The following is a 109,946-nucleotide window of genomic DNA, read 5'->3' as shown; positions in this document are numbered from 1 at the left end:
CCAACGACCTGTGCTCGCCCTATTCCGTGCATTACACGTACGACACCTGGTCGCTGGCCAACACCACCGCGCGCGCCACCGTCGAGCAAGGCGGCAAGAGCTGGTACTTCCTGACGGCCGACTACGCGTTCGGCCACACGCTGCAAGCGTCGGCGACAGACGTGGTGAAAGCCAACGGCGGCACGGTGCTGGGCGCATCCCGCCACCCCCTGGGCTCCAGCGACTTCGCCTCGTACCTGCTGCAGGCCCAGGCCAGCCGGGCGCAGATCGTGGGCCTGGCCAACGCGGGCGGCGACACCGTCAACGCCATCAAGGCCGCCAGCGAATTCGGCCTGACCAAAGGCGGCCAGAAAATGGCCGGGCTGCTCCTGTACATCAACGACATCCACGCCATCGGCCTGGAAGCCGCCGCGGGCCTGACCCTGACCGAAGCCTTCTACTGGGACATGAACGACCAGACCCGCGCCTGGTCGCAGCGCTACTACGACAAGCTCAAGAAAATGCCCAATATGAGCCAGGCCGGCACCTATTCGTCCGTGATGCACTACCTGAAGGCCGTGCAGGCCGCGGGCACGGATGAACCCGCCGCCGTGATGAAACAAATGAAGGCCACGCCGATCAACGACTTCTTCGCCACCAACGGCCGCATCCGCGAAGACGGCCGGATGGTCCACGATATGTACCTGTTCGAGGTCAAGCAGCCGTCCGAATCCAAGCGGCCCTGGGACTACTACAAACTGGTAGCCACCCTGCCGGGCGACCAGGCCTTCATGCCGCTGTCCAAGTCCACCTGCCCGCTGGTGAAGAAGTAGCGCGCAAGCCCGGGCGGACGCCGCCCGGGCCCCCGGGGCGCCGCCTGTGCCGCGCATCATGGCGTACGCTAGAGGCTGCCCACTCGGAGACACGCATGTCCACTTCTCAACCGCAGCGCCCCATTCCCGCAACGATCGCCGCCGTGGTCCGCGATGGCCACGTGCTGCTGGTGCGCCGCGCCAATCCGCCCGACGCGGGCCGCTGGGCCTTCCCGGGCGGCAAGATCGACGCGGGCGAGCGCTTCGAAGCCGCCACGGCGCGCGAACTGCTGGAGGAAACGGGGGTGCGCGCCGAGCCTTTGCAGGTGTTCGACGCCGTAGACGTCTTCGACCGCGACGACGCGGGCGCGCTGCGCCGCCACTACATCCTGATCGCGGTGCTGTGCCGTTGGCAGTCCGGCGAGCCGGTCGCGGGCGACGACGCCGCCGAAGCCCGCTGGGTGCCGCTGGAAGCGCTGGACGGGCACTCCCTGGCGACCAGCTTCGGCGTGGCCGAACTGGCGCGCAAGGCGGCGGCCCTGTCGTGCGCCGCGCCGTAACGCTTCAGGCAGGCGCTCCCAAGCCGCTTCCCAGCAGCCAATCCCGGAACACCCGCGCCTTCTCCTGCAAGCCGACCCTGCCTGGCCATACCAGGTAGTAGCCAAACTCCTCCAGCCAGGCGTTGCCCGCGAGCCGGACCAGACGTCCGGCTGCCACTTCATCCTGCACCATCGCCGCGGGCAACAGGCCCGCGCCCTGGCCCGCAAGAACGGCCTGCAGCAGCAGGCCGCCATCATCGAAGGCGGGCCCTCTCGGCGTATCCGCGTCCTCCACGCCCTGCGCCGCCAACCACAACTGCCAGCCGTTGCGCGCTTCATCGTGCACGCGCGGCCAACGCAGCAATTCCCGCGCGTCGGCCGGCATTCCCAGCTTCGCCGCGAGCGCGGCCGACGCCACCGGCACGACTTCCACGGTCAGCAGGTGCTCGCTTTGCAGCCCCGCATAATGGCCCAGTCCGTGGCGGATGGCGATGTCCGCGCCGCCCCGGCCGAAAGTCGCCAGCGCGTTGCTGGTGACGATCTGCAGGTCGATCTCCGGATGGCGGGCATGGAAATCATGCAACCTGGGGATCAGCCAGGCCGACGCGAAGAACGCGGTAGTGCTGACCGTGAGCACCCGGCTCTCGGGCGGCAGGGCGATGCGGGCGGACGCGGCCAGGATCTGGCGGAAGGCGTTGCGCACCGGCGGCAGAAAGCCACGGCCGGCATCCGTCAGTTGGATGCCGCGGTTCACGCGCAGAAACAGCGCTACGCCCAGATGCTGCTCCAACGACTTGATCATCTGGCTGACCGCGCCGGGCGTCACGCACAGTTCCTGCGCAGCGCCCTTCACGGACAGATGGCGGGCCGCGGCCTCGAAGGCACGCAGCGCGTTGAGCGGAGGCAGTCGCGGAATGGCCATATCCGAAGAAATTAATAATTTAGTTTTTCTAATTTAAATTGAATAGAAATCATAGCTTGTCGGCGCGTCTATCAAATATTAATTTGGCCAGCCGCGTGACGAAAACATGATGGATAAAGAATAGATGAACTATACGGAAAATATCCAGGCAACCGACCTCCACCAACTCGACCTGCTGACGTTGGCCGCCCTGATCCGATCGGGCGAGGTCTCGCCGGTAGAGATCGCGCGCGCGCAACTGCGGCGCATCGAGACCCTGGACGGCGACCTGCGCAGCTATGCCCATGTGACCGCGGACTCCGCGCTGCAGCAAGCGCAGGCAGCGGAAAACGAGATACGCCAGGGACGCTACCGGGGTCCCCTGCATGGCGTCCCCATCGCGCTGAAGGACCTGTTCCGGCGCAAGGGCGTGCCGACGGCCGCAGGCACCGCGATCCACCGCGGAACACCCGCCGACCATGACGCTACGGTAGCCAACCGCCTGTGCGATGCGGGCGCCGTGCTGCTGGGGCAACTGCAAATGACCGAAGGCGCGTACTCCGACCATCACCCCGACGTCGCGCCGCCGCTCAACCCCTGGAACGCGGATTACTGGACCGGCATCTCTTCCAGCGGATCGGCGGTGGCGACGGCCGCCGGCCTGTGCTTCGGTGCGACGGCCTCGGATACCGGCGGCTCCATCCGCTGGCCCTGCGCCGCCACCGGGCTGACCGGCATCAAGCCGACATGGGGCCGTGTCAGCCGCCACGGCGTGTTCGAACTGGCGGCCTCGCTGGACCACGCCGGCGTCATCGCGCGCAGTGCGGCCGACGCTGCGGCGCTGCTGGAAGCGATCGCGGGACCCGACGTAATGGATCCGACCGCGCTGCACGCGCCCGTGCCGCGCTACGCCACGGAGACCGGAGCCCCGGTTGACGGCCTGCGGATCGGCGTGGATCCGGACTGGAACACCGGGGACGTGGATCCGCAAACTCAGCGCATGATGGAGGCCGCGATGCAGGTTTTCGAACAGTTGGGCGCGACCCTGGTGCCCCTGCGCTTCCCGTCAGAGAGCGCGGCACAGGCGGTGCGCGACTGGGCGCCTCTCTGCGCCGTGGAAGCCGCGGTCGCGCACGCCTCCACCTATCCCTCGAGGAAACAGGAATACGGACCGGTGCTTGCAGGGGTGATCGAAGCCGGCCGCGCGCTGTCGGGCCTGACCTACCAGAGCATCCTGTTGCGCCGCATGGCCCTGCGCGGCTGGGTCGACGCCGTGTTCACCGACATCGACGCGCTGCTGACACCGGTACAGCCCATGCCTCCGCTCACTCTGCGCGCCGTCAGCGTGCTCGGCTCGCAGCCCGGGCTGGTCGAAGCCTTGCAGCGCTATACCTGCGTGTTCGATATGACAGGCCATCCCTGCCTGACGCTGCCCGCCGGCCAGTGCGAAGCCGGTATGCCGATGGGCCTGCAACTGGTGGCGGCGCATCTGGGCGAGCCTGTGCTGTTCCGGCTGGGCGCCGCGTTCCAGTCGGCGACAAGCTGGCACCTGCGCCGGCCGGCGTTGTGAGGCCAACGATGAGGATGCATGCGCAACCCGGCGCACCGCTCTCCGCCGGCCGGGTCTTCCGCGGCTGGCGGGTGGTGACCGCGGCCTTCGCCATCACTTTTCTGGGCTTCGGCAGCGCCTACTCATTCAGCGCATTCGTCGACGCCTTGCAGCGCGACTTCTCCGCCACGCGTGGAGCGGTATCGCTGGTATTCTCGCTGGCGGGCTTCCTCTACTTCGGTTTCGGCGTGGTCAGTGGCCCGCTGGCAGACCGCTACGGCTCGCGCCGCATGGCCTGGATAGGCATGCTGCTGTTGGCCCTGGGCCTGGCGCTTGCCAGCGCGGCGCAGAGCATGGCGCAGATCTACGTGGCCTACGGCCTGGGCGTCGGACTGGGCGTGGGTTGCGCCTACGTACCTGTCGTAGGCGCGGTGCAGCGCTGGTTCCTGCGTCGGCGCGGACTGGCATCGGGGCTGGCGGTCAGCGGCATCGGCGTGGGCACGCTGCTGGTGCCGCCGCTCGCTTCCGCGTTGATCGACCTGTGGGGCTGGCGCGCCGCCTATATGGCGCTGGCCGCCGCGGTGGCGCTCCTGGGCTGCGCCGCGGCGCGCTGGGTCGAAAACTCCCCGCAAGAGCTCGGACAGCAACCCGACGGCGACGCCGCGCCCGCCGCCCGCGCAGCGCCGGCATCCGAGCCAGGCGGCGTGCCCGTGCTCGCCGCAATCCGCAGCAAGGTTTTCGTCCTGCTATACCTGGCGAGCATGGCCGGCGCCTTCGGCGTCTTCGTGCCCTTCGTGCATCTCATCCCGTACGCGCTGGATCATGGCATCGCTCCGGGACCGGCCGTGCTGTTGCTGGGCATGGTCGGCGTGGGCAGCACGGCGGGCCGGTTCCTGCTGGGCACGCTGGCCGACCGCCTGGGCCGGCGCGTCTCGCTCGCCACGATGTATGCCGGCATGGCCGCGTCGCTCGCGCTTTGGGTCGTCTGCGGCCAGTTCTGGACGCTGGCGCTGTTCGCCCTGGTCTTCGGCGCGTTCTACGGCGGCTGGGTGGCGCTGATGCCAGCGGTGGTCATGGATTACTTCGGCGGACGCCACGTCAGCGGCATCATCGGCGCGCTCTACACCAGCGTGGCGTTCGGCACGCTGATCGGCCCGGTGGCGGCGGGCCATGCGTACGACCTCAGCGGGTCCTATCTGCTGCCCATCATCGCCAGCGCGGCGGGCAATGCGGTAGCGGCGGCGGTCACCTGGCTACTGCCGTGCCGCTCCGGCTAGGCCAGCACCGCGTCGAGGTCGAACACTTTTCTGAAAACGAAGATTGGATGAGTTGGAGGACAAATTCCGCATTCACGTAAGCGCAAGACTATCATCAAGGCACATTGCATCCCCGCCGACGCCGATCGCCCGCATCCGGAACCCCGCCGACACGCCCATGTTCGATACCTACCTCTCCCGCTGGAAGCTGACGCCCGACGGCGCCCCCATCGTCACCCACGCGGCGCGGCTGCTTCCGGTGCGGCATGAGGGCCAGCCCGCCATGCTCAAGGTCTCCCACGAAGAGGACGAAAAGCAAGGCGGCGTGCTGATGCGCTGGTGGGACGGCCACGGCGCGGCGCGCGTGCTGGCCCACGACGACGACGCCATCCTGCTGGAGCGGGCCACGGGCGCGCGATCGCTGGCCGGCTATGCCCGCAATGGCCGCGACGACGAAGCCACGCGCATCATCTGCGACGTGTTGAAGGAACTGCACGCGCCGCGCGCCAGGCCCTTGCCGGCGCTGCGCCCGCTGGAAGAGTGGTTCGTGGACCTGTGGCCCACCGCCCGGGCCCATGGCGGCATCCTGGCGCACAGCGCCCGCCACGCCCGCGCCCTGCTCGACAGCGAACGGGACCTGGCGGTGCTGCATGGCGACGTGCACCACGACAATATCCTGGACTTCGGCGAGCGCGGCTGGCTGGTCATCGACCCCAAGCGCCTCTACGGCGAACGCGCTTTCGATTACGCCAACATCTTCTGCAACCCCGACCTGGCGGACCCCGTTCCCCCCGTGGCCGTCGCGCCCGGCTGCTTCGAGCGCAGGCTCGATATCGTGGTGGAACAATCGGGCCTGGACCGCCGCCGGCTGCTGCAATGGGTGGTGGCCTGGTGCGGGCTGTCGGCCGCCTGGTTCCTGAACGACGGCGACGACGCCGCGATCGACCTGGACATCGCCGCGCAGGCCCAGGCGCTGCTGGACCGCTGACCTGCCGCGGGCACTTCGCGTCCCTCAAGAATGCAAGCTCCATGCGGTAAGGTGTAGGCCCTCACCCCTTATCTCTTCATTCCTGGAGCACTGAATGACCGGATTGTTCATCGTGGTGGCGGCGCTGGCGTTTCTGATGCTGGCGGCGTATCGAGGCTATAGCGTGATCCTGTGCGCGCCCATCGCTGCGATGGGCGCCGTGCTGTTGACGGACCCTTCGGCGCTGGCGCCGGTATTCTCGGGCATCTTCATGGAGCGCATGGCGGGGTTCGCCAAGCTCTACTTCCCCGTCTTCCTGCTGGGCGCCGTGTTCGGCAAGCTGATCGAGCTGTCCGGTTTCTCACGCGCCATCGTGCAGGCGGTGCTGAGGCTGATCGGCGCCGAACGCGCCATCATGGCCATCGTGCTGGTCTGCGCGGTGCTGACCTACGGCGGCGTGTCGCTCTTCGTGGTGGTGTTCGCGGTCTATCCGTTCGCTGCCGAGATGTTCCGCCAGGGCGGCATTCCCAAGCGCCTGATGCCTGGCGCGATCGCCCTGGGCGCGTTCACGTTCACGATGACCGCCCTGCCCGGCACGCCGCAGATCCAGAACATCATCCCCACCACGTTCTTCGAGACCACCACCTGGGCCGCGCCCTGGCTGGGTCTGATCGGCGCGGCCTTCACGCTGACGGCCGGCATCTCCTATCTGGAATGGCGGCGCAAGCGCGCGGCGGCGGCCGGCGAGACCTATGGCACGGACCTGCGCAACGAACCGGCCACGCCGCCCGGCGAACGCGACCATCATCCGCTGGTTGCGCTTCTGCCGCTGATCGTGGTGGGCGTGGCCAACTACCTGCTGACGCGCGCGATCCCGGGCTGGTACCCGGCCGGTTCCGAAGTGGCGCTGCCCGGCCTGCCCCAGCCGCTGCCCGCCAATGCCGAGGACCAGGTGGCCCTATGGGCGGTCATGGGCGCGCTGATCGCGGGCATCGTCACCATCCTGCTGTTCTCGTTCCGGGCCATCAAGGCGCACTTCGCCGAAGGCAGCAAGAGCGCCGTCTCGGGCGCCTTGCTGGCCTCGATGAACACCGCGGCCGAATACGGCTTCGGCGGCGTCATCGCCGCGCTGCCGGGCTTCCTGCTGGTGGCCGACGCGCTCAAGGCCATTCCCGATCCGCTGGTGGGCGAAGCGGTGGCCGTGACGTCATTGGCCGGCATCACCGGCTCGGCCTCGGGCGGCATGAGCATCGCGCTGGCCGCCATGGCGCAGACCTTCATCGACAGCGCCAACGCGGCGGGCATCCCGATGGAAGTGCTGCACCGGATCGCCGCCATGGCCAGCGGCGGCATGGACACGCTGCCCCACAACGGTGCGGTGATCACCCTGCTGGCGGTGACCGGCCTTACGCACCGCCAGTCCTACGGCGATATCTTCGCCATCACCATGATCTCCACCTTGTCGGTCTTCCTGGCGATCGCCGTGTACTACCTCACGGGGATCGTTTGAGCGAAGGCGGGGGCGATCACCTCCGCCAGCCATTGGGTGAAGACCCGCAGCCTGGCGGATACCTGGCGGTTCTGCGGGTACAGCACCGACACGGGCATGGGCGCGGGCGGCATGGCGGGCAGCACGATCCTGAGTTCGCCTGCCGCCAGTTCGCGTTCGATGCGGTAGCGCGGCACCTGGACCAGCCCCAGCCCCGCCAGCGCCGCGCCCGTGTAGAGTTCGGCCCCCGTGACGCTGACCACGGCTCGCGGCCGGACCTGCACGTTGCGCCCCTCCACCATGAAATCCAGGGGCAGGCTGCGCCCCGTCGCGCTGGACAGGTAGTCCACCGCGCAATGTTCCTCCAGGTCTTCCAGGCGCCTGGGCTCGCCACGGCGCGCCAGGTAGGCCGGGCTTGCGACAGTCACCTGCGGCATCAGCGCGATCTGCCGCCCCACCAGCGATGAGTCCTGCAGGGCCCCCGTGCGCAGCACGCAATCCACGCCTTCGCGCACCAGGTCCACCAGGCGGTCGTCCTCGCCCAGGTGCAGCACGATGTCGGGATAGCGCTCCAGGAAACCGGGCAGGCCCGGCATCACGAAGAACCTGGCCAGCGTGCCCTGCGCATTGACGCGCAACAGCCCCTTGGGCGCCGTGTCCAGGAATGCGCCGTCGGCCTCTTCCAGGTCCGCCAGCAGCCGGACGCAACGGCGATAGTGGGCCTCGCCGTCATGCGTCAGCCGCACCTGGCGAGTGGTGCGCTCAAGCAGTCTGGCGCCCAGCCGCGCCTCCATCCTCTTGATCAGGTTGGTCACCGTGGGACGGGGAATCTGCAGATCCTCGGCGGCCTTGGAAAAGCTGCCCCGCTCGGCGATGCGCACGAACACCCGCATTTCCTGGAAACGGTCCATGGTGTGTCGTCCATTATTAATCAAAATGAAATTATGTTAGCGAATATAGAGTAATTATCTTCTGTCTGGAATAGTTCATGATGCAGCTCATCCCTTCACACACTGGAGAAACGCCATGAGCACCCAAGCCCAGCAACGTATTGCCCTGGTCACCGGCGGATCGCGCGGCATCGGCGCCGCCATCGCGCGCCGGCTGGCCCGCGACGGTTTCGCCGTCGCCATCAACTATGCCTCCAGCGCGGCGGAAGCCGACGCGCTGGTGCGCGACATCCAACAGGCAGGCGGCCGAGCGGCCGCGGTGCGCGCCGACGTGTCGCGGGCCGAGGACGTGCGCGCCATGTTCGGCCAGGTGGAATCGGAGCTGGGCCGCATCGACGTGCTGGTCAATAGCGCCGGCATCCTCGAAATCAAGCCGCTGGCCGAGACCAGCGACGAGCTGTTCGAGCGGACATTCGCCATCAACACGCGCGGCACTTTCAACACGCTGCGCGAGGCGGCCGCCCGCCTGGCCGACGGCGGCGCCATCGTCAACGTGTCCAGCACCACCGTGGCGCTCAACCTGCCCGGCTATTCCGTCTACATCGCCAGCAAGGCCGCGGTGGAAAGCCTGACCCAGGTGTTCGCCAGGGAATTGCGCGGGCGCCGCATCACCGTCAACGCGGTGGCTCCAGGCCCCATCGCCACCGACCTGTTCATGAAAGGCAAGAGCGCCGAGCTGATCGAGCACTACGCCAAGATGCCGCCCCTGGAGCGCCTGGGCCAGCCCGACGATATCTCGGGCGTGGTGTCGTTCCTGGCGGGCCCCGACGCCGGCTGGGTCAACGGCCAGGTTCTGCGCGCCAACGGCGGCATCGCCTGAGCGCGCTCCCTCCTCCCTACGCATGAGTCCGTCCGCTTCGGCGGACGCGCGGCGCATCGCCCGGATAGCCGCGAATTTGCTTGTCCACTCATCCGTTCTACCCATGCGCGCCTCGGCTGATGGGTTGAGCGGATTCTGGCGCTGGGCGTTTTACTCCAACGATCACTCGGGCCTTTGACTTACGGACAAGTCTGGCCAGTCGCATGAGGTTTGCATGAGACGGAGGGCGGAAAGTCTGTATTAGGCTGACTTCCGCAGTACTCCGACTCACCTTGATCGATTGGACGAAAGCAAATGAATCAACTCATTCATCCGGACTGCCACCCCTTCACCGCAGCGGGCAATCTGAAACAGATCTCCGCGTTTTACGAGGAGGGACGTCGAGTCATGTGGATGATGCTCCGGGCGCAACCGCGCCCATGCTTTAACCATGAACTGATAGACGAAATCATGAACCTGGCGCGGGCCGCCAAGGACTCGGGCCTGCCCATCGACTTCTGGGTCACGGGCTCGCTGGTTCCGCAGATCTACAACGTCGGCGGCGACCTCAACTTCTTCGCCGAAGCCATCCGCACCGGCAAGCGCGAAGCCTTGCGCGCCTATGCCAGGGCCTGCGTGGATTGCGTGCACGCCGCCACGCGCGGCTTCGACACGGGCGCGATCTCGCTTGCGATGATCGAAGGCTCGGCGCTCGGCGGCGGCTTCGAGGCCGCGCTGGCCCACCACTTCGTGCTGGCACAGAACAATGCCCGCATGGGCTTCCCCGAAATAGCGTTCAACCTGTTCCCGGGCATGGGCGGCTATTCGCTGGTGGCCCGGCGCTCGGGCATGAAGCTGGCGGAAGAGCTGATCGGCACGGGCGAATCCCATACGGCCGAATGGTTCCACGCCCGGGGCCTGGTGGACGTGCTCTTCGAGCCGGGCGAGGCCTACAAGGCCACGCGCACTTTCATCGACGTGATGCGGCCCAAGCTCAACGGCATGCGCGCCATGCTGCGCGCGCGCCAGCGCGTGCTGACGCTGCCGCGCTCCGAGCTGATGGACATTACCGAGGATTGGGTGGAAGCCGCGTTCTCGATCGATCCCAAGGACCGCGCCTACATGGAGCGCCTGGTGATCGCGCAGAACCGCCGCAGCGCCGTCACGGCCGATGCCGCGATGGACGCCACCATGCACTGATTCCGGGGCGCGAAGCCGGCTGCGTCAGGCGATCAGATGCAGCCGGCGGCGCTGGGTCAGCCAGGCGGTGAACTCCGCCGCCGGCATGGGCTTGGCGTACAGGTAGCCCTGCTTGGCGTCCACGCCCAGCGTATCCACGAACACCGCCTCTTCGGTCGTTTCCACGCCTTCGGCGATGACCTTGAGCTCCAGCGTCCGCGCCACCGCGACGATGGCGCGGGCCAGCGCCTGCGACACCGGGTTCTCGTTCACGCCGCGCACGAAACTGGCGTCCAGCTTGATCGCGTCCAGCGGAATGCGGGCGAGCTGGGACAGCGAGGAATAGCCCGTGCCGAAGTCGTCCAGATGGACGCGCGCGCCCAGTTGCCGAAACTGCTTGATCAGCTCGATAGCCGCGCCTTCGTCTTCGATCAGGCAGCTTTCGGTGAGCTCGATGTCCAGCAGGCAGGGATCCAGGCTGGCGTCGCTTATCGCGCGCATGAACTCGCTCACCACGCCCTTGTCGTTCAACTGGCGGGCCGACATGTTGATGGCGATCCGGATGTTCAGGCCGTCGCGCTTCCAGGCGGCCGCCTGGCGGGCGGCCTCGCGCATGACCCATACGCCCAGCGGCGAGATCAGGCCGGATTCCTCGGCATACGGGATGAAGGCGTCCGGGCCGACCATGCCGCGCTCGGGCGAACGCCAGCGCACCAGCGCTTCCACGCCGTCCACCTCGCCCGTGCGGCCGGCCAGCTTGGGCTGGTAATAGAGCATCAGGTGGTCTTCGGCCAGCGCCTTGCGCAGGTTGGTGTCCAGCCAGACGTAGTCCGCATTGCGCCGGTCCATTTCGGGCTGGAAGACGCGGTAGGTGTGGCGCCCTCCCTCCTTGGCCACGTACATGGCGATGTCGGCGCTGCGCACCACGCTGTCCAGGTCCGCGCCATGGTCGGGATACATGGCGATGCCGATGGAGCAGCTGGTGTAGACCTCGATCAGCCCCTGGCGGAAAGGTTCGCGCAGGCGCTCGATGATGCGCTGGGCGGTGGCTTCGAGCTCCCAGGGCTGGGCCTCCTCCTGCAGGACGATGAACTCGTCGCCGCCCAGGCGCGCCAGCGTCTGGCCTTCCGACAGGCAGGAGGATATGGCCACCGCCACCGCCTTGAGCAGGTGGTCGCCGAAGCCATGGCCATAGTGATCGTTGATGCGCTTGAAGTTGTCCAGGTCCAGGAACAGCACGCCGCCCCGCCCGTCCGTGCCCGCCGCCAGAGCCGTCTTCAGCCGCGTCGTGATCGCATGGCGGTTGGGCAGGTTGGTCAGCATGTCGGTATTGGCCAGCACGCGCAGGCGCTCCTGGGCCTGGCGTTCTTCCGTGATGTCGGTGCCCGAGCAGATCAGGTAGACGCGCTTTTCGCCGCTGCCGCTGGTGACGAACTTGTTGCGGAACAGGAACAGCCGCGGGCCCTTGACCGTATTGATGACCCGCTCGGCTTCGTACGACTGGCCGCGCTTGTAGAACTCCGCGATATTGCGGCGCGACGCGACCGCCTCTTCGCGCGTCATGAACATTTCGAAGACGCTGCGGCCGACGATGTCCTGTTCGCGCTTGCCGGTGTATTCCTCGCTCAGCTTGTTGAAGCGCTGCACGCGGCCGTTCTGGTCGACGATGACGATGACCGAATTGGCCTCGGACACCACGGTTTCGGCGAAAGACAGGCCCTCGACCAGGTCCTTGGCAACGGATTCGGTATCGGAATGGGCGGACGCGGTGCCGGCCCATTCGTTGGGGTTGATCTTGCGTCCCACCAGATGAAGGCGCAGCATGTCGCCGTACAGCGCGATGTCGATGCGTACGCTGGAAGTGATGCCCGTCAACGCGCGTATCGCCCCCGCCTGCTCCGGCCGCAGCGGCGTGGCGATGTTGGCGGCCCCCTTGACCGCCGCCAGTTCGAATGCGTCGCTATCGGCGGCCAGGCGCCAATACGGGCTATGCGTACCGAAATGCGCATACAGGATCGATCTTTCGTCCTGGTTCTCTGTCATTGTGGTATCCCCCTGCCGTCCTAGGATGGCCCGCAAAATACATTACGGCCTAGTCAATTCGGGGTCAACCACCCCGTGCTGCGCTGCGAGCGGTTTATTGCGGAATATTGCATCGGCTTATGGACGCCGCGCGGCGAACCTCCCAGGCCGCAATCGATTTGATGCGCGTGCCCGCGCTTTCGCGCAAGCCTTGTTGCGCGCCCGCCGCGATCGCCCACAAGCAACAACGCCGGAAATTCCTGGAGGAACTTCCGGCGAGTGACGCAACGGCGCAACCTCGGCCGCGCGAGCGGACGATCAATCGCCCTTGACGCCTGCCTCGTCGATCACCTTGGTCCAGCGCGCGACCTCGGCCGACACTCGGGCGCCGGCATCGGCGGGCGAGGTCCAGGTGGCGATCGCGCCCTGGTTCAGCAGCGACGCCTTGACTTCAGGCTTGGCCAGGATCTTCTTCAGCTCGCCGTTCAGGCGCTCCACCACGGGAGCCGGCGTGTTGGCCGGAGCGACGATGCCGAACATCGAGCTCACCTCGAAGTCCTTCAGCCCGGCTTCGGCCGCGGTGGGCACGTCCGGCAGCGCGTCCACGCGTTGCGACGAGGCCACGGCCAGCGCACGCAGCTTGCCCGCCTTGATGTTGGCCTGGGCGGCCGGCACGGTTTCGATCATGCTGAGCACCTGGCCTCCCATCAGGTCGGTCATGGCGGGGCCGCTGCCCTTGTAGGGCACGTGCAGCACGTCGACGCCCGCCGTCCGCTTGAACATTTCGCCCGCCAGGTGCTGGGGCGAGCCGTTGCCGGCCGACGCCATGGTCATGAAGCCCGGCTTGGATTTGGCCAGCGCGATGAACTCCGCCAGCGTGTTCGCCTGCACGGAAGGATTGACCACGAACACCAGCGGAACCGTGCCTACGATAGACACCGGCGCGAAGCTCTTCTCCACGTCATAGGTGACGCGGCCACGGTACAGCGCGGCGTTGATGGAATGGCTGGTCAGCGCGCCCATCAGCAGCGTGTAGCCATCCGCCGGCGCCTTCGCGACCTGGTCGGCGCCGATATTGCCGGCGGCGCCCGCGCGGTTCTCCACCACCACCGACTGGCCCAGCGCGCCCGTCAGCTCCTGGGCCAGCACGCGGCCGATCACGTCGGTCGCGCCGCCGGGCGGGTACGGAACGATCAGGCGGATGGGCTTATCGGGATAGGCATCGGCGGCCAGGGCCGGAGCGGATACGCCGGCGCACAGCGCCAACAGGGAAAACAGCACGGCGCGGCGCGGCCGCAGACGCAGGTCTGACATGTAGGTCTCCTGTCGGGATGGGTATAGGAATTAAAGCGACGCCCGGCTCGTCAACGGCGCCAGTGTAGGATCAGTCACTTGATTGAAGAAGCAGAATTTTTCTATCGACTGATCTTAAATATCGATCAATAAAACACTCATGACAAAGCGCTTGCCGCCGCTTTCAAAGGCTGGCTATGATGCTGTCACCAGATTATCAATAATATTATCGAGAGCGAAAATGACGGACGAGACCAAGCACGGCAAGCCGGCCCCCGGGCCTTTCGACAGCGCGGGCGCCGCCTCGCGCGGCGTGGCCCGCGGCCTCACCAACTATGGCGACACCGGCTTTTCGCTCTTCCTGCGCAAGGCGTTCATCAAGGGCGCGGGCTACACCGACGATGCCCTCTCCCGCCCCATCATCGGCATCGTCAACACGGGCAGCAGCTACAACCCCTGCCATGGCAACGCGCCCCAGCTGATCGAAGCGGTCAAGCGCGGCGTGATGCTGGCCGGCGGCCTGCCGATGGACTTCCCCACCATTTCGGTGCACGAAAGCTTCTCGCAACCCACCAGCATGTACCTGCGCAACCTCATGTCCATGGACACCGAGGAGATGATCCGCGCGCAGCCCATGGATGCCGTGGTGCTCATCGGCGGTTGCGACAAGACCGTGCCCGCCCAACTGATGGGCGCGGCGTCCGCCGGCGTGCCCGCGATCCAGCTGGTCACGGGTTCCATGCTGACCGGCTCGCACCGCGGCGAACGCGTCGGCGCGTGCACCGACTGCCGCCGCTATTGGGGCCGCTACCGCGCCGAAGAGATCGACGCGCAAGAGATCGCGGACGTCAACAACCAGCTGGTCGCCAGCGTCGGCACCTGTTCCGTGATGGGCACCGCCAGCACCATGGCCTGCATCACGGAGGCCTTGGGCATGATGGTGGCGGGCGGAGCTTCGGCGCCCGCCGTCACCGCCGACCGCGTGCGCGTCGCCGAAAAAACCGGCGCCACGGCCGTGGCCATGGCCGCCTCGCGCCTGACGCCGGACCGCATCCTGACCGGCAAATCCATCGAGAACGCCCTGCGAGTGCTGCTGGCCATCGGCGGCTCCACCAACGGCATCGTCCACCTGACCGCCATCGCCGGCCGCCTGGGCATCGACATCGACCTGGCCGGCCTGGACCGCATCAGCCGCGAAACTCCCGTACTGGTGGACCTGAAGCCCTCCGGCCAGCACTACATGGAAGACTTCCACGATGCGGGCGGGATGCCCGCGCTACTGCGCGAACTGCGCCCCTACCTGCACCTGGACGCGCTGACGGTGTCCGGACGCACCCTGGGCGAAGAGCTCGACGACGCGCCTCCCGCCTTCCCGCAGGACGTCATCCGCACGGCGGCCTCGCCCATCTACCCCGTGGGCGGCCTGGCCGTGCTGCGCGGCAACCTGGCGCCCGGCGGCGCCATCATCAAGCAGTCCGCCGCCAACGCCGCGCTGATGGAACACGAAGGCCGCGCCGTGGTCTTCGAGGACGCCGAGGACATGGCCCGGCGCATCGACGACGACGCGCTCGACGTGGCCGCCGACGACATCCTGGTGCTCAAGCGCATCGGCCCGACCGGCGCGCCCGGCATGCCCGAGGCCGGCTACATGCCCATACCCAAGAAACTGGCGCGCGCCGGCGTGAAGGACATGGTGCGCATCTCCGACGGCCGCATGAGCGGCACCGCGGCCGGCACCATCGTGCTGCACGTCACGCCCGAGGCCGCCATCGGCGGCCCGCTGGCCCACGTCCAGAACGGCGACCGCATCCGCCTGTCGGTCGCCCGCCGCGAGATTTCCCTGCTGGTGGACGACGCCGAACTCGCGCGCCGCGCCGCGGCCCAGCCGGTCAGCCGCCCCACCGCCGAGCGCGGCTACCGCAAGCTGTTCCTGCAATCGGTGACCCAGGCGGACCAGGGCGTGGACTTCGACTTCCTGCGCGCCGGCGTCACCCGCGACACCGTTCCCAAGAAATAGGCCCTGCCCCAATGAACGCCATCACGTCCGACGCCCTGCAGGCGCAGGCACCAGGCGCCGTGCAAGCCGCCGTGGCGGCCCTGGAGGAAGACATCGTTTTCGGCCGGCTGCATCCGCGCGAACGGCTGACCGAAGACGACCTGATGGCGCGCTTTTCCATGAAGCGGCACGTCGTGCGGCAAGTGCTGGCAGACCTGGAACTGCTGGGCGTCGTCGAGAAGAAGCGCAACGTGGGCGCCGTCGTCCGCGCCTTCTCGGCGCGCGAGGTCATGGAACTCTATGCGCTGCGCGAAGTCCTGGAAGTCCACGCCGCCAGCCTCATCCCCCTGCCCGTGCCGCCCGCGCGGCTGGCGGCGCTGATCGCCGTGCAGCGCGAACACGATGCCGCCGTCGCCGACGGCGACGCCCGCCGGGTATTCCGCAGCAACCAGCGCTTTCATCATGAGTTCTTTGGCCTGCTGGACAACGCCGTCCTTGGCCAGGCCATCGAAGAATACGCGCGCCGCACCCACCCCATCCGCTTCGGCTCGCTCACCAGCGCCGCCTACCGCGAGCGCGCAAGGCAGGAACACTGGGCCCTCATCAACGCCCTGCGCGACGGCGACCGCAAAGCGCTCATGGCCGTGTGCCGCAACCACCTCGTGCCCTCGCGCGACGCCTATCTGGCGTCCGAACAGGCGCGGCCGGGCGCATGACCGCCGGAAATTCGAACAGGGGCCAGCCGCCGCGCCCCGAGGCGCCTCGATAAACCCTTAAGCCGACGCCAGCAAGGACAGCGCCTCGTCCAGCGACAACACCGTCGTGCGCGACTCAAACGCCGTCGCGAACAGCCGTTCATGCACCGCCTCATCCGGGTCGTAGCAGCAATCCTTGACCGTAAACAAGCGGAAATCCGCGTCACTGGCATAAGCGATCGACGACAACATCACCCCCGTCGACGCGATCCCCACCATCACCAGCGTATCCACCCCCGCCGCCGACAATCGCAGCTCCAGTTCCGTCCCGAAGAACACGCTGGCCCGCCGCGCCAGGATCAAAGGCTCATCCTCCCGCCGCGCCAACGCCGGCGCAACCCTGTCGCCCACGAACAGGCCCAGTCGCTTGATCCCCTGCCCGTTCTTGTTCAACGGACTTACCTCCGGATATCCCGCGCTGAACCCGATCTGCGCGAAATATACCCCCACGCCCTTATCCCGCGCCGCATCGCAGAGCTTGCGGGTATTCGCAAGCAGCAGAGGCGCGACCGAAGGGAATAAATCCATGATGTCCGTCTGGTAATGCATCACCAGCAGCGCCGTCTTGGAGGGAGTGAGCGTCGTGAAAGACATGGAAGCGATCCGGTGTTGGGTTGATATGCGAGCAATCTAGCAGAAGCGTCCTCCACCTGGGCAATTCATGCTCACATCGCGCCCGGCATCGCTTGACAATCCTTGACTGTTGAGCCCTGGCGATACATTGCGACACGCCGTAATATTTTTCACCACATAATGTGTCATATAGACCGGCGCCGGACTTCAGACAAAGTGGCACACAGGGCTGGCAGGCTCCTTTGAATCGCCAAATGGTCTCCGCGCCTCCACTCTCCCTGTTTACGTACTCGCCTCTTTATGCCTGCATCCCTGCTTGAATGGTCCGTGCCCGCGGCGATCCTGTTGTGCGCCATCGGACTGTGCGCCGCACGCTTCGTCGGCTTCAACACACTTCGGTGGGGCGGCGCCCTTGGCTCCCTGGGCACTGGCTACGCCATCATGCTCGTACAGGCCAGCGAGCTATCCCCTTATAAACAGGCCGTCGAAGACGCATTCATTCTGGGCGGCGTCATACTGGCCTGCCGAGCGCTGCAGAGCCGTCGCGGCAGGCAGCCCCCGTGCTACATAGATGTTGCGGTCCTGCTGGCCTCGACGGCGATGGTGATCGTGTCGGTGGTGCTGTTTTCCAGCGCAAAACTGGAAACGTTTTTCGTCCAGGCCTGTTGCGCGCTCGTGATCTGGCGGGCCACGCTTCCCTTTGCAAGGCAGGTCGAGACTACGTCGGACAAGGTGCTTACCGCCGCGTTTCTCTTCATCGCGCTGGTGTTGACGGGACAATGCGTCTTGTACCTTGCGGCCCCGACGCCTCTACTCGCAATGGGGGAATGGAGAACGTCCGTCTGGGGGACCTTGATCCAATACACCGGGCTGCTCGGCAGCATTGCCCTGACCTTCGCAGTCTTCATCGCGACGAGCTACGACGCCATAGAGAAATACCGTCGCCAGGCCCATACCGACGCGTTGACGGGCCTGCTGAACCGGCAGGGCCTCGATACCCTTCTCGCCTCCGTTTCCCGGCGCCCCTTTTCGGATAATGCCGGGCCGACCGGGGTGATCATGGCCGATATCGATAATTTCAAACGGATTAACGATGTCTTCGGCCACGCGTTTGGCGACATGGTGCTGGCGCGATTTGGCGCCCTGCTCCGGCCAAAAGCAGACGCGCACATTTGCGCTGCCCGGCTGGGAGGAGAAGAGTTCCTGTTGCTGCTGCATGGAGAAAACCTGGAAAGCGCGACCGCAATCGCCGAGGAGATCCGCGCGAATTTCGTAGCGCAGCGTTGGGCCCCGCATGCTCCCAATTCGCGTTTCACGGCCAGCATGGGAGTAACCCTGGTGCAAGCAGGAGAACCTTTCGCGAACGCGTTGAAGCGAGCCGACGACCTGCTCTACACGGCGAAGCGGCGAGGACGGAACTGCACGGTGTCGGATGAAGCGCCCGGCGGCGCCGTAAATGGCCTCTCCAGGTTCAGCAACAAAGCGGGCGGGGAAAAGTGTTGCGCACGAGCATGAAATCCGTGGCGAGTGTATCCCAGGTTGGATGCGAGGCCGACGCAGCAGGGGCGCTGCCACCGGGCTCCTAGCCCGCCGCCACGATCACATGCGCCTGGATCTTTCCCTCCACCGGGCCGGCGCCATGACGGGCGGCGATGGCCTGCGCCGCGCGTTCGATGACGAGCGGCAGCAGGCTGGCGTCGCGCGCCTCGATGTCGTTGCGCAGCGGAGTCCCGTGGCAATAGGCCAGCGCCGCCAGGCGGGCAGTGGGCGCCCGGCTTGATTTTTCCTGCGTCTGGATTTGGATGTCGGTGAACCCCGCCCGGCCCAGGTCCGCGCGAATCCTTGCAACATCGTGGTAGCCATGAGGCGTGCGGGCGAGGAACCGTGGCGGGTCTTGCGGGAAGAGCTCGGCCACCGCATTCGTGATCTCGTCGGCGAAGGCGTTCTCCTCGATCCTGTCCCAGACGCTCAACACATAGCGCCCGCCGGGCCGTAACACTCGGCGTGCCTCGGCATAGCCGGCGGGGCGGTCGGGAAAGAACATGGCGCCGAACTGACACAGCACCAGATCGAAGGACGCATCTTCGAAAGGTAGGGCCAGCGCGTCCGCCTGACGCCATTCGATGCGCTCGTCCGGCTCCTGCCGCATGGCGGCGTAGTCGAGCATGGACGGGTTGAGATCGGTCACGACGTAGCGGGCGTCGGCAGCCAGCCTGGGCACCAGCGCCCGGGTGACGGCGCCGCTGCCGGCGGCGGTTTCCAGCACCGAAGCGGGCGCGCAGGCCGCGGCCAGCGCCGCCATGTCGGCGGCATAGGCCTCGAAGATCAGGGGGACCATCAGCTTGTCGTAGATCTCCGGGATCGAACCCGAAAAGACTCTGTCGCTTGCGTCCATGATGGTCCCTCCACCGGTCCGCCTTCCGGCATAGGGCCGGCGGCGATTGAATATCGTCGCGCCGCCCGCGGGCCTCGTCAAGCCAATGTCACACTCGCTACACAAACCCCCGCCAGAGTGTCTGTTTTGACTGGTTTTCCTGCTCTATGCGCCTGCGCCCCGCCATCCTGGAAGACAGCCCCGCCCTCGCCGACCTGCTCGCCCAGCTCGGCTACCCCGGCACCGAGCCCTTTCTGCACGAAAGAATCGCGCAGCTGCTGAGGCACCCCGATGCCTGGCTGCGCGTGGCCGAAGACGGCGAGGGACGGCTGCTGGGATTCATCGGCCTGCACTTCATGGCGCAGCTCGCGCTGCCCGGCGATTTCTGCCGTATCACCTATTTCTGCGTCAGCGACGCTGCGCGCAGCGCCGGCGTCGGACGGGAGCTGGAAGCGGCGGCCGAGGCCGAAGCGCGGGCGCGCGGCTGCGACCGCATCGAAGTGCACTGCCACGAGCGCCGTGCGGACGCCCATCGCTTTTATTACCGGCAGGGCTACGAGGAATCGCCGAAGTATCTGATGAAGCGGCTGTAACGTTCAGGGTCGCAGCCCCGGGCCGGCTCAATGCACGACCTGCTCCAGGAAGCGCCGGGTGCGTTCGTGCGCCGGAGCGTCGAAGATTTGCCCGGGCGCCCCTTGTTCTATCACCTGGCCCTGGTCCATGAACACAACCCGGTCGGCCACCTGCCGGGCAAAACCCATTTCGTGGGTGACGCAGATCATGGTCATGCCGTCGGCCGCCAGCGCCAGCATGGTGTCCAGCACCTCCTTGACCATTTCCGGATCCAGCGCCGAGGTCGGCTCATCGAACAGCATGACCTGCGGCTGCATGCACAACGCGCGCGCGATCGCGACGCGCTGCTGTTGCCCGCCGGATAGCTGGCCCGGATACTTGCCGGCCTGGTCCGCGATGTGCACGCGGTCCAGGTAGCGCGAGGCCCGCTCCCGCGCTTCGGCGCGCGACACGCCCTGGCAATGCACCGGCGCCAGCATGCAGTTCTCCAGCACGGTCAGGTGGGGGAAAAGATTGAAGCTCTGGAACACCATGCCCACCTCTTGCCGGGCACGGGATAGCGCCGCGCCATCGTCGGCCAGGGCATGGCCCAGTACCAGCACCTCTCCGTCTGTGTAGCTTTCCAGCCCGTTGACGCAGCGGATCATCGTGGACTTGCCCGAACCCGAAGGGCCGCAGACGATGACGCGCTCGCCTTGCGCCACCTCCAGATCGATATCCTTCAGGACATGGAATTCACCGTAGTGCTTGTTCAGCCGGCGCAGCTGGACGGCGGGCGTGGCGGTCATCGAAGTCATGGTGGTTCTCCAGGTTGGGCCGGACCGCTCAGGCATGAACGGCCGGGGCATTGCGTTTACGGAGATAGGCGACGGCTTGCGAAGCCACGACGCAGATCAGCAGATAGGTCGCCGCGATGGTCATGTACATCTCGACCAGGCTGGAATCCCGCTGCGCGATCTTCGATGCGGCGCCCAGCATATCCGTGATCGAAAGCACGTAGACCAGAGAGGTATCCTGGAACAGGATGATGGTCTGCGTCAGCAGGATGGGGCTGACCGAGCGCAACACCTGCGGCAGGATGACCAGCCAGTAGGTTTTTGCGGTAGACATGGAAAGCGCCCGGCAGGCCTCGTACTGCCCCTTCGGAACCGCGTTCAGGCCGGCCCGGATGATCTCGGCGTAATAGGCCGCCTCGAACATCGCGAACGTAATGAACGCCGTATACACGGGCCCCACCGGCACCGGCCGCGGCGCGCCGGTGGCCCACATGAGCAGCATGGGCACCAGGAAGAAAAACCAGAACAGCACCATGATGAGCGGGATGGCGCGCATCAGCGTGATGTAGGCGGTGGCCAGCGGCGCCAGCAACGGCACGCGCAGGTGGCGCGCCAGGGCCAGCGCCACGCCCAGCACCAGCCCGCCCGCGAAGCTGCTGAGCGTCAGTTGCAGCGAAAATCCGAGGCCGTCGAGCAGGTAGGGCGCCGCGCGTTCGACGGCGCCGAAGTCGAAGCTGTTCATGGCGTTCATACCTCCTTGAGCGATTTGCGCCAGCGCAGTCGGCTGCGCGCGGGGCCGCGCGGTTCGGGTTCCGCCTGCAGGCCCGGAATGCGCAGCCGGCGTTCGATCAGGCGCATGCACACGTACACCAGGCAGGCCAGCAGCAGGTACAGCAGGGTCGCCGCGCCGAAGGCCTGGAACGTCTGGAAGGTGAACTCGTTGATCTGGCGCGCCTGGGCCGTCAGTTCCAGCACGCCGATGGTCAGCGCCACCGAACTGTTCTTGAATATGCCCATGACCTCGCTGGTCAAGGTGGGCATGATGATGCGCAGGGCCTGCGGCAACAGCACCAGGCGGTAGACCTGCAGGCTGCGCATGCCCAGCGCCTCCGCGGCCTTGCGCTGGCCCGGGGGCAGCGCTTCGATCCCGGCCTTGACCTGTTCGGCGACGCGGGCCGCCGTGTACAGCGCCAGGCCCAGCAGCGCCGGGATGACGCTGCCCCAGGGCGGCGGTATGGCCTTGACCGCATCGCCCCAGGCGCGAGGCAGCAGCTCGGGCACGACGAAATACCAGATGAACATCTGCACGATCACCGGGATATTGCGGAACACCTCGACATAGAGCCGGGCCAGCGCCGCGACGACGGGCCTGCGCGCAGTGCGCGCGCAACCCACCGCCACGCCCAGCGCGAAGGCGATGGCCCATCCCGCCAGCGCCAGGAACAGCGTCCAGCCCAGTCCGGCCAGCAGCCAATCCAGATAGCGTTCGCCGCCTTCCGGCACTTCCTCGAGTAGCACGCTGAACATGGCAGCCCCGCCGCGCTCAAAAATCGACCTTGTCGCTGGGAGAGGCGATGCGTTCGCGCAGCCTCTCCGGGACCGGGAAGTTCAGGTTGACGTTGCGCGGCGGAATCGGGGATTCGAACCACTTGCGGTAAGCCTGCTCGAAGGAGCCGTCCTTCATCATTCCGGTCAGCACGCCGTCCACCAGGGCCTTGAACGGCGCGTCGTCCTTCTTGAACATCAGGCCGTAGTAGCCGGGATCGTAGCCGCCTTCGAGAAAGGTGAAGGCCGCCGGATCGCGGGCGTTCGCGCGTTCGCCGGCCAGCAGGATGTCATCCTCCAGGAATGCGACCGCCCGCCCATTGCTCAGGGTGAGCATGGATTCTCCGTGGTCCTTGGCCTGGATCACGTTCACGCCCAGCTTGTCCTTGTCGTTGGCGGCCCGCACGAAGCCCACGGCGTTGGAGCCCTGCGTCACCACCACGGTCTTGCCCTTGAGATCGGCGGGCTGCTTCAGGCCGGAATCGGCGCGCACCAGCCAGCGGGGCTGGCTCGCGAACGTGGCGACCGAGAACGACACCTGCTTCTGCCGCGCCAGATTGTTGGCGGTCCCGCCGCATTCGATGTCCACGGTGCCGTTGACCACCAGCGGAATGCGATTGGAGGAGTTCACCGCCACCTGCTTGACCGCCAGGTCGGACAGGCTCAACTGTTGCTTGATGCGGTTGACGATGACGGCGCACAGATCCAGCGAGAAGCCCACCGGCTTCTGCTGTCCGTCCAGGAACGAGAAAGGCACCGAGGACTCGCGGTAGCCCAGCGTGACCGAACCGGTCTCCTTGATTTTCTGCAAGGTGGGCCCCAGGTCCTGGGCCCAGGCGGAGGACAGGGCCAGCGTCAGCGCGCAGGCGGCGCCATAGCGGAAGAACGTGTTTTTTTGCATGTCATACCCCTTGATTCAAGCCCGGCATCGGGACCGAGCGATTAGCGTCGCAGACTGCACATATTCCTCAAGCCGATACGGGCTCCTGCAGGCCAGCGGCGATGATCCCGGCGACGCGATCGACATCGTCCGGGGTATTGAACAGACCAAAAGACACGCGCACGCCGTCGCGCTCCGGCGAAACGCGCACGCCCTGCTTCGCCAGATAGGCGACCCACTTCTCGACGGGAAGGTCCAGCACGTAGATATGAGCGCGCCGGGCGCGCTCGCGCGGCCCCACCAGGCCGACGCCCAGTGCGTCCAGGCGTTCGATCAGCCGGTCGCCCAGCGCCAGCACGTGGCGCTCGATGTTGGCGATGCCCACACTGGCGATGAGGTCCAGCGCGGCATCCAGCGCGTGGATGTCCGGCAGGTTGTAGTTGCCGATCTCGAAGCGGCCGGCATCCTCGCGCAAGGCCAGGTCATCGGGATCGGCGATCAGGTCGGCCGGCGGGCGAGCCAGCCCCGCCGTGGCCAGATAGACCGGCTGGAGCTGCGTCAGCGCCGCGTCCACGTACAACAGGCCCAGCCCCTGCGGCACCAGCAGGCCCTTGTGGCAGCCGGCGGCCAGCATGGAAACGCCCATGGCCTTGACGTCCACCGGCAGCACGCCGACCGATTGCATGGCATCCACCACCAGGTAGATTCCGCGCTGCCGGCACAGCCGGCCTACGTCGGCAACGTCGTGCCGGTGGCCGGCGTGGAACGTCACGTGCGAGAGCGAGATGGCCCGCGTGCGCGCGTCCACGTGCGGCGCGAACAGGGCCGCGTCGGCCACGCCCCGCCCCAGCTTGATGAAGCGCACTTCCACGCCGCGCCGCTTCAGGTTCAGCCAGGCATAGGCGTTGTTGGGGTGGTCGCCCTCTATCAGCAGCACGTTGTCGCCCGGCGCGAAATCGATGGCGTTGGCCGCAATGTTCAGGCCCTCGGAAGTATTCTTCGTGAAGGCGATTTCGCGGGTTTGCGCGCCCAGGAAGCCCGCGACGCGCGCACGCACCCGCTCCACGCGTTCCAGCCAGACGGGCTTGGGCCCGCCGTTGTCGTTGGCCTCCTGGTAAAAGGCCTCCAGGGCCCGGCGCACGCTGGTGGCCAGGGGAGATTGGTGGGCGGTGTCCAGGTACAGCATCCTGGCGCTGACTGGAAAATCCTGGCGCACCGTGGTGCAGGAATGGAAGTCGGACATGGCAGGTCTACCAAGAAGGAATGCGCCTAGGGCCTGTTCACCCTAGGCCAGGCGGAAGGCCGCGATTTTCTGCCCCGGCCCGTGCTCGACGAACGCGGCCAGTACCGTCTGGCCGATCAGCGATACGCCTTCGGTCGGCGCGCCGGGCAGCTGGCCGTACAGGCAAGGCCCTTCCTCCAGCTCGATGGCGGCGAACACATAGGGCGCCTCCGGGTTGAACCCGTCATGGTGCGTGCGGCGCACGGTGGTGTGCGAAATCACCTTGCCGCGCCCGCTGGCGGCCACCCAGCGCAGGCCGTCTTCACGGCAGAACGGGCAGCACACCCGGGGATAGAAGACATGGCGCCGGCAGGCGCCGCAATACTGGATCATCAGCCTGCCTTCGTTGCACCCCTGCCAGAAGGGCTGGTTCAAGGCATTGACCCGCGGTTGGGGCTTGAGCATTGCGACTCCTCAATGGACGCGTTCGAGAATGGCGGCGCTGGAACACAGGCCGCGGCCATAGGCCACCATGCCGTAGCCGGACACGAGGCCCAGCCGGCAGTCCAGCTGCCGGCCCGAAGCCCGCCCCAGCAACTGGGCGGCGGCCTCGTACACGCCGATCATCCCGCCACTGGCGCCTGCCTGGCCGGCCGACAGCTGGCCGCCGCCGGTGTTGACGGGCAACGCGCCGCGCCAGCTCACGTCGTTGTGGCGCACGTACTCGTGGGCGCGGCCCGGCTCGCACAGCCCCAGCCCCTCCATCTGCACGAAGGCCATCACCGGATAGTCGTCGTACAGCTGGGCGAACTGCATCTGCGCCGGTTCGACGCCGGCGCGCTGGTAGAGACGATCCGCCAGCCCCGACCAGCCGCCCGGCACCGCATAAGGGTCATTGGCCGGATAGTTGTGGATTTCCTCGGCTGCCCGGATGCGCAGCGAGGGCCCCTTCAACCCGGCAGCCACCCGCTCCGAGGCCAGGACGATGGCGTCTCCGCCAACGCACGGCATCACGCAGTCGTAAAGGCGCAAGGGATCGGCGATCGGCTTGGCGTTGAGATAGTCGTCCAGCGTCAGCGGCTTCTTGAACAAGGCATTGGGGTTGCGCAGGGCATTCTCGCGCAGGGCCACGCAGAACCGGCCGAAATCCTCGCGCGTCGCGCCGTGCCGCTCCATATAGAGACGCGTATGCAACGCGAACATGCCATTGGCGCCGCCGAACCCCTGCGGCGACATGTATTCCTTGATGGAGCCGTTGAAGTGGTCCAGCGTCTCATTGTGGGCCGCCACGTCGAACGCGTCGGCGGCAAGCACCAGCGCCACGTCGCAGGCTCCGTCGCGGATGGCGCGCGCCGCGTGGGCCATGCCGATGATGCCCGAGGCCCCGCCATACAGGCCCTGGAACAGGAAGCGCGCCTCGATGCCCAGGTGCTCGGCCACCGTCGGCGCATTGTCCGGAGGCAACAGGAAGCAGGTAACGGCCAGTCCGTCCACGGCGCTCCACGGCAGCCCCGCGTCTGCCAGCGCGGCGGCCCCCGCCTCGTACATCAGGCGCTGCACGCCGCGCTCCGAACGCTTGGCGTATGGCGCCTGCCCGGCGCCCACGATCCGCACCCCTTCGAACATCCCGGCCATCAGATCACTCCCTGCGCGGTCAGCGCGTCGAATTCCTGCTGGGACAGGCCCAGCATGCCCTGGTAGATTTCGCGGTTGTCGGCGCCCAGCGCGCGCCCGGCGTGGCGTACCTCTCCGGGGGTGTCCAGGAACCGCGGCACCACTCCTTGCATGCGCACCTCGCCGAAATCGTCGTCGCTGACCGACACGATGTTCTCGCGCGCCTGGTAGTGCGGATCGCGCACGATGTCACTGATATCCAGCACCGGGCCGGCGACCACCTCGGCCTCCTCGAACAGCGCCATGACGGCCGCGCAGTCGCGCTCACGGAACCAGCCGGCGATGATCCGATCCAGCGCCGCGTCGTGCTCGCAACGCGAAGCGTTGTCGACGAATCGCGGGTCCGTAATGAGTTCGGGCATGCCCAGCGCCTGGGCCAGGCGCTCGAAGGTGCGCTGCGAACTGGCCGAAATGCCCACCCAGCGCCCATCCAGCGTCTGATAGGTGTTGCGCGGCGAATCCTCCGCCAGGCGATTGCCCAGGCGCTGCTTCACGATGCCCAACTGGTCGAAACCGATCACCTGGGACTCGACCAGGCGGAACAGGGGTTCATACAGGCTGACGTCGATTTCCTGGCCCCGCCCGTTGCCGTGGTCGCGGTTATAGACCGCGAACATTGCCGCCATGGCGGCGAAGGTCGAGGCCACCGAGTCGGCCATGGGAAAGCCCGGCAGCGTGGGCGGCCGGTCGGGCGAGCCCGTGAACGACGGAATGCCGGAAAACGCTTCCGCGATCGTGCCGTAGCCCCCGCGCTTGGCATAGGGCCCCGTCTGGCCGAATCCCGAAACCCGCACCATGACCAGGCGCGGATTGATGCGCGCCAGCTCCTCGTACCCAAGCCCCCAGCGCTCGAACGTGCCGGGACGGTAATTCTCGATCAGCACGTCGGCTTCGCGGACCAGCTCGCGGAACAGCTCCTGCCCGCGAGGATTGGACAGCGTCAGTGTGATCAACCGCTTATTGCGCGCGATGACTTTCCACCACAGCGACAAGCCCTCTTTCATCGGCGTCCAGTGGCGCATCGAATCGCCGGACCCCGGCAGCTCCAGCTTGATGACGTCGGCGCCGAAATCGGCCATCTGGGTGGCCGCGAGCGGCCCGGCGATCATGTTGCCGGCGTCGATCACGCGCAACCCGGCGAGCGGGCCCTTGCGAGAGGTGTCCGCCACAGGCTTGGCGCTGCTTATGGGCTCGGGGAAAGTGGGCATGGTAGGTTCCGATCTCACTTGGAAGGAAAATCTGCCTTGTGTTAAACTTCCGAATATTGGAAGTTTTTCTTTCACTAATTGGATTAATTATAATCAGCGACTCAAAGGCTGTCGCTAGGGATCAACCCCTAGACCGGTTGCTGCACGTCCTCGACGTGGTTGCGCATGCCGACCGACCCATCACCATGACCGACGTGGCCGCCGCCTGCGCCCTGCCGGTGCCCACGGTTCATCGGCTCGTCGCCCAACTGGAGGAAAGGCGCCTGCTCAAGCGGGTGCTGGGCAGCAAGAAGCTGGCGGTCGGCGCGGCCTTGGTGAAGCTGGGCATGGCGGCCGCCTCTGCCGCGATGCGCGGCGACCAGAGCCACCAGATCCTGGTGGCTCTGGCCAACCGCATCGGCGAGCATTGCCAGATCGGGCAACGGGTAGACGACGAAGTGTTCTACGCAGACGCGGCGTGGGCCCCGCGCTCGCAGGGCCTGTACTTCGAGCATGGGCACCGGTCGCCGCTGCACTGCACGTCGATAGGCAAGCTGTTCCTCTCCGAAATGCCCGCCGAACAATTCGAATGGTGGCTCGGGCACGCCGTGCTCGAACCGCTCGCGCCAAACACCATCGTTTCACCCGACGCCTTGCGCAAGGTGGTCAACAAGGTGCGCAAGGACCAATGGGCTGCCAGCAACGAGGAAGTGATAGCCGGGGTGGTCGGCTGCGCCGTGCCCATCCGGGATGCGCAAGGCAAGCTCATCGCCGGCTTGGGAATTTCGGTGCCCAGCGCGCGCGTCGCCTTTGGCGGGCTGGCCGAGTTCCGCCAGCCCATGGAAGCCGCGGCAGCCGAAATCGCCGCCGCCATCGCCGCGGCGGACTGACCCCGCCCTAGCCTTGCTCCGCCTGGGCGCCCACGCTTTCCAGGTAAGCGTCCACGGCGCTTCCCACCGTGGGATGAAAGCGGTCGTCGCTGAAGATCTCGGCCAGCTCGAAGCGCTTGAGCTTGTCGCGGACCGGGTCCTTCATCTCGGCGAAATGAAGGGCGACTCCCGCCTCCGCCAGGTTGCGGCTCAGTTCCCGCAGCATGTCGGCCGAGGTGACGTCGACGCTGGTGACAGGCTCGGCCGCCACCACCACGCGCCGCACCGGCGTGGGAGACGCGTCCACGGCCTCCATCAGGCGCTGCTGGAAGAGTTCGGCGTTGGCGAAGAACAGCGGCGCATCCCAGCGGAACAGCACCAGTCCATCGATCAGCGCCGCATGCGGATAGCGCTTCAGGTCGTGGTAGCCGCGCAGGTTCGGCACCCGGCCTAGCACCGCGAAATGCGGCCGCCAACCGTCCCACAGGAATTCGATCACGGCGATGACCACCGCCAGGCAGATGCCTGGAATCGCGCCGAACACCGCCACGCCGGCGAAGCACAGCATCGAGAGCCAGAATTCCCATTGCTGGATACGGAAGATGCGCCGCAGGTCCTTGAATTCAAACAGGCCGATGGCCGCGGCGATCACCACGGCGGCCAGGGCGCTGTTGGGCAGATAGCGCAGCAGGTTCGGCGCCACCAGCAGCAAGGCCGCCACCGCGATCGCGCCCACCACTCCCGTGAGCTGCGTGCGCGAGCCCGCCGCCTCGGCCACCGGCGTGCGCGACGCGCTGCTGCTGACCGGGAACCCCTGGAAGAAGCCCGCCGCCAGGTTCGCCACGCCCAGGCCCACCATTTCCTGGTTCGGGTCCACGCGCGTGTGTGTGCGCGCTGCATAGGTGCGCGACAGCACGCTGGTGTCGGCGAAGGCGATCAGCGCCACGGCGCCGCCGCCCAGCACGATCTTGACCAGGTCCGCGTTGCTGAGCCACGGCAGCGCGAAGGCCGGCAAACCCTGCGGAATCTCGCCCAGCACCTTCACCCCGCGGGCGTCCAGGTGGAACATGCTGACCGCCAGCGTCGCCAGGATCACCGCGATCAGGATGCCGGGCACGCGGTCGAAACGCTTGAGCAGCAGGATGACCGCCAGGGTGGCCGCCCCGATGCCGAAGCTGTGCCCGTTGGCCTCGCCGTTGAACACCGCCCTCCCCAGCTGCCAAAGCTCGCGCAGCGGGCCGGCGTCATCGATCGGGATCGCGAACAGCTTGGGCAACTGGCTCACCAGCACCGTCAGCGCAATGCCGTTCATATAGCCATAGCGGATCGGCTTGGACAGCAGTTCCGTAATGAAACCCAGCCGCAGCAGGCCCAGCACGATGCAGAACAGGCCCGAGACCACCGCCATCAGGCCGGCCGCCGCCACCGCGCGCATCGGATCGCCATCCGAAACGCTGAGCACCACCGCCAGGATCGGCGGCGCTAGCGCCGAATCCGGCCCCAGCACCAGGATCCTGCTTGGGCCGAACAAGGCATAGGCCAGCATCGGGATAATGGTGGCGTACAGGCCGTAGACCCCCGGCACGCCCGAGGCCTCGGCATAGGCGATGCCGACCGGCACCAGCATCGTCGTCAGTACCAGGCCCGCGGCCACGTCCTTCGGCAGCCAGGCCGCCCGGTATGACCTCAGCATCGTCAATCCGGGCAGCCAGCGCAGCCAGTTCCGGGCGGGCATATCAACGCGGGCGCGCGCATTGGAGGCCATGCAAGCTCTCATGAAAGTGGGACGCCGGGCGTTGATTCTACTGGACGCGCAATACGAACGGCACGTTCCCTGTCACCTGTCATACCCGGATATTCACTTGCCTTCCGAGACAAGCCGGAAGAGCCGAAACTACCCCTGTTTTTGAACCAGGAGGCTGTCATGATCACGGCGACGCGGCTGGGCGAGGCCTATTGCGTGCAACTGAGCAACGGACGCGATCTCGTGCTCGCGGACACCCACAAGCAGGGCAAAGGCGGAAGCGCGGGCATGCGTCCGCACGAACTGCTGGAAAGCGCCCTGGCGGCCTGCCTCTGCATGTCGATCGACATGGCGGCCGAACGCGCCGGCGTCATGCTTCCCGCTTTCAAGGTCAACGTGGCCATCGACCGGCAGGACAGCGAAACCGCGTTCGACGTGTCGGTGCGCTTCGCGACCGCGCCGTCTCCCGGGCAGGAAGCGCTGGCGGACGAGGCGGTTCGGACCTCGCCCGTCGCGCGGACGCTGGGAAAGCCCGTGAGGATAAGGGCCGCCCGGATCGTCGCGGACTGACGGACGCAGGACGAATCGCGCGCGGCCGCCGGCCCGGGCTCAGGCTGCGATCAGGGCCAGGCTCCGCCGGCGCGCGCCCGGCTCTTCGGGGTTTGCGTGGCCTTCCCGGCTTTGCTTGCGTAGCGCGACGGCATCGACCTCGGCCAGTGACGTGTCCCGGTCGGTCAGGCGGAAAACGCGGATCGTGTCGTGCACCATGCTGACCTGGTCATTCAGGGAACTGGCGGCGGTAGCCAGTTGCTCGACCATGGAGACATTCTGCTGCGTAATCTGATCGAGCTGGGAAACGGCCGTATTGACCTGGCCTATGCCCGAGGATTGTTCCTGGCTTGCGTTATTGATGTGTTCCAGCGAATCCGTGACGCGGCTGATGGCTTCCATCACCTCGTCCATGCGGGAGCTGGCCTCGTCGGCGCGCTGCTCGCCCATGTGCACGCGCTGCCCTGACTCTTCGATCAGCACGCGGATTTCCTTGGCGGCCTGGGTGGTGCGCTGCGCCAGCGCGCGCACTTCGCTGGCGACCACCGCGAAGCCCTTGCCCTGCTCGCCCGCCCGCGCCGCCTCGACGGCGGCATTGAGCGCCAGGATGTTGGTCTGGAACGCCACGCCTTCGATCACTTGAATGATGTCGCCGATGCGCTGCGAGGCCCCGGAAATCTCGCGCATGGTCGTCACCACGTTCTGCACGGCCTCATGGCTGCGCTGCGCGGCGCCGACGGTCTCGCGCGCCATGTTGGCGCCCGAGTCGGCCATGCTGGTGGTCTGGCGCACGGTGCCGTTGATCTGCTCGATGGCGGCCGCGGTTTCTTCGAGGCTGCTGGCCTGCGATTCCGTGCGCGCGGACATGTCGCGGTTGCCGCTGGCGATCTCGCGCGCGCCGCCGCGCAGATGGGCAACCTGCTCGCGCACGTCGCGCACCACGGTGCGCATGGATACCGTCAGCTGCGCCAGGGCCAGCTGCAGCTGGCCGATTTCCGCCTTGCCATCGACCCGGACATTCTGGGTAAGGTCGCCAGCGGCGAGCACATTGGCGGTGGCTATGACTTCGCGCATCGGCTTGACGCCGATGCCGATCAGGTGGCGGGCAGCCAGCATGGCGGCGATCAGGCCGGCCAGGGCCGGCGCCCATTCCGGCGCGCCGTAAGGCTTGCCGATGAAATGGGCAAGCGGCGGCACCGCGGCCATGACGAGCGAAGACAACACGATGTGCCCGCGCAAGCCAAAGGAGAACAGCCGGCCGAAGCGTCCGAACAGGCTGTTGTTCAGTACGGCGCCATGGTGCAGCACATGCACGCGCCGGCCGCGCTCGGCCTCGTGCCGCATGTCGGCGTACAGGGCCTCGGCTTCCTCGATTTCATCTTCCGGGGCGTGGGTGCGCACGGACAGGTAACCCACGATGTTCTTGCCGTTGCGCACGGGCGTGGCGTTGGCGCGCACCCAGTAATAGTCGCCATTCTTGCGGCGGTTCTTGATCAACGCCGTCCAGGGCAGCCCCGCCTGGATCGTTTGCCACATGTCGCGGAACGGCTCTTCGGGCATATCCGGGTGGCGCACCAGGTTGTGCGGCTGGCCGATGAGTTCAGCGTGCGTGAAGCCGCTGACCTCGACGAAGTTGGCATTGCAGTATGTGATACGCCCCTTCAGATCCGTGATTGAAATAAGTGTCTGATCCGCCGGAAAGTCGTAACAGTTCTGGGTGATAGGCAGATTGGTGCGCATTCGATGCTCCCGACATAAGGCACGGCCAGCGGGCATTTCCCGGGTCCGGCAAACCATGGGATTGCCATGGAAATGTTGCCAATCTTATACAGACTGCATAGATTGTTGAATAAATATTTCATGGTGTGTTGCAATTTTTCGATATAAACCGTCCCCTCGCTTCGCCGCCCAAAGCCAGAAATCGGCTGGCTTTTAATTCAATAAATGCTGTATTATCGAATCATGAACGAAGACCTAGCCATCTCCGCCCTCGCCGGCCTAGCCCATCCACAGCGGCTGCGCGCCTTCCGCGCCCTGGTCGTGGCCGGCCTTCCCGGCCTCACTCCAAGCGTGCTCGCCGATCGGCTCGGCATCGCGCGGAACACGCTGTCGTTCCACTTGAAGGAGCTATCGCATGCAGGCCTGGTCACCATCGAACAACAAGGCCGGAACCTGATCTACCGCGCCGACTTCTCCCGCATGAACGGCTTGCTCGGCTATCTCACCGAACACTGCTGCCAAGGCGCCCCCTGCGAGGTTTCCTCCCCCGGCGCCTCCATCCCCTGCTGCTAGGACCCGCCATGCCGCACTCCCCTTTCAACGTGCTCTTTCTCTGCACGGGCAATTCCGCTCGCTCGATCCTGGCCGAAGGGCTGCTCAAAGGCCTGGGCGGGGATCGCTTCCAGGCCTATTCCGCCGGCAGCACACCCAAGGGCGAGGTCCATCCGCTCGCTCTCGCCACCCTCAAGTCCTATTCGCTTCCGACGGACGGCTATCGAAGCAAGAGCTGGGATGAGTTCGCGGCTCCCGACGCCCCGAAAATGGACTTCATCATCACGGTCTGCGATAACGCCGCCGGCGAGGTTTGCCCCGTGTGGCCCGGCCACCCGATGACGGCGCATTGGGGCGTGCCGGACCCGGCCGCCCTCGAGGGCAGCGAGGAAGAGCGGCTCAAGGCCTTCCACGACGCGGCACGCATGCTCAAGCGCCGCATCGAGCTCTTTCTCTCGCTGCCGCTGGAGCGACTGGACGCCATGTCGCTCCAGGCCGAGCTGCACGGCATCGGCAAGCCGCGGGGGTAGGCCCATGCCGTCCATTGCACAGGCGGCGCCGGCTCCGAACCCGCGCCCCGGGATGAGCGTTTTCGAACGCTACCTGACGCTATGGGTATTTCTCTGCATCGTGCTGGGCGTGGCGCTTGGCCAGCTCATGCCGGCGTTGTTCCAGGCCATAGGGCGCCTGGAAGTCGCCCGGGTCAACCTGCCCGTCGGGATCCTGATCTGGGTGATGATCATTCCGATGCTCCTCAAGGTCGACTTTGCGGCGCTGGGCCAGGTCCGGCAGCATTGGCGAGGCATCGGCGTGACGCTGTTCATCAACTGGGCGGTAAAGCCGTTCTCGATGGCCTTCCTCGGCTGGCTGTTCATCCGCCATGCCTTTTCCCCGTGGTTGCCCGCCGACCAGTTGGACAGCTACGTCGCGGGCCTGATCCTGCTGGCCGCCGCGCCATGCACCGCCATGGTCTTCGTCTGGAGCCGGCTGACCGGCGGCGATCCAGTTTTCACGCTGTCCCAGGTTGCGCTCAACGACACGATCATGGTGTTCGCCTTCGCGCCCGTCGTCGGCCTGTTGCTGGGGCTTTCGGCCATTACCGTGCCGTGGGATACGCTGCTGGTGTCCGTGGGGCTGTACATCGTGATCCCCGTGGTTCTTGCCCAGCTCTGGCGCCGCGCTCTGCTGCGCCGCGGACAGGCGGTCTTCGAAGCGGCGCTGGCGCGGATCGGCCCGTTCTCGATGGCCGCCTTGCTGCTGACGCTGGTGCTGCTGTTCGCGTTCCAGGGCGAAGCCATCTTGAGCCAGCCCCTGGTGATCGCGATGCTGGCGGTGCCCATACTCATACAGGTGTTCTTCAACTCCGGCCTGGCGTACTGGCTCAATCGCCGCGTTGGCGAGCAGCACAGCATCGCGTGTCCGTCCGCGCTCATCGGAGCCTCCAATTTCTTCGAACTGGCCGTCGCGGCGGCGATCAGCCTGTTCGGCTTTCAGTCGGGAGCCGCCCTGGCGACCGTTGTGGGCGTGCTCATCGAGGTGCCCGTAATGCTGCTGGTCGTGCGCATCGTCAACCAGAGCAAAGGCTGGTACGACGCCGGCGCCCGCCGGACCTGATCCGTGCAGCATGGCGAATACCGGCGCCATCGCCGGGCCGGCGGACAAGAGCACCGACGCCTTCGGCCGATTGACGTTTCAGTCTTGCATCAACAAAGGCATCTCATGAGTTCCACCACCATCCATCACGCGGCCGCCCGCGAGGCCTCGCGCAATGCGCTCGCGGAAACGCCCAACATCGATGCGTCGCTGTTCCAGCGCCCGGACGCCGCCGCGCTGTTCCCGCCCCGGCGGGCCACCCATCCGCCGCGCTTTCTGCTGCTGTACGGATCGTTGCGCGAACGATCCTACAGCCGCCTGGTCGCCGAGGAGGCGGCCCGCCTGCTCCGGGCCCTGGGCGGCGAAACCCGCCTGTTCAACCCCTCCGGCCTGCCGCTGGTCGACGATGCCTCCAGCGAGGGCCATCCCAAGGTGCGTGAATTGCATGAGCTGGTCCAGTGGGCGGAAGGCATGGTCTGGAGCTCGCCGGAACGCCACGGCGCGATGACCGGCTTGATGAAGACGCAGATCGACTGGATTCCGCTGTCGGTGGGCGCGGTGCGCCCGACCCAGGGCAAGACGCTTGCGGTCATGCAGGTGTCGGGCGGATCGCAGTCCTTCAACGCCGTGAATCAGATGCGCGTGCTGGGCCGCTGGATGCGGATGCTGACCATTCCGAATCAGTCGTCGGTGGCCAAGGCCTATCAGGAGTTCGACGATTCGGGGCGCATGAAGCCTTCGCCCTACTATGACCGGGTGGTCGACGTCGTCGAGGAACTGATGAAATTCACCTTGCTTACACGCGATGCCTCGCCGTATCTGGTGGACCGCTATAGCGAACGCAAAGAAAACGCGGCGGCCGCCTAACTGGGCACGGCATTGGGAACCAGCGCAGACGCGCCCGATGGGTCATCGCCCGACGTCACCAACGCATAGTTGTAGCCCTGCCCTGACCAGTAGCGGGCCTGTAGGTCGCCGTCGCGCCGGCTGCCTTGCGGCAGGAATTGATTGCCGGGGCCGGGCGGGCGGATGTAGAACGTGGCGCGCTGCCCGGCATTTTCGTAGATCACGAGTGCGGCCGGCCCCTGGTCGGTGGCCAGCAGGCGCCCGGCGACGGGCTTGAAGCCGCTGGCGCTCAGGTCGGGCAGGCGCTGGGCGCGGGAGAAGTAGCCGTCCAGCCAGGCCTGGAGGTCGCCGGCGTCGGCGCGCAGGTCCGGCCGGGGCGCGTCCGCCGAGGCAAACATGCGATAGGCTTGCATCGCGTCCTGCATCGGGGCCATCCGGTTCGCGGCGGCCATGTCCCGCGCGCTCCAGCCTGTTACGCCGCCTATCGCCACGGCCATCACCAGGCTGGCCGCCATCGCCAGGCGGCGGCGCGAGCGGGTGCGCAGCCGCGCGCGCACCGCGGCGGGGTCCAGCGCGGGATTGGGCGGCAGGCTGTCCTGGCTGGCCATCGCGCGCAGCCGCTGCGCATCGCGCTGCCAGGCGGACAATTCCCGCGCCTGATCGGGATGCGCCTGCAGGTAGGCTTGCACCTCTTGCTGCTGCGCGGGGTCCAGTTGCCCGTCCACGAACGCATTGCGAACCAGATCGTCGATAGGTCTGTTGCTCATTTCAGTATCCTCAGGTGGGCCTCGCCGGCCTGGCCCTCGTGCAGGTCGCGCAGGGCGCTGCGCGCGCGGGACAGGCGCGACATCACGGTGCCCAGCGGAACGTCGAACAGGTCGGCCACGGCCTTGTAGCTCAGGCCCTCCACGCAGACCAACCACAGCAGCGTGCGCTGGGCCTCGGGCAGGCGCTCGAAAACATCCAGCGAAGACCGCGCAATCGCCTCGCGCTCCGCCGAGGGCGCTGCCGCATCGGATCCGGCGAACCAGTCGAGCAGCCGCGCATATCGGCGCGTCCGGCGCTGGCCGTCCAGGAACTGCCGGTACAGGATCGTGAACAGCCAGGCCCGCACATCGCCTTGCGGGCGGCGGCTGGGCCAGCGCGTCAAGGCCCTTTCCAGCGTGGACTGCACCAGGTCGTCCGCCGATACCGGGTCGCGCGCCAGGCGCAGGGCGAACCGCCGCAGGCGCGGCAATAGCTGGCGCAGCACAGCGTCGGACAACTCGTCCGCCGGTGCTGCGTCGTCTATGGATACCGGGTCGTGTGTCGGCATGCGTGCCGGTCGAATCATGTCGGGATTTCCGTCCAGGCCAGCGCCCGTGGCGCCACAAGCTTACAGGCCAATACAGTAAGACGCCGCCCGGACGGGCTTATTCCATAGGGGAATAAATTTTTTCGCCTGCCGTCCTACAGGGGTAATCAGCGCCCCATGGGCAAGGAGCCTCATGCAGCAAGGACCTAAAAGCGAAGCCAGGCCGCTAAATGCCCGGCAAACCAGCCTACGGCTGGGCGCGATCGGCGCCATCGTGCTGTTCTCGGGAGCGGCCTTCGCGTATGTGGGCGGCTGGCTGGACCCGCAGCGGCTGACGCCGGCCCGGGTGGTGGACGCCCTGGAAGCCAATAGCGGCGTTCATGCGGGCTTTCGCCGCAATCACGCAAAAGGAGTCTGTGTCGTCGGCCGCTTCGAAAGCAGCGGCGCTGCGCAATCCCTGTCCACGGCAGCGGTATTCGCGCCGGGCAACACGCCGGTGGTGGGCCGGCTGGCCTTGCCGGGCGGCAATCCGTTTGCGCCCGATTCCAGTGTTCCCATCCGCAGTTTCGCCCTGCAATTCACCTCCGCCGACGGCGAACAATGGCGCACCGGCATGAACAGCATGCCGGTGTTCCCGCTGAACACCCCGCAGGCGTTCTACGACCAGCAGCTTGCCGCGCGCCCCGATCCCAAGACGGGCAAGCCCGATCCGCAGCGCATGCAGGCCTTCTTCGCGGCGCACCCCGAGACGGCGGCATTCCGGGCATGGGCCAAGACGGCCAAGCCTTCGGCCAGCTACGCCACCGAAAGCTATTACGGCCTGAACGCCTTTTACCTTGTCGATGCGCAAGGCAAGCGGCAGCCCGTGCGCTGGCGCCTGGCGCCGCTGGAAGCCGCGGCCGCGCCCTTGGCCGAGCCGGGGCACGGCGCCGATTACCTGCAGGCCGATCTACGGCAACGCCTGGAGCAAGGCCCTTTGCGCTGGCGCCTGCTGATGACGCTGGGAACCGCGGAGGATTCCACCCGCGACGCCACCCGGCAATGGCCGGAGGATCGCCCCACCGTCGATGCCGGCACCGTGGTGATCACCCGCAGCGTCCCGCAGGACGAAGGCCCATGCCGCGACGTGAATTACGACCCGACCATATTGCCACGCGGCATGGCCATTTCCGACGACCCGCTATTGCCGGCGCGTTCGGCCGCCTATGCCACGTCCTATGAACGCCGCACGGGCGAAGGGCCTCCTCAAGACTCCCGGGCCTCATCCCATTCGAACCAACCGGAGCGCGCGCAATGAGCCTGCCAGACTATTCAATCCATCAAGCTCCGGCCCGGTTCAGCCTGCTTTCCCGCCTGCTGCACTGGCTGATGGCGATCGGCATCATCGCCATGCTGTTCATCGGCGTGGGCATGGTGGCCTCGGTCTCCGAGCGGCATCAATGGCTGCTGCAGATCCACAAGCCCTTGGGCGCGGCGCTGCTGGTGCTGGTATGCGTCCGCCTAGGCACGCGGCTGTACAAAGGGGCGCCCGCCCTGCCTTCCGACATGCCGGCGTGGCAGCGCCATGCCGCCCTCGCCTCGCACATTTTGCTGTATGCGCTGATGTTCGCGATGCCGCTGATCGGTTGGGCCATGGTCTCGGCCGGGGGCTATCCGGTGACGGTGGGCAGTTGGCAGTTGCCGCCCATCGCGCCGGCCGATGCCGCCTTGTTCGCCTGGCTGCGCGGCGCCCACCGCTACCTGGCCTTCCTGCTGTTTGCGACGGTACTGCTGCATCTTGCGGCGGCGCTGTTCCATGGATGGATACGGCGTGACGGCGTGCTGCAATCGATGACACGCGGCCGCTGAGGCGGGCGCGACCCGGCGCCCTGTTGCTTCCCCGCGCCAGGCCGCCCCGCCTATCTCGGGTTGCGGGCGCGCTCGCGCGCGGCGGGGTCGGCGCTGTATGCATCGTCGGTGGCGTTGCGCGGCGCCGCGGTCTGCGCAACGGGGCCTACCATGGCCGGCGCCGCAGAGGCTGCGGCGGCCAATTGCGGCGGAACGACCAGCGCAACGCCCACCGCGAAACGATACGGTTGCAGCGGCAGCAGGCCCTGGATCGTGCCCAGGTCATTGGCCGCCGACGCGCGCGCCTGCAGCTCTGCCAGTTCGTCCCGCTGGGCCTGATTGGCCGCTATGGCAAGCGCCGCCAGCATGGTCTGCCGGTCATGGAAAGCCTGGATGGCGTTCTGCAAGCAATGGGCCGTGTACTGATCGCGCAGCGTATCGACGGGCTCGCCGGGACCCCCGTGCCCTCCGCTGGCCGCCCTTTCATGCGGAGCGGCCGACGCCGCGGGCGGCTGGCGCGCGGCGTGGATCAACGCGAACGATGGCGCCTGCGCGCGCGCCACGCGATCGGAGCCGGCCTGGGCGCGGCTCTGGATATCGTCGATACGGGCGGGGCCGATCGGATCAAGCGCGGCGGAACTCATGGAAGTTCCTTGGCCGGACGCGATCGCTCACGCTGCGTCTCGCTTCGGGTGGATTTGATCCAGAGCATCTGGGCCATGACGCCCACCACGAAAAACGCGAGCCACGCGGCCAGCGCCCCGCGCACCAGCGGAGACTGAGGGCCATCGGCAAGCGGATGGGAGACGGGCAGCCGCGTCAGCGTTTCCGCGATCCCGGGAACCCACATCAGGAAAAAGCTGAAAGAGAACCCCAACTGGGACAGATAGGGCTGTGCGCGCGACAGCGGGAGCAGCCGCTGGACGAGCAGCGCGCCCAATACCGAGACCAACGCCAGGATGCCCAGCACATGTCCGGCATTGACGCCCCCGGAACTGGACAACCCGAATGAGGTGAGCACGGCCAGCAGCAAGCCGCCCAGATAGATCCTGCCGGCGCGCGTGGCGGCGTCGATCCCTCGATACCGCGCAAAACTGTACAGGCCGACGGCGGCGGGCACGAGGCTGATGAGGGTGTGCGTTGCCCCCAAGGTGGAAATGGGATGAGGCATGAACGTGAGCTCCTTGAAAACGCCCGCTCCAGCCACTGGACCGGAGGCGATGCGGGGGATGCGGGCAGGCATAGCAATCAGCCCGTAGGGAATCCAAAAAACAACCAACTAGTTGATCGGTTAATGGTGAAAAAAAAACGCGCCGCTGGACGCGCGCTCCACTCATCGTTCTCAACGCGGGACGGTCAGCTGGCCAATGGCCGCGCGCGAAATGGATGCGAATGCGTCGGGATCGCCGAGCGCCCGCGCGGTCAGCATCGCTCCGTGGATAGTCGACATGAAGGCCTGCGCTTCCACCTGGACGCTATCGCGCAGATGGAATTGCCCCTTGGCGGTTCCGCTTTCCAGCACCGACGCGATCCAGGCGGTCAACTCGCCGAAATAGGCGCGCACCTCGTCGGCGATCGGCTGGGGAACCATGTGCAATTCCGCGGCCAGCATCGCGCAAATGCACATGGACATCGTGCCTTCTCGTATGCAATTGGCCCAATAGTCAGCGTATGCCGTCAGACGCCCTTGAGGGTCCTGGACGTGTTGGTCGAGCGCCGCGAACCCCTCCCGGGCCTGCTCGCGATGCTGCACGACGACGGTGAGGACCAGGTCCGCCTTGGTCGGGAAATGATGATGGATGCTGGGCTTGCCGATGCGGACCCGTTCCGACACATCCGCATAGCTGAACCCGTGATAGCCGCCAGCGGCGAGCAGCTGCCTGGTCTGTTCGACGATCTCGATTGCCCTGGGGGAAAGCTCCAAACTCATAGGAATCCACTCTTGTTCACGGAAAAGGCGAGGCGCGCGGCCAACGCAAGCGGCAGGAAGTTCTTCAGTGCGGCCGCCCGAAACCAATCTACTAGTTGGTCGGTTCTATGTCAAGGCGCGGCCCGGCCGCCGCTGGCGCTCAGGCCAGCCTCAACTGCGGCCGCAAAAGATCGAAGTTTGCGGCGGCCTCAGTGCGAGGACACATAGGTTGCGCCCGGAAATGGCGCGGGAATGGCGAAGCTCTCTCGCATGCGTTTCGTCTCCGCCGCCGGCGTCAGGCCGAAAAGCCGCTTGAACTCCCGGTTGAACTGCGAAGCGCTCGTGTACCCGACGGCGTGGCTGGCCGCCTCGGCCGTCATGTCCTGGCGCACCATCAGCAGCCTCGCCTGATGCAGCCGTGTCGATTTCACGTACTGCATCGGCGATGCGTGGGTAATTGCCTTGAAATGACTGTGAAAGCTCGGGACGCTCATCCCTGCCACCTCGGCAAGCCGCGCCACGTCGAGCGGCTCGGCATACGCGGCATGAATATGCCGCAGCGACCTGCCGATCCGGCCGAACTGCCCCCTCATTGCCAGCGCCTCCCGCATGGCTCCGCCTTGCGCCCCGGTAAGCACGCGGAAATACAATTCGCGCAGCAGCCCCTGCCCGAGCACGGCTGCCTCCAGCGGCCGGGACATCGCTTCCAGAAAGCGCAGCACCGAGGTTTGCATCCCCGCGTCCATCGGCGTGGACATCATGCTCTGGGGGGCATTGGCGCGGTCGGCCATGCCTTCGCCGTCGATCTGCGCGGCCAGCTCCGCCGCCATTGAAAAATCAAGGTGTAGATAAAGCGCAAGCAGCGGCCGTTCCCGCGTCGCGTCGGTTTCCATGCTGAAGGGCACCGGCACCGAAACGGCAAGATAGTGACCTTCGTCGTATTGATACAGCCGCCCGCCGAAATACCCCCGTTTGCAGCCCTGGCAGACGATGACGATGCCGGGGTCATACAACACGGGCGTGCGAGACATCGCCCGGTCGGAGCGCAGGATACGCACGCTTGGCAGCGCCGTCAGGTTGTAGCCCTCCATGGGCGCCAGCGCGCGCAGCAGCCCGATCGTGCGCGCCCGCCCGTCGGAGGACGAGGGGGCAGCTGGACATTGCTTAAGAATAGTCTTGGCGTTCATAGTTTTAGGCAATAAATATAGCGATATACAGCTTATATGCCTTTTTTCTTCAGACTAACCTGCATTCTCCACACAACGTTTTGGAGAAGCAAGCATGGCTTCCAGCAAGATTCTGCTCATCACGGGCGTCAGCAGCGGATTCGGCCGGGCGCTGGCCGAGGAAGCGCTGGCCGCGGGCCACAAGGTGGCAGGAACGGTAAGAAGCGCCCAGGCCAAGCGCGATTTCGAGTCCCTTTCGGCATCGTCCGCTTTTGGACGCATACTGGACGTCACCGACTTCGACGGCATTGACGGCGTGGTCGCGGAGATCGAGGCGAACATCGGCCCCATCGACGTCCTGGTCAACAATGCGGGCTACGGGCACGAGGGCGTGCTGGAAGAATCGCCGCTGGCGGAGATGCGCCGGCAGTTCGACGTAAATGTGTTTGGCGCCGTCGCCATGATCAAGGCCGCCCTGCCCTTCATGCGCGCGCGCCGGCGCGGCCGCATCCTCAATATCACGTCGATGGGCGGGCTCATCACGATGCCCGGGATTGCCTATTACTGCGGTAGCAAATTCGCGCTGGAAGGCATTTCGGAGAGCCTGGGCAAAGAAGTCGCCCCCTTCGGCATCTCCGTAACCGCCGTGGCGCCGGGCTCTTTCCGCACGGACTGGGCGGGGCGCTCGATGACGCGGACTCCTCGCTCGATCCCGGACTACGACGCCACCTTCGACCCCGTCCGGCGGGCGCGGGAAGAAAAGAGCGGCAAGCAACTCGGCGATCCCGTGAAGGCGGCGCGCGCGATGCTCGCCCTGATCGCGGCGGATCGCGCGCCGGCGCATCTATTGCTCGGCAGCGATGCATTGGCTCTCGTGCGCGCCAACCAGGCGACCTTGGAAGACGAGCGCCGCGCTTGGGAGACGCTCACCGTATCGACGGACGGCTGAGTTCCTTGGCGCGGTTGCCGGCGGACCGAGGCCCGCCCGGTACAATTTCATCGTTCCCGTTCTCGACACCGGAGTCGCCCATGGCGCTGAAACATGCGAGTCCCTTGGAAGTCATCGACCTGTTTCATCGACAGCCGTCCTTGGAACCGGAACCTCCCGTCAGCATCAGCCTGCTGCGCACAACCGAGTTGCAGCTGATCCGGCTGGTCTTGCCCGCCGGGCACCGGATGCCCTCGCATCACGTGCCGGGCGTGCTCACGCTCCAGTGCCTCGCCGGGCGTGTCGATGTCGAAACCCCGGAACGCCAATGCACCCTCGCCGAAGGGCAGCTGGTCATGCTGCAGGGCGAAGAACCCCACAGCCTTCATGCACATGAGCCGGCCGTCGTGCTCCTGACCCTGGTGCACAATCCTCCGGGCGCCTGGCGCCCCAGGGACGCCGGCGACGAGGGCGCCGCCTGCGGCTAGATCATCCGCCGCGCCATCATCGCGCGGATCCTGCCGATGGCCCCGGACGGGTCCAGCCCTTTCGGGCAGATATCGGTGCAGTTCATGATCGTGTGGCAGCGGTAAAGACGATACGGGTCGTTCAGATTGTCCAGGCGTTCCGAGGTGGCCTGATCCCGGGAATCGACGAGGAAGCGGTAGGCCTGCAACAGGCCCGCCGGCCCCACATATTTGTCCGGATTCCACCAGAACGACGGACAGGCAGTGGAACAGCACGCGCACAGGATGCATTCGTACAAGCCATTGAGCTCCTCGCGCTGCTCGGGGGACTGCAAGCGCTCGCGCTCGGGCGGCGGATCGCTATTGATGAGATAGGGCTTGATGGACTGGTACTGCGCGAAGAACTCCGACATATCGACGATCAGGTCGCGGATGACGGGCAGGCCGGGAAGAGGCCTCAAGACGATCCTCCCGGGCAGCTCATTCAGGTTCGTAACGCACGCCAGCCCGTTCCTGCCGTTGATGTTCATCGCGTCCGACCCGCAGACTCCCTCGCGGCAGGACCGGCGAAAACCGATGGAGTCATCGATGCCCTTGAGGTGGACGAGCAGATCGAGCAGCATCTTGTCGCCCGGGGCGACGTCGACCTCGAATGCCTGCATGTACGGAGCGGCGTCCGTATCGGGGTCGTACCGGTAGATTTCGATTTTTCGGCGACTGGTCACGAAGCACTCCTTCCGTCCGAGGCGCTGGCGCGCCGTCGTTGAGAGACTGCGTCGGAATCATCGTAGCAGAGGCCATGCCCCCGAAAGTCGCATCGCCCGCTACCCCGCCTAGCGCGGCTGAGCGGCCAGGTAGTCCTTCAAGGCCTGCACCAACGCCGCCGCCGCGGGCGACAGGCTGCGGTTGCGCGAGGTGACCAGGCCGATCGAGCGTTCGGCCACCGGACCGATCAGCGGGCGCTGCACGATTCCGTTCTGCGCCACGGCGCCCGCGGCGATTTCGGGCAGCGCGGCGACGCCGAATCCGCACTCGACCATGGCGACGATGGTGGTCAGGTGCTCGGCTTCGAACGCAGGCGAGAAGCGGATGCGGTTCTGCAGGAACGCCCATTCGGTGTATTGCCGCACGCTGCTTGGCTGCACCATGGACACGTGCGCGGCGTCGGCCGTGTCCGCCCAGCGCAACGGCCCGCGCGCGCGGGCCAGGGGGTGCGCCTCGGGGATCAGCAGGAGGAAGCTGTCGGACATTAGGGGCACGTAGTGCAGATCGGCGTGCTGGGGGTCGGCGGCGGTCAACGCGAAGTCCACCTCGCCCGCGCGCACCAGGTCGAAGGCCGGTCCCGACAAGGTATCGCGCACCTTCAGCGCCACCAGGGGATGGGCCTGGCGGTAGGCCATGAGCACGCGCGGCAGCAGCCGCGCGGCCACCGAGGGCAAGGCCGCTACCGAGACCTGCCCCTGCTCCGCATTGACGATGCCGCTGACGGCGGCCACGGCGTCGCGGAAGGCCACCTGCAGGCTCGCCGCCTGCTGCATGAAGACCTCCCCCGCCGCGGTGAGCCGGACGGTGCGCGTGGTGCGGTCGAAGAGCCGCACGCCCAGGCCGTCCTCGATGCGTTGTATCTGCGTGGACAGGGCCGATTGGGAAAGGTGCAGTTGCGCCGCCGCCTGGCGGAAGTTGAGCGTGCGGCCCAGGACCAGCGTCGTGTCGATATCGCGCATCGAGAGATTGATCTGCATGGGCCCCACCGTTCGTCATTGATCTGATTTAAAGATCATTCTATCCAAAAAATCTGATTCATCAATCAAAGTGGCTTCTCTACACTCGGCTCCAGCGTAGTTTCAAGATAAGGAGCAAACCATGCAGACGGACGCGAAAGCGCTGCCCAATCCGGGTTCGGCGCACGCGGTGGTGGTGGGCGGCGGCACGATGGGCGCCGACGTCGCCGTGGTATTGACCCGGGCGTCCTGCCGGACGACGGTGATCGAGTCGAACGCCGAACGCGCGGCGGGCCTGCCGGCGCGCGTCGCCGCGAACCTGGATACCATCGGCCGCAAGGAGAATGTGTCGCTGCTGACCACGGCGCCGGACCTGGACGCAGTGGACTGGTCCAGCGTGGATCTCGTCATCGAATGCATTCCCGAACGCCTGGACATCAAGCAGGCGCTGTTCGCGGACCTGGAACGGCGCGCCCGGCCGGACGCCATCCTGGCCAGCAACAGTTCCAGCTTCCCGATCAGCGCGATCGGCCAGGGCCTGGCCACGCGCGGCCGCATGCTGGGCCTGCATTTCTTCATGCCCGCGCACCTGGTGCCGCTGGTCGAAGTGGTGTTGGGCGAAGCCAGCGACTCCGCCTGCGCGGACACGCTCATCGCTTTCATGCGGCGCTGCGGCAGCGTGCCGGTCAAAGTGGGCCAGGACCTGCCCGGCTTCCTGGCCAACCGGCTGCAGCATGCGCTGTCGCGCGAGGCCTTCGACCTGATCGACCGCGGCATCGCCTCGCCGGAAGACGTGGACGCGGCCGTGCGCTTCGGCTTCGGCTTCCGTTTCCTGGCGGCGGGCCCCGTCATGCAGCGCGACCACGCGGGCATCGACGTGCACGCCGCCGCCGGCGCGACCATGTACCCCACGTTCTGCAACGCCGACCATCCGGCCCGCTGCCTGACCGAGCGCGCGCAGGACGGCCGCCACGGGATGAAGGCCGGCGAAGGCTTCTACGCCTGGACGCCCGAAACCATCGCCGCCGAGCGCGAGCGCTATGACCGGCTGCTGCGCGCCGGCCTGGACCTGATCGCCCCTGAACTCCCGGAGATCCAGCCATGAACGCGCTTCCTTTCGCTCCCGCCCCGCTGGCCGGCTCTCCCGTCATCGTCACCGTGGCGCCCAACGGCGCCTACAAACAGGCGGCCGACCATCCGGCCGTGCCGCTGACGGCGGACGCCCTGGCGCGGGAAGCCCGGGCCTGCCTGGACGCGGGCGCCGCCATGATGCACATGCATGTGCGCAAGCCCGACGGCAGCCACCTGCTGGACGCGCAGGCCTACCGCGACGCCCTGGCCGCCGTGCACCGCGCCGTCGGCGACGAATTGCTGGTGCAGGTGACGAGCGAGGCAGCCGGCGTGTACAAGGCGGCCGAGCAGATCGCCCTGGTGCGGGAACTGCAGCCCGAGGCGGTCTCCATCGGGCTGCGCGAGATCGCCGTGCCGGATATTCCGGAGGCGGAACTGGCGGCCTTCCTGGCCTGGATTGCCGAGCGCCGCATCATGACGCAGATCATTTTGTACGACGAAGGCGACGTGCGGCGCTGGCTGGCGCTGCGGCAGCGCGGGCTGGTGCCGCCGGGCGCATGGTCTGTGCTGTTCGTGCTTGGCCGCTACAGCGCGGGCCAGACCTCATCGGCCTACGACCTGCTGCCGTTCCTGGCCGCGTACGACCAATCGCTGCCCTGGGCGGTGTGCGCCTTCGGCCCAGAGGAAAACGCCTGCGTCACGACCGCGGCCGCGTTCGGCGGCCACATGCGCGTCGGCTTCGAGAACAACCTCAAGCTGCGCGACGGCAGCCTCGCGTCCGGCAACGCGGCGCTGGTGGAACAGGCGGCGCAAGGCGCGCGAGCCTTGGGCCGGCCGCTGGCCACCGCGGCCGACGCCCGCCACATCTATGGTGCGGTGCGCTAGAGACGCATTCCAGCAAGCCCTCCGGAAAGCCGGCGGTTCCCAGGGGCCGTCGGCATTTTTTTTGGCAGCATCTTGCACGGTTCCGCATGGCGCAACGCCCGGTGTTTTTTTGCCGTGGCGCAACATTGACGCCGCTCAAGGCCATCTGCTAAAAACTTCGACATCCGCACGTTAAACGCAATGCCCCAAACGTCGCAGCGAGGTGGTGTGTGCAAAACGAGTCTGATGGCTACACAAAGCCGCAGGAACTCCGAAGTTTCCTGTTCCTGACGGCAGTCATGGCCCCCGTCCTGTCGGTCATCATCGTGGCGGGTTACGGTTTCCTCGTCTGGTTCTATCAGCTGTTCGCCGGCCCTCCCGGCAGCTGATGCAACGCGACGGAACCCCCTCCATGTCCGCCCTTCCCCATTCTGCGCCGCCCGCGGCGCCGCCGGAGCTGCACATCGCCAGCCTGGTGGTGCATGCCGCGCCGCGCCGCCTGCCTGGCGTCCGCGAAGCGATCCTCGCCATCGCGGGCGCCGAAATTCATGGCGCTTCCGACACCGGAAAACTGGTGGTCACCCTGGAAGCATCCTCCACCGACGACATGATGGGCCGGATCTCGGAGATCCAGCGCCTGGATGGCGTGCTGGCGTCGGCGCTGGTCTACCAGCATTCCGACACGCTGGACGCGATGAACGAGGAGATTGACGATGGCAATGGCTCGTAGAGACTTCATCAAGCAATCCGCCGCAGCCGCAGCCGCCACCGTGGCCGGCATCCCGATCGTCGGCTACACGCAGAACATCGTCACCGAGTCCGAGGCCGCCAAGCTCAAGTGGTCCAAGGCCCCCTGTAGGTTCTGCGGGACCGGCTGCGGCGTGAACGTCGCGGTGAAGGACAACCAGGTCGTGGCCACGCACGGCGATTTCAATGCCGAGGTGAACAAGGGGCTGAACTGCGTCAAGGGCTATTTCCTGTCCAAGATCATGTACGGCAACGACAGGCTGACCACGCCGCTCCTGCGCATGAAGGACGGCAAGTACGCCAAGGACGGCGAGTTCGCCCCGGTGTCCTGGGACCAGGCCTTCGACGTCATGGCCGAGCAATTCAAGCGGGTGCTGAAGGACAAAGGGCCCGAAGCCGTGGGCATGTTCGGCTCGGGGCAATGGACGGTATGGGAAGGCTATGCCGCGCTCAAGCTGATGAAGGCGGGCTTTCGCAGCAACAACCTGGATCCGAACGCGCGCCATTGCATGGCCTCGGCCGCGGTGGGCTTCATGCGCACCTTCGGCGCCGACGAGCCCATGGGCTGCTACGACGACATCGAGAACGCCGATGCCTTCGTGCTGTGGGGCTCCAACATGGCGGAGATGCATCCGATCCTGTGGACGCGGGTTACCGACCGCCGGCTGTCGGCGCCCAAGACCAAGGTGGCGGTGCTATCCACGTTCGAGCACCGCTCGTACGAACTGGCCGACCTGACCCTGACCTTCACCCCGCAGACGGACCTGGCGATCCTGAACTACATCGCCAACCACATCATCCAGACCAAGCGGGTAAACCGCGATTTCGTGGACAAGCACACGGTGTTCCACGAAGGCAACGCGGACATCGGCTACGGGCTGCGTCCCGACCATCCCCTGCAGAAAGCCGCCAAGAACGCCGACAAGGCGGGCGGCTCGCATCCGATCACGTACGAGGAATTCGCCAAGTTCGTCTCCAAGTACGACCTGGATTACACGTCGAAGCTGAGCGGCGTGCCCAAGAAACAGCTGCAGGACCTGGCCGAGCTCTATGCCGATCCGAAGGTGCGGGTCACGTCTTTCTGGACCATGGGCTTCAACCAGCACACCCGCGGCGTCTGGGCCAACAACATGGTCTACAACATCCACCTGCTGACGGGGAAGATTTCCACGCCGGGCAACAGCCCGTTCTCGCTGACGGGCCAGCCGTCCGCCTGTGGAACGGCGCGGGAAGTGGGCACGTTCTCGCACCGGCTGCCGGCCGACCTGGTGGTGACCAACCCCAAGCACCGCGCCCATGCCGAAGAACTCTGGCAACTGCCCGACGGCACCATCCCCAGCAAGGTGGGCGCGCACGCCGTGCTGCAGAACCGCATGCTCAAGGACGGCAAGATCAACGCCTACTGGGTGATGGTCAACAACAATATGCAGGCCGCCGCCAACCTGATGAACGAGGGCCTGCCGGGCTACCGCAACCCCGAGAACTTCATCGTGGTGTCGGACGCCTACCCCACCGTCACCACCATATCGGCCGACCTGATCCTGCCGGCGGCCATGTGGGTTGAAAAGGAAGGCGCCTACGGCAACGCGGAACGCCGTACCCAGTTCTGGCACCAGTTGGTCAACGCCCCGGGCCAGGCCCGCTCCGACCTGTGGCAGCTCATGGAGTTCTCGAAGCGCTTCAAGGTCGAGGAAGTCTGGCCCGCCGACCTGCTTGCCAAGAAGCCCGAATACCGCGACAAGACCCTGTTCGACGTGCTGTTCGCCAATGGCAAGGTCAACCGGTACCCCAACACCGAGCGCGCCAAGGACTACGCCAACCAGGAATCGGACGCCTTCGGCTTCTATGTGCAGAAGGGCCTGTTCGAGGAATACGCCGAGTTCGGCCGCGGCCACGGCCACGACCTGGCTCCGTTCGATACCTATCACGAGGTCCGCGGCCTGCGCTGGCCGGTGGTCAAGGGCAAGGAGACCCTCTGGCGCTACCGCGAAGGCAGCGACCCCTACGTGAAGCCGGGCGCCGGCTTCGAGTTCTACGGCAACCCCGACGGCCGCGCCATCATCTACGCCCTGCCCTATGAACCGCCCGCGGAATCTCCCGACAAGGAATACCCGTTCTGGCTGTCGACCGGGCGCGTGCTGGAGCACTGGCATTCGGGCTCCATGACGCGGCGCGTGCCCGAGCTGTACAAGGCCTTCCCCAACGCCGTCTGCTTCATGCATCCGGACGACGCGCAGGAAATGGGCCTGCGGCGCGGCGTCGAGGTCGAAATCGTGTCGCGGCGCGGCAAGATGCGCACGCGCGTGGAAACGCGCGGACGCGACAAGCCGCCGCGCGGGCTGGTCTTCGTGCCCTGGTTCGACGCCGGCCAGCTGATCAACAAGGTCACGCTGGACGCCACCGACCCGATTTCGTTCCAGACCGACTTCAAGAAGTGCGCGGTCAAGATCGTCAAGGTCTGAAAGGCGAACCGGAGACAGCCATGAACCTACGCGCCCTCACCCTCACCGTGTGCGTCGTCCTCGGTTCCTCCGCCTGGGCGGCGCCGCCGCTGGAGGTGGAAGACCCGATGCGCGGCCCCACCCCGGTCGCGCAAGAGACCGATCCGCCCCTCATCAGCCCGATCGAGAACAAGGACATCAAGCGGATGCGCACCTATTCGATGCAGCCGCCCACCATCCCGCACAAGATCGACGGCTACCAGATCGACAAAAACTTCAACCGCTGCCTGTCCTGTCACGCCCGGGTCAATACCGAGGAAACCCAGGCGCCGCCCCTGAGCGTGACCCACTACATGGACCGCGACAGCAATGTGCTGGCCGAGGTGTCGCCGCGCCGCTACTTCTGCGTGCAATGCCACGTGCCGCAGGCCGAAGCCAAGCCGCTGGTGACCAACACCTACCAGGACATCGATGTGATCCTAAAGCGCCTGACCGCTCCGGCGTCCGACAAGAAGTAAAGGACGGGAGGCTGCCATGGTCAAACTCATCAAGCGCTACTGGAACATCGTCCGCCGGCCCAGCGTGCACTTCAGCCTGGGCTTCCTGACGGTGGGCGGGTTCATCGGCGGCATCCTGTTCTGGGGCGCCTTCAACACCGCCATGGAACTCACCAATACGGAAAAGTTCTGCACCGGCTGCCATGAGATGCGCGACAACGTGTACGCCGAGCTCAAGGGCACCATCCACTTCACCAACCGCTCGGGCGTGCGTGCGCTGTGCTCCGACTGCCACGTTCCGCACAACTGGACGGACAAGATCGCGCGCAAGATGCAGGCGTCCAAGGAGGTGTGGGGCAAGATCTTCGGCACGATCGACACCCGCGAGAAGTTCGTGGACAAGCGCCTGGAACTGGCCCAGCACGAATGGGCGCGCTTCAAGGCCAACGATTCGCTGGAATGCCGCAACTGCCACAACTACGACTACATGGACTTCACGCGCCAGAGCGTGCGCGCGCAGAACATGCATTCCACCTACCTGGCCGACAAGAGCAAGACCTGCATCGACTGCCACAAGGGCATCGCCCACCAGTTGCCCAATATGGGGCCGGGCCAGACCTCGCTTGCGCCCGAGCCGGCGGGAGCCGGCAAAGAGGTCGCGCATGCGGCCCGCTGACGCGCCGCCTCCCGTCCTCTGCGCGCGCGGGCTGGCCAGCCGCCGCGGCGGTCCGCGGGGGCCGGGTCCGGTGGATTTCGAGCTGCATGCCGGCCAGCTGCTGCATGTGCGCGGCGCCAACGGCAGCGGTAAGACCAGCCTGCTGCGCACGCTCGCCGGCCTGCTGCGGCCTCTGGCGGGCAGCGTGCTCTGGCATGGCCGCGACGTGCGCCGCAACCCCTCGGCGTATTTCTCCGGCATGTCGTTCCTGGCGCACGGCAACGGCCTGTGCGGCGAACTGAGCGCCGTGGAGAACCTGCGCTACGCCCTGCACGTCGCGGGCACGCCGCGGCCGCAGCCGCGCATCGCCGAAACACTGCGCGACTGGCGGCTGGACCGCTGCGCCGACCTGCCCGCCCTGCGCCTGTCCCAAGGACAGAGCCGACGCCTGGCGCTCGCGGCGATCGTGCTGGGCAGCAAGCCCCTGTGGCTGCTGGACGAACCCGACGCCGGCCTGGACGCGGCCAGCCTGGAGCGGCTGCGCCTGACGCTGGACGCCCACCTGGCCGGAGGCGGAGCCGCCGTGGTCGCGTCGCACCGCGATCCGGGCACGGCCGCCGCCCACACCCAAACCCTGGACATGGATGACTACGCGGATGCTGGCTACGCTGTCGCAGTTGGCGTTACGTGAAATCCGGCTGGCCTGGAGACGGCCGGCGGATACGCTGGGCGCCACCCTGTTCTTTATTGTGACGGGCGCGATGTTCCCGCTGGCGGTCGGGCCCGACCCGGCGCTGCTGCTGGCGATCGGGCCGGGCGTGCTGTGGGTCTGCGCGCTGCTGGGCATCCTGCTGACCCTGAACCGTCCCTTCGCGCAGGATTACGACAACGGCGCGCTGGAACAATTGCTGGTGTCACCGCATCCGCTGCCGTTGCTGGTAGGCGTGAAACTCGCGGCGCACTGGTTCAGCAGCTGCCTGCCATTGATACTGGCCAGCCCTGTGCTGGCCCTGCAATTCGGCCTGGCGCCGCAGGCCATCGGCATCCTCGTGCTGTCGCTGCTGCTGGGCACGCCCACCCTGGCGCTCGTAGGCGGGCTGGGCGCGGCGCTGACGCTCGGCCTGCGCGGCGGGGCCCTGCTGCCGCTGCTGGTGCTGCCGCTATACGTGCCGGTGCTGATCTTCGGCGCCGGCGCCGTATCGGCCACGCATGCGGGCATGGGCGCGGGACCGCAGCTGTCGCTGCTGGGCGCCTGCCTGTGCCTGGCCATCCTGCTGTGCCCCTGGAGCGCGTCCGCGGCGCTGCGCGTGGCGCTGGACTAGCGCGTGTAGATACGAAGACGCCATGCAGAAGAATCCCGCCCTGGACGCCCGCCCTTCCCCCGCCTCCTCCCCGGTCTGGCTGCGCTATGCCTCGCCCGCCCTGTTCTATCCCCTGGCCGGCCGGCTGATCCCGTGGCTGGCGCTGGCCGCCGCGCTGCTGGCCGGCGCCGGGCTGTACGTGGGGCTGGCTGTCGCTCCCACCGACAGCCAACAGGGCGAGGTCTACCGCATCCTCTTCATCCACGTCGCGGCGGCCTGGATGTCGATGTTCCTGTACCTGGTCATGGCCATGTACGCGGCGCTGGGCCTGATCTTTCACACGCGCCTCTCGTTCATGATGATGCGGGCGCTGGCGCCCACCGGCGCGCTCTTCACCTTCCTGACGCTCTGGACCGGCGCGCTGTGGGGCAAGCCCACCTGGGGCACATGGTGGGTTTGGGACGCGCGCCTGACCTCCGAACTGATCCTGCTGTTCCTGTACCTGGGTTTCATGGCCTTGCAGGCGGCCGCCTCCGACGATACCGAGCGGGCGGACCGCGGCGGCGCCATCCTGCTGCTGGCGGGCGTGATCAACGTGCCCATCATTTATTTCTCGGTCCGCTGGTGGAATACCCTGCATCAGGGCGCCTCCATCAACCTAACCACCGCGCCCAGCATGGCGAACATCATGGTGGCGGCAATGCTGCTCATGGTGGCGGCGTTCTGGCTCTACAGCGCGGCGGCGGCGCTGGCCAGGGTGCGCGGCATCATCGCCGAGCGCGAACCCGCCGCCGCGCGCGCGGCCCGGCCCCCGCGGGAGGCGCGATGAGCTGGGACGCGCTGTTCTCGCTGCAGGGCCACGGCCCTTACTTGCTGGGCGCCTATGGAATGACGCTGGCGCTGATCGGCCTGGAGGCCTTCGTACTGTGGCGGCGGGCCCGCGCTCGTCGGACGGCGCCGGACTCCCTCTCCGGCCGCTCCGACGGAGCCAGGCCATGAGCCCGCGCAAGCGCCGCGCGCTGGCCATCGCCGGCGGCCTGGGCCTGCTGGCGCTGGCCGCGGCGCTGGTGCTCAACGCGCTGCAATCCAACCTGGTGTTCTTCTTCAGTCCCACCCAGGTCATCGCCAAGGAAGCGCCCGGCAGCGGCAGCTTCCGCGTCGGCGGCCTGGTGGAGCAGGGATCGCTGCGCCGCGAGGCCGACGGGCTGACGCTGCGTTTCGTGGTGACGGACACGGCGCATGCGGTGCCGGTGAGCTACCAGGGATTGCTGCCCGACCTGTTCCGCGAGGGCAAGGGCGTGGTGGTGGCGGGCAAGCTCGGGCCCGACGGCGTGTTCCGCGCGACCGAGGTGCTGGCCAAACACGACGAGAACTACATGCCGCCCGAAGCCGCCGACGCGCTCAAGCGGGCCAGCCCGAGCGCGGCGTCCGCGGGCTCCATGCGGGCGGAGGCGCGATGATTCCGGAGATCGGCCTGTTCAGCCTGATCCTGGCGCTGCTGGTGGCGCTGGCGCAAGGCATCCTGCCGCTGGTCGGCGCGGCCACCGGCTGGCAGGCGGGCCTGCGGGTGGCGCGGCCCGCCGCCATCGGGCAGTTCGGCTTGACCACGGTGGCCTTCTGCTGCCTGGCCTGGGCCTTCCTGGACAACGATTTCTCGGTTCTTTACGTGGCGGCCAACTCGCACGCCGACCTGCCGGCCGGCTATCGCTTCGCGGCGGTCTGGGGCGGGCACGAGGGCTCGCTGCTGCTATGGCTGTACCTGCTGACCGCCTGGAGCCTGGCCGTGGCGCTGTGCAGCCGGCAGCTGCCGCTGCCCTTCGTCGGACGAGTGCTGGCGGTGATGGGCTGGATCAGCGTGGGTTTCCTGCTGTTCCTGCTGTTCCTGTCCAATCCGTTCGAACGCCTGATGCCGCCGGCGATGGCCGGACGCGACCTGAATCCACTGCTGCAGGATCCCGGCATGATCGTGCATCCGCCCATGCTGTACATGGGCTACGTGGGTTTTTCCGTGGCCTTCGCCTTCGCGATCGCCGCGCTCCTGTCCGGAGAGCTGGACGCCATGTGGGCCCGCTGGGTCCGGCCATGGACGCTGGCCGCCTGGACCTTCCTGACCATCGGCATCCTGCTGGGCAGCGCCTGGGCCTACTATGTGCTGGGCTGGGGCGGCTGGTGGTTCTGGGACCCGGTGGAGAACGCCTCCTTCATGCCCTGGCTGGCGGGCACCGCGCTCATCCACTCCCTGATCGTGACCGAGCGGCGCGGCGCGTTCCGCAGCTGGACGGTGCTGCTGGCCATCTGCGCGTTCTCGCTCAGTATCCTGGGCACCTTCCTGGTGCGCTCGGGCGTGCTGACCTCCGTCCATGCCTTCGCGGTGGATCCGGGACGCGGGCTCTATATCCTGGCCTTCATGACCGCGATCGTGGGCGGCTCGCTGGCGCTGTATGCCTGGCGCGCGCCGGCGGTGGGCCTGGGCGGCGGCTTCTCGCTGCTATCGCGCGAGTCCCTGCTGCTGTCGAACAATGTGGTGCTGACCGTGGCGGCCGGTTCCGTGCTGCTGGGCACGCTGTATCCGGTGGTGCTGGACGTGCTGGAATGGGGCAAGATCTCCATCGGCCCGCCCTACTTCGAGGCCGTGTTCGTGCCGCTGATGACGCCCGCCATCTTCCTGATGGGCGTGGGCCCCGTCGCTCGCTGGAAGCAGGCGGAGCCTCCGGACCTGGCACGCCGCCTGCGCGTGGCCTTCGCCGTCAGCGTGGCCACCGCCGTGCTGCTGCCGCTGGCCATGCCCGGCCCGGCGCGGCTTGGGTCTCCCCTGGTCATCCTGGGGCTGTGGCTGGCGGCGTGGTCGGTGGCGAGCGCGGCCGCCCATGCCTGGCAGCGCCTGGCCGGCGGCGACGGCGACTGGCTGCGCCGGCTGGGCCGCCAGCCGCGCTCGTGGTATGGCATGTTGCTGGCCCACGCCGGGGTGGGCGTGTTCATCGCGGGCGTCACGCTGGCCAACGGCTACGAAGTCAAGCAGGAACTGCGGATGGAGCTGGGCGAAACGCGCGAGGCCGGCGGCTACCGGTTCACGTTCGCCAGCGTAGGGCCGGCCGCGGGCCCCAACTACAGCGCGCAGCGCGCCGTCTTCCCCGTCACGCGCGGGGGCAAGCCGGTGATCACCCTGTATCCCGAAAAACGCCTCTATACCGTACAGGACATGGCGCTGAGCCAGGCGGACATCGACAGCGGCTTTACGCGCGACCTGTTCGTGGCGCTGGGCGAGCCGGTGGGCGGCAATGCCTGGACCGTGCGCCTGCAGGTCAAACCCTTCATGACCTGGATCTGGTCGGGCTGCATCCTGATGGCGCTGGGCGGCCTGCTGGCGGCCGGCGACAAGCGCTATCGCCGCGCGCTGGAAGCGCGGACGCGGGCGCGTGAGGAGCCCGGGCCTCAGGCCGTACGGCCCACGCGGGAGGGAGCCTGATGCTGCGCTACCTGCTGCCGCTGGCCGCCTTCCTGGCGATGGCCGTATTCCTGGCTCTGGGATTGTCCCGCGACCCGCGGGCCGTGCCTTCCGTCCTGATCGACAAGCCGGCGCCTGCAATCGGCCTGCCCGTCCTGCTGGCGCCCGGCCAGAAACTGGACGTGCAGGCGCTGCGAGGACAGGTCTGGATGCTGAACGTGTGGGCCTCCTGGTGCGGCCCATGCCGCGACGAGCTCCCCGTGCTGCGCGAGGCCGCGCAGCGCCACGGGATTCCGCTGTACGGCCTCAACTACAAAGACAAGCCGGAAGACGCCACGGCCTGGCTGGCGCGCAACGGCAATCCGTACATCGCCTCGGCCAGCGATGCCGACGGCCGCGTCGGCATCGAGTACGGCGTCTACGGCGTGCCGGAAACCTTCGTGATCGACAAGAACGGCCGCATCCGCTACCGGCAGTTGGGCCTGATCACCCCCGAAATCTGGCGCAGCCACATGCTGCCGGCGATCGAGGCGCTGAAATGATGCGGCGGCTGTCCTGCCTTCCCGCCCTGGCCCTGGCGCTTGTCCTGCTGGGCCCGGCGCCCGCGCCGGCGCAAGCCCCTGCAACGCCCGCGCTTTCCGCCGCCCAGGAACAGCGCGCCGACAAGCTGGCCCACGGCCTGCGTTGCCTGGTATGCCAGAACCAGACGCTGGCCGAATCCAACGCGCCGCTGGCGCACGATATGCGCAAGCTGATCCGCAGCCAGCTCGCGGAAGGCAGGACGGATGCGCAGATCATGCGTTTCTTCGAGGACAGGTATGGCGACTTCGTGCGCTACGACCCGCCCTTCAAGCCCATCACCTGGCTTTTGTGGCTGGGGCCCTTCGCCCTGCTGGCGCTGGGCTTCGCCGTGCTGCTGCGCACGCTCAGGCGCCGATCCGGCCCCCGCGCGCCGCTCACCGCGGACGAGCGCGAGCGCGCCGCCCGCTTCCTGGATACCGGCTCATGACCACGCTCTGGCTCATCGTCGTGGTGTTGCTGCTGGCGACCCTGCTCTGCCTGATCCCGCCGCTACTGCGCCGCGCGCCCGCGGCGCAGGCAGCCGCCGACGACAACGTGCGCGCGTTCTACCTGGCGCAACGCGAACAGTTGCGGCGGGACCTGAAGAACGGAAGCCTGAGCGCGGAGGCGCAGGCGCGCGCCGAAGAAGAAATGCAGCGCGACCTGCTGCAGGACCTGGATCTGCGCCGCGCGCGCACCGCGCCCTGGGCCGGCCAGCGCGCGGGCGTGGCTGCCGCCTGCCTGCTCAGCGTGCTCATTCCCGTGGCCGCCGTGCTGCTATACGGCCAATTGGGCAATCCGCGCGCGGCCGCGGGCGCCGCCGCCATTCCGGCCGAACCGCACGCGGGAGCGTCGGGCGCTTCGAGCGACGACATGGCGCTCGCGATCAATGCGCTGGCCCAGCGCCTGCGAGGCGCGCCCGACGACGCCGATGGCTGGTACATGCTGGCGCGGTCCTACGAAACGCTGGGCCGCTACGCCGATGCCGTCGCCGCCTACCAGCAGGTGCTGCGCCTGGTGCCGGGCCAGGCCGCCGTGCTGGCCGACCTGGCCGACGCGCTGCTGTCCGCCAACCAGGGCGCGCCCGACGCGGCCTCCGTTGCGGCGGTCGCGCAGGCCCTGGCCGCGCAGCCCGACCAGCCGAAGGCCCTGGCGCTGGCAGGCATGATGGCCCTGCGCCGAGGCGACGCGGCCGAAGCGCTGGCGCATTGGGAACGCCTGCAGGCGCTGTTGCCGCCGGGATCGGAGGCGGCCAGGCAGATCCAATCGAATATCGCCCAGGCCCGCGCCATGGCGACGGGCGCGCCGCCCGCCCCTGCCGCGGCGGCATCCGCCGCGCCGGGCGCCGCTGCTTCCACCGCCCGCATCCGTGGACGCGCCAGCATCGCCGACGCGCTGCGCAGCCAGGTCGCGCCCACCGATACCGTATTCATCCTGGCGCGTCCGGAGGACGGTCCGCGCATGCCGCTGGCCATCCTGCGAATGCAGGTGGCCGACCTGCCCCGTGATTTCGTGCTGGACGACAGCAGCGCGATGTCGCCGGATGCAACGCTGTCGCGCGCCGGCAAGGTGCGGGTGGAGATCCGCGTCAGCCGGTCGGGCGCCGCGGCCGCCAGGCCCGGAGACCTGGGCGGCGCGCTGTCCGACGTCGGCATCCAGGCCGACGGGCTGGAGTTGGTGGCCGATACCGTCGTGCGCTAGGCCGCCGGCGCCGCGCGCGCCTCAGGCGCGCTCGATCCGCGCCGGCAGCCCCTGGCGCACCGCCGCGCCGGATACCCAATCGATCCAGACGTTGGCGTGCTCGCCGCGCGTGGCGTCGCCGAAGCCCAGGTCATTCAGGTTCACGCCCGCGCCCAGCGCCGGGTCATGCGGCATGGGCTTGCCATCCACCACGTGGGCGCGGGCGCCCAGCTCGGTATGGCCATAGCCGTGCTCGATGGCGACCGCGCCCGGCTGGATGCCGTCGCGCAACAGCGCCAGCCCCGTCACCGCGCCGCCGGGCGTCACGATACGCACCGCGTCGCCATTGCGTATGCCCAGGCGCTCGCCGTCCTGCCGGTTGATCGACACCGGGTTGTGCGGATGCACCTGGCGCAGGCGATTGACGCCGATGGACATGGAGCTCATCAGGTTGGATTTGAACGAGCTGAGCAGGAAGGGCCAGTCCTGCTTGCCGTATTCCGCGCGCATGTCGCGGCCGTCCGCGAGGCGGGTCGGATACCAGGTCGGGCAGCCGCTGTAGCGCTCGCCGGTCATGGAGTGGCGGAAGCTCGCCAGCTCCTCGCTCCAGATGTGCAGCGGCTTGGCGTAGGCAAGGCGCGTCTGCCGCGCCGCGCCCTCGCCAGCCCAGGCATCCTCCATCCTGTCGAAGCGCCCGCCCCGGCTCATCAGCATCGCGACCCGGCGCCATTCGCCCGGCTTGAGCTTTTGCCGCAGCAGGTCGCCATAGCGGTCCACGCCCGTCAGCGCCATGTCGTCGTCGCTGGCTTCCGGCACCGGCCGGCCGGCCGCGAAAGCGATGTTGGCCATGCCGCGCAGGAAGAAATCCTCCGGCGTGTCGAGCGCGTACTTGGCGCCGTCCTTGTCCGAGATGGCGTTCGCGCCGAAGCCCGGCATGTTGAGCCGCTTGGCGCAGGCGATCAGGAAGGTTTCCAGGCAGACCGGCTCGCCGGCGGCGGTGCGCGCCACCCGCGGCTGCACGGCGGGCCAGCGCACGGTGGAAGCCTTGGCCACCACGTCCGCCCAGGGCGCCGACACGCCCCAGCTTTCGTAGGTCACCGTGTCCGGCACGATGTAATCGGCCAGGGCATTGGTCTCGTTGATGAAAGGGTTGATCGACACAGCCAGGGGCAGGATGCTCGGATCCTTCATCTTGTCGATGACGACGCGCTTCAGGCCGGCAATGCCGTAGAGCGGGTTGCTCATGTGGTTGAACCAGACCTTGGCGCGGTACGGGTACCCTGCAAGCGCGGAGGCCAGCATCTCGGAACTGAGCCCGCCGGTGGCCGGGTACCAGGGCGCGTCCGCCGGATAGGCCGGCTGGCCGGCGGCCTTCTTGCGCTTGAACTCGCTGGACTTCTCGTAGGGGAAGCGGTTGCGCGACAGCCCCACGCCCTTCGGCGTGGCGCGGTTGGCGAAACCGGCGATGTTGTAGCGCGGCCCCTGGCCGTAGGGCGGGAACGGACCGGCGTCCAGCACCAGGCCGCCTTCCACGTTCAGGTTGCCCACCAGCGTGTTCAGCATAGCGATGGCATAGGCCGTGTAGAAGCCTGCCCCGCTCATCGTTCCGCCATGCGCGTCGGCGACGGCCCGCTTGCCGTAGCTGGTGAAGCGTTCGGCCAGCGACGCGATCTTCGCGGCCGGCACGCCGCAGAGCGCGGCGTATTCGTCCAGCGTCTTGCGCTGCGCTTCCTGGCGCAGCAGCGACAGCGAGGAACGGACGCGCAGCGCCTGCGGCGCGCCTTCCATGCCCGGCGCGGCCACGGCATCGTCGACGAACAGCGCGGCGGGCGAGGCCGAGGTATGCGGCGCCAGCGTGCCGTCTTCCAGGCGCACGACGTACACGTCCTCCCATTTCTCGCCGGCGTCGGCCGGACGCGGCCAGCCCAGGTCCGCGCCGCGCAGGAGGCTGCCCTGGCGCGGATGCCCCGCTTCCGCCACCACCAGATGGGTGGCGTTGGTCCAGGAAGCCTCGCCCGCGGCCTTCATGGCGGCGGGTCCGGGCTGCGACAGCATCCGGGCGTCGAAGCGTTCATGCTCCAGGATCCAGCGGATCAGGCCCATGGCTAGCGCCAGGTCGCTCGCCGGATTGACGGGCACCCACTCGTTGCCCGATCCGGCCGACAGGCTGGAAGACGCGGGCAGCACCGGCGAAACGACCACGTAGCTGAAACCGTTGTCTTCGGGACGCACGCGGGCCTCGGCCAACTGGCGGGCCTGGCGCTGGAACGGGTTGCCCGCCTGCGCCGGCGCCGCGCCGATGAACAGGCCGAAGCGCGCGTTGTCCCAATCGGGCTTGCCGTGGGGCATGCCCTTCAGGTCGCCAAAGGCGGCGCCCGTCCCCACGCGGAAGCTCTGGCCGCAATAGGAGCCGTGGTTGCTGAAGTTGACCGTGCCGAACGACTGGCCCGCGAAGCGCTGGATCAGCGGAGTGCGGCCTTCGTTGGAGGCGTCGGTGAAAAGGAACTGGTTGACCTTGGCGCCGTACTCGGGGTTTTGCGGGTCCAGCAGCGTCTCGCGGTCGAAGATGGCGCGCAACCCCTCCACATGGCCCTCGCCGAACAGGTCGCCGCCTTCGCAGACCTCCTGCACCAGCTGCTCGAACGAAATGGTCTGCCACTTGCCCTCGCCGCGCGCGCCCACCCGCTTCAGCGGCTGCAGCACACGGAAGGGGCTGTTCATCTGCTCCAGCATGGCCGAGCCGCGCGCACACGAGGTGGCCCGCCCTTCCAGGCCGTTGTCGCCGCCCAGTTGCGCGTAGACCTCGCGCACCGGCGTTTCCATCGCGGCGGGCCGGGTCGTGGCCAGCGGATGGTACGGATTGCCGGCCACGCGCAGGATGCGGTTTTCCTTGGTGTCCACGCGCAGCCTCACGCCGCACTGGGTCCAGCAGCCGAGACAGCTCGAAGGGCTGACGGTCTGGCCCGGCTGGGCGCTGAGCACGCCCGTCAAGGGATCGATGCGGAATTCGGGAACCAGCGAGTTGCCGCGCACGGCATGGGCCGTCGGCACGCCGGCCGTGCCCTGCGCCAGGCCCTTGACCGCGCGGGTCACGGTTTCACCGTAGCCCGCAGCAAAAGCCGCCATGCCGCCGGCGACCAGGCCGCCCCGCATCATGAGCTTGCGCCGCGCCTCGTCACGCGGCTGGTCCGCCGCGCCGGCCGCCTCCGCGTCAGGCTTGCCGTCTTGGTGTTGCTTGTCCATTGCTTTCTTTTCCATGTTCTTTCGTCTTGCCTCAGGCGGCCATGCCCCGCTTGCGCGCGGGGAACAGTTCCAGGGCGTAGGTCACGGCGGCGATCAGCGCCACGCACAGGCCCAGCACGCCCACCATGCCGAGCAGACCGTCGCTGCCCCAGGGCATGTCGTACAGATAGAGGCCGGCGCCGTACTTCGGCACGCCCTGCACGCTCATGAATACGACCCAGCGGAAGATCCAGGCGGCGGCCAGCATGGTCAGCGCCAGCGCGGCCGATGGCAGGGGCTCGGCCAACGTCCGGGCGGGACGCTGCAACAGCGCGATCATGCAGAAGGCAGTGATCACGGCGCCCGCCAGGCTGACGCGCCAGATCGGGAATTCGGCGAACAGGCGCAGGGCGGCGTCGAAGGACGGATCCAGCCCCAGCATGCCCAGCAGCGCCCAGGCGCCGGCGCCCAGCGCCATCATCACGACGGCGGTGAGACTCAGCCGGCGCAGCATGTCCACCGGCAAGGCGCGCGTGCCGCCGGGCAGCCATCGGCCCACCAGGAACATGGCGCCCAGCGAACCCAGCCACGCGGTCAGCGCGAAGTTCACGGGCAGGAACACCGTGTGCCACAGCGGCCGCGAGCGCAGCACCATGACTTCGGCCCCGGTGTAGACCAGGATGGACAATGCCGAGACGGCCAGCGCCGCGGCCACCGCGCGCATCCAGCTGGCGCGGCCCCACCACCAGGCGGCGCAGAACAGCAGCGACAGGGTCACGAATACCGGCAGCAGCAGCGCGCCCAGCCACATCCAGGACCAGGGCGTGAAATGCGCGTAGAAATGCCAGAACCGCCCCGGCTGGTGCAGATCGGCCAGCAGCGAGACGGGCGCCGCGATGGCGCTGACCAGCAGCACCGTCACGGCGGCGGGCAGCAGTCGCCGGGCGGGCGAATCCGCGCGCCCGAAGGCGGCGAACGCGGCGGTCAGCGCGGTGGTCGCGCTGATGCCGATGAGGAAAAAGTACTGCACGGCCCAGGGCAGCCAGGCCGCGTCATAGACCGGTGTGAGCAATTCCGAGATCTGCATGGATATCCCCTTCGATGGCTCAATGGCCGCCGGCCAGCCGCACGCCGGCCTGGCCGTCGACCTGATGGACGAACGCATCGGGCAGGCCGATGTAATAGACGTGGGGATCGGTCTTCATTTCGGGCTTGAGCACCTTGACGTCGGCCTTGTGCTCGGCCAGCAGCTGGGAGATCGCGCTTTCCGGATCGTTCAAGTCGCCGATCACGCGCGCGCCGCCCACGCAGCTTTCCACGCAGGCCGGCAGCAGCCCCGCTTCCAGCCGGTGCTCGCAGAACGTGCACTTGTCGGCGGTCTGGGTTTCATGGTTGATGAAGCGGGCATCGTAGGGACAGGCCTGCACGCAGTACGCGCAGCCGACGCAACGCTCGTTGTCGACCAGCACGATGCCGTCTTCTCGCTGGAAGGTGGCCTGCACCGGACAGACGGGCACGCAAGGCGGGTTGTCGCAGTGGTTGCACAGGCGCGGCAACATCACCATGGAGGCGGGGCCGCCGGCATCGGGCGTGACTTCGTATTGCAGGACGGTGGTGCGGAACTGCCCGATGGGGGGCAGGTTTTCCATGGAACAGCTGACCGTACAGGATTGGCAGCCGATGCATTTGCGCATGTCGACAACCATGCCGTAACGCTTGCCGGGCATGCCCGGACGGCGCGGAGGCTGGCCGTTCAAGCCCGTCGCTTCGGCGCGGATGGGTATGACGGTGGCCGCCGCCCCCAGCCCAAGAAGTCCTTTCAGGAAGCCTCGTTTACCCGGCAAAGGCGTTTCCGGGGGGCTGGCGGGGGTATGCATAACGGTTCTCCAAGCGCATATCTGCTACAAGAATTAACTTATCACTTGGAGTTATATAGAGGCTTGATTTGAATCAACCGGGGACGGATTACCCGGGTTTTCCCCTGCTTTATCGGGTATCCGCCCTCAATCCCGAAGCGTGAGCGCCCGCCTCCAGGCGGCCAGCTTCTGCTCGAACGAGACCGCCGCGTGCGCGGGGCTGGTCGACGGCAGGTCGACGTATTCCAGGCTGGCCGCGAGGCCGGGCAGCACGTGGCGCCGGTAGAGGGAGGCGGCCTTGCCGCCGTTGAAACACACGCGGACGATGGCCGGGTGGCGTTCCAGGAATGCGGCGAAATCGTTGGCGACGAGGGTGTCGCCACGGATGTCGGCATCCAGGCTGCCGGGGCGCTCGCAGGCTTGCAGCACGTCCCAGAGGGCGACGCCCGCCGCCTGCAACGCAAGCAGGCGATCGGGGTAGTCCAGCGCGGGATCGAAGCCGTGCACGGCGGCCGCGATGGGCCAGAAGGCGTTGCGCGGATGCGCGTAATAGCGGGCCTGCCTGAGCGAGGCCACGCCGGGCATGGAGCCCAGCACCAGGATGCGGGCGTCGGGCGCCGCCACCGGAGCAAAGCCCCGCACCTGATCGTTTTGCCCTGCCCGGGCCGGGTCCACACTGGTTCGCATGGCGACAGGATACGCGAGGCGGCGCGGCCCGGCCGCCCGCGCCCCACCGTCCGATAGGTAGAACAGTGCTTATCAGTGGCAGGGACTACCGCCGCGGGCGTTGCGCCCTTATCTTCATAACCATGACGAACGGCCCCGTAGGGGCCGCGCAACAGGAAATACGACCATGAAGAAGATCCTCGGTTTGCATGCCAGCCCCCGTCCCCACTGGGTGGGCGACGGCTTTCCGGTGCGTTCGATGTTCTCCTACAACGACAAAGGCAAGAACACCAGCCCGTTCCTGCTGCTGGACTACGCCGGCCCGGCCCAATTCGAGCCGGCCGAGCATCCGCGCGGCGTCGGGCAGCACCCGCACCGCGGCTTTGAAACCGTGACCATCGTCTACAGCGGCGAAGTCGAGCACCGCGATTCCACCGGCAACGGCGGCGTCATCGGTCCCGGCGACGTGCAATGGATGACGGCGGCCTCGGGCATCCTGCACGAGGAATTCCATTCCCCCGCGTTCACCCGCAAGGGCGGCGAGCTGGAAATGGTGCAGCTCTGGGTCAACCTGCCCGCCAAGGACAAGACGGCGCCGGCCGGCTACCAGGGCATCCTCAACGCGGACATCCCGGCGGTGGCGCTGCCGGACGATGCGGGCACGCTGCGCGTGATCGCGGGCAGCTACGCGGGCCAGGCCGGGCCGGCGCGCACCTTCACGCCCATGGATGTCTGGGACGTGAGGCTGGCCGCGGGCAAGTCAGCGGTCTTCCCGATCGCCGCGGGCCGCAACAGCATGCTGGTGATGCTGCGCGGCACGGTGCTGGTCAACGGCGAATCCGTCGCCCGCGATGCGCAGCTGGCCCTGTTCTCGCAAGAGGGCGAGGACATCACCGTCGAAGCCAACAACGACGCGATGTTCCTGGTGCTCAGCGGCGAGCCCATCGACGAGCCGGTGGTCGGCTACGGCCCGTTCGTGATGAACTCGCAGGCCGAGATCGTCGAAGCGATCCAGGACTTCAACGCCGGCCGCTACGGCAAGATGCACTGAGCGGCACGGGGCCGGCCCGCCAGGGCCGGCCCCGTGCGCGCATGTTCCTTGATCAGGCGCATGAAGCGCTGCACCTGCCGGCTGGGACGCTCGAAGCGCGAACGCACCAGGCTCAGCGACAGCGGGATCGATTCCCGCAGCGGCCGCGTCACCACGCCAGGCCAGCCCTGCTCGCCGACCGAGAACTGGTCGACGATCGCCACGCCCGCCCCTACCCGCACCAGCGCGCAGGCCAGTTCCGCGCGCACGATGTCCACCGCCGAGGTCCAGCTCACGTTGGCCCGTTGGAAGGCCGCGGCGACGAGCTGTCCGAAGGGAATGTTGCGGCTGTAGAGGATCAGCCGGTGCTGGGCCAGCTCGGCCAGCCCCACCGCCGGCTGGGACGCCAGGGGATGCCCCTGCGGCAGGATGCAGACCATCTCGCCCGTGGCCAGCGGCTCCACCACCAGATTCGGATGGTCTATCGGCAGCACGGATATGGCCAGTTCGGCCTTGCGCCCCAACAGTTCATGCGCCATGTCGGCCAGCAGCGTGGTGTGGTACTTGAGCCTGACGTTGGGATAGAGCTCCAGATATTGCGCAATGACGGGCGGCACGAAGTTCAGCGCCAGGCTGGGGCTGGAGCACAGCGTCAATGCGCCTTCCGGCCGTTCGGCCAGGTCGCGGGCCAGTTCGTCGATGCGCAGCGCTTCCTCGAACAGCGGCCCCACTTCCTGGAACAGCCGGTGCGCCTCCGGGGTGGGCGTGAGCTTGCCCTTGTCGCGCTCGAACAACTGCAGGCCCAGGCTCAGTTCCGTATGGGCGATGAGGCGGCTGATGGCGGGCTGCGACACGAAAAGCAGCTTGGCCGCCCCGTTCATGGAGCCGGTCAGCATCACCGCCCTGAATACTTCCATCTGCCTGAGCTTGAAACGCATGATTGAGCCAATAACCGTTTGTTATATCCCCTGCCCAACTTAGCATAACTGCGGAACCTGGGCATTCATTAGCATTCCAGACGGCGCCTGGCGCACTTTCCAGAGCGATTCGATAAAGGGAATGCATGACACTGAAGATAGGATTCGTCGGCCTGGGCATGATGGGCCTGCCGATGCTGGAGAACCTTGCCCGCGGCGAGGACGGTTTCGCCATCCTGGCCTATGACCGCGACCCCGCGCGCCTGGAGCGCCTGGCGGCGCATCCGGCCTGGGGCAAGACGCTAAACTCCGCCGCCAGCCTGCAAGCGCTGGCCGGCTGCGACGTCGTCATCACCATGCTGCCGGACAGCACCATCACCAACGCGGTGATCGAAGGCAAGGACGCCCTGGCCGCCGTCATGCGCGAGGGTTCGGTGTTGCTGGACATGGGCTCGTCCAACCCCGCCGAGACGCTGCGGCTGGCGCCGCGATTGCGCGAAACGGGCGTGACCCTGATCGATGCGCCGGTATCGGGCGCGGTGGCCAAGGCCGCCGCCGGAACGCTGGCCATCATGATCGGGGCCGATGCCGCCGGCCTGGAGCGCGTGCGCCCGGTGCTCTCGCGCATGGGCGCCTCGCTCATCCATACCGGCGCGGTGGGTTCGGCGCATGCCATGAAGGCGCTCAATAACTACGTCTACGCCGCCGGCCTGCTGGCTGCCACCGAAGCGCTCCTGATCGCGCAGCGCATGGACCTGGACCTGGACGTCTTCACCGACGTGCTCAATGCATCCAGCGGCCGCAACGTGGCCACCGAGACCAAGCTGCGCCAGTTCATCGTGCCGGGCACCTATAACGGCGGCTTCGCGCTGGCCCTGATGGCCAAGGACCTGCGCACCGCCGATTCGCTGCAGGCGCTGGCCGGCGTCTCGGCCACGCAGCTGTCGCTGTGCACGGAACTGTGGCAGCGCGCCCGCGAGGCGCTGCCCGCCGGGGCCGACAACACCGAGATCCACCGCTACCTGGAGCGCTTGAACGCTCCCGCGCCGGACTGAACCGTCCTCGCGCCGACCATAACGACACCAACAGGAGACAGACATGAAACGACCCGCCGCCACGCTCACGCTGGCGCTCGGCCTGGGCGCGGCCCTGCTTGCCGCCGCCGGCGCCCGCGCCGCGACCTATCCCGACCACCCCATCCGCATGGTCGTGCCCTTTCCCCCCGGCAGCATCACGGACGTGGTGGCCCGCAGCCTGGGCAAGGCCATGAGCGAGGACCTGGGCCAGCCCGTGGTGGTGGAAAACAAGCCGGGCGCCAACGGCATCATCGGCACCCACGACGTGGCCCGCGCCAAGCCCGACGGCTACACGCTGGTGGTGGTGGGCGTGTCCACGGCCGCCAGCGGCGTGAGCCTCTTCAAGGACCTGCCCTACAACCCCGCCACCGACCTCGCCCCCATCGGCGCCGTGGCCGAGACCCCTTATCTGCTCGTGGGCTCGCCGCGCATGCCGGGCACCAAGGTGTCCGATCTGTTCGCCTACGGCGCCGAGAATCCGGGCAAGCTGACCTATGCGTATGGATCGGGCAGCGCCCAGGTATTCGGCGCCAAGCTGGCCGCCATGGGCAAGATCAACGTTACGCCGGTGCCTTACCGCGGCGGCCCGCAAGCGCTGACCGACGTGATCGGCGGCACCGTGGACCTCACCTTCACCGACCTGGCCAACGGCCTGCAGCAGGCCCGCGCCGGCAAGGTCAAGACCTATGGCGTCAGCACTCCGGAACGCTTCGCGCTGGCGCCGGACATCCCCACGCTCAATGAAACCGGCGCGCCGGGCTTCGACCTGACGGTGTGGTTCGGCCTGATGGGTCCGGCGGGCCTGCCCGGCCCCGTGCTCGACCGCCTGTCCCAATCGCTGGGCAAGGCCCTGGCCAACGACGAACTGAAGCAGACCTATGCCCGCCAGGGCCTGACCGTCAAGACGCAGACCCCCGCCGAATTCGGCGGCTTCGTCCGGTCCGAAATCGACAAATGGGCTGCCATCGTCAAGGAAACCGGCATCCCGCCGCAATGATCCACGCCTTCAACCCCTTCCAGGAATTCTCTCAATGTCGCTGATCGATATCCGCAAGCGCTGCCTCATCGTCGAAACCATCCACCATGAAAATGGCCCGGCGCCGGCGCAGCCCCTCAAGCTCGCCGCCTCCTGCGCCGTGATCCGCAATCCCTACGCCGGCCGCTACGAGCCGGACCTCATGCCCTTCATGGCCGAGCTGCGCAGCCTGGGCACGCTGTTGGCCACGGAACTGGTCGACACGCTGGGCGGCAAGGAAAACGTCGAGGTCTACAGCAAGGCCGCCATCGTCGGCCTGGACGGCGAAATGGAACACGGCGCGGTCTGGCACGAAGCCGGCGGCTGGGCGATGCGCAGCGTGCTGGGCGAACCCAAAGCCATGGTGCCCGCCGTGAAGGCCGTGGCCGTGGCGGGCTACCGGATGATGGTGCCGGTACATTACATCCACGCGTCTTATGTGCGCAGCCACTTCAACAGCATCGAGATCGGCATCCAGGACGCGCCGCGCGCCAACGAGATCCTGTTCGCGCTCGTCATGGGCACGGGCGGCCGCGTGCATTCGCGCCTGGGCGGACTGACCAAGGAAGCGGTCTCCGTGCACGACGGCCAGCGCTAGCGCCAAGGGCCGATGCCGCTCGCCAGGCCTATGCGCCCGGAATCGTCAGGGACAGCCCCGCGCGGTCGGCCACATTGCAGATGTGCGCCCGCATCGCGCGGCGCGCCGCCTCGGGCGAGCCCGTGGCCAGCGCGTCGATGATCTCGGCATGCTCGCGGATGGGTTCGCGCACCCTGGCGGGATCCGCGAACGCGACCTGGCGGCTGCCGTCGACCACGTCGCCGATGCTCTCGGCCAGGTCCAGCAACATCGGGCTGCCGGCGATTTCGAACAGGCAGGCATGGAAGGCGTGGTCGCCTTCGGACATCGTGACCAGGTCGCCGGCGTCGGCCGCCTGTTCCATTTGCTCGATGGTCGCGTGCAGGCGGCTCAGCCCCGCCTGCGTCACGACGCTGGCCGCCAGGCCGGCCGCCAGCTCCTCGAGCTGGTTGCGCACCAGATAGACGTCGCGCAAGGCATAACGGCCCTGGAAGCGCCAGCGGCCGTAGGCGCTGCCCAGGCCCTTCTCTCCCGGCCTGGCGATGAACACTCCGCGGCCCGCCTCGCTGCGCAGCATGCCCAGGCCTTCCAGCATGGTGATGGCCTCGCGCAGCGAGGCTCGGCTGACGCCCAGCGACTCGGCCAGCTGGCGCTGCCCCGGCAGCTTGCCAGCCGCGGCCCATTCGCTCGAACGGATGCGGGCCTGCAATTGCTGGGCAATGTGTTCGACGGTGTTCATCGTGGAATTCCTCAATGCGCGGGCGCGCGGCGGGCGCCCCGGAGGTCGTTGACAGCCAAATCCTGCCTGGGCATTATGACACCCAACTGGTCTGACCGGTAAGGATAAAGCCGGGCCGGACAACACCCCCGGCGCGCCGCCGGGGCCCCGCCCCAACCCCTATAGAAGCGCCGCTCATGACCGACCTCCACGACAGATTCGCCCGCGCCGTCGACGCCCTGGCCCGATTGGGCGACTACCCCTATCCCGAGCGGCGCCAGGCCTGGCTGGACCGGCTGCGCGTCAATCTCCCCGAACTGGAAATGCTGGATGCGCTGGCGCCGGATGCAGAGCTGGGCTACCTGGCGCCGCCCCCGGCCGCGCCCGGCGACGCGCTCCCCGCCGCACAGGCGGGCCGGGGCATCGCCGTCTCGCGCCACGTGCCCGGCATCGCCGCCATCGCGCGCGAATGCCGGGACGCCCCTGAGCGCGCGGCCGACGCGGCCAAGGCCGCGCTGGCCGCAGCCCGCCAGCAGGCCGGGCTGAACGCATTCATCGCCCTGTCGGACACGCCCGCGCTGGACGGCGCGGCCGCCGCCGCGGCCCGCAAGCTGCGCGAAGGCTCCGCCATGCCGCTGATGGGCGTGCCGTTCGCCGTCAAGGACCTGATGCAGGTCGCGGGCTTCTCCCAGACCAACGGCAGCGGCGGGCTGAAGCCGCCTCCCGCCCTGCGCGACGCGCTTGCCGTGGCGCGGCTGCGCGACGCCGGCGCCCTGGTGGTCGGCACGACGAATCTGCATGAGCTGGCCTACGGCATCACCAGCGAGAACCCCCACTACGGCTGGGTGGGCAACCCTCGGGCGGAGGGCTACACGGCAGGCGGATCCAGCGGCGGTTCGGCCGCGGCGGTGGCCGCCGGCATCGTGCGCCTGGCGATCGGCACCGATACGGCCGGGTCCATCCGCATTCCGGCTTCCTGCTGCGGCGTGGTCGGCTTCAAGCCCACGTTCGACGCCATTTCGCGCGACGGCGCGCAGGCGCTGGGCGCCAGCCTGGACCACCTGGGTCCGATCGCGGCCAGCGTGGCGGACGCTGCCCTGGCGTTTTCGATCATGGCGGGCCAGGCGGAGCGCACGGTCAGCGTCGGCGCGCTGACCGGGCTGCGCGTGGGCGTGCCCCGCAATTACTTCTATGCCCCCCTGGCCGATGACGTGGCCCAGGCCGTGGACCGCGCGCTGGCGTTGATGCAGGCGGACGGGGCCACCCTCGTCCCGGTGGACCTGCCCGGCGTGGAGCACAGCGCTGCGCTGCAGTTCGCCACCCTGTGCAGCGAAGCCACCGACATCCATTGGCGCCGGCTTATCGACCAGCCCGACACCCTGGGCGCCGACGTGCGGGTGCGGCTGGAGATCGGCCAGTTCTTTCCGGCCACCTGGTATGCGCGGGCGCAGCGCGGCCGCGCTGCGTTGGCGCGCATGTTCGACCAGGCGATGCAGGCGGTGGACGTGCTGGTCACGCCCACCCTGCGCATCGAGCCGCCGCGTTCAGGCGCGGGCGCGGTCGTCATCGGGGGCCAGGAGGTGCCGCTGCATACTGCCGTCACCGGGCTGACCATGCCCTTCAACCTGACCGGCATGCCCGCGCTGACGCTGCCTTGCGGCAGCGGCCGCAACGGCCTGCCGATAGGCCTGCAGATCGCCGGCGCGCGCGGAGCCGATTGGCGCGTGCTGAACGCCTCGGCGCGGGTGGAGGCGCTGCTGGGTTCCTAGTGCGCTGTCCCGCAGATAAGCCCGCACGAAACCCTCCCCATGGCCGCCATGGCGTTGTTGCAAATCCTCGCGATACCTACGGGTATCGCTGCGGTTTGCGCCTAGCCCTGCCGACCAGGGAAGAATTTCGTCATGCGGACGTATCTACGGGACAGCACACTGCGCATGCTGGTAAACACTAACTGGTCAGACCGGTACTACAGGATTAAAAAATAGACGACGTTCCCCGACCGCCGACACCGTTCGCCTTCGCGGACGACGGCATCGCCGCAGCTCCTTTCCCAAAGGAAACAACGATGAAACTGCTTCGCTTTGCCGCAGCCGTATCCGCGGTCGTACTAGTCTCCTCCGCCCAAGCCGCGGATCCCATCGTCATAGGCGTGAGCATCGCGCAATCCCCTCCCGGCTCCGTGGTGCAAGGCACCCAGGTGAAAGACGGAGTGGAGATCATCACCAAGATGATCAACGACAAGGGCGGCGTGCTGGGCCGCCCGCTGAAGATCGTCTACGAAGACGACCAGGGCATTCCGGAAAAGGGCCGCGCGGCGGCCGAGAAACTGATCTCGCGCGACAAGGTCGTCGCCGTCACCGGCGGCCACCAGAGCTCGGTATGCCTGGCCGAGATCGAGGTCGTGCACCGCTACAAGGTGCCCTACGTCAATACCAACTGCTGGTCCGACGACGTGCGCACCAAGGGCTACCCGGAAGTCTTCAACCCGGCCAACTACAACACGCGCGTCTCCAGCGCCATGGCCGACACAATCGCCGCGCTGAAGGTCAAGAGCGTGGTGGCCTTCGCCGAAAACACCGACTACGGCATCGGCCAGGCCAAGCTGCTGGGCGAATTCCTCAAGAAGGCCGCGCCGCAGACCCAGTACAAGTACGTGGCGCTGGATCGCGCCGGCAAGGACTTCACCCCGGCCGTGCTGCCGCTGCGCGGCAATCCGCCCGACCTGGTGGTCAACATCATGCTGCCGCCGGCCGCCTACATCCTGATGAACCAGCTGTACGAACAGGGCGTGGCGCCCAGCGCCAAGACCTGGTTCTACGACGGCGCCGGCATCGCCGACTACCCCGACTTCTGGAAGAACGTGAAGGAAGCCGGCAAGTACATGCTGGCTTTCGGCCTGTACCACCCGCAAATGCCCATGCCCCAGCTGGGCCTGGACGTCGCGGCCACCTATCAGAAGCAGGCCAAGACCGAACCCAACCGCCTGATCTTCCAGGCCGCCGACTCGGTGCTGCTGATCGCCCGCGCGATCGAGGAAGCCAAGTCGACCGACAGCGCCGCCATCATCAAGACCCTGCAAGGCATGCAGTTCGAAGGCGTGCGCGGCAAGTTCAGCTTCTCTCAGCAGCCCGGGTACACCTACCAGCAGTGGGTCGACATTCCGTATGTCACCTACCAGCTGACCGAGGTGGACCAGCCCCTGAGCAAGACCACGCTGATCCAGGCTTCGGGTCAGCCCTTGCAAATCGACAAAGTGGTCAAACCCGCCAAGTAATAAAAACCCTCTCGCCTTGCTTTGGAGCGGCCAGAACAAAAGGGTCCGGCCGCATCCATCCTGAACCTCAATGAACGCCGGGGACCTGCCCCGGCGTCGGGGAGCATCGAGTGCTGGCACTGGACCTGTTCGTCAACGGCCTGATCATCGGCCTGTTCTACGCGCTGATGGCGGTCGGCCTGACCATGATCTTCGGCATCCTGAAGATCGTGAACTTCGCCCACGGCGAGTTCTACATGATCGGGGCGTACACCTACACCCTGGTGTCGCTGGCCCTGGGCGTCCCGCCCTGGCTGGCGCTGCCCATCGCCGCGGCCGCGGGCGCGCTGCTCGGCTGGGCCACCGAACGCTGGCTGATGCGCCCGCTGTACGCCGGCTACGGCTCCTGGGGCCTGATGAAGGATGAGTACGCGGTGGTCGTCACCTTCGGCCTGTCGCTGCTTCTTATCAACCTGGTCGACAAGGTCGTGGGCCCCTATCCCATGCGCGGCCCCGCTCTGTCGGACGTGACGCGCATGGCCGTCGGCCCATTCATGATGAGCGGCCAGAAGCTGATCACGGCGGGCCTGTCCATCGTGCTGCTGGCCGGGCTGGCGCTCTTCATCAAGCGCTCGCTCTGGGGCCGGCAGGTCCAGGCGGTGGCGCAGAACCGGCTGGGCGCGTCCATCGCCGGCATCGACACGGCGCGCGCCAGCAGCATCATCTTCATGGCGTCCGGCGTGCTCGCGGCGCTGGCGGGCGCGCTGCTGGCCCCTGTCATCAATCCCGCTCCGGACGTGGGTGCATTCCCGGCCATCAAGTCCTACGTGATCGTCGTGATCGGCGGCATGGGCTCGATCCCCGGCAGCATCCTGGCGGCGCTGGCGCTGGGCGTGCTCGAGAGCTTCGGCGCCGTCTACCTGTCGTACGACTACCGCGACACCTTCGGCCTTGCGCTCCTGATCCTGATCCTGCTGTTCCGGCCCAAAGGCCTGTTCGGCGAACGCGCGCGGGAGGTCTGAACATGGATCCGCTTGCCCACCCCAACCTGCTGCGCAACAAGCTCAGCCAGGAAATGCGGCTGTCGCTGGTGTTTCTTGCCGTGCTGGCGCTGCTGCCCCTGGGCGTGTCCTCGCCCTACTGGCTCGGCGTGCTGATCGTCAGCATGTATTTCGCGATGCTGGCCACCGGCTGGAACCTGCTGGCGGGCTACACGGGCCAGTTCTCGCTGGCGCCGGCGGCCTTCGCCATGCTGGGCGGCTACACGACCGGCTTGCTGGCCTATCACTGGAACGTGCCGCTGTGGCTCGGGCTGCCGTTGTCCGCGGTGGTGCCCGGGCTGATCGGCCTGCTGCTGGGCCGCATCGTGCTGCGGCTGTCCGGCCCCTACCTGGCGCTCACCACGCTGTCCTTCGCCGAGATCGTGCGCCTGGTGATCTACAACTCCATCGACTTCACCCGCGGCGACCAGGGACTGCACGTGCCCGCGCTGCTGGAAAGCCGTGTCGGCAACTATTACCTGTTCCTGGGCGTGCTGGCGGCGGTCACTCTGCTGGTCTTCCTGCTGCTCCGCGCCCGGCCGGGCCGTTTCCTGCAGGCGATCCGCGACGACGAGATCGGGGCGGCCAGCCGCGGCATCGACGTGGTGCGCTACAAGACGCTGGCCTTCCTGGTCAGCTGCGCCATCTGCGGATTCGCCGGCGGCCTGTACGGGACGTTCGCGCAACTGGTCAGCCCGGAGCTGGGCATCGTGGCGCAGACCGGCATGGTCATCGCCATGGTGGTGATCGGCGGCATGGGCACGCTGGTCGGGCCGCTGCTGGGTGCCGTGCTGGTGTACGTCGCGTCCGAAATGCTGCGCGACGTGGGCAACATCCAGATGATCGTGTTCGCGCTGCTGGTCATCGTGTTCGCGCGCTTTTTCCGTGAAGGGCTGTGGGGCCTGGCGCGCCGCGCCGTGCTGCGCCGTTCCGGCAACGCCAGGGGAGCCTGATGGCACTGTTGCAGATATCGGGAATACAGAAGCGCTTCGGCGGCCTGCTCGCCGTGAACGGCGCGGGCATGGACGTGGCCGACGGTGAGCTGCTGGGGCTGATCGGCCCCAACGGCTCGGGCAAGACCACGCTGCTCAATGTGCTCTCCGGCCACCTGGCCGCGGACGCCGGCGAGGTAAAGCTGGACGGGCGCAGCATCATGGGCCTGAGCCCTACCCGCCTGACGCGGCTGGGCGTCCTGCGTATGTTCCAGATGACCCGCGTCTTCAACCGCGTCAGCGCCTACGACAACCTGGTCGTGTGCGGCCTGGCGATGGGGCTGGACGAGGCCGGGGCCAACCGGCGCGCGCTGCAGCTGCTGGAGGAGCTCAAGCTGGGCCACGTCATGCACCTGGACGCCGGCCAGTTGTCGGGCGGGCAGAAGAAGCTCCTGGAATTCGGCGCCTGCTTCATGGTGCCGCCGCGCGTGGCGCTGCTGGACGAGCCCTTCGCCGCCGTGCACCCGGTCATGAAGGAAACCATGTCCGAGTTCATCCGCCGCCGCAACGAAGGCGGCCAGACCTTCATCCTGGTCAGCCACGACATGCCGGTGGTCGTGGACCTGTGTCCGCGCTCGGTGTGCATGAACGCGGGCCGGGTGCTGGCCGACGGCCCCACCCAGCAGGTGCTGCGCGAGCCGGCCGTGATCGAGGCCTACCTGGGCGAGCAGGGACAAGAGGAGCAGAACCATGCCTGACACGCTGCTGGCCATGGAGGACGTGACCGCCGGCTACCTGGGCGACATCGACGTGCTGCGCAACGTGTCGCTGACGGTCGAGGCCGGCCGCATCAGCGGCCTTATCGGGCTGAACGGCGCGGGCAAATCCACGCTGATGAAAGCCATCTGCGGGTTCCTGCCGCCAAAGTCCGGCCGCGTCACACGGGCCGGGCGTGACATCTCCGGCCAGGCGCCGCACCGCATGATCGACGACGGCCTCTGGTACATCCCGCAGGAATCCAGCCTGTTCCCCTACCTGACGGTAGAGGAAAACCTGCGCCTGCCGCTGGAAGGCCGCCGCAAGCGCTACGGCGACGTGTTGGAACCGCGTTTCGCCGACACGCTGGAGCGGTTCCCGGTGCTGAAGGAAAAACTCAAGGATCAGGCGGGCAACCTGTCGGGCGGTCAGCAGAAGTCGCTGGAATTCGCCAAGGCCTACATGGTGCAGCCCCAGGTCTGCCTCATCGACGAGCCCAGCATCGGGCTGGCGCCGCGGGTGGCGGCCGAGGTATTCCAATGGATACGCGCGTTCGCCGACGCGGGCATGGGCATCCTGCTGGTGGACCACAACGTGCGCCGCGTCGTGGCCATGTCCAACCACATCTACGTGCTGAGCCTGGGTGAAATCACCGCCTCGGGCTCGCCCGAGGATTTTGCCGGCGACCTGCACGAGCAGGTGCGCGAATGGCTGGGGATCAATTTCTGATGGACGCCCGCTACCTGATCGCGCAGCCGCTTTCCGCCGAGGCGTTCGCGCCCTATGGCGAAGTCGTCAGCAGCGCCGGCCGGGACGGCCGATCCATCAATGCCGGCACTTCGCTGCGGGTGGAAATGGCCGAGCCCGACATCCTGGACGCAGGCGGCCGGCCATCGCTATCCGTGTTCCGGGCGCGGGCGATCGCCCTGCCCTTCGCCGCGCAGGTGCTGGAACGGCACCGCCTGGGCAGCCAGACCTTCCTGCCCCTGGCCGCCACGCCCTATGTGGTGCTGGTCGCGCTGGGCGCCGACGCGCCCGATACCGCCACGCTGCGCGCCTTCCTGGCGGGGCCAGGCGTGGGCATCACCTTGCGCCGGGACGTCTGGCATCATCCGCTGATGGCGCTGGCTGACGGGGATTTCGCGGTGCTGGAACGCGCCGGCCCGGCAGTGGACTGCGAAGTGGCGCCGCTGCCGGACGCGCCCTGGACGATCCGGACGGCCTGAGCAGTACTAGCGCGCCGTCCGCCGCCAGACGCTGGCCAGCCAGGGCTGCTGCTCGCGCGGCAGGCCCTGCGGCCGGTAATAGTGTTCAAGCTCCTCGAACCCCGCGTCCGCCAGCAGGCCGCGCCATCCGTCCAGATCGTGGTAGGCGCCGTAGCGCCCGCGGTTCCAGCCTTCCTGGTTGCCGCCCCGGGGATTGGAGCTGAACAGTACGCCACGCGGCTTCAGCGCGGCGCGCAGCTCCCGCAGCACACGCGGCAGCTCCTGTCCGGGCACATGGAACAAGACGGCGTTGGCGAAGATGCCGTCGAAGCGGCCGTCCGGCAAGGACAGCTGCAGGAAATCCTGCAGCCAGACCTCGCACCCGCTCGCCTGCCGAGCCATGTCGACGAAGCGCGGCGTGCCGTCCAGGCCCACGGCCCGGTGGCCTAGCGCCGTGAAGGTCTTCAGGTCGCGGCCGGGGCCGCAGCCCAGGTCCAGGATGTCGTACGGGGGCTCGCCTTCGATATCGCGCAGCAGCGCGGCGATGTTCTGGCTGACATCATGGTCGCGCGTGCCCGCTTCGAACGATTCGGCGTTTTCTTGATAGTGCGCCAGGGTCAGGGAACTGATCTTGGCGAGGTCTTCGGGATCGAGTCTCATCAGGCGATTTTGCCTGAGGTGGAGCTTTTATGGGGGTGTCTGACACCCGGGAAGGTCCGTTTGGATTGGATGGGCGTCTCGTATGGGTGTCAGACACCTGGAAACGCAGGCGTCAGGCGCCTACATCGCTACCGCATGGTTCGGGTGTCTGACACCCTGGCGAGATGCACTCCATACTGCGCAGCCCCCCAGTTCAGGTGCCCGGTTCAGGTGCCCGGTTCAGGTGTCTGACACCCTGGCGAGATGCACTGCATACTGCGCAGGCCCCTCAAAGGGTGTCAGACACCACCCGCATCAAGCAGCCAGCCGACCTTCGATGCTGGCCTTGGTGGCCGGCAGGTCCTCGGGCAGGCCCTGCTCCAGCTGGTTGAAGAGTTCGCCATGCAGGGCCAGCTCGTCGCGCCAGGCGGCGGCGTCCACGGACATGACCTGCTCGAACTTGTCCGGGCTGAACTCCAGCCCGGTCCAGTCGATGTCCTGGTAGCTGGGCGAAATGCCGAACACCTGGTCCACGCCCTTGGACTGGCCGTCGATGCGGCCCAGCATCCAGCGCAGCACGCGCATGTTGTCGCCGAAGCCGGGCCAGACGAACTTGCCGTCCGGGCCCTTGCGGAACCAGTTGACGCAGTAGATGCGCGGCAGCGTGGCGCCGGCGGCTTCCAGCTGCTTGCCCAGCTTCAGCCAGTGGTTGAAGTAGTCGCTCATGTTGTAGCCGCAGAACGGCAGCATGGCGAAGGGATCGCGGCGCACTACGCCCTGCTGGCCCGCGGCCGCGGCGGTGGTTTCCGACCCCATGGTGGCGGCCATGTACACGCCTTCGACCCAGTTGCGGGCTTCGGTGACCAGCGGCACGGTGGTGGAGCGGCGGCCGCCGAAGATGAAGGCGTCGATGACCACGCCCTTGGGGTTTTCCCATTCGGGGTCGATGGACGGGCATTGCGCGGCCGGCGCGGTGAAACGCGCGTTCGGGTGCGCGGCCTTGCGGCCCGTCTCGCGCGCGATGGCGGGCGTCCAGTCCTGGCCCTGCCAGTCGGTCAGGTGCGCGGGCGGCGTGTCCGTCATGCCTTCCCACCAGACGTCGCCGTCATCGGTGAGCGCCACGTTGGTGAAGATGACGTTGGCCTTGAGCGTGGCCATGGCGTTGAAGTTGGTCTGCTCGCTGGTGCCCGGCGCAACGCCGAAATAGCCGGCCTCCGGGTTGATGGCGTGCAGGCGGCCGTCCGGGCCGGGCTTGATCCAGGCGATGTCGTCGCCGATGGTGGTGACCTTCCAGCCGTCCATGCCCTGGGGCGGGATCAGCATGGCGAAGTTGGTCTTGCCGCAGGCCGACGGGAAGGCGGCGGCCACGTGGTACTTGCGCCCCTTGGGCGAGGTGACGCCCAGGATCAGCATGTGCTCGGCCAGCCAGCCCTGGTCGCGCCCCATGGTGGAGGCGATACGCAGCGCGAAGCACTTCTTGCCCAGCAGCGCGTTGCCGCCGTAGCCCGAGCCGAAGCTCCAGATCTCGCGGTTCTGGGGGAAGTGGACAATGTACTTGGTGGGGTTGCACGGCCAGGACACGTCGGCCTCGCCGGCTGCCAGCGGCTTGCCCACGGAATGCACGCAGGGCACGAAATCGCCATCGGTGCCGAGCACGTCGTAGACCTGCTTGCCCATGCGCGTCATGATGCGCATGTTCACCGCCACGTAGGGGCTGTCGGAGAGCTCCACGCCGATGTGGGCGATGTCGGAGCCCAGCGGACCCATCGAGAACGGCACGACATACAGCGTGCGGCCGCGCATGGCGCCGTCGAACAGGCCATTGAGCGTGTTGCGCATCTCGGCGGGATCCGCCCAGTTGTTGGTCGGGCCGGCGTCCTCGGGACGGTCCGAACAGATGAAGGTGCGGTCCTCGACCCGGGCGACGTCGGAAGGATCCGACCAGGCCAGGTAGGAATTAGGCCGCTTGGCGGGGTTCAGCCTGCGCAGGGTGCCCGACTGGACCATCTGCTCGCAAAGGCGATCGTATTCTTCCTGGGACCCATCGCACCAGACGACGTGGTCGGGCTTGGCCAGCGCAACGAAGCTCGCCACCCAGTCGATCAGACCGCGGTGCTTGACGTAGGCGGGCACGTTCAAGGCTGCCAATCCCCCATCCAAAGGCTTATTCATCGGGGTTATCTCCATACTAGTAAAGCGAATGGTGTTACGGCCCCAATTCGGTGGGGCCGTAGCAATTTGCGCCATCATACTTGCAGCGGCCTGTTGCCCGTCAACCCATCCTCATGGACGACATTGTCACGGGTTGAGACCGCCTACGCATAGCTGCCGTCGCGCAGCTCCTTGCGGATGATCTTGCCGGTGGCGGTGGTCGGCAAACTGGTTACAAAGCGGATCGCGCGCGGGTACTCGTGCGCCGCCAGGCGGGTGCGCACGTGGGCCTGCAGGGACTTCACCAGCCCGTCGTCGCCCTGGAATCCGTCGTTCAATACCACGTAGGCCATCACGATCTCCGTGCGCTCGGCATCAGGCACGCCCACCACGGCAGCCATGCGCACGGCGGGGTGGCCGATCAGGCAGTCCTCGATGGGCCCCGGGCCGATGCGGTAGCCGGCGCTGGTGATGACGTCGTCGTTGCGGCCGACGAAGCGGATGAAGCCCTGCTCGTCGCGCACGCCCATGTCGCCGGTCAGGAGATAGTCGCCGACGAACTTCTCGGCCGTGGCCTCGGGGTTGTTCCAATAGCCCAGGAACATGACCGGGTCGGGCCGCAATACGCCGATATTGCCCTCCTGTCCATCCGCCACTTCGGCGCCCCGTTCATCCACGATCGCCACCCGGTGGCCGGGCGCGGCGCGGCCGATCGAACCGATGACGGAATCGAACAGCGACGAGCACGACGACACCAGCATGTTGCATTCCGTCTGGCCGTAGAACTCGTTGATGGTGACGCCCAGCACTCGGCGGCCCCAGTCGATGAGTTCCGCGCCCAGCGATTCGCCGCCGCTGGCGACCGAGCGCAGCGCCAGGGCGCCGGCCCCGGGTGGCTGCGCCACGCCCCGCATCATCTTCAGCGCGGTGGGCGGCAGGAAGGTGTGCGTCACGCCGTGGCGCGCCATCAGCTCGAACGCGCTGGCGCCGTCGAATTTCTCGAAGCGGCGCGCCAGCACGGGCACGCCGTGGTGCCAGGACGGCAGCAGCACGTCCAGCAGACCGCCGATCCAGGCCCAATCGGCCGGCGTCCACATCAGCGTGGCGTTCTCCGGGAAGAACTCGTGCGACATCTCCACGCCGGGCAGGTGGCCGAGCAGCACGCGGTGCGCGTGCAGCGCGCCCTTGGGCTTGCCGGTGGTGCCCGAGGTGTAGATGATGACCGCCGGATCGTCCGCAGCCGTCGCCACGGGCGTGTAGTCCTCGGACTCCTGGGCCAGCGCGGCATGGAATGGCACCGCCTCGTCCACGATTTCGTCGTCGATGCAGTAGACGACCTTCAGGTCGGGCAGGCTGGCGCGGATCTCGCGCAGCTTGCGGCAGCCTGCCGCGTCGGTCACGAGCGCCGCCGCGCCGCTGTTGGCCAGGCGGAACTGGATGGCGTCCACGCCGAACAGGGTGAAGAGCGGCACCGCCACGGCGCCCATCTTGTAGACCGCGATGTGCGTCACCGCCGTCTCGGGCGCCTGCGGCAGGTAGATGGCCACGCGGTCGCCGCGCTTGATGCCGTGGCGCTCCAGGCTGTGCGCCAGGCGGTTGGACTGCGCCCTGATCTGGTCGAAGGTATAGCGCGACTGGGCGCCGTCGCTTTTCTCGTAGATCAGCGCGAGCCGGCCGCTGCCGTCGGCCCATTTGTCGCAGGCGTCGACGCCGATGTTGTAGGCCGCAGGCACCTGCCATTGGAACTGGGACGCAAGCTGCGTGTAGGAATCGGCTCTGGACAGCATGGTTTGTCTCTGATGTTGTTCGAATTCACCGGCGCCTGGCGCCGGCCTTTTGGGGAACGCTACCCCATGCCTCCTCGGGGAGGCGTGTCTTGCCACAAACTTGACCCTGGCTCAATAATAAACCCCCTCCCACCTTCCCGCCCCCTTTCCCCGCATGGAAAAAGCCGCCACCGTCCCGATGCGCCGCCCGCCGGCCAGCGCCAAATCCGAGCAGCGCATCCGGGACATCCTGCGCGTTGCGCGGCAGGTCTTTTCCGAGGCCGGCTTCCAGGCCGCCACGGCCACGGAGATCGCGCAGCGGCTGGGCGTGTCCGAAGCCACCGTGTTCACCTATTTCGGCGGCAAGCGCGAGCTCTGCGTGCGGGTCATCAGCGACTGGTACGACGAAATCATCGCCAAGGTGGAGGACGACCTGCCCCGCGTGCAGGGCGCCCGCGCCCAGCTGCATTACCTGGTGCACGCGCACCTGCGGCACCTGCTGGCCGAGGGATCCGGGCTGTGCGCCTTCATCCTGTCCGAAGGGCGCGCGCGCAACGATGATTTCGGCGAGGTCTACGCGGCGCTGCAGCGCCGCTATACCGCCCCGCTCATGCGCATCCTGGCCCAGGGCCAGCAAGACGGCGACATCCGGCGCGACATGCCGCTGCGGCTGTTGCGCTCGGCGGTCTACGGCCCGATGGAGCACGTGCTGTGGGACGCCATCCTGCGCGGCGCGCGGGTGGACGTGGGCGCTACGGCCGACCAGCTGGTCGGCTTTCTGTGGCAGGCGCTGCAGCCGCCGGCGCGGGACGCGCTGGCACTGGCCCAGTTCCGCGGCGAAGTGCGGGATGCCCTGCATCGCCTTCAGTCGTCGGAGAACAGGGACGGCGGCACGTACTGAGGAAAGCCGTTGTAGGCCTCTCCCCGCTCGGCCGGCTGCAAGGTCCATGAGTGCCGCGCGTTGGGCACGCCGCCATCCACGCGGATGACGCTGCCGTTGATGAAGGCCGCCGCGGGCGACAGCAGGAAGACCACCGCCGCGGCCAATTCGGCCTCGGTCCCGAACCGCTGCAGCGGCACCTTGGTCTTCAGCTCGCGCAATACCGCGCGGTACTCGTCGTCATAGCTGTCCATGCCGCTGGAGGCGATCCAGCCCGGCGCCACGGCGTTGACGCGCACACCCGCATGAGCCCATTCGCAGGCGGCCGTCTCGGTCAGGTTCCAGACGCCTGCGCGAGCGGCGCCTGAATGGCCCATGCCCGGCATGCCGCCCCAGATGTCGGCCAGCATGTTCACGATGGCGCCGCCGTGCTGGCGCATGTGCTGCGTGTAGACCTCGCGCGCCATCAGGAATGTCCCGTGCAGATTGTTCTGGACAACCGCGTTCCAGCCGTTGAAGCTGATGCGGTCCAGGGGCGCGGGGAACTGCCCGCCGGCGCAATTGAACAGGCCATCGATGGCGCCATGCCGGGCCAGCGCGTCGGCGACCGCGCCGCGCACGCCGGCCTCGTCGCGGATGTCGCAGGCGTGCACGCTGATACGGCCGGCGGCTTCGGGATAGATCCGCGCGATCTCCTGCTCCGCCGCCTGCAGTTTGTCCAGCTTGCGCCCCACCAGCGCGAGGCCGGCGCCCAGTGCCGCCAATTCGTGCGCGGTGCAGCGGCCCAGGCCGCTGCCCCCGCCCGTCACGAGGATCGTCCTGCCGTCGAAAAGCCCCGGACGGAATACCGACGCATAGCGCGGGTCGGCGGCTCGGCCGCCTGGTTGTGATTGCATGTCTCGCTCCATTATTTTTTTGAGGATAACTCAATATTTGGACATGACGCATCGCCCGGCCATCGATTTCCTTCTAGAATCGATCCATGCATATGCCGCCGTTATTGAGCGCCAATCAAGAAGACAGGAGACCCCGATGACGATGCAAGCCCCGCTGGATGCCGTCCGTGACGGCGCCATCGCCCGCCTGACGCTGAACCGCCCCGACGTGCGCAACGCCTTCGACGACGCGCTGATCGCCGCCCTGATCGCCGCGGTCCGGCAAGCCGCCGAAGACCCGGACGTTCGCGTGCTGCTGCTGACCGGCGCGGGCAAGGCGTTCTGCGCGGGCGGAGACCTGAACTGGATGCGCAAGATGGCCACGCTGACCGATGCCGAAAACCGCGCCGACGCCGCGAAGCTGGCCGGCATGCTGCACGCGATCTGGTCCTGCCCCAAGCCTATCGTGGCCGCCGTCAACGGCGATGCCTACGCCGGCGGGATGGGCCTGCTGTCGGCCTGCGACATCGCCATGGCCGCCGACAACGCTCATTTCTGCCTGTCGGAAACGCGGCTGGGCCTGCTGCCCGCCACCATCAGCCCCTATGTGATCCGGGCCATGGGCGAACGCGCCGCCAACCGCTACTTCCTGACCGCCGAACGCTTCGACGCCGCCACGGCGCTGCGGCTGGGTCTGGTGCATGAAGTCGTGCCGCAGGGCGGCCTTGCCGCGCACGCCGAGGCCATCTGCCGCGCGCTGTGCGCCAACGGCCCTGGCGCCGTGCAGGCCAGCAAGCGGCTGGTCCGGGATTTCGCCGGCCAGCCGATAGACCCGGCGCTGATCGCGGACACGGTCGAACGCATCGCGGCGATACGCAGTTCCGGAGAAGCCCGGGAAGGCGTGGCGGCCTTCCTGGAAAAGCGCGAGCCCGCCTGGAGGCAAGGCGCGTAAAGGGAGCCGCGGGCGGCGCAGGGGCGAGGCCGCGGCAAAGCCGCATGCCATAATTCCAGCCGAATCTCTGGAAGCCCCATGCCGCAAGCCAATCCTCCCGCATTTCCCCCGCTGAACGCCGAGCGCCTCTGGGCCCGCGTCGAAACTCTGTCCCGATTCACCCTGCCCGGCGTCCCCTGGACGCGCCGGGCGTTTTCGCCGCTGTTCGACGAAGCCCGCGCCTGGCTGCGCAGCGAATTCGAGGCCGCCGGCCTGGCCACCCGCCTGGACGCGGGCGGCAACCTGATCGGCACCCTGCCCGGACGCGATTCCGCGCGCAAGCCCATCGCCACCGGCTCGCACTGCGACACCGTCATGAGCGGCGGCCGCTTCGACGGCATCATCGGCGTGCTGGCGGGCATCGAGGTGGCCCACAGCATGCGCGAGCACGGCGTCCAGCTGGACCATCCCTTCGAAGTCATCGATTTCCTGTCCGAGGAACCCAGCGACTACGGTATTTCCTGCGTGGGCAGCCGCGCGCTGTCCGGCCAATTGACCGCCGAGATGCTGGCCTCCCCGAATCCCGATGGCGAAACGCTGGCCCAAGGCATCGCCCGCATCGGCGGCGACCCGTCGGCGCTGGGCGCGCCATTGCGCGGCGCAGGCGAGACCGCGGCCTTCGTCGAGCTGCATATCGAACAGGGCCCGGTGCTGGAAAGCCGCGGCCTGCCGATAGGCGTGGTCACCAACATCGTCGGCATCCGCCGCGTGCTGATCACGGTGGAAGGCCAGCCCGACCATGCCGGCACCACGCCGATGGACATCCGCCGCGATGCGCTGGTGGGCGCGGCCCGCATCATCGACGCCGCCAGCCGCCAGGCCAGCGCCGCCAGCGGCAATCCCCATTATGTGGTGGCCACGGTGGGCCGCCTGTCCATGACGCCCAACGCGGCCAATGCCGTGCCGGGCGTAGTCGAGCTGACGCTGGAGATGCGCAGCGACAGCGACGCCGTGCTGGACGCCTTCCCCGAAACCCTGATGGCGGGCGTGGCCGAGGACCTGAAGGCGCTGCGCCTGACCGCGAGCTTCACGCAGTTGAGCCGCGCCCGGCCCACCGACTGCACGCCGCTGGTGATGGACGCCGTGCAGGCCGCCGCCGACCAGTTGGGCTACGCCTCGATGCGCCTGCCCAGCGGCGCCGGCCACGATGCCGTCTACATGGCGCCGACCGGCCCCATCGGCATGATCTTCATCCCCTGCCTGAACGGCCGCAGCCACTGCCCCGAAGAATGGATCGAGCCCGCGCAGCTGCTGGACGGCACCCGCGTGCTGTACCAGTCGGTGCTCCAACTGGACCGCGTGTTGCGCGGCGCCTGAACGCCCTGAGCCCATGGAACAGATAGAACTCAACGACAGCACCGCCGACCGCTACCTGCTGGACGCGCCCGGCCTATCGCTGGTGGTCTTCCACAGCCGCACCTGCGGCAACTGCCGCGTCGCGCGCGAGCAGCTGCCGCAGCTGGAACTGCCCGTGGAACGCCTGTGCTGGGTGGACGCGGGCGATAACCGCGGCCTGGTCGAACGCTACGAGGTCTTCCATCTGCCCGCCATGTTCGTCACCCGCGACGGCGCTTTCTTCGGCCCGGTGCAGGCGACCCTGGCCGAATGGGACCTGCGCCAGCAGATCGGATTGGCCCTGGACAGTTATCCGGCCGAACTGCCGTGAGCGCCCCCGCCCCCCGGCCCCTGCGCCAGCCGCTGGACGCGCTGGCCACCGGCTCCATGCTGCTCCTGTGCGTCTGCTGGGGCTTCCAGCAGATCGCGATCAAGCTGGTTGCCGGCGACGTGGCCCCCATCATGCAGATCGGCCTGCGCTCGGCCTTCGCGGCGCTGGTGCTTGCCGTGGTGGTGTGGCGGCGCGAGGGCGCGCGCGCCTTCAACGACGGTACCGCCGTGCCCGGTTTGATCGTGGGCCTGCTGTTCGCCGCGGAATTCCTGTTCGTGGCGCAGGGGTTGGTCTATACCACCGCCTCGCACATGTCCGTGTTCCTGTACACCGCGCCCATTTTCGCGGCGCTCGGGCTGCACTGGCTGCTGCCGGAAGAACGCATGAAACCGCTGCAATGGATCGGCGTGGCGATTGCATTCTGCGGCATCGCCGTCGCCTTCCTGGGCAAGGGCCAGCCCGAAGGGCACGCCGGCGCGCCCAACATGCTGCTGGGCGATGCGATGGGCCTGGTCGCGGGCCTGCTGTGGGGCGCTACCACGGTGGCGATCCGCAAGACCTCGCTGTCGGAAGCCGCTCCCGCGAAAACCCTGCTCTACCAGATGGCGCTGGCGGCGGTAATGCTGCTGGGGTTCGCCGCCGCCACCGGCAGCGACGGCTTCCGCTACACGCAGGCGGCGCTGCTCAGCGTCGGGTTCCAGTCGGTGGTGGTGGCCCTGTCCAGCTACCTCGCCTGGTTCTGGCTGCTGCGCCGCTACCTGGCGTCGCGCCTGTCGATCCTGTCGTTCATGACGCCGCTGTTCGGCGTTAGCTTCGGCGTCCTCATCCTGGACGAGCCGCTGGACGCCGCCTTCGTGCTGGGCGCCGTGCTTGTGCTTGCCGGCATCACGCTGGTGAGCGGGGCGGAACTGCTGCGCGAGAAACTGCGGCCCGCCCGCTGATCAGGCCTGGCGCCGCCCCGGCGCATCCAGGTTCAGCACGATCAGGGCCGCGCCCGCCAGCACCAGCCCGAACCCCCACCAATCCAGCGGCGCGGGCCGATCCCCCACCAGCGCCATCGCGCCCAGGACTCCGACCACCGGCACCATCAGCGTGGTCAGCGTGGCGACCGTGGCGCTGACCCGTTCGCTCAGGACGAACCACAGCCAGTACGCGACGGCGGTGCCCAGGACGATGTGGAACGACAATGCCGCAATTACGCGCCCGCTCCAGCCCTGCGTCGGAAACGACTCGCCCGAGACCAGCACGCCAGCCAGCGCGCAAGCCGCCCCCACCACCAGTTGCCACGCCGTGATCACGATGCGGTGCCCGGCCACCGGCCAGCCCTTCAGGTAGACCGTGCCCGCCGCCCAGCCGAACGCGGCAACCAGGGGAAACGCCAGGCCCTTGGCCGCCGCAAGGTCATGTTCGCCGAAGACCGCGCGCAGCACTGGCCAGGCCAGGATCGACACGCCGCCCGCGCCCAGCATCAGCGCCAGCGCGCGGCGCCGGTCCAGGCGTTCTCCCAGGACGGCCCACGCCAGCACCGCCGACATCATGGGCATGGTGAAGGTCAGCACCGCGGCGCGCGAGGTGCTGGTGCTGAGCTGCGCCCAGGCCACGGCCAGGTTGAAGACCGCAACCGCCAGAAAGCCGCCCACCACGATGCCCGGCCACGACGCGCGCGGCGGCAGCAGGTCCAGCCGCTTGGCGCGGGCCAGCAGGAACAGCAGCAAGGCGCCGCTGCCCAAGCCCAGCAGGCGCAGGGTGAAAGGCGGGACGATGGCCAGGATGATCTTCACCGCCGGCCAGTTCAGCCCCCAGAACAGGGCCAGCGCGACGGGGATCAGGCGCACGCGGCCTTTTCCCTGGCGATCAGTCCGGCCAGGCCCTGGCGCTGCCGGCCCTCCGCGTCGAAGTTGTCCGGGCTCAGCCACTGTTCGTAGGCTGCGCGCAAGGCGGGCCATTCGCCGTCCACGATCGCGAACCACGCCGTATCGCGGCTGCGGCCCTTGTAGACCGTGGCCTGCCGGAAGATGCCCTCGAATTCGAAACCCAGGCGCGCGGCCGCCTTGCGGGACGGCGCGTTCAGGCTGTCGCACTTCCACTCATAGCGGCGGTAGCCCAGTTCGTCGAAGACCCGGCGCATCAGCAGGAATTGCGCCTCAGTGGCGATGCGCGTGCGCTTGAGCTGGCGCGAGAACGACACGAACCCGACTTCGATGGCCCCGTTGGGCGGATCGATGCGCATCAGCGCGAGGGTGCCGATGGCGCGGCCCGATTGCAGGTCGATGATGGCGTGGTGCATGGGATCGGGACCCGCCTGGACCTTCTCCGCGAACGCGCGGTACGCGGCTTCGTCGGCGAACGGGCCGACCGACATATAGGTCCAGTCGCTATCGTCCGGCGCCAGGCTGAACGCCCGGTACAGATCCGCCGCATGGCGCTCGGCCGACAGCGGCTCCAGCCGGCAATAGCGGCCCGATATCGGCGTCAGGGGCGGGCGCGGACGCGCGGTCCAGCCCGGCATGTCCGGGCCGATCGGTTGCTGAAAAGCGTTGACGCGAGCTTGCATGCTTCTGGACCTCTTCCGGGTTGGCGCGCGCCGCCGGCATGGCGGACGCAATCTGCATGGCTTCACGATATCGGAATCGTGGCATCATAAAAAGCACCACGATCCAGGATTTTAATAGGGCCATGATGAACACTTCCGCCCTGCTCGCCAGCCCCCTCAAGCGCGGCCCGGGCTCCCTGCCGCGCCAGCGCCAGCTGATCCAGCGCCTCAAGCAGGCCATCCTGGCCGGGCAGTTGCCGGCCGGCGGCAAGCTGCCGTCGTCGCGCGCGCTGGCCGAAGAACTGGATATCTCCCGCAACACGGTGCTGATCGCCTACGAGCAGCTCACGGCCGAAGGCTTCGTCATCGCCGACCGCCAGGGCACGCGGGTCGCGCCCTTGTCGGCCGCGGCCGGCGGCGCCAAGCATGCCGCGCCGCCGCCTGCCAAGACGCCGGCCACCGCCAGGCGGCTCGCCAGCATCGTCTCCACGCGCAACGCGAACGACGCCTCGCTGCCCATGACGCCCGGCACGCCGGCGCTGACGCAGTTCCCCATCAACGCCTGGCGCCGCGCGCAGGACCGGGCGCTCCAGGCCGCGCCCGCCACCACCCTGGGCTATGGCCATCCCGTCGGCGAGCCCGCGCTGCGCGAAGCCATCGCCCAGTACCTGCGCGTGTCGCGCGGCGTGCGTTGCGACGCGTCCCGCATCGTCATCACCGAAGGCGCGCAAGGCGCGCTGGCGCTCTGCGTGCAGTTGCTGACCAATCCCGGCGATACGGCCTGGCTGGAAGAGCCCGGCTACCGCGGCGCGAAATCCGCCTTCCATGGCGGCGACCTGGACGTGCTTGCCCTGCGGGTGGACGCGGACGGCATCGCCATCCCGGAAAGCGCCTGGCGGAACCGCCCGCCCCGGCTCATCCAGACCACGCCCTCGCACCAGTACCCCACGGGCGCGGTCCTGTCGCTGACGCGCAGGCTGGACCTGATAGAACGCGCCCGCCAGGCGGGCGCCTGGATCATCGAAGACGATTACGACAGCGAATTCCGCCACCAGGGCGAACCCATCGCCGCCATGCAGGGGCTGGTGGCCGACGCGCCGGTTCTGTATGTGGGCACCTTCAGCAAGACCATGTTCCCCGCCCTGCGCCTGGGCTTCCTGGTGCTGCCCGAGGCCATCGCGGCGCAGGCCATGCCGTCCATCGTCGAAATGCTGCGCGGCGGCCACCGGCTGGAGCAGCTGACCATGGCCGCCTTCATCGAGAACGGCCAGTTCTCCCGCCATCTCGGGCGCATGCGCCGCCTGTACCGCGAACGGCAGGCCGCGCTGCGCGATGCGCTGGCCGCCCACCTGGGAATCGAACACGAAGTGCTGGGAGGGCACAGCGGGCTGCACCTCACGGTGCGGCTGCCGCCCGAGTTCCCCGACCAGGACATCGTGCGCCAGGCGCGGCGGATGGGGATGAACCCGGGCGCCCTGTCCTCGTTCGCGGTATCGCCCCAGGCCGAGGACAACGGCCTGGTGATCGGCTACGGCAACACGGGGGCCGACCGCTTCCCCGCGCTGCTGCGGCGCTTGCGGGAGGCGGCATTGGAATACAGGAAACGGCGCTAGCGGCGCGGAAGACTCAATTGATCAGCCCTCCCAGCACCAGGACGGCCAGGAACAGCCAGAAGATGAACGCCAGGATGGCGCGGCGCAACAGCGCCTTGACCGCCGCCCAGAGCAGCATGAGCCCCAGGCCCAGCAGCACCAGGTTGAACACTGAGGGACTCATGCCCATCGCGCCGGCCAGGCCCGCATAGAAGTCGCCCAACGCGCCGCCGATGCCGCCCAGCAGCCACTTCAGCCCCGAAACGATGCTGCGCAGCGCTTCGCCGAGCATGCCGCCCAGCGATGCGAAAAAGCCCTCGCCGGCCGGCATCAGCGGCGCGAATCCGTCAGCATGCGCACCGCCAGGCCAGCCAGCACGGTTCCCATCAGCCAGCGCTGCACGACCATCCACAGTGGACGGCCCGCCAGGAAACCGGCGATGGACCCGGCCATGATGGCGATGAGGGCGTTGACGGAAAGGCTGATCACGACCTGGGTCATGCCCAGCGCCAGCGACTGCGCGAACACGCTGCCGCGCTCGGGCTGGATGAACTGCGGCAGCAGCGACACGTACATGATGGCGATCTTGGGATTGAGCAGGTTGGTCACCAGCCCCATCGTGAACAGCGTGCGCGGACTGCTCTTGGGCAGGTCGTGCACCTGGAACGGCGACCGGCCGCCGGGGCGCAGCGCCTGCCACGCCATGTACAGCAGGTACAGGGCGCCGCCGATGCGCAGCGCGTCGTACGCGTAAGGCACCGCCATCAGCAGGGCCGTGATGCCGAACGCCGCGCAACAGACATAGAAGACGAAGCCGACCGCCACGCCTCCCAGGGAGATCAGGCCGGCCTGGGCTCCTTGCGAGATGGAGCGGGAGACCAGGTAGATCATGTTGGGCCCGGGAGTGAGCACCATGCCCAGGGCGACCAGGGCGAACGTGAGGAAGTGTGTGAGGTCAGGCATGATGGGCCGGCGCGGCTGCGGGCAAGTGGAATCGTGTCTTCACACCTTAGCCGAAAACTGTATCGGAACAGGGAATTTTTCCGGCGGGAGTTTACGGGCGAGTGGCGCCGGCGATACAGTTGTTCCGTTCGTTTGCATGGAGTGCCCTGACATGCAGCATCCCCAACCGTCCCCGGAAACCGGCGTCCCCGCCATCCGGGTCGGGATCGGGGGGTGGACCTACGCGCCCTGGCGCGGCGCCTTCTACCCCAAGACCCTGCCCCACGCGCGGGAACTGGAATACGCCAGCCGCCAACTCACCGCGATCGAAATCAACGGCACCTACTACAGCACCCAGAAGCCGGCCACCTTCGCCAAATGGCGCGACGAAACGCCCGAAGGGTTCGTGTTTTCGCTGAAGGCGTCGCGCTACGCAACCAACCGCCGCGAACTGGCGGGCGCGAAGGATTCGGTAGACCGTTTCGTGCGCGGCGGCATCGCCGAACTTGGTCCCAAGCTGGGTCCCATCGTTTGGCAATTCGCCCCCACCAAGGTCTTCAACGCGGAGGACTTCGGGGCATTCCTGGAGCTTCTGCCGGACGAGGTCGACGGGCTGGCGCTGCGCCACGTGCTGGACGTGCGCCATCCCAGCTTCGCTTGCGAGGAATACCTGAAACTGGCTCGCCGCCACCGCGCCGCCACCGTGTACACGGACAGCGAGGACTACCCGTCGATGGCCGACCGCACGGCCGGCTTCGTGTACGCGCGGCTGATGCGCGCCAGCACGGCCTTCAAGGCGGGCTACGCACCCAAGGCGCTGGACGCCTGGGCGGACCGCCTGCGCGCCTGGGCGGGCGGGGCCGACCCGGCGGACCTGCCGCTGGCCGGCGCGCCCGCCCCCGCTGCGGGGAGGCCGCAGGACGTCTATGCCTTCTTCATCAATGGCGCGAAGGAACGCGCGCCGGCGGCGGCGCGCGCCTTGATCCAGCGGCTGTAGCCTACTGCGCCACCGGCGTGCGCAGGGTCACGAATTCCTCGGCGGCCGTGGGATGGATGCCGATGGTCTCGTCGAACACTTGCTTGGTGGCTCCCGCCTTCAGGGCGATCGCGATGCCTTGCACGATCTCGCCGGCCTCCGGGCCGACCATGTGCACGCCCAGCACGCGATCGGTCCGGGCGTCGACGATCAGCTTCATCAACGTCTTTTCCTGCGACCCGGTCAGGGTCAGCTTCATGGGGCGGAAACGGCTTTCGAAGAGCTTGACCTCGTGGCCGGCTTCCCGCGCTTCTTCCGTCGTCATGCCGACCGTGCCGATGTTCGGCAGGCTGAACACGGCGGTGGGAATCAGCTGGTAGTCCACCTTCCGGTATTCCTCGGGGCGGAACAGGCGCCGCGCGACCGCCATGCCTTCGGCCAACGCCACCGGCGTCAGCGGCACCCTGCCGATCACGTCGCCGATGGCCAGGATGGAAGGCTCGGCCGTGCGGTATTCGTCGTCCACCTCGATGAAGCCATCCTGCTTGAGCTTGACCGCGGTGTTCTCCAGCCCCAGGTTGTCCAGCATGGGGCGGCGGCCCGTGGCATAGAAGACGCAATCGGTCTCGATGACCGAACCGTCTTTCAAGGTGGCGGCCAGCGTGCCGTCCGCCTGCTTGTCGATGCGGGCCACGTCCGTGTTGAAGCGCAGGTCGATGCCCTTTTTCACCAGTTCGTCGCGCAGGTGTTCCCGCACGCCCTGGTCGAAGCCGCGCAGGAACAGCGGGCCGCGGTAGGCCTGGGTGGTCTGCGCGCCCATGCCGTTGAAGATCGAGGCGAATTCCACGGCGATATAGCCGCCGCCCACGACCAGCACGCGGCGCGGAAGCTCCTTGAGGAAGAAGGCCTCGTTCGAGGTGATGGCATGTTCCTTGCCCGGGATGTCGGGCACCTGCGGCCAGCCGCCGGTGGCCACCAGGATATTGGCGGCGCGATAGGCCTTGCCGTTGATTTCGACCGTATGCGGATCCTGGATGCGGGCGTGCCCTTCCAGCAGCGTCACCCCGCTGTTGACCAGCAGGTTGCGGTAGATGCCGTTGAGGCGCTCGATTTCGCGGTTCTTGTTGGCGATCAGCGTGGGCCAGTCGAAGGTGGGCTGCCCGGCGCTCCAGCCGAAACCGTGCGCCTGTTCGAAATCCTCGCTGTAATGGGCGCCATAGACCAGCAGCTTCTTCGGCACGCAACCTACGTTGACGCAAGTGCCGCCCAGGTAGCGGCTTTCCGCCACGGCCACGCGCGCGCCAAAGCCTGCCGCAAAGCGCGCCGCGCGTACGCCGCCGGAGCCTGCGCCGATCACAAACAAATCGAAATCAAATGCCATGATGTTTCCTTCGCGCGGCCGCCGGGGCCCGCGTTCACTGTCCGGGAAAGCTGTATTTAACACCACCTGGCGCGCCCGTCCGGCCGCCCGCCGTATCCCGGCGTCCGCGATTGCGCTACAGTGGCCCCCAGGCTGGCGCCGCGCCGCCATCTTCCTGGAGCCGAACCCATGTCGCTTGAAACCTGGCTGGCCTTCCTGGGCGCGTCCGCCCTGCTCGTGATGCTGCCCGGCCCCACGATACTCACGGTCATCAGCTATTCCCTCACGCACGGCAAGCGCGCCCGGCTGCCGCTGGTGCTTGCCGTGGCGCTGGGCGATTCCACCGCGCTGCTGCTTTCGCTGCTGGGGCTGGGCGCCCTGCTGGCGGCGTCGGCGTTCTGGTTCACCGTCGTCAAGACCGTGGGCGGCCTGTACCTGCTGTACCTGGGATTCAAGCTGCTGCGCGCCGGCGTCTCTCCGGCGCCGCTGCCCATGGCCGGCGCCGCGGGGTCGCGCTGGAAGCTGTTCGCCAATACCTATCTGGTGACCGCGCTGAATCCCAAGGGCATCATCTTTTTCGTGGCCTTCCTGCCGCAGTTCATCGACCCGGCGGGCGATGTGACGCGCCAGCTCTGGATGCTCTCGGCCACCTTCGTCGCCTGCGCCGGCGTCAACGCCACCGCCTACGCGGTCTTCGCCGGATCCGCTCGCCGCCTGCTGGCCTCGCCCCGGGCGCAACGCGGCTTCAACCTGGGCGGCGGAGCCCTGCTGTCCGCCGCCGGGGTCTGGGCGCTGCTGGCGCGCCGCGCCTAGTGTGCTGTCCCGTAGGACAGCGCACTAGGGCAAGGCGGCCGACGCCGCCTCCGGGTCGATGCCGTAGCGGACGATGGCCTCGGCCGCCCGCTCACGCGGGACCAGCCCATCGTCGGCCAGCGCTTTCAATGCCGCCAGCGCGATGTGATGGCGGTCCACCTCGAAAAAGGCGCGCAGGGCCTGGCGCGTATCCGACCGTCCGAAACCGTCGGTGCCCAGCGTCACGTAGCGGCGGCCCGCCACGAACGGGCGGATCTGTTCGGCCACCGTCTTCATGTAGTCGCTGGCCGCCACCACCGGACCCGCGCTGCCGGCCAGCGCGGTTTCCGCATAGCCGGGCCGGCGGTCCTCCAGCGGGTGCAGCCGGCTCCAGCGCTCCGCCTCCTGGCCGTCGCGGCGCAGTTCTGAATAGCTGGTCACGCTCCATACGTCGGCCGGCACGCCGAAATCCCGCTGCAGCAGCTCGGCCGCCGCCAGCGTTTCGCCCAGGATGGCGCCGCTGCCCAGCAATTGCACCCGCGCCGCGCCTGCCGCGCCTTCGCGCAGCCGGTACATGCCCCGCACGATCCCGGTTTCCGCGCCCTCGGGCATGGGCGGATGCGCCGTCTTTTCATTGATCAGCGTCAGGTAGTAGAAAACATCCTCTTCCTGCTGGTACATGCGGCGCATGCCGTCCTGCAGGATCACGGCGATCTCGTAGGCATAGGCCGGATCGTAGGCCACGCAGGACGGGATGACCGAGGCCAGCACGTGGCTGTGGCCGTCGTCGTGCTGCAGGCCCTCGCCCTCCAGCGTGGTGCGCCCCGAGGTCGCGCCCAGCAGGAAGCCGCGGGCGCGGATATCGCCAGCCGCCCACGCCAGGTCGCCCACGCGCTGGAAGCCGAACATGGAATAGAAGATGTAGAACGGAATCGTAGCCACCCCGTGCGTGCTGTGGGCGGTGGCGGCGGCGATCCACGACGACATGGCGCCCGACTCATTGATCCCCTCCTGCAGGATCTGCCCCTGGCGGTCTTCGCGATAGACGCTGAGCTGGTCGGCGTCCTGCGGCGTATAGAGCTGCCCCACGTGCGAGTAAATGCCGACCTGGCGGAACATGCCATCCATGCCGAAGGTGCGCGACTCGTCCGGCACGATGGGCACCACGCGCGGGCCGATGGACGGATCCTTGAGCAGCTGGGCCAGCACGCGCACGAACGCCATGGTGGTGGAGAACTCGCGGCCGCCGCTGCCCTTCAAATGGGCGGCGAACGCCTCCAGCGGCGGTGTGGCCAGCGGGCCTGGGCCGGGCAGCCTTCTGGGCAGGTGCCCGCCCGCGCGGCCGATCGCGGCATCGAAGTACGCCTGCTCGGCGCTGCCGGGCGCCGGTCTGATATAAGGAATGCGCTCCAGGTCCTCGTCGGCCACGGGGATGGCGAAACGGTCCCGGAATGCGCGCACCGCCGGGTCCGCCATCTTCTTCTGCTGATGGTTGGTGTTGGCCGCCTCGCCCGCCGCCCCCATGCCATAACCCTTGACCGTCTTGGCCAGGATCACCGTGGGGCCGCCCTCGTGCGCCATGGCCTCGGCATAGGCCGCATAGACCTTGGCGTGGTCGTGCCCGCCACGGTTCAGCGCGCCGATCTGCTCGTCGCTCAGGTGAGCCACGCGCGCCAGGAGCTCGGGATCCGCCCCGAAGAAATGCTCGCGCACATAGGCGCCGCCGCGGGCCTTGAAGACCTGGTACTCCCCGTCCACGCATTGCATCATGCGGCGGCGCAGACGGCCGTCGTGGTCCTGGGCCAGCAGCTCGTCCCATCCGCCGCCCCAGACTACCTTGATGACGTTCCAGCCGGCGCCCCGGTACACGCTTTCCAGCTCCTGGATGATCTTGGCGTTGCCGCGCACCGGGCCATCAAGGCGCTGCAGATTGCAGTTCACCACGAAGATCAGGTTGTCCAGCCTTTCCCGGCCGGCCATCGCCACGGCCGCCAGCGTTTCGGGCTGGTCCTGCTCGCCGTCGCCAAGAAAGCCCCATACCTTGCGGCCCTGCGCCGGGATCAGTTGGCGGTCCTCCAGGTAGCGCATGTAGCGCGCCTGGTAGGCCGCCATCAGCGGCCCCAACCCCATCGACACCGTGGGGAACTGCCAGAACGCAGGCATCGTGCGCGGATGCGGGTAGGACGACAGCCCGCCCCCGCCGGTCTCGCGCCGGAAACGGTCCAGCTCCCCTTCCGAGACGCGCCCTTCCAGGTAGGCACGGGCGTAGATGCCCGGCGCGGAATGGCCCTGGATGTAGAGCATGTCTCCCAGGAATCCGGGCGCGGCTGCCCGGAAGAAATGCCGGTACCCGGTCTCGTACAACGTCGTGGCCGAGGCGTAGGTGGCGATGTGCCCGCCCACGCCGGAGGTCTTGCCCGCCCGCAGCACCATGGCCATGGCGTTCCAGCGCAAATAGGCGTCCAGCCGCAGCTCGATGCCGACATCGCCCGGAAAGGCGCCCTGCTCCGGCAAGCCGATGGTGTTGACGTAGGGGGTGGCCAGCGGCGCCGCATAGCCGCCCTGGCCGGCGCGGTCCTGCTCGATCAGGCGGTCGAGCAGGTAGTGCGAGCGGGGCCGGCCTTCATGGATCAGCACTGCCTGCATGGCCTCCAGCCATTCCTGGGTTTCCTGCGGATCGGCGTCGGTGGGATCGATCTGGGTTTGCATGGCGTCCTCCTGGTGGGCGCGAGGGCGGCGCCCGCCGCAACGGCCGCCGTCATTTCGCATAGTGAATTGCAATTGCATTATGTGCAATTGCAATCGTATGGAGGATTTTTAATAATTGCAAGTGCAACTATTAACCGCTGACCGGCATCCGGACCGGGCCGAAGCGAAGGCGGACGCCCCTATCTCGCCGCGCTCATCATGAACTCCACCGCGGCGCGCAGCGTGGCCTCGTCGGCCGAGGAGCCGCCGCGCGGCGGCATCGCCCCCTTGCCCTTGAGCACGGTGACGAGCAGCGCGTCCGCGCCCTGCGCGATAAACGGCGACCAGGCCTGCTTGTCGCCCAGCTTGGGCGCGTTGGCCACGCCGCTGGCGTGGCACACGACACAGGCGGACTTGTAGAGCTTTTCGCCGGCGGGATTGGCGGCGGCCAGCGTGTCGGCTTGCGCCCAGGAGACGGGCAGGCCTGCCAGGGCCGCCGCGAGCGCGATTCGATGAAAGAGATGCATGGCGGTACTCCGTCGGAAAGTGTCGCTGCAAGAACGCCGGCGGACGCGGGAACGCATCCGCCCGGCCGCGCCGCTCAGCGCGGGATCGGGGCGGGCGCCTTGATCTGCTTCATCAGGTCGTCGTTCCACTTGCCCTCGACCTTGATGTGCCCCGCCGCGCCCAGCTCGAACGCCTCGATCAGGTTGTGGTTCAGGTACGCGTACACGCCGGGCTGCTTGAAGGTGTAGAGCGCGGCGCCCGCCGAGCCGCCGCGGATGAACCAGGTCTCCAGGTTCTTCTGCGGGGGATTGGCGAACTTCCCGGTTTCCCAGACCCAATCGCCATGGCCGCCGATCAGGTGCGGCCGCGTGTCGCGGTTGGCCTGCGAATGGATCAGCAGCACGGTCTCGCCGACCTTGGCCGTCAGGGCGTTGGCGCCCGTAAGCGCGCCGACCTTGCCATTGAAGACGATGTGCGTGGGCGTGAGCGTGCGCATCACCTCCACCGTGTCTCCATAACTTTCCGCAAGCGTCGCGTAGTCCTTGTATTTGCCGTTTTCGTCCTTGGGGATGTAGAGGTCGAATTCGCCGATCGTGTAGACGCGGTCATAGTGCAAGGGCTTGCCCTGCGGATCCTTGAGGCCGTCGCGCGGCAGCACCATCAGCGTGCCGCTCATGCCCGACACCACGTGCCAGGGCACCATGCCCTCCGGCGCGCAGTGGTAGACGAAGGTGCCGCTGCGGTCCGCCTTGAAGCGCAGCGTGGCTTGCTCGCCCGGGTTCACGTTGGTCAGCTTCGCGCCGCCCAGCGCGCCGGTGGCCGCGTGGAAATCGACGTTGTGCGGCATGGCGTTGGTGGCGGGATTGACCAGGGTCAGCTCGACGTAGTCGCCTTCATGCACCACCAGCGTGGGGCCGGGCATGGAGCCGTCGAACGTCATGGCCTGCAGCGTCGTGCCCTTGTCGTCGATGACCATCTTCTTTTCCTCGATGCTCATCGTGAACTCGACCACCTTCGGACCCGATTTCGCGACCTGCTCGTGCGGATGGACCATGGGCGGGGCAACCAGCGTGACCTTGGCGCGCGGCAGCTTGTCCGCATCCTGCGCGAACGCGGCAGTCGCGGCCATGGTGAAAGCCAGCGCCGCGGCAAGCAAGGTGGGCCGTAATGCGTTCATATCCAGCTCCTTATCGGGGTTCTTCAATCGCCGTGAAAGTCGGCAGCCCTATTGAAGAACCGCCCGCGTCCCCGCTCTTTGCTGTAGCGCAAACTCCGGGGCAAGCCCGCGCCCCGCGCGCATTGTCAGCGCATCGCGGCGGTGTCACCATGGGCACGTGGAGATCCCTCCGTCTCATAGGACCGCCATGCCGTCGCCTCTCTGCCACGCGCTGTTGCGCAACCTGGAACTCTTCAGTCCCTTGTCCGATGCGCAGCTGAAGTCCGCGCTGCGTGGCGCGCAGCCCTGCCGGCTGCTCGCCGGCGCCATCGCCTACCGCCAGGGCGCGGTGGCCTCCCACTTCTTCGTGCTGCTCAGCGGGCGCCTGAAAGTCGCGCAGCTGACCGCCGACGGCGAACAGGTCGTCGTGCGCTACGTCAATCCCGGCGACATGTTCGGCCTGGCCCGCGCCATGCGCCAGTCGCGCTATCCCGCCACGGTGCAGGCCGTGCTGGAAAGCGTGTGCCTGGCGTGGCCGGACGCGCTCTGGGAGCGCTTCGTCGGCAATCACCCCCAGCTCAGTTCGATGGCGCTTCAAACCATGGGCCAGCGCCTGCAGGACGCGCATCTGCGCATCCAGGAACTGTCGACGGACGACGTGGAACAGCGCGTGGCGCGCACGATCCTGCGGCTGGTCGAAAGCTCGGGGCAACCCACGGCCGGCGGCATCGGGATCGGTTTTCCGATCACTCGCCAGGACATCGCCGAAATGACGGGAACCACGCTGCATACCGTCAGCCGGCTGCTCAGCGACTGGCGGCAGCGCGGCATCGTCGACAGCAGCCGCAAGCGCATCGTGCTGCGTTCGCCCGCCGCGCTGGCCCGCGTGTCGCGCCAGGACCTGCCGGTCATGGACTGCTCCGGCTGCACATCCTGTATCGATGGCGCGCCGGCGAAGGCCGCCCAGCCTGTCCATGCGCAGGGCCGCCTGCGCGCGCCCGAGGGCGGGCCCGCGCACGGGGCGCTGTAGCAGGGCTGGCGCCCTAGCCTTCCTCCAGCACCAGCCGCAGTCCCAGGTTGGCGGGCGGCACGCCGACCGAACAGGCGCCGCCCTTGGGATCGCGGATGAAATCCGGCAGATAGGCGATGTGCCGCCCCGCCGCGACGCGGATGCCGCAATTCCGGCCTCCGTCCGCTTCCGCCCCGGGCTCGTCGAGAATGCGCCGAGCATGGCAATCGCCGGTCCAGTCCCAGACGCTGCCCGCCATGTCCATCAGGCCCAGCGCATTGACGCCGAACGCGCCGAACGGGCGCACCTCCACGTCTTCCTGCCGGCGTCGGCTCTGCGCGTCGTACTCGGCCAGCCAGCGCTGGGCGGGATCATCGCCATCGGGCAGCCGAAGTTCCTCGCGATAGGCCTCTCCGGCGGCGTACGCCCATTCGGGATACGTGGGCAGGCGCCAGCGCCGCCCGGTGCGCGCGGAGAGCCAGGCCGCGTACGCTGACGCATCGGTCCAGCTGATGCCCACCGCGGGCAGGTCGCGCGCAACCGACTGGCGTTGCGCCGCATCCAGCGGCCGGCAGCCGCCCTCCTGCACGCAGGCCGCGTATTCCGCCTGGCTGACCTGGCGCTTCATGATGGACAGTCCGCGTGGATAGCGGGCCGTGAGCGGCGCCGGCGTTACGGGCAGGCCTGCGCGCAGCGCCTCGCCCGGCGGCTGGTAAGAGACCTCGCCGGGCGGCAGCCGCAGCACTTCCGGCAAAGGCGAAGGGGCCCGTCCGGCGGGCCCGCATGCGGTCAACAACAAGATGAATGCGGCGATCGGCAGGCTGCGCACGGATCGGACTCCGGTTGCGCCCGGGGCGGAGCGCCCCGGGCCTGCCTTCATTGGACCGACCGCCGGCCCCGTCCTCTTTGCGCTGGCGCAATGAGGAAAGGACCCGGGCCGGCCGAGGCTCAGCCTCGGGCGGGCCGTGCCTGCAGGCGCGGCTCGCTGACGGCCGGCTTGCCGCTGAGCAGGCCCAGGATGACCTGCAGCACCATCGCCAGCGCGCCCAGCAGGAAGACCACGTCGCCGAACGTGCGGCCCCAGCGCAGGGTCTTCAGGATGTCCTGCTGCATGAAGGCTTCGCTGCGGGCGTACCACATGCCCTCGCTCACGCTGGCGTGGAACTGGATCAGGCCGATGGGCAGCAGGCTGGTGAAGATCATCAGCGCCAGGCCCAGGTTCAGCCCCCAGAACGCCAGCTTCATCAGGCCGGGGCTCAGCGCGTATTGCGGACGGATGTAGCGCAGCACCAGCAGGGTGAAGCCCAGCGCCAGGAAGCCGTACACGCCGAACAGGGCCGCGTGCGCATGGACCGGCGTCGTGTTCAGGCCCTGGATGTAGTACAGCGAAATGGGCGGGTTGATCATGAAGCCGAAAACGCCCGCGCCCAGCATGTTCCAGAACGCCACGGCCACGAAGCACATCAGCGGCCACTTCAGATCGTTCATCCACGCGGCGCGCGACTTCAGGCGCCAGTTTTCCCAGGCCTCGTAGCCCAGCACGATCAGCGGCACCACTTCCAGCGCCGAGAAGCTTGCGCCCACGGCCATCACCGGCGTGGTCGTGCCCGCGAAGTACAGGTGGTGGAACGTGCCCGGGATACCGCCCAGCATGAACAGCGAGGCCGAGGCCAGGCTGGCGGTCGTGGCCATGCGGCGCGACACCAGGCCCAGCGTCGAGAAGATGAAGGCCAGCGCCGTGGTCGCGAAGACTTCGAAGAAGCCCTCCACCCACAGGTGCACGATCCACCAGCGCCAGTACTCCATCACCGTGAGGTGCGTGCGCTCGCCGTAGAAGAAGCCGGCGCCGTAGAACAGCCCGATCGCGCCGACCGATGCCGTCAGCAGCGCCAGCAGGTTCTTGTCGCCGCCCGGCTTGCGCAGCGCGGGCACGATGCCGCGCAGCATCAGGACGAGCCAGAAGCAGATGCCCGCGAACTTGCCGATCTGCCACAGACGGCCCAGGTCCACGTACTCATAACCCTGGTGGCCCAGCCAGAAATTCAGGTCCGGCGGCATGATCTGCGCGATCGCCAGGTAGTTGCCGACGAACGAGCCGACCACCACCAGCACCAGCGCCCAGAACAGGATGTCGACGCCCGCTTTCTGGAACTTCGGATCGCGCCCGCCGTTGATCAATGGCGCCAGGAACAGGCCCGCCGCCAGGAAGCCGGTGGCGATCCAGAACAGCGCGCTCTGGATGTGCCAGGTGCGGACCAGCGAATACGGGAACCACTGCGACAGATCGATGCCGTAGAACTTCTGGCCTTCGACCGTGTAGTGCGCGGTGAAGCCGCCCAGCAGCACCTGGAATCCGAACAGAGCGACCACCAGGAACAGGTACTTGCCCAGCGCCCGCTGCGATGGCGTCAGCGCGAACGCGGTCAGCGGATCCTTGGCGGGCGCCTCGGGTTCCTCTTCCTCCTTGCCGCGCATGAAGGCCCAGGCCCACACGAGCAGGCCGATGCCGGCCAGCAGCACCACCACGCTGATGATGGACCACATGACGTTTTCGGCGCTGGGAACATTGCCGATCAGAGGTTCGTGCGGCCAGTTGTTGGTATAGGTGGCCGTCATGCCCTCGCGCTCGGTCGCCGCGGCCCAGGCCGTCCAGAAGAAGAAGTGCGTGAGCTGCGTGCGGCGAGCGGCATCCGGCAGGGTGTTCTCCTTCATTGCGAAGCTCTCGCGGCTGCCATGCAGCGCGGGCGCGTCGGAGAACAGCTGGTCGTAGTAGGCCGCAGTCTGCGCCATCGCGCGGGCGCGGCGCGCGCTGACCGTCAGCGTGTCGGTCGCGGCATCGCTGCGGTTGGCGCGGTACTCGGCTTTCAAGGCCTCGCGCAGCGCGGCCTGCTCCGGCGCGGACAGCTGCGCGTAGTCCTTGCCGTGCGCGTCGCGCGCGGCAAGGTCCAGCCAGGCCGTCAGTTCACGGTGCAGCCAGTCGGCCGTCCAGTCCGGCGCCTGATAGGCGCCATGCCCCCAGATCGATCCGAGCTGCATGCCGCCGACGGACTGCCAGGCGGTCTGGCCGTCCAGGATGTCGTCGCGGCCGAACAGGCGGGTGCCGTCGGCCGTCACGACCTGGCCGGGAATCGGCGGGGCCTGCCGGTAGACTTCGCCGCCGTAAAAGCCCAGCAATGCGAATGTGATCGCCACCACGGCGATCAGCGTGAACCATAACTTCCGATACGGACCCATGATGGGAACGCCCTCCAGTGTTGCTTGCGGTTAGTGGGGTACGTTCCCTTATGCGAATTCCGTGCCAGAAAAATTTGCAGCCAAATCAATGAATTGCGTCAAGAAGGGTTTTTTTGACCGCAACGCGACAGGGTATAAATCACTAGCAAAGGGTCTTTTTAACCACAACCGCCGGGCGCCGCCCTCTTACAATCCTGCGACGTTTTCCCTTCTTTCAAGGAACCGACTGCATGGCAACGGGCAAGCCGGATGCGTGGAGCCTCTTCCTCACCGCGCACGCGCTGGTGGCGGAGGAAATCGAAAGGCGGCTGTCGGCCGCCGACCTGCCGCCGCTGGCATGGTATGACGCGCTATGGGCGCTGGAACGGGCGCCGCAAGGCGCCGCGCGCATGTTCGAGGTCGCCGAACGCATGGTGATCGCGCGCTACAACCTGACGCGCCTGATGGACCGCCTGGAGGCCGAAGGCCTGGTCGAACGCTACCGTTCGGACGAGGACCGGCGCGCCACCTACGCCCGAATCACGCCCAAGGGACGGGCGTTGCGGCGCGAAATGTGGAAGATCTACGAACCCGCGATCGACGAGCTCTTCCTGTCGCAGCTGCCCGCGGAGCAACAGGCATCCATGGCGGAGAGCTTCCGCCTCATCGCCCGCCACGTGCGCGCGTCGGCCAAGGAGTCCGCGCAATGACAGCCCCCTCTTTGCACATCGGCATCGTGGCCTGCTCGGCCGAAGGCGCCGCGCTCTGCTACCGCACCCTGTGCGCGGAAGGCGCCCGGCGCATGGGGCCGCACGCCCACCCGGAGATTTCGCTGCACACGCACTCGCTGGCGGACTACGTGGCCTGCCTGGACCGCGGCGACCTGGCCGGCGTCGGCGCGCTGATGCTGTCCTCCGCCGGCAAGCTGGCCCGCGCCGGCGCGGACTTCCTGATCTGCCCGGACAACACCATCCACCAGGCGCTCGGCCACGTGCTGCCGCGCTCGCCCCTGCCCTGGCTGCACATCGCCGAGGAAGTCGCCGCCGAGGCTGCGGCGCGCGGCTACCGTCGCATCGGCATCCTGGGCACGCGCTGGCTGGCGGAAAGCAGCGTCTATCCCGATATGCTGGGCCAACGGGGCCTGCAGTGGCTCCGCCCGCCGGAAGACGACCGGGCGGAACTGGGCCGCATCATCATGGACGAACTGGTGTACGGCGTGTTCAAGCCGGATTCGGTGGCGCGGCTGCAATCGATTATCGAGCGCCTGCGGGACGCGGGCTGCGACGCCGTCGTGCTTGGCTGCACCGAGCTGCCGCTGGTGCTGGACGATGGCAATTCCGCGCTGCCCACCCTGGATTCCACCAGCATCCTGGCGCGGGCGGCCCTGGCCCGCGCGCTGCGCGCCGGCTGATCGGGCGCCCTCAGATCTGGTCAAGCCCGTACTGCCGCAAACCATCCAGGTCCAGCACCTTGATCTGGTTGTAGGCCAGGGCCAGGATGCCCAGGTCGGCCAGAGCCTGCAGCGCCTGGTTGACCCGCTGCCGCGACAGGCCGGTCAGGTAGCCGAGTTCTTCCTGTGAAATCGCCAGCGTCAGATCGGTGGACGGGTACAGCCGCGGATTGAAGAGCTGCGCCAACGATTGCGCCACGCGCGCGTCCGCATCCAACAGGCGGTGGTTCTGGATGGACGCAATGAACTCGCCCATGCGGTCGTTCAACTGGCCGATGACGAAATGCGAAAACGGCAGGCTGGCCGACAGCAGCGCATGGAAGGTGGCGGCTGGAACCAGCATCACCACGCTCGGCTGTATGGCCACCACGTCGTACTTGCGCAACTCGCGCTTGATCACGCTGCCCTCGCCGAACCAGCCGCCCGGCGGCACGCCCGAGAACGTGCAGCTGCGGCCCGACTCGTTGTAGATGGCCAGTTTCAGCAGCCCCGAATGCACGCCCAGCCAGTAGTCCGACGGCGCGTTGCGCCGCGCGATCCATGCCCCGTTTTCCACGCGCTCGGCGCGCGATGTCGCCAATACCAGATCCTGGTGCGAGGCCTCCAGCGCGCCGAACCAGGCTCGCGCGTGGAACAGGTCCGCCAGTTCGTCGGCGGAAACGATGTTTGAAACGTCGGACATGGAAAGAACCGTGTAAAACAAGGGGTATGCGGGCCCGCCGGCAGTCTGTCATGCAGGCGACAGACTGCATTTTCGGGCTGGCGATACGCTAGGGCAAGCGCCGGGAATCGCTATTCCCGCATAAAGAAACAGGAGCGCGCACGCGCCCCTCAGGAGACAACGATGAGCGGCATGTTCGATCAAGGCCTTGCGCGCCGCGAGGCCAATTACACCCCCTTGACGCCCGTGGACTTCATCGCCCGCGCCGCCGAAGTCTACGGCCAGCGGCTGGCCGTCGTCCACGGCAAGGTGCGCCGCAACTGGGCGCAGACCTACGAACGCGCGCAACGGCTGACCGGCGCCCTGGCGCAGGCGGGCATCCGGCGCGGCGATACCGTCGCCGTCATGCTGCCCAACATCCCCGCGATGGTCGAGGCCCACTTCGGCGTGCCGATGCTGGGCGCGGTGCTCAACACCCTGAACACGCGGCTGGACACCTCCGGCGTGCTGTTCATGCTGGGCCACGGCGAGGCGCGGGCGCTGATCGTGGACACGGAATACGCCGAGGTCGCCCAGCGCGCCCGCGCCGAATTCCCGCACCTGAAAGTCATTTCGGTGCACGACCTGGAAACGGCGCCCTCCTCGCTGCCCGGCGCCGTCGACTACGAGGCCTTCCTGGCCTCGGCCCCCGCCCGCTACGACTGGCAGCCGCCGGCCGACGAATGGGACGCCATCGCGCTGAACTACACCTCCGGCACCACCGGCGATCCCAAGGGCGTGGTCTATCACTATCGCGGCGCCTACCTGAACGCGATCAGCAACATCCTCGAATGGGACATGCCCAAGCATCCGGTCTATCTCTGGACCCTGCCGCTGTTCCACTGCAACGGCTGGTGCTTCGCCTGGACCGTCGCCGCGCGCGCGGGCGTCAACGTGTGCCTGCGCAAGTTCGATCCCAAGACGGTCTTCGACCTGATCCGGGAGGAAGGCGTCACCCATTACTGCGGCGCGCCCATCGTGCAGAGCGCCCTGGCCAATGCGCCGGCCGAGATGCGAGACGGCATCCGGCACACCGTGCGCACCATGGTCGCGGGCGCGGCGCCCGCGCCGGCCGTGATCGCCAAGATGCGCGACATCGGCTTCGAGCTGACCCATGTCTACGGCCTGACGGAAGTCTACGGGCCCGCCGCGGTCTGCGCGCGCCAGGACGCCTGGGACGCGCTGGAAGACGAGCAGCGCGCGCTGCTCACCGCGCGCCAGGGCGTGCGCTACCACCTGCAGGCCGGCGTGTCGGTGCGCAATCCGGAGACCATGGAGCAGGTGCCGGCCGACGAGCACACCGTGGGCGAGGTCATGTTCCGCGGCAACATCTGCATGAAGGGCTACCTGAAGAACGAGCGCGCCACCGAAGAAGCCTTCGCGGGCGGCTGGTTCCACACCGGCGACCTCGGCGTCATGACGGCCGACGGCTATGTCCGCATCAAGGACCGCAGCAAGGACATCATCATCTCCGGCGGCGAGAACATCTCCAGCATCGAAGTGGAGGACGCGCTTTACCGCCATCCCGCCGTGGCGGCGGTGGCCGTCGTGGCCATGCCCGACCCCAAGTGGGGTGAAACGCCCTGCGCTTTCGTCGAACTGAAGCCGGGGTGCAGCGCCACCGCCGAAGAGATCATCGCGCACTGCAAGCTCCTGCTGCCGGGCTTCAAGGTGCCCCGCGCGGTGCGTTTCGGCGAATTGCCCAAGACCTCCACGGGCAAGATCCAGAAGTTCGAACTGCGCGCCGCCGTCGGCGCCACCGCGGCCATCGACGTGGCCGATCCCGGCAAGACCGCCTGATTCCCGGCCCGCGCCCCAACCTCATCCAGGAGCTCCGACGCAATGACGTACCAAGCCCCCGTGAAAGACATGCTGTTCGTGTTGAACCATCTGGCCGGCCTGCCCGAAGTGGCCGCCCTGCCCGGCTTCGAAGAGGCCACGCCGGATACCGCCCACGCCGTGCTGGAGGAATCCGCGCGCTTCGCCGGCGACGTGCTGGCGCCGCTGAACCATCCCGCCGACCTCGATCCCAGCGCCTGGCGCGATGGCTCGGTGAGCACCTCGCCCGGCTTCAAGCAGGCCTTCCTCCAATACGCCGAAGCCGGCTGGCAAGGCATGACGCATCCCATCGAATACGGAGGCCAAGGCCTGCCCGGCCTGATCGGCTCGCCGTGCTCTGAAATGCTGAACGCAGCGAACCTGTCGTTCGCGCTGTGCCCGCTGCTGACCAACGGCGCCATCGAGGCCCTGATGACCGCGGGCTCGCCGGAACTGCGCGAACGCTACATCGGCCCCATGATCGCCGGCCGCTGGACCGGCACCATGAACCTGACCGAGCCCCAGGCGGGGTCCGACCTGGCCATGATCCGGTCCCGCGCGCAACCGGTGGGCGACGGCACGTACCGGATTTCGGGCACCAAGATCTTCATCACCTACGGCGAACACGATCTGGCCGAGAACATCCTGCACCTGGTGCTGGCCCGCCTGCCGGATGCGCCCGAGGGCGTCAAGGGCATCTCGCTCTTCCTGGTGCCCAAGTTCCTGGTCAACGAGGATGGCACGCTGGGCGCCCGCAACGACGTCCATTGCGTCTCGATCGAACACAAGCTGGGAATCAAGGCCAGCCCCACCGCCACCCTGCAGTTCGGCGATGACGGCGGAGCCCTGGGATACCTGGTCGGCCAGGAGAACCGGGGCCTGGACGCCATGTTCATCATGATGAACGCCGCCCGCTACGCCGTGGGCGTGCAAGGCATCGCCGTGGCCGACCGCGCGTATCAGCATGCGCTGGCCTATGCCGCCGAACGCGTGCAGAGCCGCCCGGTGGACGGCTCTTCGCGCGACGCGGTGGCGATCATCCAGCACCCCGACGTGCGCCGCATGCTGGGCACCATGCGCGCGCTGACCGAGGCCGGCCGCGCGCTGGCCTACGTCACCGCGGGCCACGCCGACCTGGCCCACGCCAGCCCCGACGCCGAGGCCCGCAAACGCCACCTGGCCGTCCAGGAATTCCTGGTGCCCATCGTGAAGGGCTGGTGCACCGAGATGTCGATCGACGTCGCCAGCCTGGGCGTGCAAGTGCACGGCGGCATGGGCTTCATCGAAGAGACGGGCGCGGCGCAGTACTACCGCGACGCCCGCATCCTCACCATCTACGAGGGCACCACCGCCATCCAGGCCAACGATCTCGTCGGCCGCAAGACCCTGCGCGACGGCGGCGCGGTCGCCCGCGCGCTGCTGGCGCAAGTCCGCCAGACCGAACAGGCTCTGGAAGCCAGCGCCCATCCCGCCGCGGGCCGCGTGCTTGCGCCGCTGCGCCGGGCCAGCGCGGCCCTGTCGGATGCGGTCGACTTCGTCCTGGCCAACGCTGCCAGCCACCCCAACGCCGTGTTCGGCGCCGCCGTGCCCTACCTGCTGCTGGCGGGCACCACGCTGGCCGGTTGGCAAATGGGCCGCTCCCTGCTCGCCAGCCTGGAACATCGCGGGGAAGACCCCGAATTCCACGACGCCAAGATCGCCACGGCGCAATGCTATGCGCTGCACAAGCTGAGCCAGGCGCCCGGCCTGGCGGCTGTCGTGCTGGGCTCGAAAGACTACGAGGTCCACCCGTAGGATGGGTAGAGCGCGAGAGTTCTTAAGCTAGAACAAGGCTGTCCAGCGCGCGCAACCCATGCGGCCATGGGCAGATTGTTTTTCGGCCGATGCAGGGCACTGTCTGTCCATGGCCGCATGGGTTGCGCGCGCGGGGCAGTTGCGTCTTTGCCCAGGTGATCTCGCGCTCTACCCATCCTACGGCCGGGCGAGCCGGGCGTTCACGCCGCGCGGCAAGGTCGCGGCCCAGAACAGCAGCGCGGCCAGGCTGATGCCGCCGCCGAGCGCGCACACCCCCACCCAGCCGGCCTGCGCGTACACCGAAGTCGCCGCGATCGAGCCCAGGCCGCTGCCCGCGGCATAGAACATCATGTAGCCGCCCACGAGCCGGCTATGCGCCTCGGCGCTGATGCTGAAGATCATCGTCTGGTTGGTGACGTGCAGGGCCTGCATGGCCACGTCCAGGACCAGCACGCCCAGCGCCAGCGCCCAAAGGCTCTGGTCCAGGAAGGCGATCGGCACCCAGGACAGGCACAGCAGCGCCAGGCCGGCCGCGGTCGTGCGCTCGCCAAGGCCGCGGTCGGCGAGCCGCCCCGCGCGCGCGGCCATCAGCACGCCCAGCACGCCTACCAGCCCGAAGGCCCCCACCGCGGTGTGCGTCAAGGAATGGGGCGGCGCGCTCAAGGGCAGGACCAGCGCGGTCCAGAACGCGCTGAACGCGGCGAACATCAGCAAGGCGATCATGCCGCGCACGCGCAGCACGCGCTCGGCCGCGAGCAAGCCGTAGAGCGAACGCAGGAGCGCCCAGTAACCCAGGTCCACCGTGGGCATGCGGCGCCGCGGCAGGCGGCGGGCCAGCACCGCCGCGAGCACGGCAGCCAACCCCGCCGACACCACGTACACCGCGCGCCAGCCCCACGCGTCGGCCACCACGCCCGCCAGCACGCGGGCCAGCAGCAACCCGATCACCACGCCTCCCTGCGCCGCGCCGACCACCCGCCCGCGCTCGCCGGGCGCGGCCAGGGCCGCCGACAGCGCAAGCAGGCCCTGCGTCATGGCCGTTCCCAACAGGCCCAGCGCCACCATGCCGATCAAGAGCCAGGGCGTGTTCGTCGCCAGCGCGACGGCGGCGAGCGCCAGCACCAGAAGCCCCAACTGTCCGATCATCAGGCGGCGGCGGTCCAGCAGATCGCCCAGGGGCACCACGAACACCAGCGCCAGCGCGCAGCCCAACTGCGTGGCAGTCACGACGACGCCCACCGCGCCTTCGGCCATGCCGAACTCCCGGCCGATCGCATCCAGCAAAGGCTGCGCGTAATAGACATTGGCCACGCTCAGCGCGCAGGCGACCGCCAGCAGCAGGACCAGTGAACGGGGCGTCCCTGCCGGGGGGTCGGGAACGGATGCTGCGGATGAGGTGGGCATGGCGATCTCCTTCTGGTTTCATTACAAAACCAGAATACTAGGTTTTATGGTTTTATAATGCAACCGAAATTGCAATCAGCCGTTGCCGCACGTCATCGACCGCCCTACCGCAAGGATCCGACATGGTTAAACGCACAAGTCTTGAAGGCGCCTCCTGCCCGGTGGCGCGCTCGCTGGATGCGATCGGCGACTGGTGGTCGCTGCTGATCGTGCGCGACGCCTTCGACGGACTGCGGCGCTTCGGGGAATTCCAGAAAAGCCTGGGAGTGGCCAAGAACATCCTCAGCGACCGCCTGCGCACGCTGGCGGCGCACGGTATCCTGGCCGCGGCCCCTGCTTCCGATGGCAGCGCCTACCAGGAATATGTGTTGACGAACAAGGGCCGCGCGCTCTTTCCGGTGATCGTCGGCCTGCGCCAATGGGGCGAAGACCACTACTACACGTCCGCCGAAGCCCATTCCACGCTGATCGACCGCAAGCGCGGCCAGCCCGTGCGCCGGCTGGAGGTCCGCGCACAGGATGGCCGCCTGATCGGGCCGGAAGACGCCGTGGTGCAGAAAGTGGCGCCGGCGGGTTAGGCTCCCTGCGCGCCGGGCCACTGCCCCGTCGCCAGCAAAGCCGGCGAATACGCGTCGAAGCGCCAGCGCAGGGCCAGCGCGCCCGGCCGGAACGCCACCCGGCGCGCATGCACCCGCCACAGCCGCTCCGCGCCTTCGAACGAGGCGATCTCGGGGCTGTCCAGGATCACCTCCGCGCGCCCCGACAGCTGCAACACGTCGCCGCGCTCGAAATCGATGAAGAGCAGCCCCGCGCGCGGATTCAGCACCATGTTGCCCAGCGTGTTGAAGTAGCGGTTGCCCGAGAAATCGGGAATGGTCAGCACGTTGCCCTCCACCCGCACGAAGCCGGGCTTGCCTCCCCGGTGCGACACGTCGACGGTGCGCTCGCCGGCGTCCGCATAGCTCGCCACGAACAGGGTGTCGGACCGCGCGATCAGCGCGCGGGCGGCATCGTCCAGCCCCGCGCGCTCTCGCGGCGCCCCGGC

110 protein-coding genes (2 of these 110 running past the window's edge) are annotated in these 109,946 nt (G+C 67.7%); 63 read left to right on the top strand and 47 right to left on the bottom strand.

Annotated elements, in window-relative coordinates; all coding sequences use genetic code 11:
* Positions 1 to 812, top strand: partial view of an ABC transporter substrate-binding protein gene (locus JL37_RS16665; RefSeq protein ID WP_231570364.1) — the 3' portion only. It extends 418 nt beyond the left edge of the window; only the last 812 of its 1,230 coding nucleotides appear in the window; its start codon lies beyond the left edge, outside the window; its stop codon occupies positions 810 to 812.
* Between the two features lie 95 nt (positions 813 to 907).
* Positions 908 to 1,351 carry an NUDIX hydrolase gene (locus JL37_RS16660; protein WP_043545443.1) on the top strand — a complete coding sequence of 148 codons (444 nt, stop codon included), beginning with the start codon at positions 908 to 910 and terminating at the stop codon, positions 1,349 to 1,351.
* A 4-nt stretch (positions 1,352 to 1,355) separates the two neighbouring features.
* Here the strand turns inward: JL37_RS16660 and JL37_RS16655 are convergent, their stop codons facing one another.
* Positions 1,356 to 2,252: a LysR substrate-binding domain-containing protein gene (locus JL37_RS16655; RefSeq protein ID WP_043545441.1), complete on the bottom strand. Its 897-nt coding sequence runs from the start codon at positions 2,250 to 2,252 to the stop codon at positions 1,356 to 1,358.
* 124 nt (positions 2,253 to 2,376) lie between these two features.
* On the opposite strand from JL37_RS16655, the gene JL37_RS16650 reads away from it, so the two are divergent.
* The 4 genes from JL37_RS16650 (at position 2,377) to JL37_RS16635 (ending at position 7,513) form a co-directional block, all read left to right on the top strand.
* The gene (locus tag JL37_RS16650; protein ID WP_043545440.1) at positions 2,377 to 3,801 is read left to right on the top strand and encodes an amidase; all 1,425 of its coding nucleotides are present in this window, start codon (positions 2,377 to 2,379) and stop codon (positions 3,799 to 3,801) included.
* 8 nt (positions 3,802 to 3,809) lie between these two features.
* Positions 3,810 to 5,057: an MFS transporter gene (locus tag JL37_RS16645; RefSeq protein WP_052097288.1), complete on the top strand. Its 1,248-nt coding sequence runs from the start codon at positions 3,810 to 3,812 to the stop codon at positions 5,055 to 5,057.
* 157 nt (positions 5,058 to 5,214) lie between these two features.
* Positions 5,215 to 6,024: an aminoglycoside phosphotransferase family protein gene (locus JL37_RS16640; RefSeq protein WP_043545437.1), complete on the top strand. Its 810-nt coding sequence runs from the start codon at positions 5,215 to 5,217 to the stop codon at positions 6,022 to 6,024.
* Between the two features lie 94 nt (positions 6,025 to 6,118).
* The gene (locus tag JL37_RS16635) at positions 6,119 to 7,513 is read left to right on the top strand and encodes a GntP family permease (RefSeq protein WP_043545435.1); all 1,395 of its coding nucleotides are present in this window, start codon (positions 6,119 to 6,121) and stop codon (positions 7,511 to 7,513) included.
* Here the strand turns inward: JL37_RS16635 and JL37_RS16630 are convergent.
* The gene (locus tag JL37_RS16630) at positions 7,492 to 8,403 is read right to left on the bottom strand and encodes a LysR family transcriptional regulator (protein ID WP_043545434.1); all 912 of its coding nucleotides are present in this window, start codon (positions 8,401 to 8,403) and stop codon (positions 7,492 to 7,494) included. The two genes, JL37_RS16635 and JL37_RS16630, sit on opposite strands and share 22 nt — an antisense overlap.
* 115 nt (positions 8,404 to 8,518) lie before the next feature.
* On the opposite strand from JL37_RS16630, the gene JL37_RS16625 reads away from it, so the two are divergent.
* Positions 8,519 to 9,262, top strand: coding sequence for an SDR family oxidoreductase (locus tag JL37_RS16625; protein ID WP_043545433.1), 744 nt, complete (start codon positions 8,519 to 8,521; stop codon positions 9,260 to 9,262).
* A gap of 294 nt (positions 9,263 to 9,556) precedes the next feature.
* The gene (locus tag JL37_RS16620) at positions 9,557 to 10,441 is read left to right on the top strand and encodes a crotonase/enoyl-CoA hydratase family protein (protein ID WP_043545432.1); all 885 of its coding nucleotides are present in this window, start codon (positions 9,557 to 9,559) and stop codon (positions 10,439 to 10,441) included.
* Positions 10,442 to 10,465: 24 nt separating this feature from the next.
* Here JL37_RS16620 and pdeR read toward each other — a convergent pair whose 3' ends face one another.
* The gene (gene pdeR, locus JL37_RS16615; RefSeq protein ID WP_043545431.1) at positions 10,466 to 12,463 is read right to left on the bottom strand and encodes a cyclic di-GMP phosphodiesterase; all 1,998 of its coding nucleotides are present in this window, start codon (positions 12,461 to 12,463) and stop codon (positions 10,466 to 10,468) included.
* A 297-nt stretch (positions 12,464 to 12,760) separates the two neighbouring features.
* Positions 12,761 to 13,756, bottom strand: a complete 996-nt coding sequence (locus JL37_RS16610) for a tripartite tricarboxylate transporter substrate binding protein (protein WP_043545430.1) — start codon at positions 13,754 to 13,756, stop codon at positions 12,761 to 12,763.
* Positions 13,757 to 13,976: 220 nt separating this feature from the next.
* Between JL37_RS16610 and JL37_RS16605 the strand changes: the two genes are divergently transcribed.
* Together JL37_RS16605 and JL37_RS16600 are read left to right on the top strand one after the other, a co-directional pair.
* The gene (locus JL37_RS16605; protein ID WP_043545429.1) at positions 13,977 to 15,752 is read left to right on the top strand and encodes an IlvD/Edd family dehydratase; all 1,776 of its coding nucleotides are present in this window, start codon (positions 13,977 to 13,979) and stop codon (positions 15,750 to 15,752) included.
* 11 nt (positions 15,753 to 15,763) lie between these two features.
* Complete coding sequence (locus tag JL37_RS16600; RefSeq protein WP_043545427.1) at positions 15,764 to 16,447, top strand: GntR family transcriptional regulator; 684 nt, start codon at positions 15,764 to 15,766, stop codon at positions 16,445 to 16,447.
* Between the two features lie 57 nt (positions 16,448 to 16,504).
* Here the strand turns inward: JL37_RS16600 and JL37_RS16595 are convergent, their stop codons facing one another.
* Positions 16,505 to 17,080 carry a cysteine hydrolase family protein gene (locus tag JL37_RS16595; protein ID WP_043545426.1) on the bottom strand — a complete coding sequence of 192 codons (576 nt, stop codon included), beginning with the start codon at positions 17,078 to 17,080 and terminating at the stop codon, positions 16,505 to 16,507.
* Between the two features lie 306 nt (positions 17,081 to 17,386).
* Here JL37_RS16595 and JL37_RS16590 point away from each other — a divergent pair, with 306 nt between their 5' ends.
* Complete coding sequence (locus tag JL37_RS16590; protein ID WP_231570363.1) at positions 17,387 to 18,574, top strand: GGDEF domain-containing protein; 1,188 nt, start codon at positions 17,387 to 17,389, stop codon at positions 18,572 to 18,574.
* Between the two features lie 67 nt (positions 18,575 to 18,641).
* On the opposite strand, the gene JL37_RS16585 is transcribed toward JL37_RS16590, so the two are convergent.
* Positions 18,642 to 19,454, bottom strand: coding sequence for a class I SAM-dependent methyltransferase (locus JL37_RS16585; RefSeq protein ID WP_043545424.1), 813 nt, complete (start codon positions 19,452 to 19,454; stop codon positions 18,642 to 18,644).
* A gap of 146 nt (positions 19,455 to 19,600) precedes the next feature.
* On the opposite strand from JL37_RS16585, the gene JL37_RS16580 reads away from it, so the two are divergent.
* Positions 19,601 to 20,026, top strand: coding sequence for a GNAT family N-acetyltransferase (locus tag JL37_RS16580; RefSeq protein WP_043545422.1), 426 nt, complete (start codon positions 19,601 to 19,603; stop codon positions 20,024 to 20,026).
* 27 nt (positions 20,027 to 20,053) lie between these two features.
* Here the strand turns inward: JL37_RS16580 and JL37_RS16575 are convergent, their stop codons facing one another.
* From JL37_RS16575 to JL37_RS16540, 8 genes are all read right to left on the bottom strand, one after another.
* Positions 20,054 to 20,803, bottom strand: coding sequence for an amino acid ABC transporter ATP-binding protein (locus JL37_RS16575; protein WP_043545421.1), 750 nt, complete (start codon positions 20,801 to 20,803; stop codon positions 20,054 to 20,056).
* A 28-nt stretch (positions 20,804 to 20,831) separates the two neighbouring features.
* Positions 20,832 to 21,524 carry an amino acid ABC transporter permease gene (locus JL37_RS16570; RefSeq protein WP_043545821.1) on the bottom strand — a complete coding sequence of 231 codons (693 nt, stop codon included), beginning with the start codon at positions 21,522 to 21,524 and terminating at the stop codon, positions 20,832 to 20,834.
* A 5-nt stretch (positions 21,525 to 21,529) separates the two neighbouring features.
* On the bottom strand, positions 21,530 to 22,309 hold the full coding sequence (locus JL37_RS16565) for an amino acid ABC transporter permease (RefSeq protein ID WP_052097286.1): 780 nt from the start codon (positions 22,307 to 22,309) through the stop codon (positions 21,530 to 21,532).
* A 16-nt stretch (positions 22,310 to 22,325) separates the two neighbouring features.
* Positions 22,326 to 23,228: a transporter substrate-binding domain-containing protein gene (locus JL37_RS16560; protein ID WP_043545419.1), complete on the bottom strand. Its 903-nt coding sequence runs from the start codon at positions 23,226 to 23,228 to the stop codon at positions 22,326 to 22,328.
* 67 nt (positions 23,229 to 23,295) lie between these two features.
* Entirely contained in the window at positions 23,296 to 24,450 is a 1,155-nt protein-coding gene (locus JL37_RS16555; protein WP_043545418.1) for an aminotransferase class V-fold PLP-dependent enzyme, read from the bottom strand.
* 42 nt (positions 24,451 to 24,492) lie between these two features.
* Complete coding sequence (locus JL37_RS16550; protein ID WP_052097283.1) at positions 24,493 to 24,894, bottom strand: Zn-ribbon domain-containing OB-fold protein; 402 nt, start codon at positions 24,892 to 24,894, stop codon at positions 24,493 to 24,495.
* 9 nt (positions 24,895 to 24,903) lie between these two features.
* Positions 24,904 to 26,064, bottom strand: a complete 1,161-nt coding sequence (locus JL37_RS16545) for a thiolase family protein (protein WP_043545417.1) — start codon at positions 26,062 to 26,064, stop codon at positions 24,904 to 24,906.
* Positions 26,064 to 27,311 (bottom strand): CaiB/BaiF CoA-transferase family protein, encoded by a 1,248-nt coding sequence (locus JL37_RS16540; protein ID WP_052097280.1) that lies wholly within the window; start codon positions 27,309 to 27,311, stop codon positions 26,064 to 26,066. Before JL37_RS16540 ends, JL37_RS16545 begins: the two co-directional genes overlap by 1 nt.
* A 137-nt stretch (positions 27,312 to 27,448) precedes the next feature.
* Here JL37_RS16540 and JL37_RS16535 point away from each other — a divergent pair, with 137 nt between their 5' ends.
* Entirely contained in the window at positions 27,449 to 28,180 is a 732-nt protein-coding gene (locus tag JL37_RS16535) for an IclR family transcriptional regulator (RefSeq protein WP_052097278.1), read from the top strand.
* A 7-nt stretch (positions 28,181 to 28,187) separates the two neighbouring features.
* On the opposite strand, the gene JL37_RS16530 is transcribed toward JL37_RS16535, so the two are convergent.
* Positions 28,188 to 29,924, bottom strand: coding sequence for a SulP family inorganic anion transporter (locus JL37_RS16530; RefSeq protein WP_043545415.1), 1,737 nt, complete (start codon positions 29,922 to 29,924; stop codon positions 28,188 to 28,190).
* A gap of 159 nt (positions 29,925 to 30,083) precedes the next feature.
* Here JL37_RS16530 and JL37_RS16525 point away from each other — a divergent pair, with 159 nt between their 5' ends.
* The gene (locus JL37_RS16525) at positions 30,084 to 30,473 is read left to right on the top strand and encodes an OsmC family protein (RefSeq protein ID WP_043545414.1); all 390 of its coding nucleotides are present in this window, start codon (positions 30,084 to 30,086) and stop codon (positions 30,471 to 30,473) included.
* A 39-nt stretch (positions 30,474 to 30,512) separates the two neighbouring features.
* Here the strand turns inward: JL37_RS16525 and JL37_RS16520 are convergent, their stop codons facing one another.
* Positions 30,513 to 32,192 carry a PAS domain-containing methyl-accepting chemotaxis protein gene (locus JL37_RS16520; protein ID WP_043545413.1) on the bottom strand — a complete coding sequence of 560 codons (1,680 nt, stop codon included), beginning with the start codon at positions 32,190 to 32,192 and terminating at the stop codon, positions 30,513 to 30,515.
* 204 nt (positions 32,193 to 32,396) lie between these two features.
* Here JL37_RS16520 and JL37_RS16515 point away from each other — a divergent pair, with 204 nt between their 5' ends.
* The 4 genes from JL37_RS16515 to arsH all read left to right on the top strand — a co-directional run bounded on the left by JL37_RS16515 (position 32,397) and on the right by arsH (position 35,183).
* The gene (locus JL37_RS16515; RefSeq protein WP_043545412.1) at positions 32,397 to 32,744 is read left to right on the top strand and encodes a helix-turn-helix transcriptional regulator; all 348 of its coding nucleotides are present in this window, start codon (positions 32,397 to 32,399) and stop codon (positions 32,742 to 32,744) included.
* 8 nt (positions 32,745 to 32,752) lie between these two features.
* Complete coding sequence (locus tag JL37_RS16510; RefSeq protein ID WP_043545411.1) at positions 32,753 to 33,253, top strand: arsenate reductase ArsC; 501 nt, start codon at positions 32,753 to 32,755, stop codon at positions 33,251 to 33,253.
* Between the two features lie 4 nt (positions 33,254 to 33,257).
* Positions 33,258 to 34,337, top strand: coding sequence for an ACR3 family arsenite efflux transporter (gene arsB / locus JL37_RS16505; protein ID WP_043545410.1), 1,080 nt, complete (start codon positions 33,258 to 33,260; stop codon positions 34,335 to 34,337).
* A 105-nt stretch (positions 34,338 to 34,442) separates the two neighbouring features.
* Positions 34,443 to 35,183, top strand: coding sequence for an arsenical resistance protein ArsH (gene arsH / locus JL37_RS16500; RefSeq protein WP_052097274.1), 741 nt, complete (start codon positions 34,443 to 34,445; stop codon positions 35,181 to 35,183).
* Here arsH and JL37_RS16495 read toward each other — a convergent pair.
* A complete protein-coding gene (locus JL37_RS16495; RefSeq protein ID WP_043545408.1) occupies positions 35,180 to 35,929 on the bottom strand; it encodes an anti-sigma factor in 750 nt (249 codons plus the stop codon). The two genes, arsH and JL37_RS16495, sit on opposite strands and share 4 nt — an antisense overlap.
* A complete protein-coding gene (locus tag JL37_RS16490) occupies positions 35,926 to 36,495 on the bottom strand; it encodes a sigma-70 family RNA polymerase sigma factor (RefSeq protein WP_081955091.1) in 570 nt (189 codons plus the stop codon). The genes JL37_RS16495 and JL37_RS16490 overlap by 4 nt, the downstream gene beginning before the upstream one ends.
* A 154-nt stretch (positions 36,496 to 36,649) precedes the next feature.
* Between JL37_RS16490 and JL37_RS16485 the strand changes: the two genes are divergently transcribed.
* Together JL37_RS16485 and JL37_RS16480 are read left to right on the top strand one after the other, a co-directional pair.
* On the top strand, positions 36,650 to 37,753 hold the full coding sequence (locus JL37_RS16485) for a catalase family peroxidase (protein WP_081955090.1): 1,104 nt from the start codon (positions 36,650 to 36,652) through the stop codon (positions 37,751 to 37,753).
* Positions 37,750 to 38,304 (top strand): cytochrome b, encoded by a 555-nt coding sequence (locus JL37_RS16480; protein WP_052097270.1) that lies wholly within the window; start codon positions 37,750 to 37,752, stop codon positions 38,302 to 38,304. The genes JL37_RS16485 and JL37_RS16480 overlap by 4 nt, the downstream gene beginning before the upstream one ends.
* A gap of 50 nt (positions 38,305 to 38,354) precedes the next feature.
* Here JL37_RS16480 and JL37_RS16475 read toward each other — a convergent pair whose 3' ends face one another.
* The 4 genes from JL37_RS16475 to JL37_RS16460 form a co-directional block, all read right to left on the bottom strand.
* Entirely contained in the window at positions 38,355 to 38,927 is a 573-nt protein-coding gene (locus tag JL37_RS16475; protein WP_043545405.1) for a hypothetical protein, read from the bottom strand.
* Entirely contained in the window at positions 38,924 to 39,454 is a 531-nt protein-coding gene (locus tag JL37_RS16470; protein ID WP_043545808.1) for a hypothetical protein, read from the bottom strand. The genes JL37_RS16475 and JL37_RS16470 overlap by 4 nt, the downstream gene beginning before the upstream one ends.
* A gap of 171 nt (positions 39,455 to 39,625) precedes the next feature.
* On the bottom strand, positions 39,626 to 40,213 hold the full coding sequence (locus tag JL37_RS16465) for a TetR/AcrR family transcriptional regulator (protein ID WP_043545403.1): 588 nt from the start codon (positions 40,211 to 40,213) through the stop codon (positions 39,626 to 39,628).
* Between the two features lie 188 nt (positions 40,214 to 40,401).
* The gene (locus JL37_RS16460) at positions 40,402 to 41,283 is read right to left on the bottom strand and encodes an AraC family transcriptional regulator (RefSeq protein ID WP_231570373.1); all 882 of its coding nucleotides are present in this window, start codon (positions 41,281 to 41,283) and stop codon (positions 40,402 to 40,404) included.
* Between the two features lie 190 nt (positions 41,284 to 41,473).
* On the opposite strand from JL37_RS16460, the gene JL37_RS16455 reads away from it, so the two are divergent.
* On the top strand, positions 41,474 to 42,307 hold the full coding sequence (locus JL37_RS16455; protein ID WP_043545399.1) for an oxidoreductase: 834 nt from the start codon (positions 41,474 to 41,476) through the stop codon (positions 42,305 to 42,307).
* A gap of 80 nt (positions 42,308 to 42,387) precedes the next feature.
* Entirely contained in the window at positions 42,388 to 42,774 is a 387-nt protein-coding gene (locus JL37_RS16450) for an AraC family ligand binding domain-containing protein (protein ID WP_052097268.1), read from the top strand.
* Here JL37_RS16450 and JL37_RS16445 read toward each other — a convergent pair.
* Positions 42,771 to 43,478, bottom strand: coding sequence for a succinate dehydrogenase iron-sulfur subunit (locus JL37_RS16445; protein WP_043545396.1), 708 nt, complete (start codon positions 43,476 to 43,478; stop codon positions 42,771 to 42,773). The genes JL37_RS16450 and JL37_RS16445 overlap by 4 nt on opposite strands.
* A gap of 108 nt (positions 43,479 to 43,586) precedes the next feature.
* Positions 43,587 to 44,495 carry a LysR family transcriptional regulator gene (locus JL37_RS16440; RefSeq protein WP_043545393.1) on the bottom strand — a complete coding sequence of 303 codons (909 nt, stop codon included), beginning with the start codon at positions 44,493 to 44,495 and terminating at the stop codon, positions 43,587 to 43,589.
* 121 nt (positions 44,496 to 44,616) lie between these two features.
* Here JL37_RS16440 and JL37_RS16435 point away from each other — a divergent pair, with 121 nt between their 5' ends.
* The 16 genes from JL37_RS16435 to ccmI all read left to right on the top strand — a co-directional run bounded on the left by JL37_RS16435 (position 44,617) and on the right by ccmI (position 57,757).
* The gene (locus tag JL37_RS16435; RefSeq protein ID WP_043545391.1) at positions 44,617 to 45,579 is read left to right on the top strand and encodes a 3-hydroxyacyl-CoA dehydrogenase family protein; all 963 of its coding nucleotides are present in this window, start codon (positions 44,617 to 44,619) and stop codon (positions 45,577 to 45,579) included.
* On the top strand, positions 45,576 to 46,430 hold the full coding sequence (locus tag JL37_RS16430; protein WP_043545390.1) for a 3-keto-5-aminohexanoate cleavage protein: 855 nt from the start codon (positions 45,576 to 45,578) through the stop codon (positions 46,428 to 46,430). Before JL37_RS16435 ends, JL37_RS16430 begins: the two co-directional genes overlap by 4 nt.
* 209 nt (positions 46,431 to 46,639) lie before the next feature.
* Positions 46,640 to 46,798, top strand: a complete 159-nt coding sequence (gene napE, locus JL37_RS16425; protein WP_042793085.1) for a periplasmic nitrate reductase, NapE protein — start codon at positions 46,640 to 46,642, stop codon at positions 46,796 to 46,798.
* 23 nt (positions 46,799 to 46,821) lie between these two features.
* The gene (locus JL37_RS16420; RefSeq protein WP_043545389.1) at positions 46,822 to 47,139 is read left to right on the top strand and encodes a chaperone NapD; all 318 of its coding nucleotides are present in this window, start codon (positions 46,822 to 46,824) and stop codon (positions 47,137 to 47,139) included.
* The gene (gene napA / locus JL37_RS16415; protein ID WP_043545387.1) at positions 47,123 to 49,618 is read left to right on the top strand and encodes a periplasmic nitrate reductase subunit alpha; all 2,496 of its coding nucleotides are present in this window, start codon (positions 47,123 to 47,125) and stop codon (positions 49,616 to 49,618) included. The genes JL37_RS16420 and napA overlap by 17 nt, the downstream gene beginning before the upstream one ends.
* A 20-nt stretch (positions 49,619 to 49,638) precedes the next feature.
* Positions 49,639 to 50,115, top strand: a complete 477-nt coding sequence (locus tag JL37_RS16410; protein WP_043545385.1) for a nitrate reductase cytochrome c-type subunit — start codon at positions 49,639 to 49,641, stop codon at positions 50,113 to 50,115.
* 16 nt (positions 50,116 to 50,131) lie between these two features.
* Positions 50,132 to 50,770, top strand: a complete 639-nt coding sequence (locus JL37_RS16405) for a cytochrome c3 family protein (RefSeq protein ID WP_043545384.1) — start codon at positions 50,132 to 50,134, stop codon at positions 50,768 to 50,770.
* On the top strand, positions 50,757 to 51,440 hold the full coding sequence (gene ccmA, locus JL37_RS16400; protein ID WP_043545383.1) for a heme ABC exporter ATP-binding protein CcmA: 684 nt from the start codon (positions 50,757 to 50,759) through the stop codon (positions 51,438 to 51,440). The genes JL37_RS16405 and ccmA overlap by 14 nt, the downstream gene beginning before the upstream one ends.
* Positions 51,406 to 52,071, top strand: coding sequence for a heme exporter protein CcmB (ccmB, locus tag JL37_RS16395; protein ID WP_043545382.1), 666 nt, complete (start codon positions 51,406 to 51,408; stop codon positions 52,069 to 52,071). Before ccmA ends, ccmB begins: the two co-directional genes overlap by 35 nt.
* Before the next feature lie 22 nt (positions 52,072 to 52,093).
* Complete coding sequence (ccmC, locus tag JL37_RS16390) at positions 52,094 to 52,879, top strand: heme ABC transporter permease CcmC (protein ID WP_043545381.1); 786 nt, start codon at positions 52,094 to 52,096, stop codon at positions 52,877 to 52,879.
* Positions 52,876 to 53,049, top strand: coding sequence for a heme exporter protein CcmD (ccmD, locus tag JL37_RS16385; protein WP_043545380.1), 174 nt, complete (start codon positions 52,876 to 52,878; stop codon positions 53,047 to 53,049). The genes ccmC and ccmD overlap by 4 nt, the downstream gene beginning before the upstream one ends.
* Positions 53,046 to 53,510, top strand: coding sequence for a cytochrome c maturation protein CcmE (ccmE, locus tag JL37_RS16380; protein WP_043545379.1), 465 nt, complete (start codon positions 53,046 to 53,048; stop codon positions 53,508 to 53,510). The genes ccmD and ccmE overlap by 4 nt, the downstream gene beginning before the upstream one ends.
* Positions 53,507 to 55,516: a heme lyase CcmF/NrfE family subunit gene (locus tag JL37_RS16375; protein ID WP_043545378.1), complete on the top strand. Its 2,010-nt coding sequence runs from the start codon at positions 53,507 to 53,509 to the stop codon at positions 55,514 to 55,516. The genes ccmE and JL37_RS16375 overlap by 4 nt, the downstream gene beginning before the upstream one ends.
* Entirely contained in the window at positions 55,516 to 56,037 is a 522-nt protein-coding gene (locus tag JL37_RS16370; RefSeq protein WP_043545377.1) for a DsbE family thiol:disulfide interchange protein, read from the top strand. The genes JL37_RS16375 and JL37_RS16370 overlap by 1 nt, the downstream gene beginning before the upstream one ends.
* Positions 56,037 to 56,504, top strand: coding sequence for a cytochrome c-type biogenesis protein (locus JL37_RS16365; protein WP_156124334.1), 468 nt, complete (start codon positions 56,037 to 56,039; stop codon positions 56,502 to 56,504). Before JL37_RS16370 ends, JL37_RS16365 begins: the two co-directional genes overlap by 1 nt.
* A complete protein-coding gene (gene ccmI / locus JL37_RS16360) occupies positions 56,501 to 57,757 on the top strand; it encodes a c-type cytochrome biogenesis protein CcmI (protein WP_043545375.1) in 1,257 nt (418 codons plus the stop codon). Before JL37_RS16365 ends, ccmI begins: the two co-directional genes overlap by 4 nt.
* A gap of 21 nt (positions 57,758 to 57,778) precedes the next feature.
* Here the strand turns inward: ccmI and JL37_RS16355 are convergent, their stop codons facing one another.
* The 4 genes from JL37_RS16355 to JL37_RS16340 form a co-directional block, all read right to left on the bottom strand.
* Positions 57,779 to 60,979 carry a tetrathionate reductase subunit A gene (locus JL37_RS16355; protein ID WP_043545374.1) on the bottom strand — a complete coding sequence of 1,067 codons (3,201 nt, stop codon included), beginning with the start codon at positions 60,977 to 60,979 and terminating at the stop codon, positions 57,779 to 57,781.
* Between the two features lie 31 nt (positions 60,980 to 61,010).
* Positions 61,011 to 62,045: an NrfD/PsrC family molybdoenzyme membrane anchor subunit gene (gene nrfD, locus JL37_RS16350; RefSeq protein ID WP_043545373.1), complete on the bottom strand. Its 1,035-nt coding sequence runs from the start codon at positions 62,043 to 62,045 to the stop codon at positions 61,011 to 61,013.
* 19 nt (positions 62,046 to 62,064) lie between these two features.
* Positions 62,065 to 62,835, bottom strand: a complete 771-nt coding sequence (gene dsrO / locus JL37_RS16345) for a sulfate reduction electron transfer complex DsrMKJOP subunit DsrO (protein WP_043545372.1) — start codon at positions 62,833 to 62,835, stop codon at positions 62,065 to 62,067.
* A 126-nt stretch (positions 62,836 to 62,961) separates the two neighbouring features.
* Entirely contained in the window at positions 62,962 to 63,501 is a 540-nt protein-coding gene (locus JL37_RS16340) for a DNA-deoxyinosine glycosylase (RefSeq protein ID WP_043545369.1), read from the bottom strand.
* A gap of 166 nt (positions 63,502 to 63,667) precedes the next feature.
* Between JL37_RS16340 and JL37_RS16335 the strand changes: the two genes are divergently transcribed.
* The gene (locus JL37_RS16335; protein WP_043545368.1) at positions 63,668 to 64,531 is read left to right on the top strand and encodes a pirin family protein; all 864 of its coding nucleotides are present in this window, start codon (positions 63,668 to 63,670) and stop codon (positions 64,529 to 64,531) included.
* Here JL37_RS16335 and JL37_RS16330 read toward each other — a convergent pair.
* Positions 64,513 to 65,448: a LysR family transcriptional regulator gene (locus JL37_RS16330; protein WP_043545367.1), complete on the bottom strand. Its 936-nt coding sequence runs from the start codon at positions 65,446 to 65,448 to the stop codon at positions 64,513 to 64,515. The two genes, JL37_RS16335 and JL37_RS16330, sit on opposite strands and share 19 nt — an antisense overlap.
* A 125-nt stretch (positions 65,449 to 65,573) precedes the next feature.
* Between JL37_RS16330 and JL37_RS16325 the strand changes: the two genes are divergently transcribed.
* Genes JL37_RS16325 through JL37_RS16315 form a run of 3 tightly spaced genes read left to right on the top strand, consistent with a single transcriptional unit; the run spans position 65,574 to position 68,116 of the window.
* Complete coding sequence (locus JL37_RS16325; protein WP_043545365.1) at positions 65,574 to 66,482, top strand: NAD(P)-dependent oxidoreductase; 909 nt, start codon at positions 65,574 to 65,576, stop codon at positions 66,480 to 66,482.
* 43 nt (positions 66,483 to 66,525) lie between these two features.
* The gene (locus JL37_RS16320; protein ID WP_197064619.1) at positions 66,526 to 67,500 is read left to right on the top strand and encodes a tripartite tricarboxylate transporter substrate binding protein; all 975 of its coding nucleotides are present in this window, start codon (positions 66,526 to 66,528) and stop codon (positions 67,498 to 67,500) included.
* A gap of 34 nt (positions 67,501 to 67,534) precedes the next feature.
* A complete protein-coding gene (locus tag JL37_RS16315; RefSeq protein WP_043545362.1) occupies positions 67,535 to 68,116 on the top strand; it encodes an amino acid synthesis family protein in 582 nt (193 codons plus the stop codon).
* A gap of 28 nt (positions 68,117 to 68,144) precedes the next feature.
* Here the strand turns inward: JL37_RS16315 and JL37_RS16310 are convergent, their stop codons facing one another.
* Positions 68,145 to 68,834, bottom strand: a complete 690-nt coding sequence (locus JL37_RS16310; protein ID WP_043545359.1) for a FadR/GntR family transcriptional regulator — start codon at positions 68,832 to 68,834, stop codon at positions 68,145 to 68,147.
* Between the two features lie 176 nt (positions 68,835 to 69,010).
* On the opposite strand from JL37_RS16310, the gene JL37_RS16305 reads away from it, so the two are divergent.
* The 7 genes from JL37_RS16305 (at position 69,011) to JL37_RS16275 (ending at position 76,020) form a co-directional block, all read left to right on the top strand.
* Positions 69,011 to 70,582, top strand: coding sequence for an amidase (locus tag JL37_RS16305; protein WP_043545358.1), 1,572 nt, complete (start codon positions 69,011 to 69,013; stop codon positions 70,580 to 70,582).
* Positions 70,583 to 70,878: 296 nt separating this feature from the next.
* Positions 70,879 to 72,087, top strand: coding sequence for an ABC transporter substrate-binding protein (locus JL37_RS16300; protein WP_043545357.1), 1,209 nt, complete (start codon positions 70,879 to 70,881; stop codon positions 72,085 to 72,087).
* Between the two features lie 110 nt (positions 72,088 to 72,197).
* Positions 72,198 to 73,088, top strand: a complete 891-nt coding sequence (locus JL37_RS16295; protein WP_043545355.1) for a branched-chain amino acid ABC transporter permease — start codon at positions 72,198 to 72,200, stop codon at positions 73,086 to 73,088.
* 2 nt (positions 73,089 to 73,090) lie between these two features.
* Positions 73,091 to 74,059, top strand: a complete 969-nt coding sequence (locus JL37_RS16290) for a branched-chain amino acid ABC transporter permease (RefSeq protein WP_043545353.1) — start codon at positions 73,091 to 73,093, stop codon at positions 74,057 to 74,059.
* Complete coding sequence (locus JL37_RS16285; protein ID WP_052097265.1) at positions 74,059 to 74,796, top strand: ABC transporter ATP-binding protein; 738 nt, start codon at positions 74,059 to 74,061, stop codon at positions 74,794 to 74,796. Before JL37_RS16290 ends, JL37_RS16285 begins: the two co-directional genes overlap by 1 nt.
* On the top strand, positions 74,789 to 75,523 hold the full coding sequence (locus JL37_RS16280) for an ABC transporter ATP-binding protein (RefSeq protein WP_043545352.1): 735 nt from the start codon (positions 74,789 to 74,791) through the stop codon (positions 75,521 to 75,523). Before JL37_RS16285 ends, JL37_RS16280 begins: the two co-directional genes overlap by 8 nt.
* The gene (locus JL37_RS16275; protein ID WP_231570362.1) at positions 75,502 to 76,020 is read left to right on the top strand and encodes an ureidoglycolate lyase; all 519 of its coding nucleotides are present in this window, start codon (positions 75,502 to 75,504) and stop codon (positions 76,018 to 76,020) included. The genes JL37_RS16280 and JL37_RS16275 overlap by 22 nt, the downstream gene beginning before the upstream one ends.
* A 6-nt stretch (positions 76,021 to 76,026) precedes the next feature.
* Here the strand turns inward: JL37_RS16275 and JL37_RS16270 are convergent, their stop codons facing one another.
* The 3 genes from JL37_RS16270 to JL37_RS16260 form a co-directional block, all read right to left on the bottom strand.
* Positions 76,027 to 76,659, bottom strand: a complete 633-nt coding sequence (locus JL37_RS16270; RefSeq protein ID WP_043545350.1) for a class I SAM-dependent methyltransferase — start codon at positions 76,657 to 76,659, stop codon at positions 76,027 to 76,029.
* Between the two features lie 294 nt (positions 76,660 to 76,953).
* Positions 76,954 to 78,810 carry a phosphoenolpyruvate carboxykinase (GTP) gene (locus tag JL37_RS16265; protein WP_043545349.1) on the bottom strand — a complete coding sequence of 619 codons (1,857 nt, stop codon included), beginning with the start codon at positions 78,808 to 78,810 and terminating at the stop codon, positions 76,954 to 76,956.
* Positions 78,811 to 78,953: 143 nt separating this feature from the next.
* A complete protein-coding gene (locus tag JL37_RS16260; RefSeq protein ID WP_043545348.1) occupies positions 78,954 to 80,576 on the bottom strand; it encodes an acyl-CoA synthetase in 1,623 nt (540 codons plus the stop codon).
* Between the two features lie 154 nt (positions 80,577 to 80,730).
* Between JL37_RS16260 and JL37_RS16255 the strand changes: the two genes are divergently transcribed.
* Positions 80,731 to 81,456, top strand: a complete 726-nt coding sequence (locus JL37_RS16255; RefSeq protein ID WP_043545347.1) for a TetR/AcrR family transcriptional regulator — start codon at positions 80,731 to 80,733, stop codon at positions 81,454 to 81,456.
* Here the strand turns inward: JL37_RS16255 and JL37_RS16250 are convergent.
* On the bottom strand, positions 81,420 to 82,331 hold the full coding sequence (locus tag JL37_RS16250; protein ID WP_043545346.1) for an SDR family oxidoreductase: 912 nt from the start codon (positions 82,329 to 82,331) through the stop codon (positions 81,420 to 81,422). The two genes, JL37_RS16255 and JL37_RS16250, sit on opposite strands and share 37 nt — an antisense overlap.
* Positions 82,332 to 82,467: 136 nt before the next feature.
* Here JL37_RS16250 and JL37_RS16245 point away from each other — a divergent pair, with 136 nt between their 5' ends.
* From JL37_RS16245 to JL37_RS16230, 4 genes are all read left to right on the top strand, one after another.
* Complete coding sequence (locus JL37_RS16245; RefSeq protein ID WP_081955087.1) at positions 82,468 to 83,262, top strand: enoyl-CoA hydratase/isomerase family protein; 795 nt, start codon at positions 82,468 to 82,470, stop codon at positions 83,260 to 83,262.
* A gap of 78 nt (positions 83,263 to 83,340) precedes the next feature.
* Complete coding sequence (locus JL37_RS16240; RefSeq protein WP_043545344.1) at positions 83,341 to 84,618, top strand: Zn-dependent hydrolase; 1,278 nt, start codon at positions 83,341 to 83,343, stop codon at positions 84,616 to 84,618.
* Positions 84,619 to 84,631: 13 nt separating this feature from the next.
* On the top strand, positions 84,632 to 84,967 hold the full coding sequence (locus JL37_RS16235) for a co-chaperone YbbN (RefSeq protein WP_043545343.1): 336 nt from the start codon (positions 84,632 to 84,634) through the stop codon (positions 84,965 to 84,967).
* A gap of 56 nt (positions 84,968 to 85,023) precedes the next feature.
* A complete protein-coding gene (locus JL37_RS16230) occupies positions 85,024 to 85,908 on the top strand; it encodes a DMT family transporter (RefSeq protein ID WP_052097324.1) in 885 nt (294 codons plus the stop codon).
* Here JL37_RS16230 and JL37_RS16225 read toward each other — a convergent pair whose 3' ends face one another.
* Together JL37_RS16225 and JL37_RS16220 are read right to left on the bottom strand one after the other, a co-directional pair.
* Complete coding sequence (locus JL37_RS16225; protein ID WP_043545340.1) at positions 85,909 to 86,802, bottom strand: DMT family transporter; 894 nt, start codon at positions 86,800 to 86,802, stop codon at positions 85,909 to 85,911.
* Complete coding sequence (locus JL37_RS16220; RefSeq protein ID WP_043545339.1) at positions 86,793 to 87,521, bottom strand: GNAT family N-acetyltransferase; 729 nt, start codon at positions 87,519 to 87,521, stop codon at positions 86,793 to 86,795. Before JL37_RS16220 ends, JL37_RS16225 begins: the two co-directional genes overlap by 10 nt.
* Positions 87,522 to 87,646: 125 nt before the next feature.
* On the opposite strand from JL37_RS16220, the gene JL37_RS16215 reads away from it, so the two are divergent.
* Positions 87,647 to 89,113, top strand: coding sequence for a PLP-dependent aminotransferase family protein (locus JL37_RS16215; protein WP_043545801.1), 1,467 nt, complete (start codon positions 87,647 to 87,649; stop codon positions 89,111 to 89,113).
* 13 nt (positions 89,114 to 89,126) lie between these two features.
* Here JL37_RS16215 and JL37_RS16210 read toward each other — a convergent pair whose 3' ends face one another.
* Positions 89,127 to 89,423 carry a hypothetical protein gene (locus tag JL37_RS16210; protein WP_043545338.1) on the bottom strand — a complete coding sequence of 99 codons (297 nt, stop codon included), beginning with the start codon at positions 89,421 to 89,423 and terminating at the stop codon, positions 89,127 to 89,129.
* Positions 89,423 to 90,055, bottom strand: a complete 633-nt coding sequence (locus JL37_RS16205; RefSeq protein WP_043545336.1) for a LysE family translocator — start codon at positions 90,053 to 90,055, stop codon at positions 89,423 to 89,425. The genes JL37_RS16210 and JL37_RS16205 overlap by 1 nt, the downstream gene beginning before the upstream one ends.
* A 151-nt stretch (positions 90,056 to 90,206) precedes the next feature.
* Here JL37_RS16205 and JL37_RS16200 point away from each other — a divergent pair, with 151 nt between their 5' ends.
* Positions 90,207 to 91,031, top strand: coding sequence for a DUF72 domain-containing protein (locus tag JL37_RS16200; RefSeq protein WP_043545334.1), 825 nt, complete (start codon positions 90,207 to 90,209; stop codon positions 91,029 to 91,031).
* A 1-nt stretch (position 91,032) separates the two neighbouring features.
* Here JL37_RS16200 and gorA read toward each other — a convergent pair whose 3' ends face one another.
* A complete protein-coding gene (gene gorA / locus JL37_RS16195; RefSeq protein ID WP_043545333.1) occupies positions 91,033 to 92,391 on the bottom strand; it encodes a glutathione-disulfide reductase in 1,359 nt (452 codons plus the stop codon).
* 168 nt (positions 92,392 to 92,559) lie between these two features.
* Between gorA and JL37_RS16190 the strand changes: the two genes are divergently transcribed.
* Positions 92,560 to 93,183: a LysE family translocator gene (locus JL37_RS16190; RefSeq protein WP_043545332.1), complete on the top strand. Its 624-nt coding sequence runs from the start codon at positions 92,560 to 92,562 to the stop codon at positions 93,181 to 93,183.
* A 24-nt stretch (positions 93,184 to 93,207) separates the two neighbouring features.
* Here the strand turns inward: JL37_RS16190 and aceE are convergent, their stop codons facing one another.
* The 3 genes from aceE to nirK all read right to left on the bottom strand — a co-directional run bounded on the left by aceE (position 93,208) and on the right by nirK (position 97,534).
* Positions 93,208 to 95,871 (bottom strand): pyruvate dehydrogenase (acetyl-transferring), homodimeric type, encoded by a 2,664-nt coding sequence (gene aceE / locus JL37_RS16185; RefSeq protein WP_043545331.1) that lies wholly within the window; start codon positions 95,869 to 95,871, stop codon positions 93,208 to 93,210.
* Positions 95,872 to 96,050: 179 nt separating this feature from the next.
* Positions 96,051 to 96,377, bottom strand: coding sequence for a cytochrome c5 family protein (locus JL37_RS16180; protein ID WP_043545330.1), 327 nt, complete (start codon positions 96,375 to 96,377; stop codon positions 96,051 to 96,053).
* A gap of 74 nt (positions 96,378 to 96,451) precedes the next feature.
* Positions 96,452 to 97,534 (bottom strand): copper-containing nitrite reductase, encoded by a 1,083-nt coding sequence (gene nirK, locus JL37_RS16175; protein ID WP_043545328.1) that lies wholly within the window; start codon positions 97,532 to 97,534, stop codon positions 96,452 to 96,454.
* Between the two features lie 187 nt (positions 97,535 to 97,721).
* Between nirK and JL37_RS16170 the strand changes: the two genes are divergently transcribed.
* Positions 97,722 to 98,543 (top strand): Crp/Fnr family transcriptional regulator, encoded by an 822-nt coding sequence (locus tag JL37_RS16170; RefSeq protein ID WP_043545327.1) that lies wholly within the window; start codon positions 97,722 to 97,724, stop codon positions 98,541 to 98,543.
* Positions 98,544 to 98,556: 13 nt separating this feature from the next.
* Here JL37_RS16170 and JL37_RS16165 read toward each other — a convergent pair whose 3' ends face one another.
* Positions 98,557 to 99,351: an SUMF1/EgtB/PvdO family nonheme iron enzyme gene (locus tag JL37_RS16165; RefSeq protein WP_043545325.1), complete on the bottom strand. Its 795-nt coding sequence runs from the start codon at positions 99,349 to 99,351 to the stop codon at positions 98,557 to 98,559.
* Positions 99,352 to 99,470: 119 nt separating this feature from the next.
* Positions 99,471 to 101,756: a nitric-oxide reductase large subunit gene (locus tag JL37_RS16160; protein ID WP_043545323.1), complete on the bottom strand. Its 2,286-nt coding sequence runs from the start codon at positions 101,754 to 101,756 to the stop codon at positions 99,471 to 99,473.
* A 230-nt stretch (positions 101,757 to 101,986) separates the two neighbouring features.
* Between JL37_RS16160 and JL37_RS16155 the strand changes: the two genes are divergently transcribed.
* Positions 101,987 to 102,445: a MarR family winged helix-turn-helix transcriptional regulator gene (locus JL37_RS16155; RefSeq protein ID WP_043545321.1), complete on the top strand. Its 459-nt coding sequence runs from the start codon at positions 101,987 to 101,989 to the stop codon at positions 102,443 to 102,445.
* On the top strand, positions 102,442 to 103,146 hold the full coding sequence (locus JL37_RS16150; protein ID WP_043545319.1) for an aspartate/glutamate racemase family protein: 705 nt from the start codon (positions 102,442 to 102,444) through the stop codon (positions 103,144 to 103,146). The genes JL37_RS16155 and JL37_RS16150 overlap by 4 nt, the downstream gene beginning before the upstream one ends.
* 10 nt (positions 103,147 to 103,156) lie before the next feature.
* On the opposite strand, the gene JL37_RS16145 is transcribed toward JL37_RS16150, so the two are convergent.
* On the bottom strand, positions 103,157 to 103,867 hold the full coding sequence (locus JL37_RS16145; RefSeq protein WP_043545799.1) for a Crp/Fnr family transcriptional regulator: 711 nt from the start codon (positions 103,865 to 103,867) through the stop codon (positions 103,157 to 103,159).
* Positions 103,868 to 104,029: 162 nt separating this feature from the next.
* Between JL37_RS16145 and JL37_RS16140 the strand changes: the two genes are divergently transcribed.
* A complete protein-coding gene (locus JL37_RS16140) occupies positions 104,030 to 105,685 on the top strand; it encodes an acyl-CoA synthetase (RefSeq protein WP_043545317.1) in 1,656 nt (551 codons plus the stop codon).
* Positions 105,686 to 105,727: 42 nt separating this feature from the next.
* The gene (locus JL37_RS16135) at positions 105,728 to 107,497 is read left to right on the top strand and encodes an acyl-CoA dehydrogenase (RefSeq protein ID WP_043545316.1); all 1,770 of its coding nucleotides are present in this window, start codon (positions 105,728 to 105,730) and stop codon (positions 107,495 to 107,497) included.
* A gap of 177 nt (positions 107,498 to 107,674) precedes the next feature.
* Here JL37_RS16135 and JL37_RS16130 read toward each other — a convergent pair whose 3' ends face one another.
* A complete protein-coding gene (locus JL37_RS16130; RefSeq protein ID WP_043545314.1) occupies positions 107,675 to 108,901 on the bottom strand; it encodes an MFS transporter in 1,227 nt (408 codons plus the stop codon).
* Positions 108,902 to 109,023: 122 nt separating this feature from the next.
* Here JL37_RS16130 and JL37_RS16125 point away from each other — a divergent pair, with 122 nt between their 5' ends.
* Positions 109,024 to 109,479: a helix-turn-helix domain-containing protein gene (locus JL37_RS16125; protein WP_043545313.1), complete on the top strand. Its 456-nt coding sequence runs from the start codon at positions 109,024 to 109,026 to the stop codon at positions 109,477 to 109,479.
* On the opposite strand, the gene JL37_RS16120 is transcribed toward JL37_RS16125, so the two are convergent.
* Positions 109,476 to 109,946: the 3' portion of a pyridoxamine 5'-phosphate oxidase family protein gene (locus tag JL37_RS16120; RefSeq protein WP_043545311.1), read on the bottom strand. The gene runs 501 nt beyond the window's last position; only the last 471 of its 972 coding nucleotides appear in the window; its start codon lies off the right edge, out of view; its stop codon occupies positions 109,476 to 109,478. The genes JL37_RS16125 and JL37_RS16120 overlap by 4 nt on opposite strands.

Origin of the sequence: Achromobacter sp. RTa, from assembly GCF_000757485.1 — a bacterium.
Lineage (GTDB): Bacteria > Pseudomonadota > Gammaproteobacteria > Burkholderiales > Burkholderiaceae_B > Achromobacter.
This window is presented reverse-complemented; position numbering and strand designations above follow the sequence as displayed.

Excerpts from the sequence above, each read along its gene's own strand:
- JL37_RS16660 (WP_043545443.1), top strand. The coding sequence starts at position 908 with ATGTCCACTTCTCAACCGCAGCGCCCCATTCCCGCAACGATCGCCGCC.
- JL37_RS16655 (WP_043545441.1), bottom strand. The coding sequence starts at position 2,252 with ATGGCCATTCCGCGACTGCCTCCGCTCAACGCGCTGCGTGCCTTCGAG.
- JL37_RS16650 (WP_043545440.1), top strand. The coding sequence starts at position 2,377 with ATGAACTATACGGAAAATATCCAGGCAACCGACCTCCACCAACTCGAC.
- JL37_RS16645 (WP_052097288.1), top strand. The coding sequence starts at position 3,810 with ATGAGGATGCATGCGCAACCCGGCGCACCGCTCTCCGCCGGCCGGGTC.
- JL37_RS16640 (WP_043545437.1), top strand. The coding sequence starts at position 5,215 with ATGTTCGATACCTACCTCTCCCGCTGGAAGCTGACGCCCGACGGCGCC.
- JL37_RS16635 (WP_043545435.1), top strand. The coding sequence starts at position 6,119 with ATGACCGGATTGTTCATCGTGGTGGCGGCGCTGGCGTTTCTGATGCTG.
- JL37_RS16630 (WP_043545434.1), bottom strand. The coding sequence starts at position 8,403 with ATGGACCGTTTCCAGGAAATGCGGGTGTTCGTGCGCATCGCCGAGCGG.
- JL37_RS16625 (WP_043545433.1), top strand. The coding sequence starts at position 8,519 with ATGAGCACCCAAGCCCAGCAACGTATTGCCCTGGTCACCGGCGGATCG.
- JL37_RS16620 (WP_043545432.1), top strand. The coding sequence starts at position 9,557 with ATGAATCAACTCATTCATCCGGACTGCCACCCCTTCACCGCAGCGGGC.
- pdeR (WP_043545431.1), bottom strand. The coding sequence starts at position 12,463 with ATGACAGAGAACCAGGACGAAAGATCGATCCTGTATGCGCATTTCGGT.
- JL37_RS16610 (WP_043545430.1), bottom strand. The coding sequence starts at position 13,756 with ATGTCAGACCTGCGTCTGCGGCCGCGCCGCGCCGTGCTGTTTTCCCTG.
- JL37_RS16605 (WP_043545429.1), top strand. The coding sequence starts at position 13,977 with ATGACGGACGAGACCAAGCACGGCAAGCCGGCCCCCGGGCCTTTCGAC.
- JL37_RS16600 (WP_043545427.1), top strand. The coding sequence starts at position 15,764 with ATGAACGCCATCACGTCCGACGCCCTGCAGGCGCAGGCACCAGGCGCC.
- JL37_RS16595 (WP_043545426.1), bottom strand. The coding sequence starts at position 17,080 with ATGTCTTTCACGACGCTCACTCCCTCCAAGACGGCGCTGCTGGTGATG.
- JL37_RS16585 (WP_043545424.1), bottom strand. The coding sequence starts at position 19,454 with ATGGACGCAAGCGACAGAGTCTTTTCGGGTTCGATCCCGGAGATCTAC.
- JL37_RS16580 (WP_043545422.1), top strand. The coding sequence starts at position 19,601 with ATGCGCCTGCGCCCCGCCATCCTGGAAGACAGCCCCGCCCTCGCCGAC.
- JL37_RS16575 (WP_043545421.1), bottom strand. The coding sequence starts at position 20,803 with ATGACTTCGATGACCGCCACGCCCGCCGTCCAGCTGCGCCGGCTGAAC.
- JL37_RS16570 (WP_043545821.1), bottom strand. The coding sequence starts at position 21,524 with ATGAACAGCTTCGACTTCGGCGCCGTCGAACGCGCGGCGCCCTACCTG.
- JL37_RS16565 (WP_052097286.1), bottom strand. The coding sequence starts at position 22,309 with ATGTTCAGCGTGCTACTCGAGGAAGTGCCGGAAGGCGGCGAACGCTAT.
- JL37_RS16560 (WP_043545419.1), bottom strand. The coding sequence starts at position 23,228 with ATGCAAAAAAACACGTTCTTCCGCTATGGCGCCGCCTGCGCGCTGACG.
- JL37_RS16555 (WP_043545418.1), bottom strand. The coding sequence starts at position 24,450 with ATGTCCGACTTCCATTCCTGCACCACGGTGCGCCAGGATTTTCCAGTC.
- JL37_RS16550 (WP_052097283.1), bottom strand. The coding sequence starts at position 24,894 with ATGCTCAAGCCCCAACCGCGGGTCAATGCCTTGAACCAGCCCTTCTGG.
- JL37_RS16545 (WP_043545417.1), bottom strand. The coding sequence starts at position 26,064 with ATGGCCGGGATGTTCGAAGGGGTGCGGATCGTGGGCGCCGGGCAGGCG.
- JL37_RS16540 (WP_052097280.1), bottom strand. The coding sequence starts at position 27,311 with ATGCCCACTTTCCCCGAGCCCATAAGCAGCGCCAAGCCTGTGGCGGAC.
- JL37_RS16530 (WP_043545415.1), bottom strand. The coding sequence starts at position 29,924 with ATGGCCTCCAATGCGCGCGCCCGCGTTGATATGCCCGCCCGGAACTGG.
- JL37_RS16525 (WP_043545414.1), top strand. The coding sequence starts at position 30,084 with ATGATCACGGCGACGCGGCTGGGCGAGGCCTATTGCGTGCAACTGAGC.
- JL37_RS16520 (WP_043545413.1), bottom strand. The coding sequence starts at position 32,192 with ATGCGCACCAATCTGCCTATCACCCAGAACTGTTACGACTTTCCGGCG.
- JL37_RS16515 (WP_043545412.1), top strand. The coding sequence starts at position 32,397 with ATGCTGTATTATCGAATCATGAACGAAGACCTAGCCATCTCCGCCCTC.
- JL37_RS16510 (WP_043545411.1), top strand. The coding sequence starts at position 32,753 with ATGCCGCACTCCCCTTTCAACGTGCTCTTTCTCTGCACGGGCAATTCC.
- arsB (WP_043545410.1), top strand. The coding sequence starts at position 33,258 with ATGCCGTCCATTGCACAGGCGGCGCCGGCTCCGAACCCGCGCCCCGGG.
- arsH (WP_052097274.1), top strand. The coding sequence starts at position 34,443 with ATGAGTTCCACCACCATCCATCACGCGGCCGCCCGCGAGGCCTCGCGC.
- JL37_RS16495 (WP_043545408.1), bottom strand. The coding sequence starts at position 35,929 with ATGAGCAACAGACCTATCGACGATCTGGTTCGCAATGCGTTCGTGGAC.
- JL37_RS16490 (WP_081955091.1), bottom strand. The coding sequence starts at position 36,495 with ATGATTCGACCGGCACGCATGCCGACACACGACCCGGTATCCATAGAC.
- JL37_RS16485 (WP_081955090.1), top strand. The coding sequence starts at position 36,650 with ATGCAGCAAGGACCTAAAAGCGAAGCCAGGCCGCTAAATGCCCGGCAA.
- JL37_RS16480 (WP_052097270.1), top strand. The coding sequence starts at position 37,750 with ATGAGCCTGCCAGACTATTCAATCCATCAAGCTCCGGCCCGGTTCAGC.
- JL37_RS16475 (WP_043545405.1), bottom strand. The coding sequence starts at position 38,927 with ATGAGTTCCGCCGCGCTTGATCCGATCGGCCCCGCCCGTATCGACGAT.
- JL37_RS16470 (WP_043545808.1), bottom strand. The coding sequence starts at position 39,454 with ATGCCTCATCCCATTTCCACCTTGGGGGCAACGCACACCCTCATCAGC.
- JL37_RS16465 (WP_043545403.1), bottom strand. The coding sequence starts at position 40,213 with ATGAGTTTGGAGCTTTCCCCCAGGGCAATCGAGATCGTCGAACAGACC.
- JL37_RS16460 (WP_231570373.1), bottom strand. The coding sequence starts at position 41,283 with ATGGAGGGCTACAACCTGACGGCGCTGCCAAGCGTGCGTATCCTGCGC.
- JL37_RS16455 (WP_043545399.1), top strand. The coding sequence starts at position 41,474 with ATGGCTTCCAGCAAGATTCTGCTCATCACGGGCGTCAGCAGCGGATTC.
- JL37_RS16450 (WP_052097268.1), top strand. The coding sequence starts at position 42,388 with ATGGCGCTGAAACATGCGAGTCCCTTGGAAGTCATCGACCTGTTTCAT.
- JL37_RS16440 (WP_043545393.1), bottom strand. The coding sequence starts at position 44,495 with ATGCAGATCAATCTCTCGATGCGCGATATCGACACGACGCTGGTCCTG.
- JL37_RS16435 (WP_043545391.1), top strand. The coding sequence starts at position 44,617 with ATGCAGACGGACGCGAAAGCGCTGCCCAATCCGGGTTCGGCGCACGCG.
- JL37_RS16430 (WP_043545390.1), top strand. The coding sequence starts at position 45,576 with ATGAACGCGCTTCCTTTCGCTCCCGCCCCGCTGGCCGGCTCTCCCGTC.
- JL37_RS16420 (WP_043545389.1), top strand. The coding sequence starts at position 46,822 with ATGTCCGCCCTTCCCCATTCTGCGCCGCCCGCGGCGCCGCCGGAGCTG.
- napA (WP_043545387.1), top strand. The coding sequence starts at position 47,123 with ATGGCAATGGCTCGTAGAGACTTCATCAAGCAATCCGCCGCAGCCGCA.
- JL37_RS16410 (WP_043545385.1), top strand. The coding sequence starts at position 49,639 with ATGAACCTACGCGCCCTCACCCTCACCGTGTGCGTCGTCCTCGGTTCC.
- JL37_RS16405 (WP_043545384.1), top strand. The coding sequence starts at position 50,132 with ATGGTCAAACTCATCAAGCGCTACTGGAACATCGTCCGCCGGCCCAGC.
- ccmA (WP_043545383.1), top strand. The coding sequence starts at position 50,757 with ATGCGGCCCGCTGACGCGCCGCCTCCCGTCCTCTGCGCGCGCGGGCTG.
- ccmB (WP_043545382.1), top strand. The coding sequence starts at position 51,406 with ATGCTGGCTACGCTGTCGCAGTTGGCGTTACGTGAAATCCGGCTGGCC.
- ccmC (WP_043545381.1), top strand. The coding sequence starts at position 52,094 with ATGCAGAAGAATCCCGCCCTGGACGCCCGCCCTTCCCCCGCCTCCTCC.
- ccmD (WP_043545380.1), top strand. The coding sequence starts at position 52,876 with ATGAGCTGGGACGCGCTGTTCTCGCTGCAGGGCCACGGCCCTTACTTG.
- ccmE (WP_043545379.1), top strand. The coding sequence starts at position 53,046 with ATGAGCCCGCGCAAGCGCCGCGCGCTGGCCATCGCCGGCGGCCTGGGC.
- JL37_RS16375 (WP_043545378.1), top strand. The coding sequence starts at position 53,507 with ATGATTCCGGAGATCGGCCTGTTCAGCCTGATCCTGGCGCTGCTGGTG.
- JL37_RS16370 (WP_043545377.1), top strand. The coding sequence starts at position 55,516 with ATGCTGCGCTACCTGCTGCCGCTGGCCGCCTTCCTGGCGATGGCCGTA.
- JL37_RS16365 (WP_156124334.1), top strand. The coding sequence starts at position 56,037 with ATGCGGCGGCTGTCCTGCCTTCCCGCCCTGGCCCTGGCGCTTGTCCTG.
- ccmI (WP_043545375.1), top strand. The coding sequence starts at position 56,501 with ATGACCACGCTCTGGCTCATCGTCGTGGTGTTGCTGCTGGCGACCCTG.
- JL37_RS16355 (WP_043545374.1), bottom strand. The coding sequence starts at position 60,979 with ATGGACAAGCAACACCAAGACGGCAAGCCTGACGCGGAGGCGGCCGGC.
- nrfD (WP_043545373.1), bottom strand. The coding sequence starts at position 62,045 with ATGCAGATCTCGGAATTGCTCACACCGGTCTATGACGCGGCCTGGCTG.
- dsrO (WP_043545372.1), bottom strand. The coding sequence starts at position 62,835 with ATGCATACCCCCGCCAGCCCCCCGGAAACGCCTTTGCCGGGTAAACGA.
- JL37_RS16340 (WP_043545369.1), bottom strand. The coding sequence starts at position 63,501 with ATGCGAACCAGTGTGGACCCGGCCCGGGCAGGGCAAAACGATCAGGTG.
- JL37_RS16335 (WP_043545368.1), top strand. The coding sequence starts at position 63,668 with ATGAAGAAGATCCTCGGTTTGCATGCCAGCCCCCGTCCCCACTGGGTG.
- JL37_RS16330 (WP_043545367.1), bottom strand. The coding sequence starts at position 65,448 with ATGCGTTTCAAGCTCAGGCAGATGGAAGTATTCAGGGCGGTGATGCTG.
- JL37_RS16325 (WP_043545365.1), top strand. The coding sequence starts at position 65,574 with ATGACACTGAAGATAGGATTCGTCGGCCTGGGCATGATGGGCCTGCCG.
- JL37_RS16320 (WP_197064619.1), top strand. The coding sequence starts at position 66,526 with ATGAAACGACCCGCCGCCACGCTCACGCTGGCGCTCGGCCTGGGCGCG.
- JL37_RS16315 (WP_043545362.1), top strand. The coding sequence starts at position 67,535 with ATGTCGCTGATCGATATCCGCAAGCGCTGCCTCATCGTCGAAACCATC.
- JL37_RS16310 (WP_043545359.1), bottom strand. The coding sequence starts at position 68,834 with ATGAACACCGTCGAACACATTGCCCAGCAATTGCAGGCCCGCATCCGT.
- JL37_RS16305 (WP_043545358.1), top strand. The coding sequence starts at position 69,011 with ATGACCGACCTCCACGACAGATTCGCCCGCGCCGTCGACGCCCTGGCC.
- JL37_RS16300 (WP_043545357.1), top strand. The coding sequence starts at position 70,879 with ATGAAACTGCTTCGCTTTGCCGCAGCCGTATCCGCGGTCGTACTAGTC.
- JL37_RS16290 (WP_043545353.1), top strand. The coding sequence starts at position 73,091 with ATGGATCCGCTTGCCCACCCCAACCTGCTGCGCAACAAGCTCAGCCAG.
- JL37_RS16285 (WP_052097265.1), top strand. The coding sequence starts at position 74,059 with ATGGCACTGTTGCAGATATCGGGAATACAGAAGCGCTTCGGCGGCCTG.
- JL37_RS16280 (WP_043545352.1), top strand. The coding sequence starts at position 74,789 with ATGCCTGACACGCTGCTGGCCATGGAGGACGTGACCGCCGGCTACCTG.
- JL37_RS16275 (WP_231570362.1), top strand. The coding sequence starts at position 75,502 with ATGGCTGGGGATCAATTTCTGATGGACGCCCGCTACCTGATCGCGCAG.
- JL37_RS16270 (WP_043545350.1), bottom strand. The coding sequence starts at position 76,659 with ATGAGACTCGATCCCGAAGACCTCGCCAAGATCAGTTCCCTGACCCTG.
- JL37_RS16265 (WP_043545349.1), bottom strand. The coding sequence starts at position 78,810 with ATGAATAAGCCTTTGGATGGGGGATTGGCAGCCTTGAACGTGCCCGCC.
- JL37_RS16260 (WP_043545348.1), bottom strand. The coding sequence starts at position 80,576 with ATGCTGTCCAGAGCCGATTCCTACACGCAGCTTGCGTCCCAGTTCCAA.
- JL37_RS16255 (WP_043545347.1), top strand. The coding sequence starts at position 80,731 with ATGGAAAAAGCCGCCACCGTCCCGATGCGCCGCCCGCCGGCCAGCGCC.
- JL37_RS16250 (WP_043545346.1), bottom strand. The coding sequence starts at position 82,331 with ATGCAATCACAACCAGGCGGCCGAGCCGCCGACCCGCGCTATGCGTCG.
- JL37_RS16245 (WP_081955087.1), top strand. The coding sequence starts at position 82,468 with ATGACGATGCAAGCCCCGCTGGATGCCGTCCGTGACGGCGCCATCGCC.
- JL37_RS16240 (WP_043545344.1), top strand. The coding sequence starts at position 83,341 with ATGCCGCAAGCCAATCCTCCCGCATTTCCCCCGCTGAACGCCGAGCGC.
- JL37_RS16235 (WP_043545343.1), top strand. The coding sequence starts at position 84,632 with ATGGAACAGATAGAACTCAACGACAGCACCGCCGACCGCTACCTGCTG.
- JL37_RS16230 (WP_052097324.1), top strand. The coding sequence starts at position 85,024 with ATGCTGCTCCTGTGCGTCTGCTGGGGCTTCCAGCAGATCGCGATCAAG.
- JL37_RS16220 (WP_043545339.1), bottom strand. The coding sequence starts at position 87,521 with ATGCAAGCTCGCGTCAACGCTTTTCAGCAACCGATCGGCCCGGACATG.
- JL37_RS16215 (WP_043545801.1), top strand. The coding sequence starts at position 87,647 with ATGAACACTTCCGCCCTGCTCGCCAGCCCCCTCAAGCGCGGCCCGGGC.
- JL37_RS16210 (WP_043545338.1), bottom strand. The coding sequence starts at position 89,423 with ATGCCGGCCGGCGAGGGCTTTTTCGCATCGCTGGGCGGCATGCTCGGC.
- JL37_RS16205 (WP_043545336.1), bottom strand. The coding sequence starts at position 90,055 with ATGCCTGACCTCACACACTTCCTCACGTTCGCCCTGGTCGCCCTGGGC.
- JL37_RS16200 (WP_043545334.1), top strand. The coding sequence starts at position 90,207 with ATGCAGCATCCCCAACCGTCCCCGGAAACCGGCGTCCCCGCCATCCGG.
- gorA (WP_043545333.1), bottom strand. The coding sequence starts at position 92,391 with ATGGCATTTGATTTCGATTTGTTTGTGATCGGCGCAGGCTCCGGCGGC.
- JL37_RS16190 (WP_043545332.1), top strand. The coding sequence starts at position 92,560 with ATGTCGCTTGAAACCTGGCTGGCCTTCCTGGGCGCGTCCGCCCTGCTC.
- aceE (WP_043545331.1), bottom strand. The coding sequence starts at position 95,871 with ATGCAAACCCAGATCGATCCCACCGACGCCGATCCGCAGGAAACCCAG.
- JL37_RS16180 (WP_043545330.1), bottom strand. The coding sequence starts at position 96,377 with ATGCATCTCTTTCATCGAATCGCGCTCGCGGCGGCCCTGGCAGGCCTG.
- nirK (WP_043545328.1), bottom strand. The coding sequence starts at position 97,534 with ATGAACGCATTACGGCCCACCTTGCTTGCCGCGGCGCTGGCTTTCACC.
- JL37_RS16170 (WP_043545327.1), top strand. The coding sequence starts at position 97,722 with ATGCCGTCGCCTCTCTGCCACGCGCTGTTGCGCAACCTGGAACTCTTC.
- JL37_RS16160 (WP_043545323.1), bottom strand. The coding sequence starts at position 101,756 with ATGGGTCCGTATCGGAAGTTATGGTTCACGCTGATCGCCGTGGTGGCG.
- JL37_RS16155 (WP_043545321.1), top strand. The coding sequence starts at position 101,987 with ATGGCAACGGGCAAGCCGGATGCGTGGAGCCTCTTCCTCACCGCGCAC.
- JL37_RS16150 (WP_043545319.1), top strand. The coding sequence starts at position 102,442 with ATGACAGCCCCCTCTTTGCACATCGGCATCGTGGCCTGCTCGGCCGAA.
- JL37_RS16145 (WP_043545799.1), bottom strand. The coding sequence starts at position 103,867 with ATGTCCGACGTTTCAAACATCGTTTCCGCCGACGAACTGGCGGACCTG.
- JL37_RS16140 (WP_043545317.1), top strand. The coding sequence starts at position 104,030 with ATGAGCGGCATGTTCGATCAAGGCCTTGCGCGCCGCGAGGCCAATTAC.
- JL37_RS16135 (WP_043545316.1), top strand. The coding sequence starts at position 105,728 with ATGACGTACCAAGCCCCCGTGAAAGACATGCTGTTCGTGTTGAACCAT.
- JL37_RS16130 (WP_043545314.1), bottom strand. The coding sequence starts at position 108,901 with ATGCCCACCTCATCCGCAGCATCCGTTCCCGACCCCCCGGCAGGGACG.
- JL37_RS16125 (WP_043545313.1), top strand. The coding sequence starts at position 109,024 with ATGGTTAAACGCACAAGTCTTGAAGGCGCCTCCTGCCCGGTGGCGCGC.